101 protein-coding genes, 2 tRNA genes and 1 pseudogene (1 of these 104 running past the window's edge) are annotated in these 114,527 nt (G+C 61.0%); 66 read left to right on the top strand and 38 right to left on the bottom strand.

What is annotated here, in order from left to right:
- Nucleotides 1-215: the final stretch of a 4-hydroxy-tetrahydrodipicolinate reductase gene (gene dapB / locus KQ940_RS13140; protein ID WP_217414113.1), read on the top strand. The gene continues 595 nt to the left of window position 1, outside the view; the window shows 215 of its 810 coding nt (coding positions 596-810); the start codon falls outside the window, past its left edge; it ends in the stop codon at nt 213-215.
- A gap of 73 nt (nt 216-288) precedes the next feature.
- Here the strand turns inward: dapB and KQ940_RS13135 are convergent, their stop codons facing one another.
- The 3 genes from KQ940_RS13135 to KQ940_RS13125 all read right to left on the bottom strand — a co-directional run bounded on the left by KQ940_RS13135 (nt 289) and on the right by KQ940_RS13125 (nt 4,280).
- A complete protein-coding gene (locus KQ940_RS13135; protein WP_217414111.1) occupies nt 289-1,716 on the bottom strand; it encodes a GGDEF domain-containing protein in 1,428 nt (475 codons plus the stop codon).
- A 100-nt stretch (nt 1,717-1,816) separates the two neighbouring features.
- Nucleotides 1,817-2,698, bottom strand: a complete 882-nt coding sequence (locus tag KQ940_RS13130) for an NAD(P)-dependent oxidoreductase (RefSeq protein ID WP_217414109.1) — start codon at nt 2,696-2,698, stop codon at nt 1,817-1,819.
- 91 nt (nt 2,699-2,789) lie between these two features.
- Entirely contained in the window at nt 2,790-4,280 is a 1,491-nt protein-coding gene (locus KQ940_RS13125; protein ID WP_217414108.1) for a pyridoxal-phosphate dependent enzyme, read from the bottom strand.
- A gap of 162 nt (nt 4,281-4,442) precedes the next feature.
- On the opposite strand from KQ940_RS13125, the gene chrA reads away from it, so the two are divergent.
- Nucleotides 4,443-5,666, top strand: a complete 1,224-nt coding sequence (gene chrA, locus KQ940_RS13120) for a chromate efflux transporter (protein WP_217414107.1) — start codon at nt 4,443-4,445, stop codon at nt 5,664-5,666.
- Between the two features lie 17 nt (nt 5,667-5,683).
- Here chrA and KQ940_RS13115 read toward each other — a convergent pair whose 3' ends face one another.
- From KQ940_RS13115 to KQ940_RS13090, 6 genes are all read right to left on the bottom strand, one after another.
- On the bottom strand, nt 5,684-7,270 hold the full coding sequence (locus KQ940_RS13115) for a gamma-glutamyltransferase family protein (RefSeq protein ID WP_217414106.1): 1,587 nt from the start codon (nt 7,268-7,270) through the stop codon (nt 5,684-5,686).
- 15 nt (nt 7,271-7,285) lie between these two features.
- Nucleotides 7,286-8,122 (bottom strand): sulfite exporter TauE/SafE family protein, encoded by an 837-nt coding sequence (locus KQ940_RS13110; RefSeq protein ID WP_217414105.1) that lies wholly within the window; start codon nt 8,120-8,122, stop codon nt 7,286-7,288.
- A 35-nt stretch (nt 8,123-8,157) separates the two neighbouring features.
- Nucleotides 8,158-9,483 carry a TRAP transporter large permease gene (locus tag KQ940_RS13105; protein ID WP_246590054.1) on the bottom strand — a complete coding sequence of 442 codons (1,326 nt, stop codon included), beginning with the start codon at nt 9,481-9,483 and terminating at the stop codon, nt 8,158-8,160.
- Nucleotides 9,480-10,025, bottom strand: coding sequence for a TRAP transporter small permease subunit (locus KQ940_RS13100; protein WP_217414103.1), 546 nt, complete (start codon nt 10,023-10,025; stop codon nt 9,480-9,482). The genes KQ940_RS13105 and KQ940_RS13100 overlap by 4 nt, the downstream gene beginning before the upstream one ends.
- Before the next feature lie 11 nt (nt 10,026-10,036).
- Complete coding sequence (locus tag KQ940_RS13095) at nt 10,037-11,131, bottom strand: TRAP transporter substrate-binding protein (protein WP_217414101.1); 1,095 nt, start codon at nt 11,129-11,131, stop codon at nt 10,037-10,039.
- 385 nt (nt 11,132-11,516) lie between these two features.
- On the bottom strand, nt 11,517-11,963 hold the full coding sequence (locus KQ940_RS13090; RefSeq protein ID WP_217414100.1) for an Lrp/AsnC family transcriptional regulator: 447 nt from the start codon (nt 11,961-11,963) through the stop codon (nt 11,517-11,519).
- 207 nt (nt 11,964-12,170) lie between these two features.
- Between KQ940_RS13090 and KQ940_RS13085 the strand changes: the two genes are divergently transcribed.
- The 8 genes from KQ940_RS13085 to KQ940_RS13050 are packed head-to-tail and all read left to right on the top strand — an operon-like array spanning nt 12,171 to nt 19,959.
- The gene (locus KQ940_RS13085) at nt 12,171-12,491 is read left to right on the top strand and encodes a YqfO family protein (RefSeq protein ID WP_217414099.1); all 321 of its coding nucleotides are present in this window, start codon (nt 12,171-12,173) and stop codon (nt 12,489-12,491) included.
- A 55-nt stretch (nt 12,492-12,546) separates the two neighbouring features.
- Entirely contained in the window at nt 12,547-13,926 is a 1,380-nt protein-coding gene (locus tag KQ940_RS13080) for a V-type ATP synthase subunit B (RefSeq protein WP_217414098.1), read from the top strand.
- Between the two features lie 3 nt (nt 13,927-13,929).
- Nucleotides 13,930-14,532, top strand: coding sequence for a V-type ATP synthase subunit D (locus KQ940_RS13075; RefSeq protein WP_217414097.1), 603 nt, complete (start codon nt 13,930-13,932; stop codon nt 14,530-14,532).
- Complete coding sequence (locus tag KQ940_RS13070) at nt 14,529-16,322, top strand: V-type ATP synthase subunit I (protein ID WP_217414096.1); 1,794 nt, start codon at nt 14,529-14,531, stop codon at nt 16,320-16,322. Before KQ940_RS13075 ends, KQ940_RS13070 begins: the two co-directional genes overlap by 4 nt.
- Nucleotides 16,310-16,756, top strand: a complete 447-nt coding sequence (locus KQ940_RS13065) for an ATP synthase subunit C (protein ID WP_217414095.1) — start codon at nt 16,310-16,312, stop codon at nt 16,754-16,756. Before KQ940_RS13070 ends, KQ940_RS13065 begins: the two co-directional genes overlap by 13 nt.
- Before the next feature lie 10 nt (nt 16,757-16,766).
- On the top strand, nt 16,767-17,447 hold the full coding sequence (locus tag KQ940_RS13060) for an ATPase (RefSeq protein ID WP_217414093.1): 681 nt from the start codon (nt 16,767-16,769) through the stop codon (nt 17,445-17,447).
- Nucleotides 17,444-18,139, top strand: a complete 696-nt coding sequence (locus tag KQ940_RS13055; RefSeq protein WP_217414092.1) for a hypothetical protein — start codon at nt 17,444-17,446, stop codon at nt 18,137-18,139. Before KQ940_RS13060 ends, KQ940_RS13055 begins: the two co-directional genes overlap by 4 nt.
- The gene (locus KQ940_RS13050; RefSeq protein WP_217414091.1) at nt 18,136-19,959 is read left to right on the top strand and encodes a V-type ATP synthase subunit A; all 1,824 of its coding nucleotides are present in this window, start codon (nt 18,136-18,138) and stop codon (nt 19,957-19,959) included. The genes KQ940_RS13055 and KQ940_RS13050 overlap by 4 nt, the downstream gene beginning before the upstream one ends.
- 12 nt (nt 19,960-19,971) lie before the next feature.
- Here the strand turns inward: KQ940_RS13050 and KQ940_RS13045 are convergent, their stop codons facing one another.
- A complete protein-coding gene (locus KQ940_RS13045; RefSeq protein WP_246590045.1) occupies nt 19,972-20,274 on the bottom strand; it encodes a winged helix-turn-helix domain-containing protein in 303 nt (100 codons plus the stop codon).
- Between the two features lie 262 nt (nt 20,275-20,536).
- Here KQ940_RS13045 and KQ940_RS13040 point away from each other — a divergent pair, with 262 nt between their 5' ends.
- Genes KQ940_RS13040 through KQ940_RS13020 form a run of 5 tightly spaced genes read left to right on the top strand, consistent with a single transcriptional unit; the run spans nt 20,537 to nt 28,121 of the window.
- A complete protein-coding gene (locus KQ940_RS13040; RefSeq protein ID WP_217414089.1) occupies nt 20,537-21,496 on the top strand; it encodes a response regulator in 960 nt (319 codons plus the stop codon).
- Nucleotides 21,497-21,530: 34 nt separating this feature from the next.
- On the top strand, nt 21,531-21,896 hold the full coding sequence (locus tag KQ940_RS13035) for a response regulator (RefSeq protein WP_188749241.1): 366 nt from the start codon (nt 21,531-21,533) through the stop codon (nt 21,894-21,896).
- A gap of 16 nt (nt 21,897-21,912) precedes the next feature.
- On the top strand, nt 21,913-22,461 hold the full coding sequence (locus tag KQ940_RS13030) for a chemotaxis protein CheW (RefSeq protein WP_217414088.1): 549 nt from the start codon (nt 21,913-21,915) through the stop codon (nt 22,459-22,461).
- 10 nt (nt 22,462-22,471) lie between these two features.
- The gene (locus KQ940_RS13025) at nt 22,472-24,316 is read left to right on the top strand and encodes a methyl-accepting chemotaxis protein (protein WP_217414087.1); all 1,845 of its coding nucleotides are present in this window, start codon (nt 22,472-22,474) and stop codon (nt 24,314-24,316) included.
- Between the two features lie 16 nt (nt 24,317-24,332).
- The gene (locus tag KQ940_RS13020) at nt 24,333-28,121 is read left to right on the top strand and encodes a response regulator (protein WP_246590044.1); all 3,789 of its coding nucleotides are present in this window, start codon (nt 24,333-24,335) and stop codon (nt 28,119-28,121) included.
- Nucleotides 28,122-28,139: 18 nt separating this feature from the next.
- Here KQ940_RS13020 and KQ940_RS13015 read toward each other — a convergent pair whose 3' ends face one another.
- Entirely contained in the window at nt 28,140-28,700 is a 561-nt protein-coding gene (locus KQ940_RS13015; RefSeq protein ID WP_217414086.1) for an NUDIX hydrolase, read from the bottom strand.
- 130 nt (nt 28,701-28,830) lie between these two features.
- Between KQ940_RS13015 and KQ940_RS13010 the strand changes: the two genes are divergently transcribed.
- Together KQ940_RS13010 and KQ940_RS13005 are read left to right on the top strand one after the other, a co-directional pair.
- A complete protein-coding gene (locus tag KQ940_RS13010; protein WP_217414084.1) occupies nt 28,831-29,427 on the top strand; it encodes a CoA pyrophosphatase in 597 nt (198 codons plus the stop codon).
- On the top strand, nt 29,424-29,618 hold the full coding sequence (locus KQ940_RS13005) for a DUF1289 domain-containing protein (protein ID WP_217414083.1): 195 nt from the start codon (nt 29,424-29,426) through the stop codon (nt 29,616-29,618). The genes KQ940_RS13010 and KQ940_RS13005 overlap by 4 nt, the downstream gene beginning before the upstream one ends.
- A 17-nt stretch (nt 29,619-29,635) precedes the next feature.
- Here KQ940_RS13005 and KQ940_RS13000 read toward each other — a convergent pair whose 3' ends face one another.
- The 3 genes from KQ940_RS13000 to KQ940_RS12990 all read right to left on the bottom strand — a co-directional run bounded on the left by KQ940_RS13000 (nt 29,636) and on the right by KQ940_RS12990 (nt 32,540).
- Nucleotides 29,636-30,910 carry an HlyC/CorC family transporter gene (locus tag KQ940_RS13000; RefSeq protein WP_217414082.1) on the bottom strand — a complete coding sequence of 425 codons (1,275 nt, stop codon included), beginning with the start codon at nt 30,908-30,910 and terminating at the stop codon, nt 29,636-29,638.
- Nucleotides 30,911-30,968: 58 nt separating this feature from the next.
- Nucleotides 30,969-31,778, bottom strand: coding sequence for a cytochrome C assembly family protein (locus KQ940_RS12995; RefSeq protein ID WP_217414081.1), 810 nt, complete (start codon nt 31,776-31,778; stop codon nt 30,969-30,971).
- 168 nt (nt 31,779-31,946) lie between these two features.
- Nucleotides 31,947-32,540, bottom strand: coding sequence for an OmpW/AlkL family protein (locus KQ940_RS12990; protein WP_217414080.1), 594 nt, complete (start codon nt 32,538-32,540; stop codon nt 31,947-31,949).
- Between the two features lie 458 nt (nt 32,541-32,998).
- On the opposite strand from KQ940_RS12990, the gene ffh reads away from it, so the two are divergent.
- From ffh to mepK, 22 genes are all read left to right on the top strand, one after another.
- Nucleotides 32,999-34,381 (top strand): signal recognition particle protein, encoded by a 1,383-nt coding sequence (gene ffh, locus KQ940_RS12985; RefSeq protein WP_217414079.1) that lies wholly within the window; start codon nt 32,999-33,001, stop codon nt 34,379-34,381.
- A 205-nt stretch (nt 34,382-34,586) separates the two neighbouring features.
- On the top strand, nt 34,587-34,835 hold the full coding sequence (gene rpsP / locus KQ940_RS12980) for a 30S ribosomal protein S16 (RefSeq protein ID WP_188749258.1): 249 nt from the start codon (nt 34,587-34,589) through the stop codon (nt 34,833-34,835).
- Between the two features lie 31 nt (nt 34,836-34,866).
- Entirely contained in the window at nt 34,867-35,400 is a 534-nt protein-coding gene (rimM, locus tag KQ940_RS12975) for a ribosome maturation factor RimM (protein ID WP_217414078.1), read from the top strand.
- 3 nt (nt 35,401-35,403) lie between these two features.
- Nucleotides 35,404-36,159 (top strand): tRNA (guanosine(37)-N1)-methyltransferase TrmD, encoded by a 756-nt coding sequence (gene trmD / locus KQ940_RS12970; protein ID WP_217414077.1) that lies wholly within the window; start codon nt 35,404-35,406, stop codon nt 36,157-36,159.
- Nucleotides 36,160-36,168: 9 nt separating this feature from the next.
- Nucleotides 36,169-36,525 (top strand): 50S ribosomal protein L19, encoded by a 357-nt coding sequence (gene rplS / locus KQ940_RS12965; protein WP_036183571.1) that lies wholly within the window; start codon nt 36,169-36,171, stop codon nt 36,523-36,525.
- A gap of 146 nt (nt 36,526-36,671) precedes the next feature.
- Nucleotides 36,672-38,090 carry a hypothetical protein gene (locus KQ940_RS12960; RefSeq protein ID WP_217414076.1) on the top strand — a complete coding sequence of 473 codons (1,419 nt, stop codon included), beginning with the start codon at nt 36,672-36,674 and terminating at the stop codon, nt 38,088-38,090.
- Nucleotides 38,087-39,016 carry a site-specific tyrosine recombinase XerD gene (gene xerD, locus KQ940_RS12955; RefSeq protein WP_217414075.1) on the top strand — a complete coding sequence of 310 codons (930 nt, stop codon included), beginning with the start codon at nt 38,087-38,089 and terminating at the stop codon, nt 39,014-39,016. The genes KQ940_RS12960 and xerD overlap by 4 nt, the downstream gene beginning before the upstream one ends.
- A gap of 96 nt (nt 39,017-39,112) precedes the next feature.
- The gene (locus tag KQ940_RS12950; protein ID WP_217414073.1) at nt 39,113-39,841 is read left to right on the top strand and encodes a DsbC family protein; all 729 of its coding nucleotides are present in this window, start codon (nt 39,113-39,115) and stop codon (nt 39,839-39,841) included.
- Between the two features lie 246 nt (nt 39,842-40,087).
- Entirely contained in the window at nt 40,088-41,389 is a 1,302-nt protein-coding gene (locus tag KQ940_RS12945; RefSeq protein ID WP_217414072.1) for a homoserine dehydrogenase, read from the top strand.
- 13 nt (nt 41,390-41,402) lie between these two features.
- Entirely contained in the window at nt 41,403-42,797 is a 1,395-nt protein-coding gene (thrC, locus tag KQ940_RS12940; RefSeq protein ID WP_217414071.1) for a threonine synthase, read from the top strand.
- Between the two features lie 78 nt (nt 42,798-42,875).
- Entirely contained in the window at nt 42,876-43,694 is an 819-nt protein-coding gene (locus tag KQ940_RS12935; protein ID WP_217414070.1) for a YdcF family protein, read from the top strand.
- Complete coding sequence (gene recJ, locus KQ940_RS12930) at nt 43,691-45,427, top strand: single-stranded-DNA-specific exonuclease RecJ (RefSeq protein ID WP_425515638.1); 1,737 nt, start codon at nt 43,691-43,693, stop codon at nt 45,425-45,427. Before KQ940_RS12935 ends, recJ begins: the two co-directional genes overlap by 4 nt.
- 23 nt (nt 45,428-45,450) lie before the next feature.
- On the top strand, nt 45,451-45,633 hold the full coding sequence (locus KQ940_RS12925) for a hypothetical protein (protein WP_217414069.1): 183 nt from the start codon (nt 45,451-45,453) through the stop codon (nt 45,631-45,633).
- Nucleotides 45,633-46,493, top strand: a complete 861-nt coding sequence (gene nfo / locus KQ940_RS12920) for a deoxyribonuclease IV (protein ID WP_217414068.1) — start codon at nt 45,633-45,635, stop codon at nt 46,491-46,493. The genes KQ940_RS12925 and nfo overlap by 1 nt, the downstream gene beginning before the upstream one ends.
- Nucleotides 46,494-46,563: 70 nt before the next feature.
- Nucleotides 46,564-48,393, top strand: a complete 1,830-nt coding sequence (locus KQ940_RS12915) for a bifunctional diguanylate cyclase/phosphodiesterase (RefSeq protein WP_217414066.1) — start codon at nt 46,564-46,566, stop codon at nt 48,391-48,393.
- Nucleotides 48,394-48,460: 67 nt separating this feature from the next.
- Complete coding sequence (locus tag KQ940_RS12910) at nt 48,461-49,084, top strand: NUDIX domain-containing protein (RefSeq protein ID WP_217414065.1); 624 nt, start codon at nt 48,461-48,463, stop codon at nt 49,082-49,084.
- A 41-nt stretch (nt 49,085-49,125) separates the two neighbouring features.
- Nucleotides 49,126-49,569 carry a DUF1249 domain-containing protein gene (locus tag KQ940_RS12905; RefSeq protein WP_217414064.1) on the top strand — a complete coding sequence of 148 codons (444 nt, stop codon included), beginning with the start codon at nt 49,126-49,128 and terminating at the stop codon, nt 49,567-49,569.
- Nucleotides 49,562-50,332 carry a metallophosphoesterase gene (locus KQ940_RS12900; RefSeq protein WP_217414063.1) on the top strand — a complete coding sequence of 257 codons (771 nt, stop codon included), beginning with the start codon at nt 49,562-49,564 and terminating at the stop codon, nt 50,330-50,332. Before KQ940_RS12905 ends, KQ940_RS12900 begins: the two co-directional genes overlap by 8 nt.
- An 87-nt stretch (nt 50,333-50,419) precedes the next feature.
- The gene (locus KQ940_RS12895; RefSeq protein ID WP_217414062.1) at nt 50,420-51,064 is read left to right on the top strand and encodes a YqiA/YcfP family alpha/beta fold hydrolase; all 645 of its coding nucleotides are present in this window, start codon (nt 50,420-50,422) and stop codon (nt 51,062-51,064) included.
- Nucleotides 51,065-51,082: 18 nt separating this feature from the next.
- Nucleotides 51,083-52,978, top strand: coding sequence for a DNA topoisomerase IV subunit B (gene parE, locus KQ940_RS12890; protein ID WP_217414061.1), 1,896 nt, complete (start codon nt 51,083-51,085; stop codon nt 52,976-52,978).
- Nucleotides 52,979-53,605: 627 nt separating this feature from the next.
- The gene (locus tag KQ940_RS12885; protein WP_217414060.1) at nt 53,606-55,138 is read left to right on the top strand and encodes a L,D-transpeptidase family protein; all 1,533 of its coding nucleotides are present in this window, start codon (nt 53,606-53,608) and stop codon (nt 55,136-55,138) included.
- A gap of 101 nt (nt 55,139-55,239) precedes the next feature.
- Nucleotides 55,240-55,812, top strand: a complete 573-nt coding sequence (mepK, locus tag KQ940_RS12880; protein ID WP_217414059.1) for a peptidoglycan L,D-endopeptidase MepK — start codon at nt 55,240-55,242, stop codon at nt 55,810-55,812.
- A 15-nt stretch (nt 55,813-55,827) separates the two neighbouring features.
- Here mepK and KQ940_RS12875 read toward each other — a convergent pair whose 3' ends face one another.
- The gene (locus KQ940_RS12875; RefSeq protein ID WP_217414058.1) at nt 55,828-57,795 is read right to left on the bottom strand and encodes a methyl-accepting chemotaxis protein; all 1,968 of its coding nucleotides are present in this window, start codon (nt 57,793-57,795) and stop codon (nt 55,828-55,830) included.
- A 349-nt stretch (nt 57,796-58,144) separates the two neighbouring features.
- On the opposite strand from KQ940_RS12875, the gene carA reads away from it, so the two are divergent.
- The 3 genes from carA (at nt 58,145) to greA (ending at nt 63,036) form a co-directional block, all read left to right on the top strand.
- Entirely contained in the window at nt 58,145-59,275 is a 1,131-nt protein-coding gene (gene carA, locus KQ940_RS12870) for a glutamine-hydrolyzing carbamoyl-phosphate synthase small subunit (protein WP_217414057.1), read from the top strand.
- 66 nt (nt 59,276-59,341) lie between these two features.
- On the top strand, nt 59,342-62,563 hold the full coding sequence (carB, locus tag KQ940_RS12865) for a carbamoyl-phosphate synthase large subunit (RefSeq protein ID WP_217414056.1): 3,222 nt from the start codon (nt 59,342-59,344) through the stop codon (nt 62,561-62,563).
- A complete protein-coding gene (gene greA / locus KQ940_RS12860; protein ID WP_217414055.1) occupies nt 62,560-63,036 on the top strand; it encodes a transcription elongation factor GreA in 477 nt (158 codons plus the stop codon). The genes carB and greA overlap by 4 nt, the downstream gene beginning before the upstream one ends.
- Nucleotides 63,037-63,096: 60 nt before the next feature.
- On the opposite strand, the gene KQ940_RS12855 is transcribed toward greA, so the two are convergent.
- Entirely contained in the window at nt 63,097-63,399 is a 303-nt protein-coding gene (locus KQ940_RS12855) for a YhbY family RNA-binding protein (RefSeq protein WP_217414053.1), read from the bottom strand.
- Nucleotides 63,400-63,493: 94 nt separating this feature from the next.
- Here KQ940_RS12855 and KQ940_RS12850 point away from each other — a divergent pair.
- From KQ940_RS12850 to pnp, 15 genes and pseudogenes are all read left to right on the top strand, one after another.
- Nucleotides 63,494-63,950: pseudogene (locus tag KQ940_RS12850) on the top strand (SAM-dependent methyltransferase).
- A 130-nt stretch (nt 63,951-64,080) separates the two neighbouring features.
- Entirely contained in the window at nt 64,081-66,096 is a 2,016-nt protein-coding gene (gene ftsH, locus KQ940_RS12845; protein WP_217414052.1) for an ATP-dependent zinc metalloprotease FtsH, read from the top strand.
- 136 nt (nt 66,097-66,232) lie between these two features.
- Nucleotides 66,233-67,099 (top strand): dihydropteroate synthase, encoded by an 867-nt coding sequence (folP, locus tag KQ940_RS12840; protein ID WP_217414051.1) that lies wholly within the window; start codon nt 66,233-66,235, stop codon nt 67,097-67,099.
- Nucleotides 67,096-68,445 (top strand): phosphoglucosamine mutase, encoded by a 1,350-nt coding sequence (gene glmM / locus KQ940_RS12835; protein ID WP_217414050.1) that lies wholly within the window; start codon nt 67,096-67,098, stop codon nt 68,443-68,445. The genes folP and glmM overlap by 4 nt, the downstream gene beginning before the upstream one ends.
- Nucleotides 68,446-68,490: 45 nt before the next feature.
- Nucleotides 68,491-69,267 (top strand): triose-phosphate isomerase, encoded by a 777-nt coding sequence (gene tpiA / locus KQ940_RS12830; protein ID WP_217414049.1) that lies wholly within the window; start codon nt 68,491-68,493, stop codon nt 69,265-69,267.
- 4 nt (nt 69,268-69,271) lie between these two features.
- Nucleotides 69,272-69,658 (top strand): preprotein translocase subunit SecG, encoded by a 387-nt coding sequence (gene secG, locus KQ940_RS12825; RefSeq protein WP_217414048.1) that lies wholly within the window; start codon nt 69,272-69,274, stop codon nt 69,656-69,658.
- A 12-nt stretch (nt 69,659-69,670) separates the two neighbouring features.
- Nucleotides 69,671-69,756: transfer RNA gene (locus KQ940_RS12820), tRNA-Leu, on the top strand.
- A 48-nt stretch (nt 69,757-69,804) separates the two neighbouring features.
- Nucleotides 69,805-69,881 (top strand) — tRNA-Met (locus KQ940_RS12815).
- 215 nt (nt 69,882-70,096) lie between these two features.
- Nucleotides 70,097-70,552, top strand: a complete 456-nt coding sequence (gene rimP / locus KQ940_RS12810; protein WP_217414047.1) for a ribosome maturation factor RimP — start codon at nt 70,097-70,099, stop codon at nt 70,550-70,552.
- Between the two features lie 32 nt (nt 70,553-70,584).
- Nucleotides 70,585-72,075, top strand: a complete 1,491-nt coding sequence (nusA, locus tag KQ940_RS12805; RefSeq protein WP_217414046.1) for a transcription termination factor NusA — start codon at nt 70,585-70,587, stop codon at nt 72,073-72,075.
- Between the two features lie 27 nt (nt 72,076-72,102).
- Complete coding sequence (infB, locus tag KQ940_RS12800; RefSeq protein ID WP_217414044.1) at nt 72,103-74,631, top strand: translation initiation factor IF-2; 2,529 nt, start codon at nt 72,103-72,105, stop codon at nt 74,629-74,631.
- A gap of 33 nt (nt 74,632-74,664) precedes the next feature.
- Nucleotides 74,665-75,069 carry a 30S ribosome-binding factor RbfA gene (rbfA, locus tag KQ940_RS12795; protein ID WP_217414042.1) on the top strand — a complete coding sequence of 135 codons (405 nt, stop codon included), beginning with the start codon at nt 74,665-74,667 and terminating at the stop codon, nt 75,067-75,069.
- A 2-nt stretch (nt 75,070-75,071) separates the two neighbouring features.
- Nucleotides 75,072-76,025, top strand: a complete 954-nt coding sequence (truB, locus tag KQ940_RS12790; RefSeq protein WP_217414041.1) for a tRNA pseudouridine(55) synthase TruB — start codon at nt 75,072-75,074, stop codon at nt 76,023-76,025.
- A gap of 114 nt (nt 76,026-76,139) precedes the next feature.
- Nucleotides 76,140-76,409: a 30S ribosomal protein S15 gene (gene rpsO / locus KQ940_RS12785; protein WP_188749319.1), complete on the top strand. Its 270-nt coding sequence runs from the start codon at nt 76,140-76,142 to the stop codon at nt 76,407-76,409.
- A 223-nt stretch (nt 76,410-76,632) separates the two neighbouring features.
- Nucleotides 76,633-78,738 (top strand): polyribonucleotide nucleotidyltransferase, encoded by a 2,106-nt coding sequence (gene pnp, locus KQ940_RS12780; protein ID WP_217414040.1) that lies wholly within the window; start codon nt 76,633-76,635, stop codon nt 78,736-78,738.
- A gap of 103 nt (nt 78,739-78,841) precedes the next feature.
- On the opposite strand, the gene KQ940_RS12775 is transcribed toward pnp, so the two are convergent.
- Genes KQ940_RS12775 through rsuA form a run of 3 tightly spaced genes read right to left on the bottom strand, consistent with a single transcriptional unit; the run spans nt 78,842 to nt 81,261 of the window.
- Nucleotides 78,842-79,510 carry a YciC family protein gene (locus KQ940_RS12775; protein ID WP_217414039.1) on the bottom strand — a complete coding sequence of 223 codons (669 nt, stop codon included), beginning with the start codon at nt 79,508-79,510 and terminating at the stop codon, nt 78,842-78,844.
- Between the two features lie 21 nt (nt 79,511-79,531).
- Nucleotides 79,532-80,569 carry a class I SAM-dependent methyltransferase gene (locus KQ940_RS12770; protein ID WP_217414038.1) on the bottom strand — a complete coding sequence of 346 codons (1,038 nt, stop codon included), beginning with the start codon at nt 80,567-80,569 and terminating at the stop codon, nt 79,532-79,534.
- A 2-nt stretch (nt 80,570-80,571) separates the two neighbouring features.
- A complete protein-coding gene (gene rsuA / locus KQ940_RS12765; protein ID WP_217414037.1) occupies nt 80,572-81,261 on the bottom strand; it encodes a 16S rRNA pseudouridine(516) synthase RsuA in 690 nt (229 codons plus the stop codon).
- Between the two features lie 115 nt (nt 81,262-81,376).
- Here rsuA and KQ940_RS12760 point away from each other — a divergent pair, with 115 nt between their 5' ends.
- Entirely contained in the window at nt 81,377-82,210 is an 834-nt protein-coding gene (locus KQ940_RS12760; protein ID WP_217414035.1) for a 6-carboxytetrahydropterin synthase, read from the top strand.
- A 3-nt stretch (nt 82,211-82,213) separates the two neighbouring features.
- Here the strand turns inward: KQ940_RS12760 and KQ940_RS12755 are convergent, their stop codons facing one another.
- The 11 genes from KQ940_RS12755 to dksA form a co-directional block, all read right to left on the bottom strand.
- Complete coding sequence (locus KQ940_RS12755; RefSeq protein ID WP_217414034.1) at nt 82,214-84,382, bottom strand: DUF6351 family protein; 2,169 nt, start codon at nt 84,380-84,382, stop codon at nt 82,214-82,216.
- A gap of 136 nt (nt 84,383-84,518) precedes the next feature.
- Complete coding sequence (locus tag KQ940_RS12750) at nt 84,519-85,700, bottom strand: acetyl-CoA C-acetyltransferase (RefSeq protein ID WP_217414033.1); 1,182 nt, start codon at nt 85,698-85,700, stop codon at nt 84,519-84,521.
- 253 nt (nt 85,701-85,953) lie between these two features.
- Nucleotides 85,954-86,802 (bottom strand): pantoate--beta-alanine ligase, encoded by an 849-nt coding sequence (gene panC / locus KQ940_RS12745; protein WP_217414163.1) that lies wholly within the window; start codon nt 86,800-86,802, stop codon nt 85,954-85,956.
- Between the two features lie 4 nt (nt 86,803-86,806).
- The gene (panB, locus tag KQ940_RS12740; protein WP_217414032.1) at nt 86,807-87,601 is read right to left on the bottom strand and encodes a 3-methyl-2-oxobutanoate hydroxymethyltransferase; all 795 of its coding nucleotides are present in this window, start codon (nt 87,599-87,601) and stop codon (nt 86,807-86,809) included.
- Between the two features lie 33 nt (nt 87,602-87,634).
- Complete coding sequence (gene folK / locus KQ940_RS12735; protein ID WP_217414031.1) at nt 87,635-88,126, bottom strand: 2-amino-4-hydroxy-6-hydroxymethyldihydropteridine diphosphokinase; 492 nt, start codon at nt 88,124-88,126, stop codon at nt 87,635-87,637.
- Entirely contained in the window at nt 88,119-89,576 is a 1,458-nt protein-coding gene (pcnB, locus tag KQ940_RS12730; RefSeq protein ID WP_217414030.1) for a polynucleotide adenylyltransferase PcnB, read from the bottom strand. The genes folK and pcnB overlap by 8 nt, the downstream gene beginning before the upstream one ends.
- Before the next feature lie 580 nt (nt 89,577-90,156).
- Complete coding sequence (locus tag KQ940_RS12725) at nt 90,157-91,545, bottom strand: sigma-54-dependent transcriptional regulator (RefSeq protein ID WP_217414028.1); 1,389 nt, start codon at nt 91,543-91,545, stop codon at nt 90,157-90,159.
- Between the two features lie 32 nt (nt 91,546-91,577).
- A complete protein-coding gene (locus KQ940_RS12720; RefSeq protein ID WP_217414027.1) occupies nt 91,578-94,496 on the bottom strand; it encodes an ATP-binding protein in 2,919 nt (972 codons plus the stop codon).
- A complete protein-coding gene (locus KQ940_RS12715) occupies nt 94,486-94,659 on the bottom strand; it encodes a hypothetical protein (RefSeq protein WP_217414026.1) in 174 nt (57 codons plus the stop codon). The genes KQ940_RS12720 and KQ940_RS12715 overlap by 11 nt, the downstream gene beginning before the upstream one ends.
- Complete coding sequence (gluQRS, locus tag KQ940_RS12710; protein WP_217414025.1) at nt 94,652-95,554, bottom strand: tRNA glutamyl-Q(34) synthetase GluQRS; 903 nt, start codon at nt 95,552-95,554, stop codon at nt 94,652-94,654. The genes KQ940_RS12715 and gluQRS overlap by 8 nt, the downstream gene beginning before the upstream one ends.
- A gap of 99 nt (nt 95,555-95,653) precedes the next feature.
- Entirely contained in the window at nt 95,654-96,085 is a 432-nt protein-coding gene (gene dksA, locus KQ940_RS12705; RefSeq protein ID WP_217414024.1) for an RNA polymerase-binding protein DksA, read from the bottom strand.
- 256 nt (nt 96,086-96,341) lie between these two features.
- Between dksA and KQ940_RS12700 the strand changes: the two genes are divergently transcribed.
- The gene (locus KQ940_RS12700; protein ID WP_343222657.1) at nt 96,342-97,508 is read left to right on the top strand and encodes a pyridoxal phosphate-dependent aminotransferase; all 1,167 of its coding nucleotides are present in this window, start codon (nt 96,342-96,344) and stop codon (nt 97,506-97,508) included.
- On the opposite strand, the gene KQ940_RS12695 is transcribed toward KQ940_RS12700, so the two are convergent.
- Entirely contained in the window at nt 97,505-97,825 is a 321-nt protein-coding gene (locus KQ940_RS12695) for a Rieske (2Fe-2S) protein (protein ID WP_217414022.1), read from the bottom strand. The two genes, KQ940_RS12700 and KQ940_RS12695, sit on opposite strands and share 4 nt — an antisense overlap.
- Nucleotides 97,826-97,911: 86 nt before the next feature.
- Here KQ940_RS12695 and KQ940_RS12690 point away from each other — a divergent pair, with 86 nt between their 5' ends.
- Together KQ940_RS12690 and KQ940_RS12685 are read left to right on the top strand one after the other, a co-directional pair.
- Nucleotides 97,912-98,928 (top strand): FecCD family ABC transporter permease, encoded by a 1,017-nt coding sequence (locus tag KQ940_RS12690; protein WP_246590042.1) that lies wholly within the window; start codon nt 97,912-97,914, stop codon nt 98,926-98,928.
- Nucleotides 98,921-99,697 carry an ABC transporter ATP-binding protein gene (locus KQ940_RS12685; protein ID WP_217414020.1) on the top strand — a complete coding sequence of 259 codons (777 nt, stop codon included), beginning with the start codon at nt 98,921-98,923 and terminating at the stop codon, nt 99,695-99,697. The genes KQ940_RS12690 and KQ940_RS12685 overlap by 8 nt, the downstream gene beginning before the upstream one ends.
- 13 nt (nt 99,698-99,710) lie before the next feature.
- Here KQ940_RS12685 and KQ940_RS12680 read toward each other — a convergent pair whose 3' ends face one another.
- Complete coding sequence (locus tag KQ940_RS12680; RefSeq protein WP_217414019.1) at nt 99,711-101,237, bottom strand: bifunctional aminoglycoside phosphotransferase/ATP-binding protein; 1,527 nt, start codon at nt 101,235-101,237, stop codon at nt 99,711-99,713.
- Between the two features lie 43 nt (nt 101,238-101,280).
- On the opposite strand from KQ940_RS12680, the gene mrcB reads away from it, so the two are divergent.
- The gene (gene mrcB, locus KQ940_RS12675) at nt 101,281-103,608 is read left to right on the top strand and encodes a penicillin-binding protein 1B (protein ID WP_217414018.1); all 2,328 of its coding nucleotides are present in this window, start codon (nt 101,281-101,283) and stop codon (nt 103,606-103,608) included.
- A 27-nt stretch (nt 103,609-103,635) separates the two neighbouring features.
- Nucleotides 103,636-104,226, top strand: coding sequence for a tetratricopeptide repeat protein (locus KQ940_RS12670; protein WP_217414017.1), 591 nt, complete (start codon nt 103,636-103,638; stop codon nt 104,224-104,226).
- On the opposite strand, the gene KQ940_RS12665 is transcribed toward KQ940_RS12670, so the two are convergent.
- Genes KQ940_RS12665 through KQ940_RS12650 form a run of 4 tightly spaced genes read right to left on the bottom strand, consistent with a single transcriptional unit; the run spans nt 104,220 to nt 108,497 of the window.
- Entirely contained in the window at nt 104,220-104,840 is a 621-nt protein-coding gene (locus KQ940_RS12665; RefSeq protein WP_217414016.1) for a hypothetical protein, read from the bottom strand. The two genes, KQ940_RS12670 and KQ940_RS12665, sit on opposite strands and share 7 nt — an antisense overlap.
- A complete protein-coding gene (hemL, locus tag KQ940_RS12660) occupies nt 104,840-106,120 on the bottom strand; it encodes a glutamate-1-semialdehyde 2,1-aminomutase (RefSeq protein ID WP_217414015.1) in 1,281 nt (426 codons plus the stop codon). The genes KQ940_RS12665 and hemL overlap by 1 nt, the downstream gene beginning before the upstream one ends.
- Before the next feature lie 38 nt (nt 106,121-106,158).
- On the bottom strand, nt 106,159-106,791 hold the full coding sequence (gene thiE / locus KQ940_RS12655; protein ID WP_217414014.1) for a thiamine phosphate synthase: 633 nt from the start codon (nt 106,789-106,791) through the stop codon (nt 106,159-106,161).
- Nucleotides 106,788-108,497 carry a chloride channel protein gene (locus KQ940_RS12650; protein ID WP_217414013.1) on the bottom strand — a complete coding sequence of 570 codons (1,710 nt, stop codon included), beginning with the start codon at nt 108,495-108,497 and terminating at the stop codon, nt 106,788-106,790. Before KQ940_RS12650 ends, thiE begins: the two co-directional genes overlap by 4 nt.
- Before the next feature lie 157 nt (nt 108,498-108,654).
- Between KQ940_RS12650 and argC the strand changes: the two genes are divergently transcribed.
- Together argC and erpA are read left to right on the top strand one after the other, a co-directional pair.
- Nucleotides 108,655-109,689, top strand: a complete 1,035-nt coding sequence (gene argC, locus KQ940_RS12645) for an N-acetyl-gamma-glutamyl-phosphate reductase (protein ID WP_217414011.1) — start codon at nt 108,655-108,657, stop codon at nt 109,687-109,689.
- Nucleotides 109,690-109,751: 62 nt separating this feature from the next.
- Nucleotides 109,752-110,096, top strand: coding sequence for an iron-sulfur cluster insertion protein ErpA (gene erpA, locus KQ940_RS12640; RefSeq protein ID WP_217414010.1), 345 nt, complete (start codon nt 109,752-109,754; stop codon nt 110,094-110,096).
- Between the two features lie 90 nt (nt 110,097-110,186).
- Here the strand turns inward: erpA and KQ940_RS12635 are convergent, their stop codons facing one another.
- Nucleotides 110,187-111,287 carry an anhydro-N-acetylmuramic acid kinase gene (locus KQ940_RS12635; RefSeq protein ID WP_217414009.1) on the bottom strand — a complete coding sequence of 367 codons (1,101 nt, stop codon included), beginning with the start codon at nt 111,285-111,287 and terminating at the stop codon, nt 110,187-110,189.
- A gap of 3 nt (nt 111,288-111,290) precedes the next feature.
- Nucleotides 111,291-112,697 (bottom strand): OapA family protein, encoded by a 1,407-nt coding sequence (locus KQ940_RS12630; protein WP_343222656.1) that lies wholly within the window; start codon nt 112,695-112,697, stop codon nt 111,291-111,293.
- A gap of 217 nt (nt 112,698-112,914) precedes the next feature.
- Here KQ940_RS12630 and tyrS point away from each other — a divergent pair, with 217 nt between their 5' ends.
- A complete protein-coding gene (gene tyrS, locus KQ940_RS12625) occupies nt 112,915-114,213 on the top strand; it encodes a tyrosine--tRNA ligase (RefSeq protein ID WP_217414008.1) in 1,299 nt (432 codons plus the stop codon).
- Nucleotides 114,214-114,527 lie beyond the last annotated feature (314 nt).

Here is a 114,527-nt window from a genome sequence, read left to right as displayed (position 1 = left end):
GCAAGCCGCGTGAGATCGGTTTCGAAACCATCCGTGCCGGCGATGTGGTCGGTGATCATACCGTACTGTTTGCCACCGAGGGTGAGCGGATCGAGATCACCCACAAGGCGTCGAGCCGCATGACCTTTGCCAAGGGCGCGGTGCGCGCATCGCTCTGGCTGGGTTCACGCAGCACCGGTCTGTACGATATGCAGGATGTGCTGAGCTTGCGTTAAACGCGCAGTCTGAAAAGACTTTACCCGAACCGGCTGTTATTGCCGGTTCACTGCACCGTTGTGTGTTGTTCCCTTAGCCCGCTTCGTGCGGGCGTTTTAATTCTCCCTCGCTAGCCGCATCGCTGTCATGAACGCGATTGCGGCCGGCTTCCTTGGCGGCGTATAGACGCCTGTCCGCCCGTTGCAGCAGACTGTGCAGATTGTCGGCACTGGAGCCAAGATGGGCGATACCGATACTGACCGTGATCCGGGTCTCCTGCTCACCCAAATCGATCGCCTCGGCGGCCACGGATTGGCGCAGACGTTCGGCTACCGTGCGAGCTTCCGCCGTGTTGGCACTGGGCAGCAGGACCAGGAACTCCTCGCCACCAAAGCGGCCGCAGAGGTCGCCGGGGCGCACTTCTCGCTGCAGGATCTCGGCAAATCGACGCAACACCTGATCGCCGGCCTGATGGCCGAAGGTGTCGTTGACCCGCTTGAAATGGTCCAGATCCAGCATCAGTAGTGACAGCGGCGCGTTCTCGAATAGCGCGCGCTCGATTACCCGTTCCGCCTGTTCGGTGAAGTGGCGCCGGTTGCTGAGTCCGGTGAGGGCGTCGGTGGTGGCGATCACTCTGAGATTCAGGTTGGCCTGCTTGAGTTGGCTCAGGGCGTCTTCAGCACGAGCTTTCTCCTGCCTGAGCTGCGTGAAAATCTCCTCCAGGCTGTACACCGATATGAACGAACCGCTGGCGAGATAGGCTTGCACGACACCGTAGCTGAGCATGAAAAAGCCGGCAGCGAATATGGTATGGGCCAACCACCACTGATGATCCCAGGCGTTGGCCAGGATCAGGAAGGCGATCGATGACTGGGCAAAGGTGGTGACGGCAATCAGGTAGATCCGCAGCAGCGGTGAGTCGGAGCGCCGTGTCAGTAGCGTGAGAATAGCCGTCAACGTCAGGGCCAGCGTGGCCGACTCCAACAGGATTCTCGGCCAGCCCGTGGCGCTGTAGGGGGAGAGTGCCAGAGCGGCGACCAGCGCATCGACCAGCAGAAACAGTATCACCCCGATTAACCAGAATCCGGGTTTTCTCCGTTGTGGTTCCGAGTCGTTGCAGTGTCCTCGCTGGGCAAGGGCGATCAGCAGGCAGGCCATCAATACCAGGCGTGCGGCTGGTCCGTAGAGCAGAAACAGGGCCATGTTGTGGTCCGCAATGCGGGTCAGCAGACCATGTGGCAGGTAGACCAGTGTAAAGCCGAGAAATCCGAGTGCCAGCCAGCGCAGAAAGGGCTCACCCGACACCAGGTAGCAGCGCCAGGTAATATAGGCGACGAAGGCACCGATCAGTATCGACAGCAGGATGGCCAGTTCGTGGATCAGAAAGCTTTTGAACGGCGCTGCATCGCTGGTGAAAAAGTGCAGATAGAGAATCGCGATACTGGGCAGCAACGCAAACAGTGTTTCCAATGCCCCGCGATAGATACGTACTGCTGTGTGGATACTGCTGTTTGTCTGCATCAGGTTATCGGGCGCAAAGCCGCCGTATATTGAGGGGGCTAAATAGTCCTTTCAATATACAGGGTTTTATAACCGACACCAAAGGGCGACAGCCGGCGTGTCACCCTTTGCCGGCATAGAGCTCGATCAGGGTACAGGGATCCTGTTCGAGATAGCCTTTACTGCCGTGCTGACGCATCAGCTCGGCGCCTAGTCCGGCCATTGGTACGGCGCTACCCATCGCTTTCGCCAGCGCGTTGGCCATATCCAGATCCTTGAGCAGGGTTTTGACGTGCCATTTGATCTCGTCGAAATCCCGGTTGGCCATCCGCGGTCCGGTCAATTGCAGTGGAATCGAGTCGGCAAATCCACCCTTCAGCGCCGTCGGTATCTGCCCGGCGTCGACCCCGGCTTTTTCCGCCAGCGCCATCACCTCGGCCATCACCAGTACGTTGCAGGAGACCAGCATCTGGTTGCAGATCTTGGTGACCTGACCGGCGCCGACCGGGCCCATATGCGTGACGCGCTGTGACAGCGGTTCCAGCAGCGGCATCACCTGTTGCAGCAGCTCGGCATTGCCGCCGGCCATGACCGCCAGGCTGCCCTGTTCGGCACCGGCGACGCCGCCGGAGACCGGCGCGTCGATCCAGTCGATACCGCAGTCGGCCTTCAAGCGCGCGGCCATATCCCGTGTCGCGGCGGGGTCGATGCTGGAGAAGTCGATCAGGATCTGGCCGGCTCGGCCGTGCTCGGCGATACCGCCCGGCCCGAACACGATCTGTTCGACCGCGGCCGTGTCGGTGACACAGATCATCAACAGGTCTGTGTTGCGAATCAGCTGTTCGAGGCTCTCGGCGACCCGGGCGCCGAAGGCTTGAAGTGGTGCGGTTTTATCGGTGGAGCGATTCCAGACCTGCAGCGGGAAACCCGCCTGCAGCAGGCGTTTGCTCATCGGAACCCCCATCAGGCCCATACCGATAAAGCCGATCTGAATACTGGTCATCGCAATCTCCTGCGGTAGCTCGGTTCGGCGCAAGACTATAACGCTAAAGCCGGCGGGGCGACAGGCGCGATGGCCTGCCGCATCTCTCTATCTACTTCCGCGGGTGCAGCCAGCTTGGCAGCAGCGAATAGGGATCCACCGACACGCTATCGTCGTAGTTCACGCCGGCTTTTTTCAGTCGCTGCTGAAAACGCCCGCTTTTAAACTCGTCGAATACCTCACCGCAACCGCCGACAAACTCCCCGCCCACGAACACCTGGGGGATGGTGACGTAGCCGGTGTGCGCGTTCAGTGCTGCGCGAATGGTACCGCCAAGATTGTTCTGCTGGTACTGAGCGCTGTCCAGATCGACAGCGCGATAGGGGATCTGGCAGCGGCCAAACAGTTTCCTCAGGGACCAGCAGAACTCGCACCACTCCAGCGCGAACAGTACCACCGGCTGTGAATGGTCGTTCAACACGTCGGTCAGGAACTGTTCTGCCTCGGGGGTGGGGGTGACCGGCGAGGCGGCGGGGGCGGGCGGTGGTGACGAGGGTCTGTCGAAGCGGTAGCCGGGGGTGGAGCGGGAGATCTCGATCTCCGCCTCGGTCATCTCCGTTTCGATCTCGGCGAACAGCGGGGTGCTCAGGTAGCGCTCGCCGGTATCCGGCAGCATACAGAGGATGTTGCTGCCCGGCGCGCAGGTCTGGGCCAGCTGCAGCCCACCGGCCAGGGTCGCACCCGAGGTAATGCCGCAGAATATCCCCTCCTGACGGGCCAGATTCAGCGAAGCTTGCAGCGCATCGCTGCCCTTGATCGGCAGGATCTGATCGATCAGACCGGCGTTGACCGCATCCTCGGTCAGTTTGGAGATGAAGTCCGGCGTCCAGCCCTGCATCAGGTGGGGTCGAAAACTCGGGTGGCTGGCCTCGGGCATGCCGTTGGCTGCCCGCGCCTGGGGCAGGTGGCTGCCGAGCAGGGGCGAGTTGTCCGGTTCACAGACGACCACCCTGGTCTGCGGGCTCCTCTCTTTCAGCACCCGGGCGACCCCTTTCAGCGTACCGCCGGTGCCGAACCCGGTAACCCAGTAATCCAGCCGGGTATCGGCGAAATCGTCGAGGATCTCCGGCGCCGTGGTACGGGAGTGGAAGTCCGCATTGGCTTCGTTCTCGAACTGGTGGCAGAGGAACCAGCCATGGGTCTGTGCCAGCTCCACCGCCTTGGCCAGCATGCCGCTGCCCTTTTCCGAGGCGGGCGTCAGCACCACCTTGGCCCCGAGGAAGCGCATCATGCGGCGGCGTTCGACACTGAAGTTTTCCGCCATGGTGACCACCAGCGGGTAGCCCTTCTGAGCACAAACCATCGCCAGCCCGATACCGGTGTTGCCACTGGTGGCTTCGATCACCGTCTGGCCTGGTTTCAGCAGCCCCTTTTTCTCGGCGTCCTCGATCACCCCCAGAGCCAGACGATCCTTGACCGACCCCATGGGGTTGAACGCTTCAAGCTTGACGAAGATGTTGACGCCAGGGGGCGCGAGCCGGTTGATGCGGACGGTGGGGGTATGCCCAACTGTTTCGAGAATGGAGTTGTATCGCCTGCCCATGCCGCGCCCTCCTCTGTTGAGTCTGTGCGGTCGAGATCGCTGTGGGAAAAGTGTGTTGCCGCTAGCGTTAAGCTTAGTCCGGGGGATCGCTTTTTCCCTGTCATCGATCGGTCATAAATCCCTTGCTAGACTTTGCGATCCATTACCTTTTGGTGTCCGTCGATGCGTGAGCCCAGACTGTCCGTGCGTTTTATCTCGGTTTTCCTGATTTTTCTTCGCCTTGGGTTGAGTTCCTTCGGCGGGCCGGTGGCGCACCTGGGGTATTTCCGCGAAACCTTCGTGCAACGGCGGTGCTGGTTGAGTGATAACCAGTATGCGGATCTGGTGGCGTTATGTCAGTTGTTGCCGGGGCCGGCGAGCAGTCAGGTAGGCATGGCGATCGGTCTGTCACATGCCGGTTACCCTGGACTGCTGGCGGCCTGGCTGGGCTTTACCCTGCCCTCGGCTCTGTTGTTGATCCTGGCGGCGGTCGGGCTGTCGCATATCGATGCCGCCTGGCTTCCAGGTCTGGTGGCCGGGCTTAAACTGGTGGCGGTGGTTGTGGTTGCTCAGGCGGTAATCGGCATGCGTAAAGCCTTGGTGACCGGTCCGCGTCTGGTCCTGATCATGCTGTGCTGCGCGGCGTTGATGCTGTCCGTCGGTGGGGTGGGGAGCCAGCTGCTGGTGATTCTGATCGGCGCGCTGGCCGGTCGATGCTGGCTCAATCAAAAGGACGCCGCGACAGGGCAGGAAGCAGCGCTAAACCATGCGCAGTGGATCACCCCCCGGCACGCGCGCCGTTGGCTGCTGCTGTTCATCGCCGGGCTGCTCCTGCTGCCGCTGCTGGCACAGCTCTACCCTCAGGGCTGGTTGCGTCTCGTGGATGGACTTTATCGATCCGGAGCCCTGGTGTTCGGTGGCGGTCACGTGGTGTTGCCGCTGCTGCAGAATGAAGTGGTGGCCTCAGGTCTGGTGGAGGAGGGCCGGTTTCTGGCCGGTTATGGTCTGGCGCAGGCGGTACCGGGGCCGCTGTTCACGCTGTCCTCCTTCCTCGGGGCGGCTTATGCCGATCCGGCGCTGGGCTGGCCGGCGGCGCTGAGCCTGGGGCTGTTGGCCACCCTGGCGATCTTTCTGCCCGCGTTTCTGCTGTTGGTGGGGGTGCTGCCGTTCTGGCAGCGGCTGCGAGCCTATCCCGGTATGCAGCCGACCCTGGCCGGTATCAATGCCGCCGTGGTCGGTCTGTTGCTGGCGGCACTTTGGGATCCGGTGATCCTCAGTGCCGTGCATGGGGCCGCCGATCTGGCTCTGCTGCTGATTTTGGCGCTGATGATCTGGCGCCGCCTGCCAATCGGCTTGATCGTGCTGGCAGGCGGTGCCGGTGGCGCGGTGCAGGCGCTGTGGTTATAGCGTGTAAAGCCAGGTACTTAGAGCGCCGCGACGCAGCCGTCGCTGCGTGGGTCGGCGGCGCCTTCGATCACCCCGTCCGGTCGCAACACCAGGGCGCCGGCATGGCCCATGGTGTCGCTGAACGCCTCCTCCAGCAGCTCTACAAGATGGCCCGCATCCCTGAGTTGTTGCACCAGCGCGGGGTCAAAGCGGCTCTCCAATTTAAGCGTAGTGCTGGTGTCGCCCCAGGTGCGACCGAGCAGCCAGCGTGGGGCGGTGATCGCCTGCTGTAGCGGTTGGCCCAGCATGGCGTAGCGGCTGAACAGCGCCGCCTGGGTCTGCGGCTGGCCCTCGCCGCCCATGGTGCCGTAGCTCATCATGCGGCCGTCGTCGAAGCGGGCCAGTGCCGGGTTCAGGGTATGGAACGGCTTGCGACCCGGCTCCAACGCCTGTAAAGCATGGGGATCGAGCGAGAAGCTGATACCACGGTTCTGCCAGTTGACGCCGGTCTCCCGGAGTACGATGCCGGAGCCGAACTCCCAGTAGATACTCTGGATAAAACTGACCGCCCGGCCCTCACCGTCGATACAGCCCATCCAGATGGTATCGCCGGGGCTGGCCGGGTCCGGCCAGGGCAGGGCGTGGGTCGGATCGATCTCGGCTGCAAGCTTTTCCAGCAGTGTCGGTTCCAGAAAGGATTGCGGATCGGCGGGCAGGCGGTCCGGGTCGGTGACGATACGGTCACGTACGCGAAACGCGCGCTTGGTGGACTCGATCAGGCCGTGCAGATGGGCGAAGCTTTCCGCGTCAGTCACGCCAAGCCGGTCGAAGATGCCGAGAATCATCAGCGATGCCAGGCCCTGGGTCGGCGGCGGCAGATTGAAGATCCTGGCGCCGCGAACCGCGACCTCCAGTGGTTTGACCCGCGACGCCGCATACCCCGCCAGGTCCGCCGTGGTTAAAGGGCTGCCCAGGCGTTCAAGTTCCTGACCCATGGCCCGACCGAGCTCGCCACGGTAGAAGTCATCGAGACCCGCACGGGCCAGCTGCTCCAGGGTGTCGGCAAGTCTGCTCTGCTTCAGCAGGCTGCCGGCGGTCGGCACCTGACCATCAGGCAGGAATACCTCGGCAAACCCCGGTTGATCGCGCAGTTGATCGAGCTTGGCTGCGGTCAACGCGGCCTGGCTCTCGGTGACGACGATGCCACTGCGGGCATGTTCAATCGCGCTCTCCAGCAGTCGACTTAGCGGCAGGCCTTTGCCCCAGCCGGAGGCATGCTGCAGCGCTTCGGCCCAGCCGCCAACGGTGCCGGCACAGGTCAGCGCGGCGCTGGGGCCGCGGCTGGGAATCGCCTCCAGACCGGCATAGAAGTCGCGTGAGGCTTTGGCAGCGGCGCGGCCGCAGGCATCGATGGCGACCGGCGCTTTGCCCGGTTCATGGATCAGCCAGAAACCGTCTCCGCCGATGGAGTTCATATGCGGGTAGACCGCGGCGATGGTGGCGGCGGCCGATACCATCGCCTCCACCGCGTTACCGCCTTCGCGCAGGATGTCACGTCCGGCCTGAGCCGCCAGGTGGTGGGGCGCCACCATCATGCCTTGAGTGCCATAAACCGTTTTCAGCATTGTTGTTCTCCGTTATCAGCTGAACAAACCATAGAACATGCGCAGGGAAGTGATCGCCAGGAACAGGGCGAACAGCTGCCTGAGCAGTTTGGCGTTGATCGCATGGGCGATACGGGCGCCGACCGGGGCCATCTTCATCGTCGCCGGGATGATCAGCAGCAAGCCGATCAGGTTGACGTAGCCCAGTGACAGAGGGGGGCGGGCCTCGACGCCAATACCGTTAATCAGAAAGCCGATCGCGCCGGGCAGGCTGATCACCAGTCCCAGCGCTGCCCCGGTGCCGACCGCGGTGTGCATCGGTGTCTTGAATGCGCTGAGGATCGGTACGCTGAGGGTGCCGCCGCCGATGCCCATCAGGGTGGATATAAAGCCGATGAAGCTGCCGATGAAGCCGGTGCCGGCAGCACCGGGCAGCTTGTCGGCAACGCTGAAACCATCCTTCTTGAACGCCATGTTCAGCGCAACCAGCAGGGCGATTGTCGCGAACACGGCGGTCAGGATGGTGCCGCTGAAGTAGCCGCTGGCGATGGCGCCGAGAATCACGCCGATAATAACGCCGGGCACCAGCTTCTTGAGCAGGTCGGGGTGAAGGCTGCCTTTCTTGAAATGAGCCCGTGACGAGATAATCGAGGTGGGAATGATGGTTGCCAGCGATGTGCCCACCGCTACATGCATGCGCACCGCCTCATCGATGCCCAGCAGTGTGAACAGGTGGTAGAGCACCGGCACGATAACGATACCGCCGCCGACACCGAGCAGCCCGGCAAGTAGTCCGGCGATAACGCCGGTGGCGACCAGCGCCAGTGCAAGCCCGATCAGCCAGCCTGTTGAGTAGTCCGAGAGTATATCCATCACGTGGTCCTTGTTATGTAGTGATAAAAACGCTGTTACCAGCCAATCGCTTCAGGCAGCCAGGTGACCAGTGAGGGGAACTGGAACAGTACCACCACGGCCAGTAACTGAAGCAGAACAAACGGTAGCGCTCCGACATAGATGTCACGCGTAGTGACGCCTTTGGGCGCGACCCCCTTGAGGAAAAACAGGGCCCAGCCGAAGGGAGGCGTCAGGAATGACATCTGAAGGTTCATCGCCACCAGTATCGACAGCCAGACCATGTCGGTGCCGTAGTTCATGAACACCGGCAGAAACATGGGCAGCGCGATATAGGATATTTCGATCCATTCGAGGAAAAAACCGAGGACGAACAGCAGCGCCATGAGGAATATCAGCGCGCCGAATTCGCCACCCGGCAACATCTCGAACAGGGTATGCACCATCTGCTCGCCGCCCAAGCCGCGAAACGAAAGCGAGAAGGGTTGGGCGCAGAGTAGAATGAAAAACACCATGGCCGAAATGGTCAGCGTGCCGTGCAGGGTTTCCCGTATCAGTTGCCTGTTCAGACGGGCAACCGCCAGCGCAATCAGCAGCGCGCCCAGTGCGCCCATCGACGCCGCTTCAGTCGGTGCCGCGATGCCGCCGACAATGGAGCCGAGCACGGCAATTACCAGAAAAAACGGTGGGCAGACATTACGCAGCAGATCGAGCGTGAGTTGCTTGCCAGAGGTCTTGGAGCGCTCTTCTAGCGGAATAGCCGGGACCCATTGGGGGCGCAGCCAGCCGAGAATCAGCAGATAGGCCATATAGATCAGCGCCAGTACCAGACCGGGTATGAATGCCGCCGCGAACAATGTGCCGACCGATTCACCGACAATATCCGAGAGCAGAATCAGCACCAGACTGGGCGGGATGATCTGCCCCAGAGTGCCGGACGCACAGATGGTACCGCAGGCGATGCTGGGTGCGTAGCCGCGACGCAGGAGGGCGGGCAGTGTGAGCAGTCCGACGGTGACCACAGTGGCACCGACGATACCGGTAGATGCGCCCATCAGGACGCCGACCAGAATGATCGCCAGCCCCATGCCGCCGTTGACGCCGCCCATCGCTTTTCCGATGGTTTCAAGCATGTCTTCGGCGACCCGTGATTTCTCCAGCATCACCCCCATGAAGACAAACAGTGGTATCGCCATCAGGGTGTAGTTGGTGACCACGCCGAATAGACGGGCGGGCATCAGCTGGAACAGCATGCTGCCAAAACCCAGGTATCCGGCGATGAAGCCCGATACGGCCAGAGCTATCGCGACCGGTATACCGATCACCATCAGTGACAGGAAACCGGCGATCATGCCCAGAACGAGCCATTCATTTCCCATCAGGACGCTCCCTCTTCAAGCAGCTCACCCGCCGCGAGCGACGGCATGATCGGACGCTCGACAAACACCATCAAGCTGCGCAGGGCATCGGCGATGCCCTGCAATACCAGTAGCGCAAAGCCCAGTGGAATAAGGGTTTTTAGCAGGTAGCGGTAGGGCAGTCCGCCGGGATCCGGCGAGCCCTCGAGCAACTGGAAGGATTGCGTCACATAGGGAATCGATAACCAGGTGATAATAAACCCGATGGCCAGTGTCAGCAGAGCGGCTACGATATCCACAGCGGCCTGACCACGGCGGCCGAAGCGGTCGTACAGGAAATCCACACGTACGTCAGCACGGTGTTTCATCGAGTAGGCAAGGCCAAGCAGCGCGATAGGTGATACCAGATGCCACTCAAGCTCCTGCAGTGCCACCGGCCCGATCGAGAACAGGTAGCGCAGCAGGACGTTAACGGCGACCAGCAGCACCAGGGCCAGCACGCACCAGCGCGCCAGCCCTCCCAGCAGCTCCACCAGCCATTCAAGTCGATCAATGACTAACTTCATCGCGGCACCACTTACGACAGGTTCAGGAACGGCTTTTCGCTCAGGGCAGCCCAGGAGGCGTGCTTCTTGCGGAAGGCCATGAATGAGTCGTGAACTTTGCGCGCCTGAGGATCCGAGGACGCGAGTGTTTCCAGAGTGTCGAAGGTGGCCTCCTTCAGGCGGTCGACGATTGCGGTCGGCAGCGGCTGGGCAATAACCCCTTCGTTCTCGACCAGATCAGCCAGTGCATCGGCGTTAACGGCCTCGGACCAGGAGAGACTGTCGGTGACGGAGGACTGGGCCGCAATCTGGATGATCATCTGCAGCTCTTTTGGCAGCGAATCCCATGTCTTCTTGTTGATCAGCAGTTCGGTGAAGTTTGTGGGCTCGTGCCAGCCGGTGGTGTAGTAATACTTTGCGGCCTTGTGCAGGCCGAGACGGCGATCCTGGAAGGGGCCGACGAACTCGGCGGCATCGATAACGCCGCGCTCAAGTGCTGGGAAAATCTCACCACCTGGCAGCAGACGAACCGAGACACCCAGTTCGCTGTATACCTTGCCTGCCAGACCTGGAATGCGCATTTTCAAACCGTTGATATCGGCAACGCTTTCGACCGGCTTGCGGAACCATCCTGTCATCTGCACACCGGTATTGCCCATCGGGAAGGCGATCAGCCCGTAGGGCTCATACAGCTCGTGCCAAAGCTCCAGACCGCCGCCGTGGTAGAGCCATGCCGCCATACCCTGTGTATTCATGCCGAAAGGTACCGTCGTGAAGTACTGCGCGGCGGGAATTTTGCCTGCCCAGAAGTACGCGTTGGCGGCATTCATTTCGACCATACCACCGGCCACGGCGTTGAAACCCTCCATCGCCGGAATCAGTTCACCGGCGGCAAAGTGCTGAATATTCACTCGTCCGCCCGACATGGCTTTGACCTTGTCGCAGAAGTCCATGGGGCTGCCGGGCCCCTGAACATAAAAGGGAGCGCCCGGTGGGTAGGCGTTGGTCATCTTGAAGGTGAAGCTTTCCTTGTCGGCTGCGCGGGCGATCGCCGGTGCACCGATCGTTGCACCAACCGCAGTGGAAGCCAGTGCTGCAGTGATGAAGTTACGGCGTTTCATACTCATGTCGGATGTTCCTCAATAATGGTCTCTTAAGGTGGCGCGCGATTTGTTTACAAATGTATGCGCCGCTACGACCGACTGGAGCAGATGTCGTGCCAGTTGCATTTATTGCGTTTAAATTTATGAAATATAAGGATTATTTTGAATACAAAAGATGCGTTTATGAATATCTTTCCGATTCAAAACAAGGCATGATAGGCGGGGTGCGGAAAAACAAATGGCTAATAAGGCACTAATCCGCTAGCAGTTGTAATCAGCTGAAAGGCTTTTCGGACCGAAGCAAACACAAATGGCGTAAGAGGGGCTGTTTGGCTGCCGGATGTTTTCAATGCACCACAAGCGAGAGTGCGCACCAAGCCTGTGCGAAATTAATACAGAATAGGCGTCATCAGAGCCGTGCACCGCCCCGACGGTGCTTGACGCGTTTGAGCAGTGAGTTGCACTCCACCGAAATGACCTCCGGACGGCCGAAAATATGCGCCTTGGCAAAACTGTCGAATGTATCGTAGCTGTCGGTCAGTGTGTGAATATGCAGGCTGCGAAGGTCGGTCATGATATACAGGCTGACCACTTCGGGCAGCGCAGAGAGCTCCTCGGCGACCTGCTCAATCGACTGCGGATTTACCTTAAGATCGATAAACGTGGAGATGGTCTTGCCGACCTTCTCGGGGTTGACCACGGCGGTGAACTGCTCGATGACCCCCTCCTCGACCAGGGCCTGTACCCGAGTGCGGGCGTAAGCACGGGACACATTGAGCTGGCGCGCAATATCGGCAAAGGAGGTGCGGGCATCCTTGATCAGGATATTGAGCAGGGCGGTATCGAGCTTGTTCATCTTGTTCAATTTCACGGCTGAGCTGGTGTGCCTGAGTATAACCGCAAGCCGGCGGTCGATTTCATCCTTTTGTCGCGCGTTTGGGCTATAACACCAGGCCTGTGGCGACAGGATCGACGATTGTGCTGTTGCAACATCCGGCGTTGCAGCGTTATATGTAGGGTTATTAGATCCGTAAACGCAGAACCCAATCTAAGGCGATGCGGTATGTTCAAACTCTGTTTCTTCGTGCCTGACTCCCATCTTGAAGTGGTCAAGCAGGCGATCTTTGAAGCCGGTGCCGGGCGTATCGGCGATTATGATCAGTGCTGCTGGCAGACCCGTGGCATCGGCCAGTTCCGCCCGCTCGACGGCGCCAACCCGCATCTCGGCCAGGTCGGTGAGCTGGAACAGGTCGAGGAGTGGAAGGTGGAGCTGGTCTGTGACGACGACCGGATACAGTCCACGCTGATGGCGCTGCGCAAAGCGCACCCTTACGAAGAGGTGGCGTACGATCTCTGGCGCCTGATCGACCCCGACAAACTTTGACCGCCGCAAGGCAGATCGGTACAGACGCGAGTCAATTCATGACAGGGAGTGGACAGTGACCCAGTTGCTGGTGCGTTACTCAAGAATCCTCGAAATCATCGGCGATATCGTCAAAGTGCATGTACCGGAGCCGGAGGAGGGGGAGATATCCGCGATCGGCTACGGTGATCTGGCGCTGATCGAAAACACTCTTGACCCGGACCAGCCGCCCTATATGGCGCAGGTGATCCGCATCGATCGCGACGAGGTATCGCTGCAGCTGTTCTCCGGTACCAAGGGGTTGTCGACCCAGGCCGGGGTGCGCTTTCTCGGCCACCCCATGCAGGTGACCTTCTCGGCCAATGTTCTCGGGCGAAGTTTCTCCGGTGCCGGGCGCCCGATCGACGGCGGCCCCTCGCTCAGCGAAGAGGCGAAGATCGAGATCGACGGCCCCACGGTCAATCCGGTGCGCCGGGTGCTGGCCTCGCGGATGATCCGCACCGACGTGCCGATGATCGATATCTTCAACTGCCTGGTGGAGAGCCAGAAGATCCCGATCTTCTCCGTCGCCGGCGAACCCTACAACCGGCTACTGGCGCAGATCGGTGCCCAGGCCGACGCCGATATCGTGGTGTTCGGCGGCATCGGGCTGATCTTCGACGACTACCACTTCTTCCGCCAGGCGTTCGAGGAGGCCGGGGTGCTGGCGCGCACGGTGATGTTCGTGCATCAGGGCTCCGACCCGGTGGTGGAAGGGCTGCTGGTGCCGGATATGGCGCTGGCCGTGGCCGAGCGCTTCGCCGTCGAGGAGGGTAAGCGCGTGTTGGTGCTGCTCACCGACATGACCGCCTACGCCGACGCGTTGAAGGAGGTCGGTATCTCCATGGAGCATGTGCCGTCGAACCGTGGCTATATCGGCGACCTCTACTCGCAACTGGCACGGCGCTACGAGAAGGCGTGCGACTACAAGGGCGCGGGCTCGGTCACCATCCTGTCGGTGACCACCATGCCCGGTGACGACGTGACCCACCCGGTGCCGGACAACACCGGCTACATCACCGAAGGCCAATTCTACCTGCACGACGGCGTGATCGACCCCTTCGGTTCGCTGTCGCGGCTGAAGCAGCATGTGATCGGCAAGGTCACGCGCGAGGATCACAGCCAGATCATGAACACCATGGTGCGCTTCTATGCCGCCGCCCGCGATGCCGAGCAGAAGCAGGCGATGTCGTTCGATCTCTCCGAATATGACGAACGGCTGCTCAGGTTCGGCCAACTGTTCCATGACCGCTTCATGGATATCCGTGTCTCCCTGCCGTTGGAAAAGGCGCTGGATCTGTGTTGGCAGACGCTGGCCGAGTGCTTCGAGCCGCGGGAGTTGCTGATGAAGGAGAGCCTGGTCAGCAAGTACTTCCCCAAACGGCGTGCCGCTATGGACCCGGGGGTCGAGGTGTAAGCGATGGCCAAGCTGGCGCTGAACAAGAGTTCCCTGCATCGCGAATCGCGCCGGCTGAAGGCGTTTCGTCAGTTCGTGCCGGCGCTGGACCTCAAACGTAAGCAGATCCTGGCTGCACGCCAGCAGAGCCGCAGGCTGATCACGGCGCAGCAGGGCGAACTGGCCGACATCAGCGCACAGGTGGCGGACCAACTGCCGATGCTGGCGCAGAGCGGCCTCGACCTGCATCAGCTGGTGCAGGTGGTTGGGGTCAGGGTCGAGCAGGTCAATCTGGTCGGCATCGAGCTGCCCCTGCTGCAGGGGATCGACATCGACCGCCATCAACACTCCCGCCTGGCGTTGCCTGCCTGGGTCGACCGGGCGCTGGATCTGGCCGAGCGCCGCTTGCAGCTGGAGCTGGCGTGTCGCGTCGAGCAGGAGCGCTTGTCTCGCCTGGAGGCCGCCCTGCGCAAGACCACCCAACGACTCAACCTGTTCGACAAGGTGCTGATCCCGCGTGCGGAACGTCATATCCGGCGTATCCGTATCGCACTGTCCGATGCCGAGCGGGCTGGGGTAGTGCGGGCAAAGATCGCCAAGGGCAAGCGGTTGAGGGCGATCGGATGAGTATTCGACGGCTGCTTAAGGCCTCCCTGGTGGGGCTGCTGGAAGAGAAGGTGCCGGCCCTGGATGCGCTACAGTCACTGGGGCTGATGCACATTATTCCGCTATCGTCCGGGCCGCAGGCCGAATGGGAGGATGACTCGGGCGTCAGTCCCGAACGTCTGCGTCTGGCGCTGCACTATCTGGCCTGTTGCCCGACCAAGCGGCGCCAGGTGACCGAAACAGATCGATTCGACCTGGCGGCTGTGGTGCATGCGGTTCTCGACAAGCGGCACCGGCGGATGCGGCTGGAGGAGCAGCGCGATGCGCTGGTGAAAAGGATCAAGGATCTGCGCCCCTGGGGCAGTTTTGAGCTGCCGGGGGAGGAGGGGCTGTATGGTCAACGGCTCTGGTTCTATCTGGTACCGAACTACCGCATGAAGGAGGTGGAGCGCAACGGCCTGGTCTGGAGCGCGGTGCACCGTGACAACCGCTATACCTATGTTGCGGTGATCGCCAGGGAGGAGCCGCGCCCGAACCAGATGCCGGTGCCGCGCACCCATACCGGCTCCATCCCGCTGGCGACGCTGGAGCATCAGCTGCACGATATCGAGATCGAGCTGGAACTGCTCGACGGTGAGCGTGAGGCGGATACCCGCTGGCTTTACCTGTTGCGGCGCTCTCTGGCCGGGAATGCCGATGCAGCGGAACGCGCCGAGGTCAGTGCCAATGCGCTGGAGCGGGATGGTGTGTTTGCGGTTCAGGGTTGGATCGATGCCGGCAAAAAGCGCGAGTTGAGCGAGTTTGCCGAGCGTCAGGGGTTGGCGCTTTTGCTCGCCGAACCGGAGGCGGATGAGCAGCCACCGACACTGCTTGAGAACCCATCGACGCTGGCCGGCGGCGAGGAGGTGGTGCGCTTCTACCAGATGCCTGGTTATCACGCCTGGGACCCGTCACGGGTGGTATTTTTCTCCTTTGCCACCTTCTTCGCGCTGATTCTGTCCGATGCCGGCTACGCCCTGCTGCTCGGTGCTGTAATGCTGTTCTACTGGCGGCGCATGGAGACGACGCCAAGCGGGCGGCGATTACGTGTGCTCGGTGCCACGCTGACTCTATTCTCCCTGGTTTATGGTGTACTGGTGGGCAGCTACTTCGGCGCCGGGCCGCCAATAGCGGCGCTGGAGGTAGTGCGGCTGCTGGATGTGAACGACTTCGACAGCATGATGAACCTGTCGATCTTCATCGGTGCCGGTCACCTGCTGATCGCCAACGGCATCAATGTCTGGCGATTGCGCGGTCGCCTGCCGGCGTTTGCCGGCGCCGGCTGGATGCTGATCATTCTGGCGGCGCTGATGCTTTGGCAGCAGGGTCAGTCGCCCGGCATCCTGACCCTGGGCGGGCTCGGTCTGCTGCTGGTGTTTGGTTGCTCCAGCGAGCGCCGCGGCCGGGATCTGCGCAGTTGGCTGTTGAGGGCGATGGACGGGCTGCTGGCGCTGACCAGACTCTCCTCCATGTTCGGCGACGTACTCAGCTACCTGCGCCTGTTTGCCCTGGGACTGGCCAGCGCGTCGCTGGCGCTGACCTTCAATCAGCTGGCGCATGATGTGGCCGCGGCGCTACCCGGTATGGGGGTATTGCTCGAGGTGCTGATCCTGGTCGTCGGCCACCTGCTCAACTTCGTACTGGCGGTGGTCAGCGGTGTGATCCACGGCCTGCGCCTGAACCTGATCGAGTTTTATAACTGGAGCCTTTCCGACGAAGGCTATGCGTTTCAACCCTTTGCCAAGCGGGAGGTTAACCCTTGGACAACCTGATCATTGCCCTCGGATGGGCGGGCCTTTATGGACCGATGGCGCTGGGCGCGATCGGCAGCATCATCGGTTGCGCGCTGGCCGGACAGGCCGCCTGTGGCGCACTGCTGGAGACCGAAACCGGCCATGGCCGCTATGTGGGGATCGCGGCGATGCCCTCGTCACAGACGATCTACGGCATCGTGGTGATGTTCTCGCTGAACCGTGAAGTGAATATCGATAACGCACCGGGCCTGTTTGCCATCGGCATTCTTGCCGGGCTGGCGCTGCTGTTCAGTGCCTGGCGCCAGGGCCAGTGCTGCGCTGCGGCGATCAACGTATCCAAGATCAAGCCGGAGATCTTCGGCATGTCGGTGGCACCGGCGGCCATTGTCGAGGGCTTTGCCGTGTTCGCGTTTATCTTTGCCCTGGTGATCAGTGCCGGGATACCGGCCTGATGGAGGCGGTATGAACAATGTTGAGAAATCCCACGCCGCCTCCGGCGTCGAAGCGCTGATCGAGCGCCTGCGTCTGCAGGGGGTCGAGAAGGGGCAGCAGGAGGCGGGGAAGCTGATCGAGGAGGCGCAGCGTCGCGCCGACTGGTTGGTTGAACAGGCGGAGCAGGAAGCGAAGCAGATCCGTGATCAGGCACGCATTGACGCCGAGCGGCTGCGCAAGGGCGGCGAGGATGCGCTGCGCATCGCTGCCCGCGACGTGCAACTGCAGCTGCGCGAGGCGCTGGCGCGGGTGTTCGCCGACCGGGTGCGGATTCTGGTCAGCGAGCAGCTGGATAGTAGCCAGTTCATGCAGACGCTGCTGCGTGAGGTGGTGTGTACGGTGCGTGATCGCGCTGATCTCGGCAACCAGCGTTTCGAGGTGCTGCTGCCTGAACAGTTCGTCGGCATCGATGAACTCAGGCGTAACCCCCACGCCTATCGAGAAGGCAAGCTCAGCAGTTTCGTGCAGCAACTGCTCGCCGAGCAGTTGCGTGAAGGGGTGAGCTTCGATATCGGCAATCATAAGGGCCTGGTGCTGCGCTTCGAAGGTGAGGATGCCGAGATGGATCTGAGTGACAGGGCGCTGGCCGAGCTGCTGCTGAAACACCTGCAGCCCCGCTTCCGCGCCCTGCTCGAAGGTGTGATCCGATGAGTTACTACACCCTGGTACCGGCGCTGCCCACGCTGGCGCCACTGGCCAGACTGCAGGAGCTGCCCTGCTCGACGCTGAAGCTGGAGCAGCGGCTGAGCATGCTCAGCGAGGCGGATCGTGAACAGCTGGCACGTGCCCTGCACCTGTGTCAGCGCGAGCGGGTTGGCGACGAAGCGCTGTCCGATGCTGACGAGATCGCGCTCTGGCACAGCGAGCTGGAGGCGATCAGCGATCCGACGCTTTGCGCCGTGATCGCCGAGTATCTGCAGTCGCGCACGCTGGTGGCGGCACTGCGCTACCGGCTGGCGGGACAGCAGGATGGCGGCAGCTTCAAGGGCTTCGGCCCCTGTGTCTGGCTGATTCAGCGCGACTGGCAACAGCCGCTGTTCGGTCTGGAACGGCGCTTCCCCTGGCTGATGCAGGCCCGCGAGGCGCTGGAAGCAGGGCGCAGTCGTGCCCTCGAACAGATGCTGCTGGAGCGGTTCTGGACCCGGCTCTGGCGCATCGAGCAGGAGCAGGTGTTCAGTTTTGCCGCCGTTGCGGCCTATCGCCTGCGTTGGGCGCTGGCAGAATACCGTCTGCGCTGGAGCGGCGAGCAGGCGCAAGAGTATTTCGATCGTTGGGTCGGCAGCACGCTGCAGAGCCTGGATCCGGGGCAGAGCGAACGGGAATGGGCAGGGAGTGAAGCATGAGCGGCACGGTTCAACCGGTTAAGATCACCGCCCGCGTCAGGGCGGTGCATGACGATATCGTTACCATCCAGCTGCTGAAAAACGCCGAGGGGGAGTTTTACCCGGTCACCAAGAACGAGGTAGTGCTGATCTGTCCGCAGCGTGCCCAGAGCGACTTTGCCGAAAAACTGCAGGCCGAGGTTCTCCGGGTACGCTACGGCGAGGCCGATGTGCAGGTGTTCGAGAACACCCGCGGTGTCGCGGTCGGTGACGTGGTGGAGCAGACCGGACAGATGCTGTCGGTGTCCCTGGGACCCGGCCTGCTGGGCCAGGTCTATGATGGTTTGCAGAATCCGCTGGAGCTGATTGCCGGTCGACACGGCTTCTTCCTGCCTCGCGGGCTGGCGGTGGATGGCATCGATCCCCAGCAGCGCTGGTCCTTCGTGCCCCGGGTCAAGATCGGTGCTCTGGTCAAGGCCGGCGACCTGCTCGGAACCGTGCAGGAGGGCCGTTTCGAACACCGAATTCTGGCGCCGTTCAACATGCGCGGCAGGGCCGAGGTGAACTGGGTGCAGGAGGGCAGCTTCAGCGTCACCACGCCGGTGGTACGGCTCAGTGGCGAGGGCGGTCGCGAGCGCGAGGTGTGCATGCAGCAGCGCTGGCCGGTGCGCATCCCGGTCAGCCGTGACCTACTGCGCGAGGGCTACAGCGAGCGTCTGTTTCCAAGCCGGCCGCTGCTGACCAGCATTCGCCTGATCGATACCTTCTTCCCGGTCGCGCGCGGCGGCACAGCCTGTATCCCCGGCCCCTTCGGTGCCGGCAAAACGGTGCTGCAGAGCCTGATCTCCCGCTACTCGGATGTGGATATCGTGGTTATTGTCGCTTGCGGCGAGCGTGCCGGTGAGGTGGTGGAGACGATCACCGAATTCCCCAACACCCCGGACCCGCGCGGCGGCACGCTGATGGATCGCACGGTGATCATCTGCAACACCTCGTCGATGCCGGTGGCGGCGCGTGAGGCGTCGATCTACACCGGCATCACCATCAGCGAGTACTACCGGCAGATGGGCTACAACGTGCTGCTGATCGCCGATTCCACCTCGCGCTGGGCGCAGGCGATGCGCGAAACCTCCGGCAGGCTGGAGGAGATCCCGGGCGAGGAGGCGTTTCCGGCCTATCTCGAATCCTCGATCAGGGCGCTGTACGAGCGTGCAGGCGTGATCCGTACCAACGAGGGGCGCGAGGGCAGCCTGACCCTAATCGGTACGGTGTCTCCGGCCGGCGGCAACTTCGAGGAGCCGGTGACCCAGGCCACGCTGCGTACGGTAAAAACCTTCCTCGGCCTCAGTGCCGACCGTGCCTACAAGCGCGCTTACCCGGCGGTGGACCCGCTGATCTCCTGGTCACGCTATCTGGACCAGCTCGCACCCTGGTTCGAACGTGAACTGGAGCCGGGCTGGACCGAGCGGGTGCGTGAGCTGCTCAAGCTGCTCAAGCAGGGCGAGGCGGTGCAGCAGATGATGGAGGTAACCGGCGAGGAGGGGGTGACCCTGGAGGATTACCTGACCTGGCAGAAGGCCCAGTGTCTGGATCAGGTCTATCTGCAGCAGGATGCCTTCGACCCGGTGGATGTGTCGACGCCGATCCAGCGGCAACGGGAGCTGCTGGCGCTGCTGGTCGACTGCCTGGGTCAGCTGCCGCCGCTGAGCGACAAGGCGCAGGCGCGGGATTACTTCATTTCGCTGACCGGCCTACTGCGCAACCTCAACTACAGCCGCCAGGATAGCCCCGATTACCGCGGCTACCTGGCACAGATCGAACAGCTGCGTAAAGAGGGTTGATCGCTACCCGGCTCAGCCCTGAGGCGAAAGTTCGAGGGCTGCGGCGATCTGTGCGGCCTGGCGCTTCACCCACTCGGGGTTGATCGGCCCCCAATCGGTGATGCGGTAGTGGCCCTGGTTGTTCCGCTCACCCGAATGCTGTTCGAAATCGCACTGGATACCGATATCCTCCAGGGTTTTCAACGTGTCCTGCAGCGTGCGTCTCGGCATGCCGGTGGCCTGCTGCAGGCTGGGCAGGCTGTGTGGCTGCTGGCTGATCAGCCAGGCCAGGTAGAGCTTGCGCTGAAAGGCGAGTGCCGCTTTGCTGGTGTTCAATCTGCTCTCCGGTTGAGTGTGGCCGTGGTGACTCATGGTACCCCTAAGTGCGGCCGAATTCAGTAAACGGGTGGCCGAGTGCCGGCGGTGTCCGGCGCGAAGGGGCGAGACCGGCAGCAGTCTGGATGAAACGGTTGTTTTTAACTGGCATCTGGTCTACAACATCCCTTCGTCCGATTGACGCCAACTAAAAAAATAATGACTCCGCTGGCGCAGGCGACCAGGTTGCCGACAGCAGGATAGTTTTAGACAAGGACGCTGTATGCATATTGGGACTATAGGGTTTCCCGCCGATCAGCTGAAAAAGCTGGATAAGATTCTTGCCCTGTCCAAAAGTAAAACCTACACGCTTGCAGAGTTCGATAGCGCCTCGCTGCCCGATCTGGTGCTGCTCTTCGGTGAGAATCAGCTGGACTCTGCACCCGCCACCGAGCTGCCGCCGGGGTATCACCATCGATTGATTGTGGTCAGTCGCGAGCCTCCAGCGCGCGAGGATCTGCACCATATCAAGCTGCCGTTCATCTCCTCCCGAGTGATCAGAACACTTGAGGGTTTCGACCCCTATCTGCCCGAGCAGGTCGAGGCGACCGAACCTGTTGAACCGACCGAGCACTCTGAGGCGCCTGGCCCGGAGGTCGCCTCAGTCATCGAATCGGCCAGTGGCCAGGACGCGGAGCCGGCAGTGGATCTCGACGCTGCTCAGCAACCTGACGCCGTGGAGGATATCGAAGCCGGGCCGCAGCAGTCGGAAAATCGCTTCAGCAAATATGATGCGCAGATCGAAGCGCTGCGTTTGCAGCAGGCCAGCATCGAAAACGTTGCCGAGCGCCCCTACACCGTACTGGTTGTGGATGACAGCCCACCGATGCAGCAGGCGTTGGCGAAGGAGTTGCAGCAGCTGGAGTATCCGGTCGAGATCAGTTTTGCCGACGATGGCGAGTCGGCGCTCGCGCAGGTCGCCGAGGGTGCATACGACTTCATCTTCCTCGATATCATGATGCCCGGTATCGACGGTTTCGAAACCTGTACGCGCATGCGCGCGATTCCCTCGATGAAGAAGACACCGATCATCATGCTCTCATCCAAGAGCTCACCCTTGGATGAGGTGAAAGGGATCATGGCGGGTTCCTCCACCTACCTGACCAAGCCGATTCAGCCCGAAGAGTTCCGCAAGGTGATCAAGCGGGTGACGCGCTGGGTCAGCGAATTCAAAAAAGTTTAGTACTACCCATTTTATTGGAGCTTTGGATACCAACATGGCCGTAAACAAAATTCTTGTCGTTGAAGATGATCCGGTACAGCAGCAGCGTCTGCGTGACATCCTGAAGAGCACGGGAGCCCAGGTCCTGGCCGGTTCCAATGGTCAGGAGGGGGTTGCGCTGGCGGAGAAGGAGTCGCCCGACCTGATCTTCATGGATATCGTCATGCCCGGCATGGATGGCTTCTCCGCCTGCCGCCAGATCACCAACAACGCCAAGACCAAGGGTATTCCGGTGGTGATCGTCTCCAGCAAGCATCAGGAGGCGGATAAGGTCTGGGCGCAGCTGCAGGGCGCCAGTGCGGTGATCGCCAAACCCTACACCGATCAGGAGATCCTCGATCAGGTGATCCGCTACAGCTGAGTCAGGAGGGCGCGTTATGGTTGAACGGAGTGGGATTTCTCTGGCTGGAGCCGAACAGGATAGCGAGCCTGCCGAAGTCGGTGAGGTGCGCCACGGCTTCCAGCTGGGCCCTCATCGACTGATGCTCAGGGCGGGCACGTTTTCCGAACTGTCGAGCAAAACCCACATCTGTGTCCTGCCGGATACCCCGGCCTGGTTCTCCGGGTTCATCAATCACCGGGGTCACACGGTTCCGGTCTACGATCTGAGCCTGTTGTTGGGGCAGGGCGCCACCGACCTGTCCCGGCAGTACTGGATACTGTTGGTCGACAGGCAGCCGTCGACGTTGGGCATCATCCTGCGCCAGATCCCCGTCGCGCTCCGTGACCCGGAGCCGATCAGCAATGACCACGACGACCCTCTTCCCGAACCCCTGGCCAGCTGTCAAACCAGTCAGTATCGGGTACAGCAGCAGTGCTGGGGTGAGCTGGATCATCACGCCTTGATCCGCTACCTGAAACGTCATTTCCGAGAGGCTGCTAAGCCGGTCGCTCATAACAGTAACAAGAATAACGAACTGTCTTGAGGTAGAGCACATGCCATTCTTTGGTGGAATCCAGCATATCCGGGTGGGCGTCAAATTCGCCATAGCGGGACTGCTCATGATCATCGGTGTCGCCGCCATCTCGGGGGCCTTTTACCAAACCATCAGGATCGTCGAGGAGTCTCAGAAGACGCGAGAGCAGACGCGGTTGCTGGCTGAAAATGTCGGTCGACTGGATGCATTGCTCGAAAACCTCGACTCCACCATCGCCAAGACCGAGATGGCCTACATGTCCACGGTGTTCGACGAGTTTGTGAGCTCGTCGCTGAGTTATGCCAACGCACTGAAAGCGTCGCTGAGCAAGCTGCGTGGTGAGCAGGATCGACAGAGCTTCAGCAGTGCGCTGGAGACCACAGGTTTCTGGCAGGCGATCAGCGAGTTGGAGCAGATGCAGCGAGACCCGGGTTCAAGATCGGTGGTCAAGATGCGAGAGGTTCGCCATCAGCTGAAATCGATGCTGGATGATCTGGAGATACGCAACCTGCGCTTGCGCGATCTGGTACGCAACTATGAACGCCAGGATCTTCAGGCGGAAAATGCGGCGCTATCCGAAACCATCAAGCTCACCTTCGTCTCCCTGATCCTGCTCAGCTTCGCGCTGGCGGTGGCGTTGGCGATCACCAAGTACGGTGTACTCGACCCGGTACGTCGCATCCAGCGTACTGTGGATGCCGTGCGTGGCGGCGATACCGAAGCCCGCACCCGATTGGAAGGTCGTGACGAACTGGGCCAGATGGCAACGGTGTTGGATACCCTGCTGGACGAGAAAGAGCTGGCGCTGGCGGAGCAGGCGGAAGAGAACAAGAAGCTCAACGATTCGATCATCGGGCTTATCCAGAGCGTATTCCGGATCAGTCAACGAGACCTCAGCATCCGTGTGCCGGTGGCGGAAGATATTACCGGCGCGGTCGCCGACTCCATCAACCAGCTGACCGACTCCATCGAGGGCGTATTGCGTGAGGTCAGCGCGGTATCCTACGAGGTAAACGACACCTCAGTGCAGGTTAAGGCCCAGTCCGACACCGTCCTGCGGCATGCGAGCAAGGAGCAGGAGGAGATCACCGAAACCCTGCAGGGCCTGGATTCCGCGATTCAGGCGATGCAGCTGATCGCCAAGCTGGCGGCAGTATCCAACAGCGCCTCGAAGCGGGCGATCAACACCACGGAAACGGCGAAAGAGTCGGTATCGGCAACCATCGGCAGCATCAACAAGATCCGCCAGACGATCCATGAAGCAGAGAAACGTATCAAGCGGCTGGGCGAACGTTCACAGGAGATCGGCGGTATCGTCGGTTTGATCAACAACATCTCGGAACGTACCCACATCCTGTCGCTGAACGCCAGTATGCATGCGGCCTCGGCCGGTGAGGCGGGGCGTGGTCTGATGGTGGTGGTAGACGAGGTGCAGCGTCTGGCGGAAAACTCCCGCGAAGCCACCGCCGAGATCGAGAGTCTGATCAACAACATCCAGATGGAGACCGCCGACACCATTCACGTTATCAACTCGGTTATCGAGGATGTGGTCTCCGGTACGCGCCTGGCGGAACAGGCCGGTGAACATATGGAGGAGACGCGGGAAACCACCCAGTCGCTGGTCGACTCGGTCATGCGCATTGCACGCAGTGCAACCACCCAGGCGAAACTGGCCCAGGGGCTGCGTGAGCGTGCCGGTAACATCAACGAATTTACCCGTGCCACCAACAGCGAAATGCTCGCTCAGCGTCAGTTGTCGGAACGCTTGGTAAGTGCGGCGGATGAGCTCAAGCGCTCCATCGGCGTGTTCAAGCTGCAGGCAATCGACGAGCCGGACGTGGCAGAACTGGTTGAAGCGGTTTGACAGGCGGATGTGCGAAATGGAACTGACTGAGGTCGAGAGCGGCGCCGACCTGTCCGCTGTGGTCGAGGCATTGCGCAGCGCTCTGAGCCTGCAGGCCGAGGTGCCGCCGGTAACATCTCTGGCGCAACGGTTGCAGCAGGCGGCTGAGCTGGCACTGGAGCATGAGCTTCAGGGTGTCGGTGAGGCATTGGCGCTGGTCTGCGAGCTGGTGTCGGTGGAGGCGGAGCGGGAGCGGCTCTCCTCCCGGCAGTCGGACGCCCTGAGGCGGATGCTGGGCGCTCTGCTGGATTCCCGGCAGGAGCGCGAGACGCGAGCAGATTCGATCAGACAGGCGCTGCAGGACGGAGGCTGGAGCGAACCTCTGGCCGATGAGGATCTGGAGCTGCTGCCGGGATTGCTCAGCGAAGACTGGGCACGCATCGACGCGCTTGATGAGCAGCGGCTAAACGCGGCCTTACAATCTGCTGAGCCTGAGCCTGAGCCTGAGCCTGAGCCTGAGCCTGACGATGGTGAGCTCGCCACCCTGGCTGAGTCGCTGCTGGAGCGCAGTGAAACCCTGGCTGAGCAGGATCAGCAAGCGCTGGCCGACCTGTTTGCGCTCAGTGCCGAAGCGGTCGAAAGCAGCGCCTCACTGAACACGGCGCAGGTTCAGGCCCTGCTGGCGGCGTTGGATAGGCTGGCTGAACCGCGTCTCGACGCAGCGCTCCAGGTGCTTGATCTGCTGGCGCTGCCGGACTGGGCGCAACCCCTGGAAAGGGAGGATGTGGCCGATCTGCGCGAGCTGCTGGAGGATTATTTTGCAGCGCAAGTGCCGCAGTTTGACGCTGGACTGGATACTGAACCTGAACCTGAACCTGAACCTGAACCTGAACCTGAACCCGAGCCCGAACTGGAACTGGAGTCTGGGGTGTCTGCTGAGCCGGCAGCGCCAGCGGAAGAGCGGGCGGGCACTGAGAATCTGAGCTTTTGCGAGGTTGACCTGGCGCTACTGGAGCAGCCGGGGCCGCGTATCGATGCGGCGATTCTGGCGATGCTGGCCGGCTCCCTGCAGGCGCTCGAGGATCAGTGGCAGTGCGTGGTCGATGATGACGCGGCGGTTCAGTTGATCGAGGATAGCCTCGACGCGCTGCTGCCGCTGGCCAGAGCCTCCAGTACCGTCAATCTGACCGGGGTGGAGCTGCTGATCAAGGGGCTGACGGTCAATCTCCAGGCGCTGAAGGCCGAACCAGAGCGCTTCTACCGCTATACGCGGCAGCATATCGCCCGCACCTTGAACGCGTTGCACCGGCATCTGGATGATCTGTCCGATCGCGCTGCCCGTGAAGCGCTGGTGGATTGTTTAAGTGACGAAGCGCTGCCGGTACCCGCGGATATGCAGCAGCTGGGCTATATCTCCGGTTTGCTGGCGCTGGCCGGGATCCAGTCCGCCGATGATATCGAGCTGCAGACGGCGCGGCCGGAAGACGCTGACCTCGCCATCGGTGAGGGGGTCGATGAGCAGCTGCTGGAGATGCTCTATACCGAGTTGCCGCTGCTGGTGGAGGAGTTCCAGCAGCAGTTGCAATCGGTGATTCAGCAACAACTGGCCTCCAGTCTGCTGGCGGCGCAGCGGGCGGCGCATACCATCAAGGGGTTGGCCAATATGGCCGGCATCCGCGGCGTGGCCAATCTGACGCATCATCTGGAGGATATACTCGAGCTGCTGACCGATGCCGAGCTGTTCCCGGGCGAACAGCTGGCCCAGGATCTGAATGATGCGGCCGATTGTCTGGCGATGATGAGTGACGCCGTAACCGACGGTGCGGCCCCGCCAGAGGAGGCCCAGACGCAGCTGCAGCAGTTGATGAACTGGTTCTACCGGCTGCGCACGGAGGGGGTGGAGTGTGCCGCTCAGGCGCTCAGCGACGAAGAGCGCGCCCGGCGTCGTGAGCAGGCCGAAAAAGCGGCGGCCGAGGCCGTTCCGGAGACACCGGTGGCTGCGCCTGCCGCAACGCCCGAGGCGAAAGATGCCAACCTGATCCGGGTTCCGGTATCGATTCTCGATAATCTGTTTCGTATCGCCGGGGAGTCGAGCACGCTCGGTACCCAGCTGGACGCCACGCTGACCCAACTGCGGGCGTTATCGCGCAGCAATCGTGAACGCCAGCGCCTGTTGCAGCGGGTGCTGTTCGAGCTTGAGCAGCAGTTGCAGGACCACTTTACCCTGACCCCCGCGCTGCAGCAGGGGGAGAACGATTTCGATCCGCTGGAGATGGACCGCTATCACGCCATGCATACGACCCTGTCGCAGCTGCAGGAGGCGGTGGCCGACGTGCGTGAGGTGGACCTGGAGTCCGAACGGCAGTTGCGCCAGCTGTCCGAACTGCAGGTGGCGCAGGGGCAGTTGCAGAAGGAGTCGCTGGAAAACGTGCTCGGCACGCGTCTGGTCCCGGCGCGAACGCTTGCCTCACGGATGCAGCGCATCATGCGTCAGGCCTGCCGGGCGGCGGACAAGCAGGGCCAGTTGCTGATCGAGGGCGAGGAGGTGATGGTGGACAGCCAGATCCTCAATCAGCTGGCCGATCCGCTGATGCATCTGATCCGCAATGCGGTCGATCACGGTCTGGAAACCCCGCATCTACGCTTTGAGGCGGGCAAGCCTGAAACCGGTACGTTGAAGATCCGCTTCGTTCAGGCCGAGGGGTTGGTGCAGGTCATCTGCGAGGATGATGGTGCGGGTATCGATCTGCAGCGGGTTCGTGAGATCGCCGAACGTCGGGGCCTGGTCGAGCCCGAGGCCCAGTTGAGCGATGCCGAGACCCAGCGCCTGATTCTGGTACCGGGTTTCTCCACTCGCGACGAGATCAGCCAGCTCTCCGGCCGCGGTATCGGCATGGATGTGGTGTATCAGCAGGTCAGCCGCATGCGCGGCACGCTCAATATCCATTCTCAGAAAGGTATGGGGACCCGTTTCGAGCTGTCGATGCCCTCATCATCACTGCTGCTGCATACGCTACTGGTCAAGAGCGCCGGTCAGCGCATCTATGCGTTGTCGAGCCACTCCATCGAGCAGAGTCTGTTGTCGCTGGATGGGCAGTGCCGACAGCGTGAGGAGGGGCTGTTCTTCGAGCTGGGCGGTGTCGAGTACCCCGCCTTCACTTTGGAGGGGCTGGCGGGGGAGCGCGCGCCAGACTATAGCCAGATGAGGGTGCATCCGGTGTTGCTGGTCAACCTGGATCAGGGTGAAAAGGCGGTGGTATTGGTGCGCGAAATCCTCGCCCACCGCGAACTGGTGTTCAAGCGTCTGGGCGATCAGGTACCCGATATCTCGGGTATCCCCGGCCTGACCATACTGGCAAACGGCGAGGTGGCACCGATCATCGACCTGCAGGCGCGGGTGCGCCATTGTCATTCGCAGATCAACCCGGAGCTGGAGCAGGGTGAGGTTGACAGCGCCGCGGGGCTTCCGCGTTTGCTGGTGGTGGATGACTCGCTCAGTGCCCGCAGAACGCTGGCCACGCTGCTCAGCGACAGCGGCTACCAGGTCGAGACCGCCATCGACGGTCTCGATGCGCTGGACAAGCTTCGCCGCAATCCGCCGGATCTGGTGGTGACCGACCTGGAGATGCCGCGCATGAATGGTATCGAACTGGCGGCCATGCTGCGTAATAGTCAGGACTTCGGTGCTATCCCGGTGGTCATGATCACCTCGCGCTCGACCAGCAAGCACCGTGAGGAGGCCGCCGCCGCTGGGGTCACGGATTACCTGATCAAACCCTGGACCGAGAGCACGGTGCTGGAGCTGGTTGAACGCTTGTTGTTCTGAGTCGGGGCGCGGGCCGCGCTAGTCGTGGACCCGCGCGCTGTGGAAGGCGTTGTTGTCGATCTCGATGTGCCGTAGCGGGTAGCTCTGCTGTTTGCGGTCGGCAAAGTAGAGGCGCAGCACCTGGCGGATGGTCTCGAACGCGAGACTGTCCCAGGGGATCTCGGCTTCGTCGAACAGGCGTACCTCCAGCGACTCCTCGCTTGGGCCAAAGTGTGGGGCCGGCATCTCGGCCAGATAGATCAGTTGCACCTGGTTGACGTGGACGATCGAGGTCAGTGTGTACAGCGACTGTATCTCCACCTCGGCGCAGGCTTCCTCCAGCGTTTCGCGCCGCGCGGCGTCCTCGGTGGATTCACCATTCTCCATAAAGCCTGCCGGCAGGGTCCAGTAACCGAGGCGGGGCTCAATGGCGCGTCGGCAAAGCAGCACCTTGTCGTCGTGTACCGGCAGGCAGCCGGCGATGATGCGGGGGTTCTGGTAGTGGATAGTGCCGCATGAGGTGCAGACGTGGCGCGGGCGGTTGTCACCCTCGGGCACGCGCTGCTCAACATCGGCACCGCATTGGTTGCAGAATTTCATCTCATACCCGCGCTGATAAAACTCCATTCTAGAAGCGCAGGCGACAGGGCTCAACCTTGCCGGAGCAGAGGGCGGTCGCCTGAAGCGGGAGTGCGGGGTATGATTAACGCATATGGAATTGGAGGCGAGTATGCTTGAGCAGTTAACTAAGCGGCTTGCCCAGCACCGCCCCTGGCGGTTGCGCACGCGGGGACGGGAGGCGGGAGTGCTGGTTGCGCTGACCGACAGAGCTGAGCCCGAAGTGGTGCTGACGCTGAGATCGAAGCAGCTGTCGACCCACCAGGGGCAGATCGCCTTCCCCGGTGGCAAGCGTGACCCGGAGGATGCCGATCTGTTGGCAACAGCGTTGCGCGAAGCGCAGGAGGAGGTGGGGCTGGACGCGGCGCAGGTACGGGTGATCGGATCTCTCGGTCAGCTGGTGTCCAAGCATCAGTTGCAGGTGACGCCCTGGGTCGGGATCATTCCGCCGCAGCTGCCGCTGACGGCCAACCCGGAAGAGGTTGACTCGATCTTTCGTATCCCGCTGAGCTTTTTCCTGCAGCAGGAGATGCTGCGCCTCGATGAGATCGCGTTTCGCGGTCAGACCCACTATGTCCCGGCCTGGGAGTATGAGGGTGAGGTTATCTGGGGGTTGACCGCCTATATACTGGTCGAACTGCTGAATATCGGATTCGATGCCGGGTTGCCGATGAGGCCGCGTCCGGAGCATCAGGAAACTGCATTATGAGTGAAACAAGCCGCAAGCCGGCGGTCAGAAGTCCCTGTGTCGGCGTCTGCGTGCTGGACGAGCACGATCTCTGTACCGCCTGCTGCCGCAGCGGGCTGGAGATAGCGGACTGGGGGGGCATGAGCGACGACGAGAAGCGCGCCGTGTGGGCCCTGATCCGGCGGCGCGAACAGGGGGAACGTGGTATCTAAAGGCTGGAACGGCGCGATCAGAGCCGTTTGCGCTTGGGCTGACCGCGCTGGATACGGACTGTCTTCACCTTGTTGTCGCTGATCTGCAGGGTCTCGAAGTGGTAATCCTTGACCCGCAGACAGACGTTGGCATCGGGCAGTGATTCCAGCGTCTCGGTGATCAGGCCGTTCAGCGTCTTTGGCCCGTCGGTGGGCAGATCCCACTTCAGGCTCTTGTTGATCTCGCGCACATAAGCGCTGCCGTCGATAAAGTAGCTGCCATCCTCCTGCGGGTGGATCTCCTGATTGATACCGGCGCTATCGGCGGACATCTCGCCGACGATCTCCTCCAGAATATCCTCCAGCGTCACGATCCCCTCCACATCACCGTACTCGTCGACGACGATACCGATACGCCGGTTCTGCTTCTGGAAATGCAGCAGCTGTGTCTGCAGCGGCGTGCTTTCCGGTATGAAATAGGCTTCACGTACCACCTGCATGATCGCCGCCTTGGTCACCTTGCCTTGCTGGATCAGCTGCGCCAGGTTGCGCATATGCAGAATGCCGACCACCTGGTTGATATCGCCCTGGTACACCGGCAGACGGGTGTGCTTGGTGGCGGAGAGCTGCTGCAGAATCTGGTCCATCTCCTGGTCCAGGTCGATCCCCTCCACCTCGCTGCGTGGAATCATAATGTCGTTGACCGTGACGTCGCCCAGCTCCAGCACGCCGAGCAGCATCGACTGGTTACGTTGCGGGATCAGTGCGCCCGCTTCGTGCACCAGCGTGCGCAGCTCCTCCGTACTCAGGTTCTCATTGTTGTTGCCGGACAAGCGAATGCCGAAAAGACGCAGAAAGCCGTTAGTGATGCCGTTGACGATCCAGACTAGCGGATAAAGCATGAACAGCATCGGGCGCAGAATGAACGCGGCGGGAAAGGCGATCTTCTCCGGATGCAGCGCGGCGACGGTTTTCGGCGATACCTCGGCGAAAATCAGGATGACCAGGGTCAGGCCGAACGTGGCGACCACCAGGCCGGCATCGCCCCAGATGCGGACGCAGACAATAGTGGCGATGGCCGAGGCGAGGATGTTGACGAAGTTGTTACCGATCAGGATCAGGCCGATCAGGCGGTCGGGCCGCTCAAGCAGGCTGCTGGCCATGCGCGCGCCGCGATGGTTGTTTTTGACCATATGTCGCAGCCGATACCGGTTCAGCGACATCATGCCGGTTTCAGAGCTGGAGAAGAACGCAGAGCAGATGATGAGCAGCAGTAGAATGATCAGCAGTGAGCTTATCGACGCGTCTTCCAAAGTGGTGAAACCTCAACCAGAAAAAGGGACTCCATTGTCTGGTCCGCGTCAGGGCCTGTCAAGGCGCGGGCGGCTGCCCGTGGAACACCAGTTCGATAACGATTTTGGAGCCGAAAAATGCCAGCATCAGTAGTAGGAATCCACCCAGGGTCCAGCGCACCGCGGTCTGGCTGCGCCAGCCCAGCAGAACCCGTCCGGCGAGCAGTATGGCGTAAACCAGCCAGGCGACGATGGAAAGCAGGGTTTTGTGTACCAGGTGCTGGGCAAACAGGTCCTCGACAAAGATGAATCCGGTGACCAGCGAGACCGTGAGCAGCACGAAGCCGCACCAGAGCATCTCGAACAGCAGCCGCTCCATCACCTGCAGCGGCGGTAGCGAGGCGACCAGACCGCGGGTCTGGTGGTGTTTCAGCGACAGCTCCTGGCGTGACAGCAGCAGTGCCTGCAGTGCCGCCAGAGTAAAGATGCTGTAGGCCAGCAGCGATAGCAGAATGTGGGCGACGAGGCCGCCGGGGTAGAGGCGGTGGTCGCCGGTATCGGGACCGAAGGCGGCCAAGGCAGCGGTGATCGCGGCCATCGGGAAGGCGCCGATAAACAGGTTGTCCAGCTTTTGCCGCAGGCTGCTGACCAGCAGAATGCCGACCACGACCCAGGCAATGAAGGAACCGACGGGGAAGGTGCCCAGGTCTATCCCCTCGGGATAGTGCAGCACCTTGTATACTGCATAGCCGTGTATTGCGAACGCACCGAGACCGAGAACCCTGATCAGGTTTCGCTGCCCGCTATCGGGCGAAGAGAGCCGCTGCCACTGCAGCCAGGTGGCGCCGGCATAGCCGATGATCGCAATCAGCGTGGCAATGAACAGCATGCAATTCCTCCTTAAATCAGCGAGCTAGTGTGTCATAAATGCCGGAGCTGGGGAATACGATGTGGCGGCACTGGCAGGATGTCGGTCGATATGGGTTCGGGGGCGGGTCAAAGACGAAGCGAAGGCCGCGTGATCGGCGGCCTTCAAGTTGAACTAAGGGGTGGTTGGTCAGAATTTGTAACCCAGAGAGATCATGGCTACGGTTGGGTCGATTTTCTGGGTGCCGACTTTGCTGCCGTTGACGGAAACTTCGGTGTCGATATCGATCTTCCATACTGCGGCGTTGATCAACAGGTTATCACTGATGGCATAGTCCATGCCGACACCAACCGACAGCCCCCAGGAGTCATCCAGTTTGGTATCACCCAGTACGCTCTCCTCCGAGAAGAACGTGGTGTAGTTCAATCCGGCGCTGACATAGGGTTGGAAGGCAGAGCTGGCCTCCATCGGGTAGTACTGTAGCGACAGCGTCGGCGGGAGCTGTTTGGTTTCGCCTATCTTCGTGCCGCCGGCCACGATGTCATGCTTGAACGGTGTGGCCGCTAACAGCTCCACGCCTATGTTGGAGGTCAGCATGTAAACCCCGGTGAGGCCGAGCTGGGTGTCATCTTCGACATCAAGCCCCAGGTTGTCGCTGGCATGGGGATTTACATTGGCTGCACCGACACGCAGGACCATATCGCCGGCCTCATAGGCCATCGCACTGGAAGCGGTGGCGAGAAAGGCGGTACCTACGACAGCTGACAGGAACTTCTTGTCCATGAATTCTCTCCAGAAAGGTTAGATATAAAGTTGAAGGTTGATGGCGCGATTAGACGTGACAGGCTCGGAAGAGATAATGATCTGGCGCAATATTGCAGAGCGGTAATATTCGCGGTGATGGAGATTATTGTCTTACGTCAATTAACCTTATTGAGTATGTGTAAATTGTTTGGGAAGTGCTCCGGTAGTGGTCGGGCGGTACTGAGTCACAAGTCGAACCCGATTCGCTGTCTGATTCCTGCGGCTGTCGGTTTTGGCGCCCGTTACGGTCTTTGCATCGGTAGGGGATGAGCCGGGCCAGGTCCGGTTTTGGCGTCTGTGCGTAGCCGGTAGAACGCTGCGCGCCAGATTCACTTTGCATGGATTGGTGCGCCTCCCCTTGGCACTCCTGTATAATGCGCGGTCTTAGCATTACTGGCACCGGCACAACGGGGCGGTGCCCAAGGCAGAGGTTTTTCATGTTCGATAATCTGACAGAACGGCTAACGCAGACGCTGCGCAGCGTCACCGGTCAGGCAAAACTGACCGAAGAGAACATCAAGGGTACCCTGCGTGAAGTGCGTATGGCGCTGCTTGAGGCCGACGTGGCGCTGCCGGTGGTCAAGGATTTCATCAATGGTGTCAAGGAGCGGGCGGTCGGTCAGGAGGTCGCCAAGAGCCTGAGCCCCGGTCAGGTCTTCGTCAAGATCGTCAACGAAGAGCTGGTCAAGGTGATGGGCCAGGCCAACGAAGAGCTCGATCTTTCCGCTCAGCCGCCGGCCGTGATCATGATGGCGGGCCTGCAGGGTGCCGGTAAAACCACCTCCGTCGGCAAGTTGGCGCGCTTCCTCAAAGAGCGCAAGAAAAAGAAGGTGCTGGTGGTTTCCGCCGATATCTACCGTCCGGCGGCGATTCGCCAGCTCGAGACCCTGGCCGGAGAGGTGGGTGTTGAGTTTTTCCCCTCCACGGCGGATCAGGATCCGGTGGATATCGCCAACGGCGCCATTCATCACGCCCGTATCCAGCACCACGATGTGGTGATTCTCGATACCGCCGGTCGTCTGCATGTCGACAGCGACATGATGGACGAGATCAAGCGCCTGAACGCGGCGGTCAAGCCGGTGGAAACCCTGTTCGTGGTCGACTCCATGACCGGTCAGGATGCCGCCAATACCGCGCGCGCCTTCAACGAGGTGCTGCCGCTGACCGGTGTGATCCTGACCAAGACCGACGGTGATGCCCGTGGCGGTGCGGCGCTGTCGGTGCGCCATATCACCGGCAAACCGATCAAGTTCCTCGGTATCGGCGAGAAGAGCGATGCCCTGGAGCCCTTCCATCCGGACCGGGTCGCCTCGCGCATCCTCGGTATGGGTGATGTGCTGTCGCTGATCGAGGAAGCCGAGCGCAAGATCGATAAGGATAAGGCGGAGAAGTTTGCCAAGAAGGTATCCAAGGGCAAGGGCTTCGATCTCGAGGATTTTCGCGAGCAGTTGCAGCAGATGAACAGCATGGGCGGCATGATGTCGATGCTGGAAAAACTGCCCGGTATGGGGCAGATGGCGCAGGCCGCGCAGAGTGCTCAGGCCGAGAAGGGGATGAAGCAGATGGAGGTGATCATCAACTCGATGACACCGAAGGAGCGTCGCAATCCCGATATCATCACCGGCTCTCGTAAACGCCGCATTGCGCTGGGTTCCGGCACCCAGATCCAGGACGTCAACCGCCTGCTGAAACAGCACAAACAGATGTCCAAGATGATGAAGAAATTCGGCTCCAAGGGCGGTATGGCCAAGCTGGCCCGCGGCATGAAGGGTATGCTGCCGCCAGGTATGGGCGGAGGCGGCGGTTTCCCGCGTATGTAAGCCACGCCTTCGTTGGCTACTATTTGTTCGAAACAGCTTTTATCGGGCGGTGGATTCGCGTAGAATTGCCGCCCTGATTTTTGTCAGTTGCATTCGTGCGGCCGGCAGGATGGCCCTCTGGGCCGGGCGATGCCGTCTGGCTTCGAGGTAACTAAAACGATGGGCGATCTTAAAACCCATCCCGCGAAATAAAGGGGTCCAGCGCATGGTCACTATTCGTTTGTCTCGTGGTGGCGCTAAAAAGCGTCCGTTCTATCACATTACTGTTGCCGATTCACGCTGTGCGCGTGATAGCCGCTTTATCGAGCGGGTCGGTTTCTTCAACCCGGTCGCTCGCGGTCAGGAAGAGAAGCTGCGCGTCAACCTGGAGCGTGTTGAATACTGGATCGGCAAAGGCGCACAGCCGTCTGAGCGTGTTGCTCAGCTGATCAAAGACGCACGTAAAGCACAGTAAGTAGTAAAGGTTGACGGGCAGGCCAGTTGGGATGAGTGAATACCGCGAAGAGGACGTGGTCGTTCTCGGACGCTTCACCTCCACCTATGGTGTACAGGGTTGGATCAAGGTCTATTCCCACACCGACCCGATGGAGAACATCCTGACCTACACGCCATGGCTGGTTCGCCAGAACGGCGCCTGGATCCCGGTTAAACGGGTCGGCGGCAAGAAACATGGCAAGGGCCTGATTGCCCGGCTGGATGGTATAGACGCTCCGGAGAAGGCGAGAGCCTTCAATAATGTGGAGATTGCGGTACCGAAACAGGTGCTGCCGGATCTGCAACCGGGCGAGTACTACTGGAGCCAGTTGGAAAACCTGTTGGTATATACCGAATCCGGCGTGTTGCTGGGTCGGGTGGATCATCTGATGGAGACCGGCGCGAACGACGTGCTGGTGGTCAAAGGCACCGACGAGAGCATCGATCGCGAAGAGCGCTTGCTGCCCTGGTTGCCGGATCAGGTGGTCAAAGAGATTGATCTGGACGCAGGCACTATGCGGGTCGATTGGGACCCGGAGTTCTGAGTCGTGTGGTTCGGGATCGTATCCCTGTTCCCGGAGATGTTCGAGGCGGTCACCCGCTACGGCGTCACCGGGCGGGCAGTGCGCAGTGAACTGATCAGTGTCCAGTGCTGGAATCCGCGTGACTTCACGCATGACCGGCACCGTACCGTGGACGATCGCCCCTATGGCGGCGGCCCCGGGATGCTGATGAAGGTTCAGCCGCTGCGCGATGCGATCCAGGCGGCGAAAGCTGCGGCGGGCGAGGGCGCCCGGGTGATTTACCTCTCCCCGCAGGGGCGCAGGCTGGATCAGGCCGGGGTGGCGGAGCTGGCGCAGACGCAAAAACTGATCCTGGTGGCGGGTCGCTACGAGGGGATAGATGAGCGTCTGATTCAGTCCGACGTCGATGAGGAGTGGTCACTGGGTGACTTCGTGCTCAGCGGCGGTGAGCTGCCCGCGATGGTGTTGGTCGATGCGGTATCGCGCCTGGTACCCGGTGTACTGGGGCACAGCGATTCAGCGGTCGAGGACTCCTTTTATCAAGGATTGCTCGATTGCCCGCACTACACCCGACCCGAATCACTGGAGGGTATGCAGGTACCGGAGGTACTGCTCAGCGGTAACCATGAGCAGATTCGGCGCTGGCGTCTCAAGCAGCAGCTGGGGCGTACCTGGGCGCGACGGCCGGACCTGTTGCAACAGATCGAACTGGACCCGGAGCAGCAGACGCTGTTAAGCGAATATATCCGCGAGGCCAAAGGGCAGGCGGGTGAAAATTAGGAGCGAGCGATGAGCAGCAAAAACCTGATCATTCAGCAGATCGAAGCTGAACAGACCAAGAAAGAAGTTCCGGCGTTTGCACCGGGCGATACCGTAGTTATCCAGGTGCGCGTAGTAGAGGGCTCTCGCAGCCGTCTGCAGGCGTTCGAAGGCGTTGTAATCGGCAAGCGTAACCGCGGCCTGAACTCTGCCTTCACCGTACGCAAGATCTCCCACGGTGTGGGCGTTGAGCGTACCTTCCAGACCTACAGCCCGACGGTTGAAGGTATCGAAGTCAAGCGTCGCGGTGACGTGCGCCAGGCTAAACTGTACTACCTGCGTGAGCGTAGCGGTAAGTCTGCACGTATCAAAGAGAAGCTGGGCTGATCCGTCAGTCACGCAAGCTTCTGAGAAGGGCGGCCCAAGGGTCGCCCTTTTTTTGTCGCTGATCTGTCTCAACGGTGCGACTCGCCATTTGCTGAAACTGACTTTAGAATCGGTCGGAGCTGAAATACAACGAGAGGGAGTGGCGGATGCGCAAGCTGGCCATCGGGTTCGTCTTTCTGGTCTTGCTGCCGGCGCTGGTGGTTGCGGGTGGTTATGGCTTTTACTGGTACCAAGTGAAGCGCTACGCCGACCAACTGGTCGAACAGGCGGCCCCCTTTGCCCGGGTCGAGTATGGTGCGATCCACGCCGATCCACGGGGAGAGGTGGGGCTTGATCAGGTCAGTATCACGCTGAATCAGGATGGTACACGCATCCCGATCGACTCCATTCGGGTGCGCTCTCAGGATCCGCTGTTCTTCCTTGATCCACAGGGGCGGATTGAATCCGGCGATCTGCCGCTGCAGTTGAACCTGGTGCTGAAACAGGCGCAGATCGGCCTGTCCAGCAAGCTGATCAAGACGCTCGAGGCGCAGGCGGCGCAGGCACAAACGCTTTCAGCTGATGGTGTCGTCAGCCCGGACGCGCTCGGTTGTGGCGATCTGCAGCGCATCGATATCGCCGCATTGAGCGAGATGGGCTACAAGAGCCTGGCCATGGATCTGGTGCTGGGTATGTCGATCGAGCCGCATAACCGCCGCATCCGCTTCAATGCGGATACCGATCTTGCCGGCTTTGGTCAGAGCGGCATGAATATTGAGCTCTCAGTCACCGGCGACAGCTTTGCTCCGGCCCAGATGCTGGCGGCCAACCCGCGATTGCGCCGGCTTGAGCTGTCCTACCAGGACGCCGGTTACAATGCGCGACGCAATAAGTTCTGTGCCAAGGCCGCCGGTGTCGATGTGGATACTTACCTGGCCGAGCATGAGCGGCTGATGCGCGACTGGCTGCTGGCACAGGGGGTGGATCTGCCGGAGCTGATCTGGGATCTGTACAATGGCATCAATCGTCCCCGCGGTCGCGCGACCCTGACCATGGAACCCCCGGGTGGGCTTGGGGCTGAAGTGATGGCAGGGCTGGGGGCGCCGACTCAGCTGATCGATCGTCTCAATATCGGACTGTCGCTGAACGACAAGCCTCTGGTACTCGATTCCATCAACTGGAACGAGGTGCTGGTCGAGGCTCGGCGAACGCTGGCTGCGCGGTCGACCAGCCCTCAGCCTGAAACTGTAGCGCAGATGAATGCCGCCGATGAGCAGACTGAGGTTGATCCGCTGGCCGCTTCCGAGCCTGGCGCCGACAGCTCCGGACTGGATGAAGTGCTGCGTGGCCTGCCGAAGCGGGATCCCAAGCCGGAGCCGAAGAAATATCGCGCCATCTCCGTGGCGCAGCTGGCCGATGTCAAGGGCTTGCCGGTGCGTGTGCGCACCGATCTGGGTAACCGGTTTGAGGGCAGGGTGGTCGATGCCCGCAACGGGACGCTGAAGATCGAGCAGCGCGTCGACAAGGGGCTGATCATCTATCCGCTCGAGTTCGATCAGATCAGCTCGGTCGAGGTGTACCGTTGAGTGAGGACCGAAGGCGGCGGGCGAAGCTGCCCGCCGCTACGGATCAGGCACTCATTGCGCAGTATCTCGATCATCTTTGGCTTGAGAGGGGGCTCAGCGACAACACCCGCGCCTCCTATACGCGTGACCTGAACCATTTCGCCTGCTGGCTCAATCAGCGCAAGCTGCAGCTGCTCGACCTGGATCGTCGTGATCTGCAGTTCCATCTGCAGTGGCGGGTGGAGCAGCAGCTGCGTCCGACCTCGACCTCACGTCTGCTTTCCACCCTGCGCGGGTTCTACCGCTACCTGCTGCGCGAGCATCTGATTAGCGTTGATCCGACACTCAATATCGACAGTCCCCGTCGCGGACGCCCCCTGCCCAAAACGCTGACCGAAGCGGATGTCGAGGCGCTGCTGGCGGTGCCCGATACCGGCACAGCGCTCGGGCTGCGCGATCGCACCATGCTGGAGCTGCTGTACGCCTGTGGCTTGCGGGTGTCCGAGCTGGTCGAGCTGCGGCTTGAGGAGCTGAACCGTCGTATCGGCGTGCTGCGCATCGTCGGTAAGGGCGATAAGGAGCGGATGCTGCCGGTGGGGGACGAAGCGCTGGCCTGGCTGTCACGTTACCTGCGTGATGGGCGTCCGGAACTCGGTGCCGATAATCGTATCGAACATATATTCCTCAGTCGCCTGGGTCAGCCGATGACGCGGCAGACCTTCTGGCACAGGATCAAGCGTTATGCCATCGAGGTTGGGATCGACAAGCCGATCTCGCCCCATGTGCTCAGGCATGCGTTCGCCACGCATCTGCTGAATCATGGCGCGGACCTGCGTGTGGTGCAGATGCTGCTTGGGCACTCCAGCCTGTCGACGACGCAGATCTACACGCATGTGGCGACCGCACGGCTGCAGGCATTGCATCGTGATCATCATCCTCGTGGGTGATGATATCAACGCCCGGCAGCGCATTGCCGGTGTAGGTGATACACTGGCGCACCGGTTAAATCTGGTTTATTGAATCTGCTTGTTTCGGAGGTTGTTATGCGCGCTGTCGCGGCCGTTTTGTTGATGTTGTGCATGGTTCAGGGTGCGGCTGCCGCCGACAAGGTGCAGCAGCGCCTGATCGAGCGTATCCAGTCCTTCGACAGCCGGTTGAGTGTGGAGAGTGTGTCGCCGGCACCTCTGCCCGGTTTGTATGAGGTGGTGCTGAGCAGTGGAGAGGTGCTCTACACCGATGCTCAGGGTGAGTATATTCTCGCCGGCGAGCTGTATCAGGTGCAGGGGGCTGGCAAGCTGGTCAGTCTGACCGAAGAGCGGATGAAAGCGGTGCGGGTGCAGGCGCTGGCGGCGATTCCGGCCGAGCAGCGTGTGGTGTTCCCGGCCAAGGGGGAGCGCAAGGCGCGTCTGCAGGTATTTACCGATGTGGATTGCGGCTATTGCCGCAAACTGCATAGCGAGGTCGCCAAGCTGAACGAGATGGGGATACAGGTGGATTATCTGGCCTTCCCGCGTGCCGGTGCCGGCTCAGCCGCGGCAGCCAAAATGTCGGCGATCTGGTGCGCGCAGGGTGACGAGCGCAGGCAGTTGATGACGCGGGCCAAAAACGGCGAAAACCTGGCGCCGGGCGATTGCGAAAATCCGGTGTTGGAGCAGTTTGCCCTGGGGCAGCAGCTCGGCGTCACCGGTACGCCGGCGCTGGTACTCGATGATGGGCGTCTGCTGCCGGGTTACCTGCCCGCCGAGCGCTTGGCCCAGGTATTGGGTCTCTGATCCGCAGCATTCAGGCAGCAGCGAATAATCGGGCGGGGATGCAGGCGATGCATTCCCGCCTTTTTTGTTTATGCGCGGTGAATCTCTCGGCCATATGGATGTGCTGGATCGCGGTTTGCTATAAAATAAGGCCCATTTTTCGCCCGCGAGAGGCCTGCTCTCTCCTTTTTCTTGATCCATCCGCAGCGACGGATGTTCTGAGCAGAGGGCTAACGGGTTGTTATGACAAGCAAAGCGAGGTGTTGTTTGAAACCGGTAAAAGTTGGGATCTGTGGTCTGGGCACCGTCGGTGGCGGTACCTTCAATGTCCTCATGCGTAACGCCGAGGAGATCGCGCGTCGTGCCGGACGCCGCATCATTGTCGCGGAGATCGGTGCGCGGCGTGCAAACCCGGCCTGCGATACCACCGGTATTCAGATTACCAACGATATTTTCGCCGTCGCCACCAACCCTGAGATCGATATCATCGTCGAGCTGATCGGTGGCTATGAGACCGCACGCGATCTGGTGATGACCGCGATCGCCAATGGCAAGCATGTGGTCACCGCCAACAAGGCGCTGATCGCCGTGCACGGTAACGAGATCTTTGCTGCCGCCCAGGAGAAGAATGTCATGGTGGCATTCGAGGCCTCGGTGGCCGGCGGTATCCCGATCATCAAGGCGATCCGCGAAGGGCTGGCGGCGAACAAGATCAACTGGCTGGCCGGCATCATCAACGGCACCGGCAACTTCATCATGACCGAGATGCGCGACAAGGGTCGTGCGTTTGACGATGTGCTGGCCGAAGCGCAGGAGCTGGGTTATGCCGAAGCCGATCCCACCTTCGATGTGGAAGGGATCGACGCCGCGCATAAGCTGACCATCCTCGCCTCCATCGCCTACGGGATCCCGCTGCAGTTCGACAAGGCCTACACCGAAGGGATCAGCAAGATCACCGCCGAGGATGTGCAGTATGCCGAGGAGCTGGGCTTCCGCATCAAGCATCTGGGCATCAGTCGCCGTACCTCTGCCGGTATCGAGCTGCGTGTACACCCAACGCTGATTCCGCAGTCTGCGCTGCTGGCTAACGTCAACGGCGTGATGAATGCGGTGCTGGTGGATGCCGATGCGGTGGGTCAGACCCTGTATTACGGACCGGGTGCCGGTGCCGAACCGACCGCGTCGGCGGTGGTCGCCGATATCGTCGACGTGGTGCGCACGCTGACCGCCGACCGCGATAACCGCGTGCCGCATCTGGCGTTCCAGCCCAGCCAGCTGTCCGACCTGCCGGTACTGCCGGTGGACGATATCGAGACCGGCTACTACCTGCGCCTGCAGGCGGTGGAGCGCCCTGGCGTACTGGCGCACGTCACCCGGATCCTCGGTGACAAGGGGATCAATATCGAAGCGATCATCCAGAAGCAGACCACCGAGGCGCAGGTGCCGGTGATCATGCTGACCCAGCGTGTGGCCGAGCGGGTGATGAACGAGGCGATCCGCGAGATCGAGGCGCTGCCCGATATCCTCGGTGACGTGGTGCGTATCCGGGTTGAGTTGCTGGCAGACTGAAGGACAGGAAACAATGAAATATATCTCTACTCGTGGCCAGGCACCCAAGCTTGAGTTTGCCGACGTACTGCTGGCCGGTCTGGCCAGCGATGGCGGTCTCTATGTGCCCGAACAGCTGCCGACCTTCTCCAAGGAGGAGATCGCCTCCTGGGCCGGTCTCTCCTATGCCGAGCTGGCGTTCAAGGTGATCAAGCCGTTCGTCGACAGCTGCATCGATGACGCCGAGCTGAAGCGGATGATCGACGAGACCTACGCCGGGTTCAATCACTCCGCGGTGGCGCCGCTGAAGGAGCTGGGCACCAACGAGTGGGTGCTGGAGCTGTTCCACGGCCCGACCCTGGCGTTCAAGGATTTCGCCCTGCAGCTGCTCGGCCGCCTGATGGACCATGTGCTGGCCCAGCGCGGGGAGCGTCTGGTGATCATGGGCGCCACCTCCGGCGATACCGGTTCCGCCGCTATCGAGGGTTGCCGCCACTCCGAACACCTGGATATCTTCATCCTGCATCCGCACAACCGGGTGTCCGAGGTGCAGCGCCGGCAGATGACCACCATCCTCGCCGACAACGTGTTCAACATCGCGCTGGAGGGCAACTTCGACGACTGCCAGCAGATGGTCAAAGACAGCTTCGCCGACCAGGCGTTCCTGAAGGGCCTGAAGCTGGGTGCGGTAAACTCGATCAACTGGGCCCGCATCATGGCCCAGATCGTCTACTACTTCTCTGCCGCGCTGGCCGTGGGCGGTCCCCACCGTCCGGTGGCGTTCTCGGTACCGACCGGTAACTTCGGCGATATCTTCGCCGGTTACCTGGCCAAGCAGATGGGCCTGCCGATCAGCCAACTGGTCGTTGCAACCAACCGCAACGACATCCTGCATCGGGTGATCAGCGGCAACGACATGTCCAAGGGCGAGCTGGTGCACACCCTGTCGCCGTCGATGGATATTATGGTCAGCTCCAACTTCGAGCGCCTGCTGTTCGACGTTTACGGCCGCGACGGCAGCGCAATCAGCGAGCTGATGGATCGCTTCAAGAAGGAGCCGGTGCAGCTGGATCCGGCGCGTTGGGACAAGGTGCGCGAGCTGTTCGATAGCGCCTGCGCCGATGACGAAACCACCTGCAACACCATCGCTCAGGTGCACGCCGAAACCGGTTACCTGCTCGACCCGCACACCGCCATCGGCGTCAAGGCCGCCCGCGAGTGCTGGCGTGACAAGTCGGTGCCGATGATCACCCTGGCCACGGCACATCCGGTCAAGTTCCCGGAGCCGGTGGTTAAGGCCGGTCTCGAGTCGCCGCAGCTGCCGGAGCATCTGCATGACCTGTTTGAGCGCGAGGAGCGGGTCGAGGTGATCGATAACGATATCGCGGCGGTACAGGCGTACATCGCTTCGCACGTACACCGCGATTGATCCACCTGAGCCCGGCCGCCTGGCCGGGCTCTCATCTCTGCAACCGTACACCGTCGGCGCCACGCCCGGGATGATGCGATGGCTAGCTTTTTCAATCTGTCCAAACTGTTCTGGTTCTTTGCGCGCCCCGATCACCTGCTGGTGTGGATGCTGCTGCTCGGCCTGTTCAGTCTCTGGGTGGGTTGGCGCCGCCTCGGCCTGGGGCTGTTGATCGCCGATCTTCTGCTGCTGCTCAGTATCATGCTGATGCCGCTTGGCGATGCATTGATGATGCCTTTGGAGGCGCGATTCCCGCAACCTGAGCAAAATATCCGGGTTGACGGTATCGTCGTCCTCGGCGGTGGCGAACTGGCCGAGGAGAGCGCCTTCTGGCAGCAGCCGCAGGTCAACCAGGCCGGCGAGCGGCTGATGCTGATCCCGTTGCTGGCCCGGCGTTATCCACAGGCGCGGATCATCTTCACCGGTGGCAGCGGTTCGGTGCTGCGTCCCGAGTTCAAGGGTGGCGATGTGGCCGAGGCGTACCTGGACGGCGTCGGCTTATCTGACCGGGTATCGATCGAGCGGGAGTCGCGCAACACCTATGAAAACGCGGTCAATACCCTCGATCTGCTCGGCGGTGTGCCCAAGGGCAACTGGCTGCTGGTGACCTCGGCGTTTCATATGCCGCGTTCGATCGGCATCTTCCGCCGCCAGGGTTGGGAACTGATCCCCTATCCGGTGGACTACCACGCGCTGAGCGACGATGGTCGTCGCCTGCAGCCGGGGTTATGGAAAAACCTCAGTGACATCGAAATAGCTCTGCGCGAGTGGGTAGGTCTGTTCACCTACTACAGCAGCGGAAAAACCAGCCAGCTTTTCCCCGGCCCGCTACCGACTACTAAATCTGAGACGCCATGAGCCAAGAACCCCTGATCGAACGCCGGCCGATGCCTGAAGCGCTTCCCGCCGGGTTGGCCGCCCTGCATCCGGTGTTGGCCCGCATCTATGCCAGTCGCGGAATCGACAATCTGGAGCAGCTCGGGCGCCAACTCAAGGAGCTGCTGCCGGATGCGCAGATGCGCGGTATGGCGGCGGCGGTAGTGCGTCTGGTGCGGGCGCTGGAGCAGCGGGAACGGATACTGATCGTTGGCGATTTCGACTGCGACGGCGCCACCAGTACCGCGCTGGCGGTGCTGGCGCTGCGCCAGTTCGGCGCCGCCGAGGTGGAGTACCTGGTGCCGAATCGCTTCGAATACGGCTATGGCCTCAGTCCCGAGATCGTCGAGGTGGCGGCGACCCAGTCGCCCCAGCTGATCATTACCGTGGACAACGGCATCTCCAGTATTGAGGGCGTGACGCGGGCCAACCAGCTCGGGATCGACGTGCTGGTGACCGATCACCACCTGCCCGGCGAGCAACTGCCGGACGCCTGTGCCATCGTCAATCCGAACCAGCCCGGCTGTGAGTTCATCGCCAAGTCCACCTGCGGCGTTGGCGTGATCTTCTACGTCATGATCGCCCTGCGCCGGGCACTGGCGGAGCGTAGCTGGTTCGAAACGCACAATATTGCCGCGCCCAATCTGGCCAGCCTGCTGGATCTGGTGGCGTTGGGTACCGTCGCCGATGTGGTGGCGCTGGAACGCAACAACCGCACCCTGGTCTACCAGGGGCTGCAGCGGATCCGCGCCGGCCAGGCCAGGCCAGGCCTGTTGGCGTTGATCGAGGTCGCCGGGCGTCGGCGCGACCAGCTCAGCGCCACCGATCTCGGCTTCGCCCTGGCGCCGCGGCTGAATGCGGCGGGACGGCTGGAGGATATGTCGATCGGCATCGAATGCCTGCTCAGCGAGGATTACGACTACGCGCTGGATCTGGCGCGCACCCTGGATGATCTGAACCGCGAGCGCCGTGGCATCGAACAGGAGATGCAGCAGCAGGCGCTGGTACTGCTGGATCGGCTGCAGCTCGATGACGCATCGCTGCCCTATGGCCTGTGCCTGTTCGATCCGAGCTGGCACCAAGGGGTGATCGGCATCCTGGCCTCACGGATCAAGGAACGGGTGCACCGCCCGGTGATCGCCTTCGCGCCAGGCGATGCGGGTGATATCAAGGGCTCGGCGCGCTCGATCAGCGGTTTCCATGTCCGTGATGGCCTCGATGCGATCGCGGCCCGTCATCCCGGCCTGATCAAGAAGTTCGGTGGCCACGCCATGGCGGCGGGGCTGTCGCTCAGTGCTGATAATCTTGACGCCTTTTGCGCTGCGTTCGATGCCGAGGTACGACGCCAGCTGGATGAGCAGGCGCTGACCCAGCGGGTGCTGACCGATGGTGCGCTCTCGGCCGACCAGTTCAGCCTGGAGCTGGCCGAGCTGATCCGCGAGGCGGGCCCCTGGGGACACCAGTTCCCCGAGCCGCGTTTCGATGGCCGCTTCCGGCTGATCCAGCAGAGGATCGTTGGCCATCGTCATCTCAAGGTGGTATTGATGGAGCCGGCCTCCGGCATGGCGCTGGATGGCATCGCGTTTAATATCGACACACGGCGCTGGCCGGATCAGGCCGTTACCGAGGCCGAGGTGGTCTACCGCCTCGACGTCAACGAGTTTCGTGGCCAGCGCAATCTGCAGCTGATGATCGAGCAGATACTGCCGCTGTAGGCAAATTTTGAGGAGAACCGACAATGCATGAACTGAACCTGGAACAATTGAGCGCCCTGCTGGCCGTGTTTACCCGCGCCGGGGTCGAAGCGGATGGCAGCACAGAAGGGCAGCTGCTGGCACAGATTCGCACTCTGCACGCCGAACGTGAGGAGATGGAGTCGATGGATTTCGACGACTGCCTGGGTGGGGCCTGCAAGCTGTAATGTACTACGTAGGAGCCCATGTCAGCGCCTCGGGTGGGGTCGAGAACGCGCCGCTGAATGCAGCGGCCATCGGTGCCAACGCCTTTGCGCTGTTCACCAAGAATCAGCGTCGCTGGGATGCCAAGCCGCTGACGGCGCAGAGTATCGACGCATTCAAACGTAACTGCGAGGAGCACGGCTTCGCGCCCGAGCAGATCCTGCCCCACGACAGCTACCTGATCAACCTGGGTCACCCCGAGGCCGACGCGCTGCAGAAATCGCGCGACGCCTTCGTCGACGAGATGCAGCGTTGCGAGCAGCTGGGGCTGGTCTATCTGAACTTCCATCCCGGCAGTCACCTGCGCAAGATCGACGAAAGCGGTTGTCTGAGGTTGATCGCCGAGTCGATCAACCTGGCGCTGGATAAAAGCCGCGGCGTGACCGCGGTGATCGAAAATACCGCCGGTCAGGGTTCCAACCTGGGTTGTCGGTTCGAGCATATCGCCGAGATCATCGACCGGGTCGAGGACAAATCGCGGGTCGGGGTGTGCCTGGATACCTGCCATACCTTTGCTTCCGGCTACGATCTGCGCAGCGCCGAGGCGTGCGAGCAGACCTTTGCCGAGTTCGAGCGGGTGGTCGGTTTCAACTACCTCTGCGGCATGCATATCAACGACTCGAAAGCCGCGCTTGGTAGCCGGGTGGATCGCCACCACAGTCTGGGGCAGGGCGAGATCGGCTGGCCGGTGTTCCGCTACATCATGCAGGACCCCCGTTTCGAGGGGGTGCCGCTGGTGCTGGAAACCATCGACGAGACGATCTGGGCCGACGAGATTCAACAGCTGCGCCGCTTTTCCCAGGGCGAGGTCGAGATCGCCTGAGCTGTCACTGCACTGTCACGGAATCGCCATAAAATAGCTCAATAAACGGCAGTTTTGTAAGGTGATTTAGATGGGGGTCGAACGTCAGTTCGCACAGGTGATCGAGAGTGAGCTGGATGAGCTCGAGCTGCTGACCGAGATCATTCAGCAGGAGTGTCTGTTTCCGGTATTTCAGCCGATCGTGGATCTCAGTACCGGCGAGTGCCTGGGTCATGAGGCGCTGATCAGGGGGCCGAGCGGCACGCCGCTGCACGCGCCTTACCGGCTGTTCAACGCCGCCATCCGCCACCATCTGCTGCATCGGCTGGAGCTATTGTGCCGCCGGCGCTCGATCGAGTGTTTTGCTGCTCAGACGATGAGCGGCAAGCTGTTCCTCAATGTCTCCGCCTCGCTGCTCAGCAGCTCGGACTATCAGCACGGTTTTACCATCGAGCTGCTGCAGGCGCTGGGCATTCCGCAGGAAAATATCGTCATCGAGCTCTCCGAGCAGCACCCGTTCGACAATCATGGTCTGACCCGTTCGGCGGTGGATCACTACCGGCAGATGGGGTTCCGTATCGCCATCGATGATCTCGGCAGTGGCTACTCAGGGCTGAAACTCTGGGCCGATCTGCAGCCGGACTACGTCAAGATCGATATGCATTTCGTGCGTACCATCGACCGTGACTCGGTCAAGCGCGAGTTCGTACGCTCGATCTGCAATATCGGTCGCACCCTGCACTGCAATATCATCGCCGAAGGGATCGAGACGCTGGAGGAGCTGCATACCCTGCAGGAGATGGGGGTGCGCTACGGTCAGGGCTTTCTGCTCGGACGGCCGCTGGAGGAGCCGGTGATGAGCCTGGATCCGCTGACCATCCGCCACGGCTATCTGCAGAGCCGCGGCGGCGAGCGCGGTTCAGCGGAATCGGATACCGCGCGGGCACTGGTGCGCGGTATACCGGCGGTGTCGCCGGAGGATCGTCTGCTGGAGGTCAGCGAGATCTTCAGGACACTGCCCGACGTGGGTTCGGTGCCGGTGTTGGTGGATGGTGAGCCGGTCGGAGTGGTACGGCGTAGTGATCTGCTTGAACTGTTCTCGGCCCAGTATGGCCGCGCACTATATGAGCAGAAGCCGGTATCGCGGCTGATGCGGGAGGACGCCTTGGTGGTGCCCTCCGATCTGCCGTTGGAGCGGGTGTCGCAGATGATCACCGAGCAGGATGCAGCGGAGCTGGTTCATCAGGAGCTGATTATCGTGCAGGATGGCTGCTATCTCGGCATGGCCAGCTTGCGCGACCTGCTCAAGCGGATCACCGAGTTGAAGATCCGTAACGCCCGCTACTCCAATCCGCTGACCCTGTTGCCGGGCAATGTGCCGATCAATCGTGAGATCGATGCGTTGCTCAATCATGCAACCGATTTCCATATCGCCTACTTCGATCTCAACCACTTCAAACCCTTCAACGACTGCTACGGTTATTCCCGGGGCGATCAGGTTATCCGTCTGCTGGGGATGCTGCTGACCAACAATACCTCCAGCGATGTGGATTTTGTCGGTCATATCGGTGGTGACGATTTCGTGGTGCTGTTTCGCAGTCGGCAATGGCGCAGCATATGCGAGCAGGTGATTGAACAGTTTGGCCAGCGCGTACGTGAGCTTTATCGTGCCAATGATCTGGCTGCTGGAGGGATCTGGAGCGTCGATCGCAATGGTGAGCGCTGTTTCCAGCCGCTGCTGACGCTGGCCGTTGGCGTGGTCCATCCCGACCCCTACAAGTGCTCCAGTTATCATGAGGTCGCCGAGCTGGCGGCAGATGCCAAGAAATGCGCCAAACAGCAGGGCGGAGATTCGATATATCTGTCGCCGCAGCGTCACCTGAGCCAGTTGTGGCGCTCGGGCGTCCAGGTCAGCGCCTGAGCGCCTGAGGATTTTCTTTGTCCGCTTGCGTATAGTGTCTCTCAACAGGCAGCACAGGAATTGAGAGATGGATAAAGGCTGGCGGCCCACATTCGGTCCTGAACACTGGCAGGTCGATGAAGACCTGCCGGTGTTCAACGGCTATTTCAAAATGTACCGGCTGAAACTTCGCCACCGTAGCTTTCTGGGCGGTGAGATCGAGATTCGGCGCGAACTGTTTCGCCGTGGCAACGCTGTGTGTGTATTGCTGTATGACCCGCACCGCGACGCGGTGGTGCTGGTAGAGCAGTTTCGCGTTGGCGCGCTCGAGGCACCGCAGGGGCCCTGGCTGCTGGAGCTGGTGGCCGGTATCGTCGAACCGGGTGAGACCGCCGTTGACGTGGCCGTGCGTGAAAGCGACGAGGAGGCGGGGCTGGCGATCACCGGAGTGCGCCCGATCTCCCGCTTCCTGCCCAGCCCGGGTGCCTGCGACGAATGGATCGACCTGATGTTCGCCTGTGTCGATGCCGCAGAGGCGGAGGGGGTGCACGGCTTGCCAGATGAAGGCGAAGATATCAAAGTACAGGTGATCGATGCTGAGGTCGCGTTTGAACTTGTTCGTGATGGACGGATCAATAGCGGACCGGCGATCATCGGATTGCAGTGGCTGGAGTTGAATCGAGCCCGCATCCGCACTGAGGCATGCAGGTAATACGCACAGTAAGGAGCGCTTAAGGAGAACGTGTCGACAACATGAAACGCAAGTATGTACCCGACCTAAAACGGCAGATGTCGGTTTGCGAGGCCAACTATGCACGCATACTGAAGCTGTTGCCGGATCTCGATACTCAGGATCTGTGTGAGTATCAGGTCGCCTGGCACGGCCGCAGCGCCGTGCTGCGCCTTCAGGTCGAGGAGCGTTTCCGCTACACCAGCACCCTGCTGGTCAGCCAGCAGCTCGAAAGCGAGTCGCGCTGGCTGGATGTACCTCAGTTGCTGGTGCGCCTGTATCATGATGCCGGGCTGGCCGAGGTGATCTGCATCCGTCAGCGGCGCCAGTTGTCCGGGCGTTACCCCTACCCCAATCCCGATATGCATCAGCCCGACGAGAAGGTGCAGTTGAACGAATTCCTGGGCGAGTGCCTGAGCCAGTGTCTCAGTCACGGCCATATGATGGAGCCGGTTTTCGTTGGCTGATACCCGTTACCTGCTACAGATCACTGACTGTCACCTGATGTCTGAGCCGGGTCAGCCGTTTCGCGGCCTGAATACCGATAGCACGCTGCAGGCGGTGGTCGCCGATGCGCTGGCCCAGGGGATCGAGTTCGATCATCTGCTGCTCAGCGGCGATCTGGTCCATCACGGCGGCACCGATGCCTATCGGCGGTTGCTCGATATCCTGGCGCCGCTGCCGGGCGAGCGGCACTGGATCCCCGGCAATCACGATGAGCCTGCCGCGATGCGTGCGGCGAGTGATCTGCCGCTGGGGCGCGAATGCGTTGCCTGTGGTGACTGGCGGTTGCTGCTGCTCGATTCCACCGCTAACCCCGATGGCCGGGGCAGTGGCTCGCTTGCCGACGATCAGCTGGACTGGCTCGAACAGGCGCTGGCGGTCCATGCCAGACACCCGTTACTGATCCTGTTGCACCACAACCCGCTACCGACGGACAGCCTTTGGCAGGACCAGATCATGCTCGGCAATGCCGCCGAGTTCGCCCGCATCGTCGCCGCCCATCCACAGGTGCGCGCCATCCTCTGCGGCCACCTGCATCAGCATCAGGCGTTAAGGCTTGGCGATATTCCGGTCTGGTCCGCGCCAGCCAGCAGCATCCAGTTCAAACCCGGTCAGGCTGATTTTCTGATCGAGGACGATCCGCTCGACTCCCGTCCCGGCTACTGTATCTATCGACTGGATGCCGAGGGCAGGATCAGTGTGCAGGTGCGGCGGGTTAACGCCTAAGGCAGTTGCGCCGGGCGCTCGGCTTGGGTAACGTCTGCCCCTGATCAAGTCGCACCCTGCGAGAGTTACGAGGTAGCCGTTCAGCCGATGACCGATCCGGTGTATATCTATGTCCACGGCTTCAACAGTTCGCCCTCCTCATGGAAGGCGCAGCTGCTGGAAAGGGCGCTGCAGGCCCAGGGGTTGGCAAACCATTTCTACTGCCCCGAGCTGTCGCATTGGCCGGCACGGGCGATCGAGCAGCTGCAGCAGTTGATCGAGCCGCTCAAGGCACAGGGGCGCAGTCCGGTACTGATCGGTAGTTCGCTGGGCGGCTACTACAGCAGCTATCTGGTCGAGCAGGCGGTGCGCAGGGGAGAGCCGCTGAAGGCGGTGTTGATCAATCCGGCGGTGTACCCCTATCGGTTGCTGGAGGCGTGGCTCGGCGAGAACGAGAACCTCTACACCGCCGAGCGCTACCAGTTGACCCGGCGCCATCTGGAGCAGTTGCTGGCGCTGGATTGTGGCAAGCCAGCCGCCCCCGAGCGCTACCTGCTGCTGGTGCAGACCGGCGACGAAACCCTGGATTACCGTGAAGCGGTGGATAAGTATGACCGCGTAGTCCAGTTCGTTCAGCCGGGCGGTAGTCACGGCTTTGACCAGTTTGAACAATTGATACCCGCTATTCAGGCGTTTGCCGCCGGGCGCATCGAGCTGCCCGAGCCGGTGGAGCTGCCGGTGAGCGCCAACTGACGACAGGAAACAAGACGGATGTCGAAGCAATACAACGCCGAAGCGATCGAGGTACTCAGCGGTCTGGATCCGGTGCGCCGTCGCCCCGGCATGTACACCGAAACCGACCGCCCCAACCATCTCGCCCAGGAGGTGATCGACAACTCCGTGGACGAGGCGCTGGCGGGCCATGCGCGGCAGATCGAGGTGACGTTGCATGACGACGGCTCGCTGTCGGTCAGCGACGACGGCCGCGGCATGCCGGTGGATATCCACCCCGAGGAGCGGGTCAGCGGGGTCGAGCTGATCCTGACCCGGTTGCACGCCGGCGGCAAGTTCAACAACGACAACTACACTTACTCCGGCGGTCTGCACGGGGTTGGCGTGTCTGTGGTCAACGCGCTGTCGAAACTGCTCAACGTGGAGATCAAGCGCGACGGCCAGGTCTACCGGATCGGCTTTGCCGACGGCGACAAGGTGTCCGAGCTGGAGGTGGTCGGCAGTTGCGGCAAGCGTAACACCGGTACCACCCTGCGCTTCCTGCCCGATCCGAAGTATTTCGATACGCCCAAGTTCAGCATCAGTCGGCTGAAGCACAATCTGCGCGCCAAGGCGGTGCTCTGTCCCGGTCTGCGGGTGATCTTCACCGATGCCTCCGGGGTCAAGAAGGAGTCCGAGGAGTGGTACTACGAGGATGGCCTGGTCGCCTACCTCAAGGGCAATACCCAGGTCTACGAGACGCTGCCGGCTGAGCCGTTTACCGGTCATCTGCAGGGCGAGGAGGATGCGGTCGAGTGGGCGGTGCAGTGGCTGTCCGAGGGCGGCGAGCTGACCTGCGAGAGCTATGTCAACCTGATTCCTACCGCCCAGGGCGGTACCCACGTCAACGGTCTGCGCTCGGGGCTGCTCGATGCGATGCGCGAGTTCTGCGAGATCCGTAACCTGCTGCCGCGCGGCGTCAAGTTGAGCCCGGAGGATATCTGGGATCGCTGCTGCTACATCCTCTCGGCGAAGATGCGCGATCCGCAGTTCGCCGGTCAGACCAAGGAGCGGCTGTCGTCACGGCAGATCGCCGCGTTCATCTCCGGCACGGTCAAGGACGCCTTCTCGCTCTGGCTCAACCGCCATGTGGAGGAGGGGGAGAAGATCGCGGACCTGGTGATCGCCAACGCCCAGCGCCGCATGCGCTCCAACAAGAAGGTGGTGCGCAAGAAGGTGACCCAGGGCCCGGCGCTGCCCGGCAAGCTGGCGGACTGCTCCGGCGGCGATATGAGCCAGTCCGAGCTGTTCCTGGTCGAGGGCGACTCGGCCGGCGGTTCGGCCAAGCAGGCGCGCTCGCGTGAATTTCAGGCGATCATGCCGCTGCGCGGCAAGATCCTCAACACCTGGGAGGTGGAGTCGGGCGAGATCCTTGCCTCGCAGGAGATCCACGATATCTCGGTGGCGATCGGCGTCGATCCCGGCTCGGTGGATCTGGCCGGGCTGCGCTACAACCGTATCTGCATCCTCGCCGATGCCGACTCCGACGGTCTGCATATCGCCACCCTGCTCTGCGCCCTGTTCGTGCGCCACTTCCGTCCGCTGGTGGCGGCCGGACATGTCTACGTGGCGATGCCGCCGCTGTACCGCATCGATGCCGGCAAGGAGGTGTACTACGCGCTGGACGACGACGAGAAGCAGGGTATCGTCGAGCGGATCCGCGCCGAACGGCGCAACGCCCGGATCAACGTGCAGCGCTTCAAGGGTCTGGGTGAGATGAACCCGATGCAGCTGCGCGAAACCACCATGGCGCCGGACACCCGTCGTCTGGTGCAGCTGACGCTGGCCGAAGGCGACGACACCATGGAGATCATGGATATGCTGCTGGCGAAGAAGCGCTCCGGTGATCGCAAGCAGTGGCTGGAGAGCAAGGGCAATCTGGCCGAGGTGATCTAGCGGTTTTAGTCTCCCGGGTCGAGCGCATGGATCGGTATGTACCGAGCGGATGCTATGGTATTCAGGCTGGGTTGGTGAATATGTCTTGCCCCCCCAAGGCAATCGCACTATGTCATCACCGTTGGTGCCATTCCGGGCCGGTGGTACCACTTCCGTGCGACGCGCTTTGCGTCGTCCTGACCGCTCGACTGCCGCCGTCCTTGGCGGCAGACGGTCGCCCGGCAGCGGTACCGCCACCCCTCTGAAGCACGGTGCCGGCCGACAGATGAAGCGGGCACCGTACTTTCCGAAGGGCGATATGGTCGGGTCTGGCTGACCCTCCGCGCCAGGGAGGGCGCGGCGGAGCCCCCATGGAGGGGTTTACGGCGTGTCAGACAGGCCCGACCACATCGACCTGAACAATCCTGTCATAACCAGGGGATAGTGCGATTGCCCTGTCTTGCCCCCTTCCCATACTTCCGTGTAACGGTTAAACGGCTATAGTAAAGGAGTGGGCCTGGAGCCCCAGGCCTGAACTCAGGAAAGGGAGGGCAGGTCACCATGCCCCTGCTGGCAAGAGTACTCCAAAGGGCGTTCCTCGCTCTTTTTTTAACGCTGTCGTCCATTAGCGGGGTGGGGGCTGCACCTTTGCCACTGCTGCCCGATAGCCTGCCACTGCAGCGGGGCGAGCCGATCCCCAATTGGGCAGCGCTGGGCTCCCTGTATGAAACCTCTGCCTCGGCCTACCTCTGGCATAGCGCTGATGGCGGTGCCGATCAGGCGTTAATCGATTCGCTACTGCGTGCCATCGATAGTGCCGTGGCTCAAGGTCTGCCAGCGGAGCGCTATTATGATCGCAGACTGGTCGATGAGCCCGAAGTGGCGCGGCGCGATCTGTTGCTCAGCGATGCCTTGTTGCGGCTGATTACCGATATGGGGCAGGGGCAGCCGGAGGCTGCGCTGCAGCAGCGGCTCTGGCATCTGCCGCGGCCGCAGATCGATGCCTTGGCGCTGGCACGGCGTGCACTGGCCGAGCGGGATCCGGTCGGAGTGGTAGCGGAATTGGCGCCGCGAACCCCTGAGTACACAGCATTGACGGAACTCTATCAGCGCTACCTGCTGATCAGCCGTGAGACGCCGCCGCCGCGATTGCCGGGTAATCTGATCCTGAAGCCGGGTGAGCAATCCGATGTGGTTCCGCTGCTGCGTCGCTATCTGGTGCGCCTGGGGGATGCCGAACCCGACCCTGTTGCCTTGGCAACGGCACCCGATCTGTACGATGAGCCCCTGGTGGCAGCGTTACAGAGCTTCCAGATACGGCACGGGCTTGAGGTGGATGGTGTGCTTGGGCCGAAAACCCTGGCCGAGCTCAATCGACCGATGAGCGAGCGTCTGGAGCAGATTCGTGTCAACCTCGAGCGCTGGCGCTGGATGCCTCGTGAGCTGGGTGAGCGCTACATATTGGTTAGCCCAGCCGGTTATTTCCTTGAGCTGGTGGAGGCTGGGCAGGTTGTGTTCTATACCCGCACCATCACCGGGCGACCGCGCAGACCTACACCCTCCTTTCGTTCCGACCTGACCCGGCTGACGGTCAATCCGGACTGGACCGTGCCGCGTCGGATCATGCGCGAGGATCTGCTGCCCAAGATTCGGGAGGATCTTGGCTGGCTGGAACAGAACCGGGTGCGTGTGCAGCGTTACGATGAGGGGCGGTGGCTCAATGTGGCGCCGGAGCAGGTGGACTGGAACGACCCGGGACATATCCGTTTGATCCAGGCGCCAGGGCCGCAAAATGCGCTGGGACGGATGAAGTTCGGTATGGATAACCCGTTTTCGATCTACCTGCACGATACGCCGGCGCAATCCCTGTTCGACGAGCCGCTGCGGCCGTTCAGTTCCGGCTGTGTGCGTGTCCAGGGCATTGAGAACCTTGTGCAGTACCTGCTGCTCGAACAGCCGCAGATGCAGAACTGGCTGGCCGATGCTCTGGCGCAGGAGAAAACGCGCATTCGATCACTGCCGGAACCGGTACCGGTGTATATGGTCTATCTCTCGGCCTGGATCGATGATCAGGGGCAGGCGCAGTTTCGCCCCGATATCTACGGCCTGGACACCCAGGTGCAGGCACGCATCCAGCGATATAGTGCTGTTGAATACACCGATATAGTCGTTAACAATTGATTGTTTACTGGTCAATTGTCTCGCTCTTGGGTAGGATGTATTCGACGAGTGAACATCAACAGTACCGGATCGATTGAACCGACACCCAGAGGTAGTAACGAGTGCCGTTCAAAAGCAGTACGAGGTCAGCCGCACCTCTCTCCCGCCGCGGCTTTCTTAAAGGCCTTGCAGTTACCGCTGCAGGGCTTCATATCCCCAAAACCCTGGCCGCAATGCCGCGTGAACATGAACGCAGTATCGCCTTGCATAACCTGCATACCGGTGAAAAAGCGAAACTGATCTACTGGGAGCAGGGGCAGTATCTGGATGACAGCCTGGCCGAGCTGAACTATCTGTTGCGCGATTTTCGAACCGGTGACGTGCACCCGATAGATCCGGCGTTGATCGATATGTTGCATATCTTGCGTATGAGGGCCGGCCGCACGGCGCCGTTCGAGATCATCTCCGGCTACCGCTCTCCCAAGACCAACTCCATGCTCAGCTCAAAAAGCAGCGGTGTGGCCAAGCGCAGTCTGCATATGGAGGGGCAGGCTCTGGATATCCGCCTGCCTGGCCAGGATCTACACAAGCTACACCAGAGTGCAGTCGATCTGAAGGTCGGTGGCGTCGGGCTGTATAGCAAGTCCAATTTCGTTCACATCGACACAGGGCGGGTGCGCTACTGGGGTAGCTGACCCGCAGGGTTCGATTTAGCGGAACTGACTGACCAACGCATTCAGCGCTTTGCTGGTCTCGCCCAGAGTGCCGGCAAAGCGCTGATTATTTTCAGCTTCCGCCGCCGACTGGCGGGAGAGCTCCGCCGAGGCGTGGATAACCGCCGCGATCTCCGAGGTGACAGCGGACTGCTGCTCAGTAGCGGAGGCGATCATCGCGCTCATATCGTTGATGTTGGCGATTGCGGTACGGATCCGGTCCATCGCTTCACCGGCTTCCTCGGCGCGGTGTACAGTGGACTGTACCGACTCCTGTTGAATATTCATGCGTTCGGTTGCGGCTTTCGAGGCCTTATCCAGCTTCTCGGTAATACGGCGGATCTGCTCCGCCGAGCTGGCGGTGCTGGCGGCCAGGTTACGCACCTCATCGGCGACCACGGCAAATCCGCGCCCGGCTTCTCCGGCGCGCGCCGCCTCGATTGCGGCGTTCAGCGCCAGCAGGTTGGTCTGTTCGGCGAAGCCTTCTATCACCGTCAGCACATTGCTGATTGCCAACGCATCGGCGCGCAGTTCCTCCAGTGCTGCAGCGGTGTCCCGGGCTTCGCTGCTGAGCAGCGTAATGCTCTGGCGGGTCTGGTCCAGCGCTTGTGTGCCCTGGTTCGCCAGTTCATGGGCGTCGTGGGTCGCCGTGCTGGTGCGTGCGGCGTTGCCGGCGACTTCATGGAAGGAACTGTTGAGTTGCTCCATCTGGGTGGCGGCGTTCTCGGTTTGCAGCTGCTGAGCGGAGACAATCTGCTCGAGGCTCTGGGAGCTGCTGACCGCCTCGCCCTGCAGCTGATTCAGGCGGCTGGTCTGCTGATGAATCTGCTGGATCAGCCGCTGGAAGTAACTTTGCAGCTGATGCACTGACTGTTTCAGACTCTGTGCTTCGCTGAAGCGGCTGTTCAGCTCGAAGGTACCGTTCAGGTCGCCATTGGCCAGTTTATCGATATAGCGGCTGCTCAGCGTCAGCAGGGTGGCCAAGCGATTCTGCAACAGGGTCATGCTGGCACCGGTCAAGACGATCAGCGCCATGCAGACGCCCAATACCCAGTAAACCAGGTTGAGGATCTTCTCGTAGCGGGCGTTGATGACGCTTTCCATTTGGGTCAGCGTGGTTTCCAGCAGTTCAAGTTGACTCAATGCATTATGACGGCTGGTGCTTTTGAGCTGGGCAAACTTGCTCGCGTTCTCCATCTCTTTCGGGTAACGCCCCTGCAGCGAGTGCAGAGCCGAGGTCAGCTCCTCAGCCTTGTCGGCCGCTTCACCCTGGTTGTCATTCGACCAGCCCATCAGTGCTGCCATCTCGTCCACCTCATGCTCCTCGACGACGCCGAGATTGGGCAACTGCACCAGGCTATCGGTGCTGCTTTTGAGTTCGTCGAGGTAGAGGTTCAGCGTTTTTTCGGTATCGCTGTCCGGATGTTTGAAGTAGCTCTCCCGGGTCAGGGTGAGTCGGTGCAGGCTGCGCTGGGCGGCTGCCAGGCTGCGCAGGTAATCGATACGCAGCTTGGCGTCGGCGTTGGCGGCCTCATCGACATAGTCGCGTAGTGAGGAGAGCGTGTCCGACTGTTCGCGTTCGTTGATGATCAACAGGGCCTCGGGGTCGGCGAGCTTGCCGGCTTCGCGCAGTTCGACAAGCACTTCATCCCTGATGCTGGACAGGCGCGTTTCGACGTCGCTACGAACCTGCTCCGGCATCCAGGCACTGCTGTCACTGCTGTCGGTCATGGCGTTCAGATTTTCGCCAAGCAGGCTAAGCAGGGTCGCGTCGCCGCTGTCGAGGTAGGCATTGATCGGTTGCTGTACCTGCTGTTGTACCTGCTTGCGGTATTCGCTGTAATGAAGGGTCTGGCTGAAGGCGGTGCTGAGCTGGTCCAGAGCCCAGATCAGTGCGCCGGCCATAAGCAAAACGATCAGGATGAGCGCAGCGCTGGCGCCACGGGCAAGATGGGATATTTTCATCTCAATAAGAGGCCTTGGGTACTGCGGTTAAGGAGATTCTTACAACTGATGTAGGAACGCAGTCTATGACGGGTAAGTTTCAAAAATGTTACATGACCCAGAGAGTGGGTGATGAGGCGCTGGCTGACTATGCTGTCCATTCGCGTGGACATTCACACGACCATACACTAAAATACCGCCGGTTTTGCCCGCAGGGTCCGCGGGACTTATTACTAAAGACGCAGAATTCATTCCTAAGCGAGGTAGCCTACAGGTTTCACCTCGCTTTTTTGCACGTATACAAGACGTCGGAACTCTGCGCTCTTTCCAGATTCGACGATAATTTTAAGCGCACGCGCGGGAGGTTCAATTGACGCGACCAGCCATTCTAGCCCTTGAAGATGGCAGCATATTCAGGGGGGTAGCGATTGGCGCCGATGGTGAGTCCAGTGGTGAGGTGGTGTTCAACACCTCGATGACCGGATATCAGGAGATTTTGACCGACCCCTCCTACTGCCGGCAGATCGTCACCCTAACTTACCCCCATATCGGTAACGTGGGCGTCAACGTCGAAGACGAAGAGTCGCGTCAGACCTGGGTTGCCGGTCTGGTGATTCGTGACCTGCCGTTGCTGGCCAGCAACTTCCGCAGCGAAAAGGCACTGGACGAGTATCTCCGCGATAACAATATCGTCGGTATCGCTGATATCGATACCCGTCGTCTGACCCGAATCCTGCGTGAGAAAGGTGCGCAGAACGGCTGCATCATGGCCGGCGAGATCGATGAGGAGAAAGCGCTGGCTGCTGCGCGCGCCTTCCCTGGCCTGAAGGGGATGGACCTGGCGAAAGTGGTCAGTGTCGCCGAATCCTATGACTGGCATTCCACTACCTGGGAGTTGGGTGTGGGCCACGAGGAGCGTAGCGACGCTGACCTGCCTTACCACGTCGTGGCGTTCGATTACGGCGTCAAATCCAATATTCTACGCATGCTGGTCGAGCGTGGTTGCCGCCTGACCGTGGTGCCGGCGCAGACCCCGGCTTCCGAGGTGCTGGCGCTGAATCCTGACGGCGTGTTCCTCTCCAACGGCCCCGGCGACCCTGAACCCTGCGACTATGCGATCAACGCGATCGGCGAGATTCTCGACACCGGTCTGCCGGTGTTCGGTATCTGTCTCGGCCATCAGCTGCTGGCGCTGGCCTCTGGTGCGCGTACCGTGAAGATGAAGTTCGGTCATCACGGTGCCAACCATCCGGTGCAGGATCTGGACAACAAGCATGTGATGATCACCAGTCAGAACCACGGCTTTGCGGTGGACGAGACGACCCTGCCGGAAACGCTGCGCGCGACCCACAAGTCGCTGTTTGACGGTTCGCTGCAGGGGATCGAACGCACCGACCGTCCGGCGTTCAGCTTCCAGGGACACCCGGAGGCGAGCCCTGGCCCGCACGATGTGGCACCGCTGTTTGATCGTTTTGTCGAGCTGATGCGAGCCCGTGCCTGAGCCCTTGCCCGAGCGTAAGTTGCCAGACAGTCCCCGAACAGAAACAGATATGACCGGTTAAATCAGATGCCAAAACGTACGGACATAAACAGTATTCTCATCCTCGGCGCGGGCCCGATCGTCATCGGTCAGGCGTGCGAGTTCGACTATTCCGGTGCCCAGGCGTGCAAGGCGCTGCGCGAGGAGGGTTACCGCGTTATCCTGGTCAACTCCAACCCGGCCACCATCATGACCGATCCGGCGATGGCGGATGCCACCTACATCGAGCCGATCAACTGGAAGACCGTTGCCAAGATCATCGAGAAGGAGCGCCCCGATGCGCTGCTGCCGACCATGGGAGGCCAGACCGCGCTGAACTGTGCGCTGGACCTCGACCGTGAGGGCGTGTTGGCCGAGTTCGGCGTCGAGATGATCGGTGCCACCCAGGATGCCATCGACAAGGCGGAAGATCGCGAGCGCTTCGACAAGGCGATGAAGAACATCGGCCTGGAGTGCCCGCGTGCGGCGATCGCGCACAGCATGGAGGAGGCGCTGCAGGTGCTGGACTCCATCGGTTTCCCGGCGATCATCCGTCCCTCCTTTACCATGGGCGGCTCCGGTGGCGGTATCGCCTACAACCGCGAAGAGTTCATCGAGATCTGCGAGCGCGGTCTGGACCTGTCGCCGACCAACGAACTGCTGATCGACGAGTCGCTGATCGGCTGGAAAGAGTACGAGATGGAGGTCGTTCGCGACAGGAACGACAACTGCATCATCGTCTGCTCGATCGAAAACTTCGATGCCATGGGTGTGCATACCGGTGACTCCATCACCGTGGCGCCGGCGCAGACGCTGACCGACAAGGAGTACCAGATCATGCGTAACGCATCGATCGCGGTACTGCGCGAGATCGGTGTTGAAACCGGTGGCTCCAACGTCCAGTTCGGTGTCGATCCGAAGACCGGTCGCATGGTCGTTATCGAGATGAATCCGCGTGTGTCGCGCTCTTCGGCACTGGCGTCCAAAGCTACCGGTTTCCCGATCGCCAAGATCGCGGCCAAACTGGCGGTGGGTTACACCCTGGATGAGCTGCAGAACGATATCACCGGCGGTCGTACCCCGGCCTCGTTCGAGCCGGCGATCGACTATGTCGTGACCAAGATCCCGCGTTTTACCTTCGAGAAGTTTCCCCAGGCCAACGACCGTCTGACCACACAGATGAAGTCGGTGGGCGAGGTGATGGCGATCGGCCGCACCCAGCAGGAGTCGCTGCAGAAAGCGCTGCGCGGTCTGGAGGTGGGGTCGGTCGGCTTCGATCCCATCGTTGACCTGAATGCCGAAGACGCACGTACCGATATCGTGCGCGAGCTGACCCAGCCGGGCGCTCAGCGTATCTGGTACATCGGCGATGCCTTCCGTCTCGGCATGAGTGTCGATGAGATCTACAAGCTCAGCGGTGTCGATCCCTGGTTCCTGGTGCAGATCGAAGATCTGCTCAAGGACGAACAGCGGGTTTCCGAGACGGCGCTGAGTGATCTGGATCGCGACCAGATCTTCCGCCTCAAGCGCAAGGGCTTTTCCGATGCGCGTCTGGCGCAGCTGCTCGGCGTGTCCGAGAAACAGTTCCGCAAGCATCGCCAGGCGATGGATGTGCGCCCGGTGTTCAAGCGTGTCGATACCTGCGCGGCCGAGTTTGCCACCGATACCGCCTACATGTACTCCACCTACGAGGAGGAGTGTGAGGCCAACCCGTCTGATCGCGAGAAGATCATGGTGATCGGCGGCGGCCCGAACCGTATCGGTCAGGGGATCGAGTTTGACTATTGCTGCGTACATGCGGCGCTGGCGGCGCGGGAAGACGGTTACGAGACCATCATGGTCAACTGCAACCCGGAAACCGTGTCCACCGACTACGACACCTCCGACCGCCTGTTCTTCGAGCCGATCACGCTGGAAGATGTACTGGAGATCGTCAACGTCGAGAAGCCCAAGGGCGTGATCGTCCAGTACGGCGGCCAGACCCCGCTGAAACTGGCGGTGGCGCTGGAAGCGGCCGGCGTACCGATCATCGGTACCCCGCCGGAAGCGATCGACCGTGCCGAAGATCGCGAGCAGTTCCAGCAGATGATCAAGCGTCTGGGACTGAAACAGCCGGAAAACGCCACCGTGCGCAGTCTGGAAGAGGCGGTGATCGAGGCGGAGAAGATCGGTTACCCGCTGGTGGTGCGCCCCTCCTACGTGCTCGGCGGTCGCGCCATGGAGATCGTCTACAAAGAGGACGAGCTGCGCCGCTACATGAACACCGCGGTGCAGGTCTCCAACGATGCGCCGGTACTGCTGGATCACTTCCTCAATGCGGCGATCGAGGTCGATATCGATGCGGTCAGCGACGGCAAGACCGTGGTGATCGGTGCGATCATGCAGCATATCGAGCAGGCCGGGGTGCACTCCGGTGATTCCGCCTGCTCGCTGCCGCCGTACAACCTGGCGGCGGACGTGCAGGACGAGATGCGCGAGCAGGTGCGCAAGATGGCACTGGAACTCGGCGTGATCGGGCTGATGAACGTGCAGCTGGCCTACCAGGATGGCGAGATCTACGTGATCGAGGTTAACCCGCGCGCATCCCGTACCGTGCCGTTCGTGTCCAAGTGCATCGGTGTATCCCTGGCCAAGATCGCGGCGCTGGTGATGACCGGCAAGACTCTGCAGGAGCTCGGTTTCACCGAAGAGATCGTGCCGACCTACTTCAACGTCAAGGAAGCGGTGTTCCCGTTCAACAAGTTCCCTGGCGTCGACCCCATTCTCGGCCCGGAGATGAAGTCCACCGGTGAGGTGATGGGTACGGGTGCCAGCTTCGGCGAAGCGTTCATGAAGGCGCAGCTTGGTGCCGGCGAGAAACTGCCGCGCAAGGGCAAGGCGTTCATCTCCGTACGTGATGTGGACAAGGCTGGCGTTGTCGACGTGGCTCGCGATCTGGTAGAACTGGGCTTCGGTATTGTGGCGACAGCCGGTACCTCGGCGCTGCTCGAACAGGCGGGTCTGGCTGTCGAGCGCGTGAACAAGGTTGCCGAAGGTCGCCCCAATATTGTCGATATGCTGAAGAACGGCGAGATCGCCTACGTCATCAATACCACCGAAGGGCGTAAAGCGATCGCGGATTCGGCGGAGATTCGTCGTTCAGCACTGCAGCACAAGGTACCTTACACCACTACGTTGGCCGGTGCGGCGGCAACTGCCGAGGCGCTGAAGTATGGTGAGGAGAAAACCGTGCGGCGTCTGCAGGATATTCATGCAGGAGTAGCGGAATGAAGCGAGTACCGATGACCGTCGCCGGCGAGAAAAAACTGCGCGATGAGCTGAATCACTTGAAAACCGTCGATCGCCCCCGGGTGATCGGCGCCATTGCCGAGGCGCGTGAACACGGCGATCTGAAGGAGAACGCCGAATATCACGCGGCGCGTGAGCAGCAGGGCTTTATCGAGGGGCGTATTCGCGAGATCGAGCACAAGCTGTCGCTGGTGCAGGTGATCGACGTTACCGCTATCGATCACACCGGCAAGGTGATCTTTGGCACTACGGTGGAACTGATCAACTTGGATACCGAAGCCACCGTGCGTTACCAGATCGTCGGGGACGATGAGGCCGATATCAAGGCGGGCAAGATCTCCGTCAACTCGCCGATCGCCCGTGCGCTGATCGGCAAGGAGGAGGGGGATATCGCGGCCGTCGATACGCCGGCCGGTACCGCCGAGTACGAGATCGCCGAAGTGCTGCATATCTGACCGATAGTCAGTCATTAAAAAACCGCCCAAGGGCGGTTTTTTAATGACTGCGTGATGGGATCAGCGCAGCAGGTTGGACAGTTTCGGGTTCGGTGACCGGGATGCGCGGTAGAGCAGGGCGATGTTGCCGATCTCCTGCACCAGCGTAGCCTCGACGATGTCGCACAGCTCGCGAATCAGCGCTTTTTTGACGTCGCGATCGCCGACCGCGAACTTAACCTTGATCAGCTCGTGATCCTCGAGGGCGCGATCGACCTCCAGCTGGATGTTCTCGGTCAGACCGTTGCCGGCGACCATGACGATCGGATTCAGGTTGTGTCCCAGGGTGCGGAACTGCTTCTTTTGCTCGGGGGTCAAGCTCATACTAGAATACGGTGCCTCGTTAAAAGGGGTGTCCCCGTTTGGGGTGTAGTGCAATTTTAACCGAGTTGCTGTCGATAGAGTAGCGATTGGGCGGATGGAGCAGATTTGCCAGGTGGCAAAATCGAAATGCGGCGTCCGATGGTGGAAGGAACATTTTGATGGCCGGTACGTCAAATGTTCTAAGGGATCCGGTTACCACTCACGTGCCAGCTGCAAGCTGCTCGAAATCGATCTGAAAGACCGTCTGCTCAACCCGATGGGCGCGGGTGGACCTTGTAATCTCCGATATGGCCCCAATATGAGTGGTAACGCTTCTATTGATCAATCCGTAGCAATGCCCTTGATAGAGCTGGCGCTGGATCTGGCGTGTGAAGTGCTCGAGCCAGGTGGGCAGCATCTGGTAAACGTGTCCTCGGGAGAGGGGGGCGACACTTGCTTGCGCGATAGGCGCGAGAGCTTTTTTGATACAGTGTTGATGGCGCAAGCCGGAGGCATCGCGAGCGCGCTCGCGGGAAGTTTATCTGCTCTGCAAGGGGTTCAAGGGCAGATAACCTATTGACCGGGCTGGGCGCGCATGCTCAGCTTGATCGTACTAGACGAACTCAGCATGCCCTCGTCGGACGCAGGTGTCTGGCGGGTGTCGAGGATTAAGAGAGAACCGAGGGTAGTTCATTGAACGATATGGCAAAAAACCTGGTGCTTTGGCTGGTGATCGCGGCCGTGCTGTTGACCGTGTTCAACAACTTCAGCACTGAGACCGATTCGCGCCGCATTACCTATTCCGATTTCGTAGCAGAGGTACAGGCGGATCGCGTCGCCAAGGTCACGATCGATGGCTACACCATTGTCGGTCAGCGCACCAATGGTGATCGTTTCGAGACGATTCGTCCGGCGGCGGAAGATCCGAAGCTGATCGACGATCTGATCCAGCACGATGTCGTCATCGAGGGTAAGCAGCCCGAGCGGCAGAGCATCTGGACTCAACTGCTGGTTGCGTCCTTCCCGATCCTGGTCATTATCGCGGTGTTCATGTTCTTCATGCGCCAGATGCAGGGCGGTGGCGGCGGCAAGGGCGGGCCGATGTCGTTCGGCAAGTCCAAGGCGCGCATGATGGCCGAAGATCAGATCAAGACCACCTTCGACGACGTGGCCGGCGTCGAGGAGGCCAAGGAGGAGGTGGCCGAGCTGGTCGATTATCTGCGCGATCCCGGCAAGTTCCAGCGTCTGGGTGGCCATATCCCTCGTGGCGTGCTGATGTCCGGCTCACCGGGTACGGGTAAGACCCTGCTGGCCAAGGCGATTGCCGGTGAGGCCAAGGTGCCCTTCTTCAGTATCTCCGGTTCCGACTTCGTCGAGATGTTCGTCGGTGTCGGTGCCTCCCGTGTGCGTGACATGTTCGATCAGGCGAAGAAACATGCACCCTGCATTATCTTTATCGACGAGATCGACGCGGTCGGTCGCCACCGTGGTGCCGGTATGGGCGGCGGTAACGACGAACGTGAGCAGACGCTGAACCAGCTGCTGGTGGAGATGGACGGTTTCGAAGGTACCGAAGGGATCATCGTCATCGCCGCCACCAACCGACCCGATGTGCTCGACCAGGCGCTGCTGCGTCCCGGGCGCTTCGACCGCCAGGTGCATGTGGGCCTGCCCGATATTCGCGGTCGAGAGCAGATTCTCAAAGTGCATATGCGCAAGGTGCCGCTGGGGGACGATGTCAAACCCGAGCTGATTGCGCGCGGTACGCCGGGCTTCTCCGGTGCGGATCTGGCCAACCTGGTCAACGAGGCGGCGCTGTTTGCGGCACGTGAGAGCCGCCGCACCGTAAGCATGGAGCAGTTCGAGAAGGCCAAGGACAAGATCATGATGGGCGCCGAGCGCAAGTCGATGGTGATGTCCTACAAGGAGCGGCTGAATACCGCTTATCACGAGGCGGGACATGCCATCATCGGCCGCCTGATGCCGGAGCATGATCCGGTGTACAAGGTCTCGATCATCCCTCGCGGGCGCGCGCTGGGTGTCACCATGTTCCTGCCGGAGGAGGATCGTTACAGCCATAACCGCCAGTCGATCATTTCGCAGATCTGCTCGCTGTATGGCGGTCGTATCGCCGAGGAGCTGACCCTGGGTAAAGAGGGGGTGACCACCGGCGCGTCCAACGATATCCAGAAGGCCACCATGCTGGCGCGCAATATGGTGACCAAGTGGGGGCTGACCGATGACCTGGGACCGCTGCTCTATGGGGACGAAGACGACGACCCGTTCGGTCGTAGTATGGGGCAGGCGGCTCGGTCGATGTCCGAGCAGACCCAGCAGCGCATCGACGCCGAGGTACGCCGCATCATCGATGAGTGTTACAAAACGGCTCGTCAGCTTCTGATCGACAACCGGGATATTCTCGATGCCATGGCCGACGCGCTGATGAAGTATGAAACCATCGGCTCCGATCAGCTGGATCAGTTGATGAAGCGCCAGCAGGTCTCTCCGCCCGAGGGGTGGGTCGAGGCGCAGGAGCGGGCTGATCGTGCCGAGCGCGATATCGAACAGGCGCGCCAGGCCAAGCAGGAGCCGGACGATGCCGACGGTTCCGGGCAGGTGGATGCTGAACGTGGCTCGGACGACACGCCGGACACTGATCGGAGCTCGGGTAGTGATGACCTGCGGGACTCCGATTCCGAAGGCCCTCGGCCGAGCTGAGCGAAGGCCGCTACCGGGTACTTGTGATGGGCCCGGTGGCATCAGGTCGTTCTGATCTTAGTTAGAATAGAAGCCAGCTTAGTGCTGGCTTCTGTGTTTATCCCAAACTGCGGCCAATTGGCAGGAGCTGCAAGCGATGACCCAATTGAAGTGCGCTTCCCGCACGCTGGACCTGAGCAGAGTCCAGGTGATGGGGATCCTCAACGTAACCCCTGATTCCTTTTCCGATGGCGGGCACCTGTATCGAGCCTCGAAACTGTCCGTCGAACAGGCGCTGGTGCATGCTGCGGCCATGTTGTCCGATGGCGCGAGTATGATCGATGTGGGCGGGGAGTCGACCCGTCCCGGCGCTGCCCCGGTCAGCGTCCAGGAGGAGCTCGATCGGGTCATTCCGGTTATCGAGCGGCTGACGGCGGAGCTGGATGTGGTGGTGTCGGTGGATACCAGTGCGCCGGAGGTGATGCGCGAAGCGGCGGCGGCGGGCGCGGGGCTGATCAATGATGTCCGTTCCCTGGCGCGCGAGGGCGCACTTGAGGCCGTGGCAAAAACCGATCTGCCGGTCTGTCTGATGCATATGCAGGGCGTCAGTCCGGCGACGATGCAACTGGCGCCGAGTTACGAAGATATTCTGGCCGAGGTGAGTGATTTTCTGTCCCGGCAGGTGGCGCGTTGTGTCACGGCGGGCATAGCGCGCGAACGGATAGTGCTCGATCCCGGTTTCGGCTTTGGCAAGACGCTCGAGCACAACCTGACCCTGTTGCGGCGTATGAATGAGCTTGATGCCCTTGGGCTACCGCTGCTGGTGGGTACCTCGCGTAAATCGATGATTGGTCAGGCGCTGGGGCGCGAGGTGGATAGCCGTCTCGCCGGCAGTCTGGCGACCGTTGCCTTGGCGGTGGAGCGCGGCGGGCGTATTATCCGCGTCCACGATGTGGCTGCCACGGTCGACGTGGTACGCATGACCGAAGCGGTTTTGTACGGATGTGAGCAGGAGCAGGCATGAGCAGACGCTATTTTGGTACCGATGGCATCCGGGGGAGGGTAGGGCAGTTTCCGATTACGCCCGATTTCATGATTAAGCTCGGCTGGGCAGCGGGCTGCGTATTTGCGCGCTCCGGACAGAGCAGAATCGTGATCGGCAAGGATACCCGGATCTCCGGTTATATGTTCGAGTCTGCGCTCGAGGCCGGTTTGTCGGCGGCGGGCGTTGATGTTCTGCTGACTGGACCGATGCCGACGCCCGCTGTGGCGTATCTGACCCGCACCTTCAGGGCCAGCGCCGGTATTGTAATCAGTGCCTCGCACAATCCCTTCGACGATAACGGCATCAAGTTCTTCTCGGCCCAGGGCACCAAGCTGCCCGATGAGGTGGAGCAGGCGATCGAAGCGCAGATGGATCTGCAGATGTCCACGGCCTCTTCGGACAGGTTGGGCAAAGCGCGTCGTATCGACGATGCGGCGGGGCGCTACATCGAGTTCTGCAAATCCACCGGCGGTGGAAACCTCAACCTGCGCGGACTGAAGGTTGTCATCGATTGCGCCAATGGCGCTACCTATCATGTGTCGCCCAAAGTGTTTGCCGAGCTTGGCGCTGAGGTGATCGAGATCGCCTCCTCGCCGGACGGATTGAATATCAATGAGGGCTGTGGTGCGACCTCGCCTAAAACCCTGCAGAAGATTGTCGTCGCCGAAGGCGCGGATCTGGGTATAGCGCTGGACGGTGATGGCGATCGATTGATCCTGGTCGATCATACCGGTGCCGTTGTCGATGGCGATGAAATCCTGTTTATCATCGCCAACGCGATGCGCGAGCAGGGTGTATTCGAGGGTGGCGTAGTGGGTACGCTGATGTCCAACTTCGGTCTCGAGCAGGCGTTCAAGCGGCTGAATATCCCGTTTGTACGGGCCGCGGTGGGGGATCGTTACGTCATGGAGCAGCTGGCGCAGCACAACTGGCTGCTGGGCGGCGAGAGTTCCGGGCATGTGGTATGTCGGCATCTGATCTCCACCGGCGACGGTACCGTATCGGCGGTTCAGGTGCTCAAGGCGATGGCCGATAGCGGCAGATCGTTGAGCGACCTGAAACAGGGGATGAGCAAGCTGCCGCAGGTGATGATCAATGTGCGTTTGGCGCGACGGGTGTCGCTGGCGGGCAATGCCGACCTGGAGAAAGCGGTCGCGGCGGCGGAATCGCGGCTGGGCGATAGCGGCCGTGTGCTGCTGCGGCCGTCGGGTACCGAGCCGGTGGTCAGGGTCATGGTTGAGGGTGAGGATGGGACGCTTGTCGATACCGTGTGCCGGGAACTTGCTGAAAAGGTGGAAAATATTCTGTCAGCGCTTGTAAGTTGAAAGTCGCTCAGTTAAGATTTGCGCCTCTTTCGTAAGGGGGTCCCGATGCGCAAGACGCTGGTAGCTGGAAACTGGAAGATGAACGGGCGCGTCGTTCAAAATGACGAGCTTGTCACCACCGTTCTGGCAGGTCTGGCAGAGCAGGCGCTGACGGAGCAGGTAGATGTGATGGTGTTTCCACCGTCCGTTTACATCGCCCAGGTAGAGGCCGCAACTCGAGAGAGTGCGCTCTCCGTGGGTGCACAAAACCTTTGCGAGTTTGCTGATGGTGCCTATACCGGTGAGCTGTCGGCGGAGATGCTGGTGGATGTCGGCTGCTCTGCAGTGCTGATCGGTCATTCCGAGCGGCGTGCGATGTTCGGAGATGACGAACAGCGTGTTGCGGAGAAAGTGAAGGCCGCGCTGGTGGCAGGTTTGACTCCCGTGCTATGTCTCGGTGAGTCGCTCGAGCAGCGTGATGCCGAGCAAACCCTGTCGGTGGTAACGGAGCAGTTCAAGAGTGCTGTCGCAGGCTTGAAATTGCCTGAAATCACTCGGTTGGTCTTGGCTTACGAGCCGGTTTGGGCGATCGGTACCGGGCGCACGGCAACTCCCGAGCAGGCGCAAGAGGTTCATGCCCATCTGCGAGTTCTGCTGGCCGAGTATGGTCAGAGTGTCGCCGATACGGTGAGAGTGCTGTACGGCGGTAGTGTAAATGCGGATAATGCCGCAGCCCTGTTCGCGCAGCAGGATATAGATGGCGGGCTGATTGGTGGCGCGTCGTTGAAAGCTAAAGATTTCCTGGCCATCTGCCAAGCGGCAGCGGTCGGTCGAGACGGTTGATAAGATGGAATCACTGGTTCTGATAGTGCATGTGTTGCTGGCGATCGCGATCATCTCGCTGGTTTTGCTGCAACAGGGTAAGGGCGCTGAGGCAGGTGCATCCTTCGGTGGAGGAGCCTCCCAGACCGTCTTCGGTAGTCGCGGTAGCAGCAGCTTTTTGGGTCGTGTGACCGCTGTATTGGCTGCCGGTCTGTTTGTGACGAGTTTTGCGCTGGCGGTCTACGCCAAGCAGAAAGCATCAAGTGTAAATGATGCTGGTATTCCAGCGGCGGAAGTGATTGAATCTGCTGCGGAAGCGCAGGGTCAGGATGCTCTGCCGGTGCTGGAAGAAGCGAAGTCTGCTGATGGCGACGTGCCGAGCGAAAGCGACGTACCGGCGGCAAATCAGTAGCAGAAAAGTTTAGCCCAAGTGGTGGAATTGGTAGACACGCTATCTTGAGGGGGTAGTGTCCCTAGGACGTGCCGGTTCGAGTCCGGCCTTGGGCACCAAGTTGTAAAATCGGCAGGTTGTGGATATAATGTCGCACCTGTTTCTGATGCGGGGTGGAGCAGTCTGGTAGCTCGTCGGGCTCATAACCCGAAGGTCGTTGGTTCAAATCCAGCCCCCGCTACCACGTTTTGGAAGTGAGCTGATAGCTCGTTAGCATCACTTTCATGAACACGGGGCGAAGATCATCGAGTGTGATCTTGTGTTTCCCGATTGAGGTTTAGATTGAGCCCCTTTTCAGGGGCTTTTTCGTAGCTAAACATAAGGCGTTGGTGCCTCGTCAGAAATGGGTCCTCGAGCGACCCATTTTTCGTTTCAGGCACCTGTCAAGGTGGGGTGTCAGTGTCAGCCAAGCTGAAGCATCTGCAGGAACTGTTCGAGCCGGCCGTCGTGGGTCTGGGCCTCGAACTCTGGGGCGTCGAATTTCATTCGGCAGGTAACAAAAGTCTGTTGCGTATCTATATCGATGGTCCGGAAGGTGTGACCGTTGATGACTGCGCGCGAGTGAGTCACCAGGTGAGCGGTATTCTGGATGTCGAAGATCCGATCAGCGAACAGTACACGCTGGAGGTTTCCTCGCCCGGGATGGATCGCCCACTTTATACACTGAAGCAGTTTGAGGCTTTCAGGGGCCACAAGGTGCAGATCAAGTTGCGCGTCCCGTTCGAAGGGCGACGCAATTTCAAAGGCATATTGAACGGGGTCGAAGGCGACGAAGTGCTGTTGATTGTTGACGATGAAGAGTATCTGCTGCCGATCGATTATATCGATCGCGCCAACGTGATCCCCCAGATTTAACAACGGTTCGAGGTTTTGGGCGAGGCAATGGTATGAACAAAGAGATTCTACTGGTTGCAGAAGCTGTTTCTAACGAGAAGGACGTATCCAAAGGGGTGATCTTCGAGGCGATCGAAGTGGCTCTGGCGACCGCGACCAAGAAACGCTACGACGAAGAAGCGGATATCCGCGTGGTGATCGATCGTGCTACCGGCGACTACGAAACCTTTCGCCGCTGGCTGGTGGTCAGCAATGATGAGGTCCCGGCGCTGGGTACCGAGCTGACCCTGGAAGAGGCGCTGGAGATCGATCCGAACCTCAAGCCCGGCGATACCTGGGAAGAGAAGGTCGAGTCGGTCAAGTTCGGCCGTATTGCGGCGCAGACCGCCAAGCAGGTGATCGTGCAGAAGGTTCGCGAAGCCGAACGCGCCAAGGTGGTGGAGCTGTATCGTGACCGCCAGGGTGAGCTGATCGCCGGTACCGTCAAGAAGGTGACACGCGACAACATTATTGTGGACCTGGGCAACAACGCCGAGGCACTGCTGCCGCGCGAGTTCCTGATTCCGCGCGAGAGCTTCCGCATGGGCGACCGTGTCCGTGCGGTGCTGCAGGAGGTGCGGGCAGAGGGGCGTGGGCCGCAGCTGATTTTGAGCCGTACCTCGTCGGAGATGCTGATCGAGCTGTTCCGCATCGAGGTACCGGAGATCGCCGAAGAGGTGATCGAGATCCGTGCGGCGGCGCGGGATCCCGGTGCGCGCGCCAAGATCGCGGTGAAGACCAACGATGGCCGTATCGACCCGATCGGTGCCTGTGTCGGTATGCGTGGTTCACGCGTGCAGGCAGTATCCAACGAGCTGGGCGGCGAGCGTGTCGATATCGTGCTTTGGGACGACAACCCGGCGCAGCTGGTGATCAACGCCATGGCTCCGGCCGAGGTGGCCTCCATCGTAATCGATGAAGACACGCACTCCATGGATGTAGCGGTGGCGGAGGACGCGCTGGCGATGGCGATCGGCCGTAGTGGTCAGAACGTACGTCTGGCGTCGGAATTGACCGGCTGGGAGCTCAACGTAATGAGCGAAGCCGATGCTGCAGCCAAGCAGCAGTCCGAGATCGGTTCGATCCTGGAGCTGTTCATGAAGCATCTGGATGTGGATGAGGAGCTGGCCGAGATCCTGGTCGAAGAGGGTTTCACCTCGCTGGAAGAGGTAGCTTACGTCCCGGTCGACGAGATGCTGGAGATCGAAGGCTTTGACGAGGATATCGTCGAAGCGCTGCGTGCCCGTGCCAAGGACGCGCTGCTGAATCTGGCGATCGCCAGCGAAGAGCAGCTCGGCGATGCGGAGCCGGCAGAGGATCTGCTGGGAATGGACGGTATGGATAAGCACCTGGCCTACCAGTTGGCTGCTGCCGGTATCGTCACGATGGAAGATCTGGCGGAGCAGGGTGTTGAAGATCTGCTCGAGATCGAGGGTATGAATGAAGCGAGGGCGGCCGAGTTGATCATGACCGCACGCGCCCCCTGGTTTGCAGAGCAACAGTAACCCCCAACGGAGGAGGAGAGACCATTTATGGCAGAAGTCACGGTTAAACAACTTGCCGATGTGGTTGGTGTATCCGTTGAGCGTTTGCTGAAGCAGATGCAGGAAGCGGGCATTGATGACAAACACGACAGCTCGATGGTATCTGAGCACGAGCGTCAGTCGCTGTTGGCCTACCTGAAGCGTAGCCACGGTGAAGAAACCGACTCGGGTGAACCGAAGAAGATCACCCTGAAGCGCAAGACCACCTCGCAGTTGAAGGTGGCAGGTGCCTCGGGCAAGCGCAAGACGGTCAACATCGAGGTGCGCAAGAAGCGTACCTACGTCAAACGCACCGAGCTTGAAGAGCAGAAGGACGACGAAGTCGTAGCGGCCGAGACCGAGCAGGCAACTGAAGTAGCGACCGCGGTTGAGGCTCCGGTCGAGACTGCTGCACAGGCGGAGCCTGCAGCTGTAGAAACTGCGCTTGAAGCGGAACCTGCGGTGGCTGCGGCCGAAGCGAAAGTGGAAGCCGAAGCCAAGCCGGCAGTGGAACCTCAGGTACAAGCTGAAATCGTCAAGCCGGCACCGGTGGCTGCCGAAGTGGCGGCAGAGCCGAAGCGTGACGATGCGCCGCGGCGTAAGGATAAGGAGCGCAGCAAGGGCAAGCACTTCGCCAGCGACGACCAGCCGCGCAAAGGCAAGGGCCGAGGCTTTGATGACGATGAGCGCGGTTCTCGTCGTGGCGGTAAGGCGGGCAAGCGTGGCGCCCGGGGCCGTACCCAGCCCAACGTTCACGGCTTCGAGAAGCCGACCGCTCCTGTCGTGCATGAGGTCAGCATTCCGGAGAGCATCACCGTAGCGGATCTGGCGAAGAAGATGTCGATCAAAGCCGCGGAAGTGATCAAGGTGATGTTCAAAATGGGCGCCATGGCGACCATCAACCAGGTGATCGATCAGGATACCGCGATCCTCGTGGTAGAGGAGATGGGTCATGTGGCCAAGCCGATGCAGGAGAATGCGATCGAGGATGCGCTGATCGAGAGCGTCCAGGCTCAGCAGGGCGAGGAGCAGCCGCGTGCACCGGTGGTCACCGTCATGGGTCACGTCGACCACGGTAAGACCTCGCTGCTCGACCATATCCGTCGTACCCGCGTGGCGGCCGGCGAATCCGGTGGTATCACCCAGCATATCGGTGCCTACCATGTGGAAACCGATAACGGCATGATCACCTTCCTCGATACCCCGGGACACGCAGCGTTTACCGCCATGCGCGCGCGCGGTGCTCAGCTGACCGATATCGTGATCCTGGTCGTGGCGGCGGATGACGGTGTCATGCCGCAGACCGAAGAGGCGGTACAGCACGCCAAGGCCGCGGGTGTGCCGCTGGTGGTGGCGGTGAACAAGATCGATAAGCCGGAAGCGGATCCCGACCGGGTCAAGAGCGAGCTGTCCCAGCTCGACGTTATCTCCGAAGAGTGGGGTGGCGACGTACAGTTTGCCCACGTTTCGGCGAAAACCGGTGAAGGGATCGACGACCTGCTCGACAAGGTGCTGCTGCAGGCCGAGGTACTCGAGCTCAAGGCTGTGCCCGAAGCGCCGGCGCAGGGTGTGGTGGTCGAGTCCCGTCTCGACAAGGGGCGCGGTCCCGTATCCACCATCCTGGTACAGAACGGCACCCTGAAGAAGGGCGATATCGTGCTGGCCGGCCTGCATTATGGCCGCGTCCGTGCGATGCTGGATGAGTCCGGTGCGCAGATCGAAACGGCCGGCCCCGCCATCCCGGTGGAGATCCAGGGCCTGGACGGTACGCCGGATGCCGGTGACGAGTTCACCGTAGTGTCCAGCGAGAAGAAAGCGCGTGAAGTGGCGCTGTTCCGTCAGGGTAAATACCGCGAGATCAAACTGGCGCGTCAGCAGAAGGCCAAGCTGGAGAACCTGTTCTCCAACATGCAGGCTGGCGAGGTCAAGTCGCTGAACATCGTGTTGAAGGCTGACGTACGTGGCTCTCTGGAGGCGCTGACTCAGGCGCTGCAGGATCTCTCCACCGACGAGGTCAAGGTCACCATCGTCTCCAGCGGTGTCGGCGGTATCGGTGAGACCGATGCCAACCTGGCGCTGGCGTCTTCGGCGATCCTGATCGGCTTCAACGTGCGTGCCGATGCGCAGGCCCGTGCCATCGTCGAGCGGGAAGAGCTTGAGCTGCGCTACTACAGCGTCATCTACGACATCATCGACGACGTCAAGCAGGCGATGGTGGGGCTGCTGTCACCGGAATACCGCGAGGATATCGTCGGTATCGCCGAGGTTCGCGACGTATTCCGTTCGCCGAAGCTGGGTGCGATTGCCGGCTGTATGGTCATCGAGGGCACCGTGTACCGCAACAAGCGTATTCGTGTCCTGCGCGACAACGTGGTGATCTACGAGGGTGAGCTGGAGTCTCTGCGTCGCTTCAAGGATGCGGTGGCCGAAGTACGCCAGGGTATGGAGTGCGGTATCGGCGTCAAGAACTACAATGACGTCAAGGTCGGCGACCAGATCGAGGTCTACGACACCGTCGAAGTTCAGCGTACCCTGTAATTAGCCTGACCTGCAGGTAGGAAAGAGAGCCGTATGGCACGAGAGTTCAAACGTACCGACCGGGTGGCGGACCAGATCCAGCGCGATCTGGCCGTCCTGATCCAGCGCGAGATCAAGGATCCGCGTCTGGGGATGGTCACCATCAGCCATGCCAAGGTCAGCAAGGACCTTGGCTATGCCGATGTCTATGTCACGGTGATGCCGTTTGGCGACCAGGAGGAGGCTGAAGCGATCAAGGCATCGCTGAAAGTGCTCAACTCGGCCGCCGGCTTCCTGCGCTCGGAACTGGCCCGCGGCATCAAGCTGCGGATCATGCCGCAGTTGCGCTTCCATTTCGATGAGAGCGTGGAGCGTGGACGCCGCCTGCATAGCCTGATCGAAAGCGCTTACCAGCAGGAGAAAACGCGCCCGCAGAACGACTCGGATAGCGAGGAATAGGCATGGCGCGTAAACCAAAAGGACGCCGCATCGACGGCGTCTTTTTGCTGGATAAGCCCGGCGGACTCTCCTCCAATGGCGCGCTGCAGAGGGTAAAACGGCTCTATGGTGCGGCCAAGGCGGGGCATACCGGTGCTCTCGATCCGCTGGCCACCGGCATGCTACCGATCTGCCTGGGTGAGGCGACGAAGTATTCGCAGTTTCTGCTTGATTCGGACAAGCGCTACCGCACCACCGCCAAGTTGGGGGTGCGCACCGACAGCAGCGATGCCGACGGTGAGGTGGTCGAAACCAAACCGGTGCCGACCGACCTGACCCGTGAACGGATCGAAGTGCTGCTCGAGCAGCACTTCAGCGGCCAGATCGAGCAGGTGCCGTCAATCTATTCGGCGCTCAAGCTCAACGGCCAGCCGCTGTACAAACTGGCGCGCAAGGGGATCGAGGTCGAGGTCAAGCCGCGGCAGGTGAATATCCACGAGATCAAACTGCTCGATCTGCGCGCGGATGAGCTGGATCTTGAGGTTTACTGCTCCAAGGGCACCTACATCCGCAGCATCGTCGAGGATCTCGGCCTGCTGCTCGGCTGCGGCGCCCATGTCAGCATGCTGCGTCGGATCGAGACCGGTCCCTACCGGGAAGCGATGATGATGACGCTGGAGCAGTTGCAGGCACTGGCAGAACCTCGCGAGGGGGATGATCTGGAGTGCATACAAGCGCGTCTGGATCAGGTATTATTGCCGCCTTGGACCGCAGTGGTCAGCCTGCCGGCACTGGAGTTGAGTGAGGAGCAGGCCAAGGCGCTGCAATGTGGTCAGGGTTGCTCGGCGATATTCGAGCAGCGTGGCCAGGTCAGACTGTTTATTGCCGGCAGCGAAACCTTTATCGGGGTCGGCGAAGTGTCGGAGGACGGGTTGCTGAAGCCGAAACGGCTGATGAGCACGGCACCGGCCGAGTGAATTGTTCCGGAACGCCGGGGCATCGACGCTGGACTGAAAATATGCTCGGTCCAGCGCGTCTTGAAACCAGCAGCGGATTGAGTCCGTTGCGTGCATATTATGAGGAGCTGAATAATGTCTCTGAGCGTTGAACAGAAAGCGCAGATCGTTGCTGATTTTGGTCGTGGTGAAGGCGATACCGGTTCTCCGGAAGTGCAGGTTGCACTGCTGACCGCCAACATCCAGGGTCTGCAGGGCCACTTCCAGGCTCACAAGCAGGACCACCACTCTCGTCGCGGTCTGATCCGGATGGTAAACCAGCGTCGCAAGCTGCTGGACTACCTGAAGAAGAAAGATGCTGACCGTTACCTCGAGCTGATCGGGCGTCTGGGTCTGCGTCGCTAAAACCGCGTTACCGGGGGGCCATACACTGTATGGCCCCTGTCTTATGCGGCGTTTCCGATATCTGGACGACAGGTATCACAACAATCCGGTATCCCGGGGTGTTATCGATCATCGAGCCCGTACTCAATTGCCTATCCGCGGGTAGTCAACTGAGTACAGGCTATACAGAAGGCATGGTTGAGCACTCGCGAGTTACCGTTCACACAACTCCAAGGAGTAAACCGTGCAAGCGATTACTAAAACATTCCAGTACGGCAACCACACAGTCACCCTCGAAACCGGCAAGGTCGCCCGTCAGGCCACCGGTGCCGTCATGGTTACCATGGGCGGTGTACAGGTGCTGTGTACCGTTGTCGGCGCCAAGGAAACCAAAGAGGGACAGGATTTCTTCCCGCTCTCCGTACACTATCAGGAGAAGTACTACGCCGTAGGCCGTATCCCGGGTGGCTTCTTCAAGCGTGAAGCACGTCCGTCCGAGAAGGAAACCCTGACCTCACGTCTGATCGACCGTCCGATCCGTCCGCTGTTCCCGAAAGGCTTCATGAACGAAGTGCAGGTGATCTGTACCGTCATGTCCGCCGACAAGGTCAACGATCCGGATATCGCAGCGATGATCGGTACCTCGGCGGCGCTGGCAATCTCCGGTCTGCCGTTCATGGGCCCGATCGGCGGTGCCCGTGTCGGTTTCACCGAAGCGGAAGGCTACATCCTGAACCCGACCTACGAGCAGCTGGCCACTTCTGAGCTGGACATGGTCGTGGCCGGTACCGGCGATGCGGTACTGATGGTTGAGTCCGAAGCCAAGGAGCTGACCGAAGACGAGATGCTCGGCGCCGTGCTGTTTGCGCATCAGGAGATGCAGGTGGTGGTCAACGCCATCAACGAACTGGTCGCCGAAGCGGGCAAGCCGAAGTGGGATTGGCAGCCGGCAGCGAAAAATGAGGCGCTGATTGCCCAGGTCCGTGAACTGGTCGGTGCCGGCATCGCCTCTGCTTACCAGATCGCCGATAAGATGCAGCGTCAGAACGCCCTGTCCGAACTGCGCAGCCAGGCGGTTGAAAGCCTGTCCGGCAGCGAAGAGGGACAGCCGAGCGGCAAAGAGGTGGCCGGTATCTTCAGTTCGCTGGAGAAAGAGATCGTGCGTAACCGCATCATCGACGGCGAGCCGCGTATCGACGGTCGTGACACCAAGACCGTGCGTCCGATCAGTGTCGAGATCGACCTGCTCAAAGGCGTACACGGTTCCGCCCTGTTCACCCGTGGCGAGACCCAGTCCATCGCGACCTGTACCCTGGGTACCAGCCGCGATCAGCAGATCATCGATGCGCTGGAAGGCGAGCGTAAAGATCCGTTCATGCTGCACTACAACTTCCCTCCCTACTCCGTCGGTGAAGCGGGTCGTATGGGCGGTGCCGGTCGTCGCGAGATCGGTCACGGTCGTCTGGCCCGTCGCGGTGTTGCCGCGGTGCTGCCGACCCAGGAAGAGTTCCCGTACACCATCCGTATCGTGTCCGAAATCACCGAGTCCAACGGCTCCAGCTCCATGGCCTCCGTCTGTGGCGCCTCGCTGTCGATGATGGACGCCGGTGTGCCGCTGAAGGCACCGGTGGCCGGTATCGCTATGGGTCTGGTGAAAGAGAACGACCGCTTTGCGGTGCTGACCGATATCCTCGGTGATGAAGATCACCTGGGCGATATGGACTTCAAGGTTGCCGGTACCGAAGCGGGCGTGACCGCCCTGCAGATGGATATCAAGATCACCGGTATCACCGAAGAGATCATGGAGATCGCACTGGAGCAGGCGTGCGAAGCGCGCAAGCACATCCTGCAAGAGATGGCCAAGGTGATCGGTTACTCCCGTCCGGAGCTGCCGGATAATGCACCGGCGATGCAGCTGATCAAGATCAACCCGGAGAAGATCCGTGACCTGATCGGCAAGGGCGGCGCCACCATCCGTGCGCTGACCGAAGAGACCGGCGCCATGATCGATATCGAAGATGACGGCACCGTACGCATCTACGCCGACGACAAGGCCAAGGGCAAGGCAGCGCTGGATCGCGTCATGGCGATCACCGCCGAAGCTGAAGTGGGCAAGATCTACGAAGGTAAGGTGGTACGCATCGAAGACTTCGGTGCCTTCGTCAACATCCTGCCCGGCAAGGATGGTCTGGTGCATATCTCCCAGATCGCCAAGGAGCGTGTCAACAAGGTCACCGATTTCGTCAACATGGATGACGTGGTCAAGGTCAAGGTGCTGGATGTGGATGTACGCGGCCGCATCAAGCTGTCGATGAAGGACCTGGAAGAGGACGAGTCAGTCTCCAACTAAGACTGGCCGGCCATGAAAAAGCCCTCGCAAGAGGGCTTTTTTGTGTCTGTCGCTTTCGCCGGATAGCTTTTACTGCTACCCGCCGAATCAGCTAGTCGGCAGCTTAGGTGCGCTGTTCCTGGCGAATCACGCAGTAGATGCGAAAGCCGTAGATGGTGACCAGAACGCTGAGGAAGTCGAACAGGATCGAGCTCAGTGCAACCAGCAGTGTCTGATCGCCGAAGGCGCGGGTCAGGCTGATGTTGGCCAGGAACAGGCCGCCCATCAGCAGCGCCAGGCCCTGGAACAGAACCCAGAAGTACTCTGGCGTAATCTCCCAGCTGTTGCGCATGGCGTCGATAGGGCTGCGACGCTCAAGTACACAGGCATAGTCAGCTACGGCGAAGCGCACGCCGAAGTACACCCCGGGGACGATCAGCAGCATCAGTCCCAGTGACACCGCCAGTGCGTTGAGCACATAGGTCAGCAGCAGCCGGCCCCAGCAGCCCAGGCTGCTCAGCACCGCAGTCAGTGGGTGAACGGGCCTGTCGTCGATCACCGACTGCAGGTAGATGATGGTACCACCCAGATAAAGCGGCAGCAGCAGCAGGCGGAGCAGTGATGCCAGGCCGGTGTTCATCTGCAGCTCCGGGTCGCTGGTATCGCTGAGATCCCCAAGCAGCAGGTAGTTGGCGAAGGCGAGCAGGATCAGGAACGGCAGCTGTATCGCCGCCAGCGCCAGTAGATGCTGACGAAAGAAGAACAGCGTCTGACGCAGATAATCGAAGGCCATAACTCTCCCGGTGAGTGAACGCTAAAGTGCTTGGCTTAAGTGTATGAGTTTAAAGTGACCATTATCGGCATGGCAGCGGATCTGCGCAAACCGGCCCTGAGCCTTTCGCTCCAGCGGAATATGCAGATTGACCACGAAACAGGCGCTGCCCCCCGGCGCGAGCAGGCGGCGGGTCTGCTCCAGAAAGCGGTCGGTCAGATCCCCCTCGACACCGAAACCGGCGTGGAACGGCGGGTTGCACATAATGGTATCGAAGCCGGGCTGAAGCTCCCTGCCCGCGTCGCTGGCGATCACCTCGCCGTGCAGGTCTCTGTGCGCCAGGTTCTCCCTGCAGGCGTAGAGTGCAGCGGCGTTATTGTCGGTGCAGGTCAGCAGGGTATCGGAATCACAGGCATTCAGCGCCAGGTAGCCGAAGCCGCAGCCCAGGTCGAGTACGCGTCCGCGCAACGGCAGGGGCTGGCCCAGCATCGCCGGTAACTGCTCAAGCAGAAACGCGCTGCCGCGGTCGACCTTGTTCCAGCCATAGAGTCCGGGCTTGCTCAGGTAGGGCTCGCCGGCATCCAGTGCCAGCGGGCGCAACTGGCGGTATTGCTGGTCTTCGAGCGGTTCATCGGTTGCGCTGCCGCGTGTGAGCACAGCACGCCAGGCCGAGCCCTGCTTACGCTCCTCGCGAGTGCCGCCGAGACGTTGCTGCGCCTTGCGACTGTAAGTTTTGATCCCTTCACTCTTGTCGCCGATCAGGATCAGCTCGCCCTCGGTTTGCAGCAGTCGTGCGGCCTGGTTGATCAGGTAGTGCACCACCGGCTTCTCCTTGGAGACACGGTAGATGATTCGCTGCAGCGAGTTGTCCGGGTACCTGCTGAGGTCGAAGTCGCTGAACTCCGTCGTCCAGCCCCGGGCGCTGAGTGCCTGGATCAGGTCGAAACGGTTGCCGATCACCTCAAACCCGGGCTGTGCCGGGCACAGGTCGGCGGGAATATTCTCGTCGACCAGCCAGAGTGTACGTTCGCTCCTGTGGCGAAGGTCCTGAAGCAGTAGATTGAGTACGGGATCGGTCATGGTCAGATGCTGTTGATCTCGTCGTCGGTCAGAGCTCGGTATTCGCCGGGGAACAGGTTGTCGTCGAGGACGATGGCGCCGATGCTTTCGCGGTGCAGGCTGGTGACCCGGTTACCGAGGGCGGCGAACATCCGCTTGACCTGGTGGTAGCGCCCCTCATGCAGCACCACGCGTGCCTCGGTATCGCTCAGCAGCGTCAGCTCCGCGGGCTTGGTCGGAAAGGGTTCGCTGTTGAGCTTGATCCCGCTGGCAAATTTGTCCACCGCATCTGCCGGTATCGGATCTGCGGTGGTCACCCGATAGACCTTGCCGGTCTTGTGCCGCGGTGAGGTGACCTTATGTGCCCATTTGCCGTCGTCGGTGATCAATACCAGACCGGTGGTGTCAATATCCAGGCGGCCGGCGATATGCATCTCCTCGGCCCGCGGCAGCTCCACCGGCGACAGCACCGTCGGATAAGTCGGGTCGTCGTTGGCGCAGACTACCCCCTCGGGTTTGTACAGCATCAGGTAGCGCGGCTCGGGCTTATCCATCGCCAGGCCGTCGAGCTCGACGCTGTCACTATCCTGTATATGGCGGGCCGGGTTGCGTTCGGGGTCGCCGTTGACGCGCACCTCATCGGCGTGCAGCAGGCGTTTGACCTCCTTGCGGGAGAAGCCGGTCGCTTTGGCGAGATATTTATCCAGTCGCATTGGGGTAATCGTTCGTTGAAAAGCGGCTAGTATAGCGAAGTGAGTGCTGATTTCTTAGATCTTGACCATATTGATAGGGTAAAATAACGCCCCTTTCATCCCTGACGAGGCCGCCGTGAAGCTGTTTGTTGAAAACCTGACCCATGTCGATTTCTCCTATATCGATCCGCAACGCGGATTGCTGGGCGAGTCCTGGGCGGTCAATCTGGTGCTGGACGGCGCGCTGGATCAGCAGGGGATGATCTGTGACTTCGGCACGGTCAAAAAGCGGGTCAAGCAGTGGCTGGACAACACTGTTGACCACTGTCTGGTGGTCGCCACCGGGCTGGAAGGCCTCGACTGTGAGCGCAGTGGCGGCATCACCCGATTGCGTTGGCGCTACCCCGAGGGCGACGAACTCAGCTGCAGTGCGCCGGATCAGGCGATCGCACTGGTCGAGCTGGAGCGCATCGATGAGCAGGGGTTGGCCGGTTGGTGTCGGGAGCAGCTGCTGGCGCTCTTTCCCGAGCAGGTCAGCGGGGTGCAGCTGGAATTTGTCGCCGAGCGGATCGATGGCGCTTTCTACCACTACAGCCATGGCCTGCAGCAGCATGCCGGCAACTGTCAGCGTATCGCCCATGGCCATCGCTCCCCGATTCAGCTGCTGCGCAACGGTCGGCGCGACACTGAACTTGAGGCGCAGTGGGCGGACAAGCTGAAAGATATCTATATCGGCAGCCGCGATCATCTGCAGCAGCTGGGTGAAACTCACCTGTATATCTACGATGCACCCCAGGGCCATTTCGAGCTGAGCCTGCCCGCTCGCTGCTGCTACGATATCGACACCGAGTCGACGGTGGAGCGCATCGCCGAGCACCTGGCGCAACAGATCAAGCAGGCTTATCCACAGGATGCCATCGAGGTGCGCGCGTTCGAGGGCATAGGCAAGGGCGCCATCGCCACCGCTTGAGCTTCAATCGGGCTGGCCGATTCCGGATTGGCCGATGCCTGATTGAGTGTAGTCGCATACCCCCTGTGGAAAGATCTGCTTCAGCCGGGCCCGGTATGGGGTCATATCGACAGGCGCATAGTCGCCGCGAGCCAGAGCACCGTCCACGTCGATCAAACGGCACTTGAACAGGTCGCCACGCAGATCTTCGCCGGCCTGGCTGCGTGAGGTGCCGTAGATCGGATAGAACTGCATACAGGCGCCTGTACGCTGCGCGTTCCACTCGCCATCCCAAACATCAGGCCCCGACGCGATCAGGCTGCCGTCGCCGCGATAGCAGCGGTCCTGTGCCTCGGCGGGGCGTTCGTCACGCTGCAGCCATCGGGTCAACAGCTCGAGCGCCCCATCGATCGGTGCGTGGGGTTTTTCGGTCACCCAGATCAGCTGTTTCTCCTCCCTCCCGGCACGCTGCAGGCGCAGGCGGCTGCTGAACGCGGCGCTCAGATGGTGCATATCCAGCTCCGGCTCCAGGTAGTGGCGCAGGTCGATAATCGGAATATCGAGGTTGCCGGTGAACACCAGACCTGAGCGGAAGGCGGCCGCGATCGCCTCGGGTGAAGCGGTGCTGCGTTGTGCCGGCGTGCGACCGCGATCCGGCGACAGCTGCATGTTGTGGTGACTCCAGGGACTGAATTCGAACAGGCTGCTGCCATTGATGCGCCAGTAGCGTTCGGCACGCATCTCCTCCGGCGCTTTCCAGCCGCCGATGTTGGCGTTCAGGTGCAGAAAGGTCTTCGGGCTTATCTCAGCGGCACGCAGTGCTCGTAAACCGTACTGCACACCCACATTGTCCCAGGTCTGCAATGCGTAGCCATCGGCGCCGCTGCCGAAGATGTGGCGCAGGTCCTCCCAGTAGGTCCAGTCGATACGCTGCTGCAGGCGTTTCGAAAATCGCGGGTAGAAGTGGATAAAGCGCGGATTGTTGACCAGGGCGGTGAGGCCACGCCAGCCATGCACGCACTCGCTGGTGCCCAGGGGGAAGCGGGGCAGGCTGCCGTGCACCAGCATCGCCAGTTCATAGACCCAAGTGCGCTCGTCCTCAATGCCCGCCAGCGCGTTGAGGCCCTCTATCTGGCGCCGTTCGGGCCAGTTCCAGTAGCCACGCGCCAGTTGATCGAAATAGTACTCCAGCAACTCGCAATCGAAGACGTAGATCGTCTGCGTTAACATGTCGGGATAGGCGTACAGGGCAACCCCGGCATCAAGCAGCTGACTGCCGTTCTGGCCGATCAGGTACTGCTGAATGGCGCCGCCGGATCCGCCGATGCCGAGGGTATAGCGGGGCTTGCCGTAGCGGGCGATGAACTGATGCTTGACCCTCAGCGCGGTCTCTTCCGACAGCCAGATATTGTAGTGGTTGGAGGTGTGGTTGCCGGTTGAGCTGGCGATCGCGTAGCCGCGGCGCAACTGCTCGATACGCCGCTCGGCCATGTCGGCTACCCCCATCCGTCCCTGGCGAAAGCCGATACCGACACCACCTTTGAACTGGTAGATCAGATCGCCGTTCCAGTAGCGCATATCCGGCGATTGAGGGGTATCGTCGGGACCTTTTAAGGTGGTGAGGGTGTAGATGAAACGATTGATCGTGCCGCTCTCCACACGCACGATAAATTCGATGCTGGCTCCATTCAGAGTTAGTCGGGCGATATCGTCCCGTGCCTGATCGAGAGGATAGAAGCGATCGGTGCCGACGCGGTTATACAGGTAGTCGATGCGGGTCGGATAGAGGCAGTCCTTGCTGTAGCCGATGGGGCGTTGGTCCTGGCCCGCTTCCTGTTTATAGACCGGTACGCCGTAACCCTTGTGGTTGTCGACCAGCGGCTGGCCGAATCCGGCGCGCTCGCCGTCGCAGGCGAAAGGGTAGCTCAGGGGGCCGCTGTAGAGCGGTTGAAAGGGGCCTACCTGGCCTGGTTGAATCGGGTAGGGGTAGGGATCGGCGGGCCTGATCCAGTTGGACGGGTGGGGGCCCTGGTAAGAGGTCAGTTGCCCGGTGGGTCGCGGCGGTGCATCGAGTACTTTGGGCAGGTCTCCGTAACGTTGCTGGATTGCGCCTTCGCTTGGCAGCAGCAACCAGGTCGAGCCGGCGATCAGCAGTAGCAGGCCCAGCAGCAATGTGGGACGAAACAGTTTCATCACCTCTCCTCGGGCTCGTCAGCGGGCCCGGATGCAGCTCTGATAATTTAAGCTTAGCTGAGGGCGAGGAGGTGCAACGAAAACGGGCAACGGGCGGCACCAGGGCCGCCCGTTTAGGGGAGAGTTTGCTAAGGCGTTAGTCGCGCTCGATCGCCAGTGCGGTACCCATGCCGCCGCCTATACATAGGGTGGCCAGGCCTTTCTTGGCATCGCGCTTGATCATCTCGTGCACCAGGGAGACCAGGATGCGGCAACCGGAAGCGCCGATCGGATGTCCCAGGGCGATGGCACCGCCGTTGACGTTGACGATCTCGGTGTTCCAGCCCAGGTCCTTGTTCACGGACATCGCCTGGGCGGCGAACGCCTCGTTGGCCTCGATCAGTTCCAGGTCGTTGATGGACCAGCCGGCCTTTTCCAGCGCCTTGGTGGTGGCGCAGATCGGACCGGTGCCCATGATGGCAGGATCGACACCGGCGGATGCATAGGCCTTGATCCGTGCCAGCACCGGCAGCCCCAGTTCTGCGGCTTTTTCTGCCGAGCAGAGGATCACCGCGGCGGCGCCGTCGTTGATGGTAGAGCTGTTGCCCGCGGTGACGGTACCGTCCTTTTTGAATGCCGGACGCAGTTTCGCCAGCGCCTCGGCGGTGCAGCCGAAGCGCGGCTGTTCGTCGGTATCGAAGACGATCGGATCGCCCTTGCGCTGCGGGATGCTGACCGGAATGATCTCGTCCTTGAAGCGGCCGGAGGTTACGGCCGCTTCCGCTTTGTTCTGCGAAGCGGTGGCGAAGGCGTCCTGCTCTTCGCGGGTGAAGCCGTATTTCTCGACGATGTTCTCGGTGGTGATACCCATGTGGTAGTCGTTGAAGGCGTCCCAGAGGCCATCGTTGACCATGGTGTCGACCATCTTCCAGTCACCCATGCGCGCGCCGTTGCGGGAGTTGGGCAGTACGTGGGGCGACTGGGACATGCTCTCCTGGCCGCCGGCGATGATGATCTCGGCATCGCCGCAGCGGATCGCCTGAGTGGCCAGCTGCAGCGCCTTGAGGCCGGAACCGCAGACCTTGTTGATGGTCATCGCCGGTGTTTCCTGGCTCAGGCCGCCATTCAGGCAGGCCTGGCGAGCGGGGTTCTGGCCGCAACCGGCGGTGAGTACCTGACCGAGAATCACTTCATCGACAGCGGAGGGAGCAATACCGGATTTTTCCAGCAGGGCCTTGATGACCGTGGCGCCCAGATCGGATGCCTTGAGTGAAGCCAGTGATCCGTTGAAGGTGCCTACGGCCGTGCGACCGGCAGCAACGATAACGACGTCGCGCATATGTGTGCCTCTCTTAACTCAACATTATCTTGTTGTGAATCCAGCGGTCCATGCTAAAGCGATCTGATGACCGGGAGATTGCATGAGTAGCGGATAGCGAGCCAGGAACAGCCCAGCCTCGATAAATGGGTGGGTGTCAGACCTTTCTGAGTCTGCTGTAAGGCTTGACAGCCTGTCAAGCGCACAAGGATGAGACTATGGAGGGATATTTGTGAGATATATTCAGGCGCACAAAAACGGTGCGCCCGAGCTGTCATAGATCGACTTCAATATTGTCGATCAAACGGGCGGCGCCAAGATAGGCGGCGGCGATAATCACCAGCTCCCGGTCGCTCGCATTGGCGGCGAGCATATCGGAGCGGCGCAGGATATGGATGTAATCGCGCAGGAAGCCGTTGCGCTCCAGATGCTGTTGGGCATGCTCGATCAGTCGGGCATGGTCGCTGTCGCCCGCCTGCAGCGCGGCGCGCAGGTCGCAGAGCGTGGCATAGAGCGCCGGTGCGATGGCCAGCTCAGCCTCGGTCAGATAGCCGTTACGCGAGCTCAGCGCCAGGCCGTTGGCGGCACGCTCGGTGCTGACGCCGATCAGCTCCACCGGCATCGACAGATCGTCGACCATGCGACGGATGACATGCAACTGCTGATAATCCTTGCAGCCAAATATGGCGACATCGGGTTGAATCAGATTGAACAGCTTGTTGACGATGGTGGTCACACCGCGAAAGTGGCCTGGTCGGCTGGCGCCGCAGTATAGATCGGAAATGCCCGGCACCTCGACGAAGGTCTGGCCGTTGCGGCCCTGTGGATAAACCTCGGCTTCGCTGGGTGCAAACAGAAGGTTGCAACCGAACGCCTCCAGCTGTGCCTGATCCTCTGCCAGCGTACGTGGGTAGCGCTCGAGATCCTCGTTGGGGCCGAACTGCAGCGGGTTGACGAAGATCGAGGCGACCACGAAATCGGCATTGGCGACTGCGGTTTCAACCAGGCGCAGGTGGCCCTGATGCAGGTTGCCCATGGTGGGAACCAGAGCGATACGCTTGCCATTGGTGCGTTCGCTGTTCAGCCGTGAGCGCAGTTCGGCAATGGTGGTTAGGGTCTGCAGCTTGTTATTCGAATCCATGCTCTTTACTCGGGAAACTGGAGTTTCGGACCTGCTCGGCATAGAGGCGGATGGCCGCTTCGATGCTCTCGCTTTCCGCCATGAAGTCCTTGACGAATCGGGGGCGCCGTCCCGGCGTAATCCCCAGCATATCCTGAAGTACCAGCACCTGGGCATCGGTATGCGGGCCGGCGCCGATGCCGATGACCGGGATGCCCGCGTTCAGGGTGATCTCCTGCGCCAGCACCGAAGGGACACATTCGAGCAGCAGCATGCTGGCGCCGGCTTCCTCGAGCATGCGCGCATCCTCGATCATCGCCAGTGCCGACTCGCGGCTGCGGCCCTGCACGCGGTAGCCGCCCAGTTTATTCACTGCCTGAGGCGTCAAGCCCAGGTGAGCGCAGACCGGCACGCCGCGCTCGCACAGCCGGCTGATGCTGTCGCACAGCCAGCGGCCACCCTCGATCTTGATGATATGGGCGCCCGCCTGCATCAGTACGGCGGATGAGCTCATCGCCTGCTCGGCGGTGGCGTAGCTCATGAACGGCAGATCGGCCATGATCATGGCGCCTTGATTGCCGCGGGCGACACAGGCGGTGTGGTAGGCCATGTCCTTGAGGCTTACCGGCAGCGTACTGTCGTGGCCCTGGAGCACCATGCCGAGGGAGTCGCCGACCAGGATCATTTCGACACCGGCGCTACTGATCAGGTGTGCAAAGGTGGCATCGTAGGCGGTCAGCGCCGCGAACTTGTCGCCGGCGGCCTTGCGTTCGCTCAGGGTGTGCAGGGTGACGTTGCTCATACAGGCTTCTCGATTGGCGTCAGACAGGGCGGATTATAGCGGTAAGCGCTCAAGCGTGCCCATGGGGCAAAGGGCTAATAGCCCTTCCAGCGTGGTGCCATCAGGCAGTCTCAGCTCCGGGGCGATTTCGGCCAGAGGCCAGAGTACGAAGCTTCGTTCGCTCATGTAAGGATGGGGTACTTTCAGCCGTTCGGTTGCGATCGACGCGTTGCCGTACAGCAACAGATCGAGATCGAGCGTACGTGGCCCCCAGTGGCGCTCGCGAACACGCCGGTGCTGCTGTTCGATCATCTGCAGCCGATCGAGCAGCGTTTCCGCGTCCAGGCTGGTATGGAGTTCGGCCACGGCGTTGATGAAATCGGGTTGATCCTGGGGGCCGACGGGATCGGAGCGGTACAGGGATGAGCGCAGGCCGAGGCGGCAGTCGTCGAGCGCGGCGAGTTCGTCGAGCGCGCGCAACACCTGCTGTCGCGGATCGTCCAGATTGCTGCCCAGACCGATAAAGCAGCGCAGGGTATCAGTCATTGTTGGAGCTCTGACCGCTGCTCTTGCGACGGCGGCGACGTTTTTTCGGCGCGGATGAGCCCTCGCCACTGCGTCCGGCGCCGCGCTGCATCTCATGGCGTTGCTGTTCGTCGGCGTTCTGGAAATCGGTCCACCACTGACTCAGTCCATCCAGCGCTTCACCGCTGTTCTCGCGCAGTAACAGCAGGTCGTAAGCGGCGCGGAAGCGCGGGTGGGTCAGCAGCTGGTCGGCGCGATTGCGACGCGGCAGACGCTGCTGAAGCTCCCAGATCTCGCGCACAGGTGCGGAGAAGCGGCGCGGGATCGCGGTGGAGCGTACCTGCTCGGCCAGTACCTCGTTGGCCGCCTGGTGCAGACACTGCAGCGGGGGCTGGTCACGTTCGTCCAGCAGCTCCTGCAAGCGACGTTGCATCGGGTACCAAAGCAGGGCGGCAAACAGGAATGCGGGGGTGACGCTCTTGCCCTGAGCCAGGCGCCGATCGGTGTTGGCCAGTGCCTGGTACACCAGGGTCTCCACCGGATACTCCTCCGAGTCGAGCATGGCATCGGTCTGGGGGAACAGGGTGCGGAACAGGTCGAAACGCTTGAGCTGACGCAGGGAGGCTTCGCCGTGACCGCTTTGCAGCAGTTTAAGGGCTTCGTCGAACAGGCGCGCCGGGGCGATGCGAGTCAGCATTGGACCCAGTTTATGGATCGGCTGTGCCGTACCCGGCTCGATCTCGAAGCCGAGCTTGGCGGCAAAGCGGGCCGCACGCAGCATGCGTACCGGATCTTCCCGGTAGCGCGCTTCCGGATCGCCGATCATGCGGATCTGGCGCTTTTTCAGATCGGTGTAGCCGTTGGCAAAATCGTGGATGCTGTGGTCGCGGACGCAGTAGTAGAGCGCGTTGATGGTAAAGTCGCGGCGCAGGGCATCCTCTTCGATGGTGCCGTACACATTGTCGCGCAGAATCATGCCGGACTCGGCCTGGCGGCCATGTTCGCCGTCGTTGTCATCGCTGTCGTGTCCTGCACGGAAGGTGGCGACCTCGATCAGCTCCCGGCCAAAACGTACGTGCAGCAACTTGAAACGGCGCCCGATCAGACGTGAACGGCGGAACAGCTCTTCGGCCTCTTCCGGATGGGCGGAGGTGGCGACATCGAAGTCCTTTGGCTGGATGCCCTGCAGCAGGTCGCGCACGCAGCCGCCGACCAGGAAGGCATCATAGCCCTCATCCTGCAACCGGTAGACCACCTTCATCGCGTTGTCGTCCAGCTTCTGGCGCGGAATGCGGTGTTCCTCTTCCGGGATGACGCGTTTCTCGCCCAGCGGCAGATCTTCGGCGCCAAGCGGCGCAGGGGCCAGGCTGGATTCCGACTTCGGTGTTCGTCCAATCGTACGCTGGACATACAGGAAGCCCAGCAAGGGGATGGCGATAACCAGTAATAGAATAGAAAACGATGTGAGCATCAGTGCAGAGTCGCTGTCTCGAGAATAGGACAATTAAGGTGGCGCATCATAGCATCTACGCGGGGGTATCTGTAGCCCGGCGCGGTAGCTGCGACTGTGCAGTTGGCGCATGTGACAAGTATCTAAGATGAAAGCGAGAGCAGAAGAGGGGGTGAAAAGGGATCGTTGCGAGGCAGAGTAGTGGGGGTGCTGATCACAAAGTTTGGGCATCTCAAGCTGCGCGATCGGGTTATTATTTTTATTACCGACATGGCTGCATGGTCGCCGACTCTGTGACCAGCCAAGCCTCATTTTTATTGTTATTCGAGGCGGGACACCTTTCCGTTGCGACTGTTGTTATTTTTATTGCCGTCGCAGCTTCTTAGGCCGTCGTTGTTGTTGTTCTGGTCGTATATAGAGCATCAGTTGTGCCAACTTTTTTAATCTCTTTTAAAAACAACAAATTAAGAAAAACTAAAGCTGTTGATGCTATTTTTTCATCTATTCTGTTACCGGTGCATGTTACCTCGTAACACGCTTATTGCGCTGCAGCATGGGTAGATGGGTAACACTTTCGAACTGTTACCCCTCGACCTAAGTGTTACTTCCGAGGGCGTCGCGGGATACCCAGCTTTTGTCGCCGCTCCCACAGACACTTGCGGCTTACACCCAGGGTGCGTGCCAGCTCGGTTTCACTCATCTGTTCCTGGTTCTCGAGCACGAAGCGCTGGAAGTAATCATCCAGTGACAGATCGGTTCTCGCGTTGCGGTTATCCGAACGGTAGGTTGTGCTCTCTTTCAGGTTTTCCTCGTAACTGGACTCCAGGGAGCTGAGCGAGATATGGTCCGTATCCAGCCCCAGCAGTTCGGGCGAGATCTGCTCGCCATCCGCCAGGATCACCGCCCGCTCGATCGCATTTTCCAGTTCGCGCACGTTACCGGGCCAGGCGTAACTCAGCATCACTTCGCGCGCCTTGGGACTGAAGCTGAGGAGGCCAGCATCCAGCTTGCGGCAGCTGTGCTCGAGGAAGCGCTGGGCCAGCTCGATAATATCCTCGCCGCGTTCGCGCAGCGGTGGCATGCGCAATTCCATGACGTAGAGACGGTAGTAGAGGTCCTCGCGGAAATCGCCGCTCTTGGCCAGATTCTTCAGGTCACGATGGGTCGCTGCGATCAGCCGCACATTGACGCGGCGGGGCTGGACGGCGCCGACGCGGCGAATCTCGCCCTCCTGCAGAAAGCGCAGGAGACGGGCCTGGGCTTCCAGTGGCAGTTCGCCAATCTCGTCGAGGAACAGGGTGCCGCCGTCGGCGGCTTCGATCAGGCCGCTACGGCTGCTGTTGGCGCCGGTGAACGCGCCTTTTTCGTGGCCGAACAGTTCCGACTCGATCAGGGTGTCGGGAATCGCGGCGCAGTTGACGCTGATCATCGTGCGCCCGGCGCGATCGCTCTGCTCGTGAATCGCGCGGGCGGCAAGCTCCTTGCCGGTTCCCGACTCGCCAAGGATCAGCACAGTTGCGTCGGTACGCGCCACTTTGCTGATCCGCTTGAACAGCTCCTGCATCGGTTGGCAGCGGCCGATAATCTCGGTCTGCTCGTCCGTATGGCTCTGTTTCGACGCCTTGTCTGCAGGTGCTGCGGATGTCCGGTTCAGCGCGTTGGCGACCGTCGCCAACATCTCGTCGTGATCGAAGGGTTTGGCGATATAGTCGATTGCACCCAGTTTCATTGCGTCCACGGCTGAGCGCAGGCTCGCATAACTGGTCATGATCAATACCGGCACCGGGCGGGCCAGTTCGATAAGATCGGTGCCGGGGGCTCCGGGCAATCTGAGATCGCTGATGATTAGATCGAAGTCCGGCAGTTGAAACCGCTCGGTCGCCTCCGCAACCGAAGCCGCATCGCAGACCTCATACTCGTGCTTTTCTAGTAAGCGCTTGAGTGCTGAACGGATGATAGATTCATCCTCAACAATCAGAATTCGGCTCATATGGCTTGGACCCTGTATCTCATGGTCGGTACTCAATCGGGGGAAGACCCGTTGTACCGGGGTAAGGTTATGACCACCTGAGTGCCATTATTCTGCTTTTTATCGGCGGGGCTGAAGAGTTCGATACTACCATAGTGTTCAGTAATAATATTGTAGACCAAAGGCAGGCCGAGCCCGGTGCCTTTGCCCGGCTCTTTCGTGGTGAAGAAAGGCTCGAACAGGTGCTCGATATGCTCGGGTGCTATCCCGCTGCCCTCATCGGTAACCGACAATACTATCCGATTGCCCTCGCTGCTCGCCTCTATCCGTATTTCGCCCTGATCGGGCGAGGCGTCGCTGGCATTGTTCAACAGGTTGATGAACACCTGCAACATCTGCTGTGGATCGGCATAGATCTGCAAGTCTGACGCGACGGTGTTGGTGAAACGCTGCTGGCGCACCCGGCTGTCGAGCTGTACCAGGCGGATCGCATCGGCAACACACTCATGCAGTGAAACGCGCTCCTGCAGCATAGAGTTCTGCTGGCGGCCGGTATGGGCAAACCGGACCAGGGACTGCACGATGCGACTGATTCTTTCCGTTTGCTCGACGATCTGCTCGCCGGTCTCCAGCACCTCCGGCGCGTCGGTTTCCAGTTTCAGGTTCTGCGCCAGGCAGGCGATACCGGTTACCGGGTTGCCGATCTCATGGGCGACCCCGGCAGCAAAGCGGCCGATGGACGCCAGACGCTCCTGATGTGCCAGGTTGCGGGAGATCATCTGATATTCGGTTTCATCTTCGACCAGCAGCACCATCCCCTCCGCCGAGGCGTGACCCAGCGACGCCTTGTGCAGGCTGAACCAGCGCGGGAAACCGTGGATGTCGACCTGTACCGCGGGTTCGTGTTGGGCATCGCCACTGGCAAATTCGTCAAGTAACCGGTTCCAGGGGGCGGGCAGGCTGGTCAGTGGCAGGCCGATACAGCTTTCGTCATCGATGCCGGTATAACGGGCCAGTTCGCTGTTCCAGAACTGAACCCTGCGCTCCTCGTTCAGGGTGCAGGCGCCGATGGGGAGGCGTTGCAGGGTAACACGGTGGTAGCGACGCAACTGGTCAAGCTCGGCGGCAAGACCCGAGAGGCGAGCGTCGTAGTGCTCCAGCTGTTGCTCCAGCAGATGGACCTCCCGGGCACGAAAGCCGGCCGAGGGAGCCGCCGAGCGCGGCTGCAGAATTGCGGCAGCCTCGACGGGGCCGAGCAGGCCGGAGAGGTTGTGTTCCAGTTGGTTGCGCAGGCGCAGCATGTCGATGGGGCGCAGGTTGCCCAAGGGCAGATTCAGCTCGACACGCGCACGGTTGACTTCGCGGTTGGCACTATCGATGCCGATGCGGGGTTCCAGCTGAGTGACAAGGTCATTGGCCTGGCCGGCAGCGGGCAGTGCCATTCCGAGCGGTCGCTGCAAACTGTTCAGCACACAGGCTTCGGCACTTTGGCGTTCGCTGGAGCTGCCGGGGAATAGCAGAGATCCAATGATCATCAGTGCCAGGTTCAACAGCACGGACAGGAGGACGAACAGATACCAGTGCTCATCACTGCTGATCGGTATGTCGATGTGGAGGATGTCTCTATGCAGGGGAAGGGTGATGGCAAACAGCCAGATACCGAAGCCTCCGACCAGGCCGAGCAGGAAGCCTCTTCGGCTGGCGCCCGGCCAGTACAGCGTGGCCAGCAGGCCGGGTAGAAACTGCAGAAACGCCGCGAAACCCAGAGAGCCGAGTTGCTGCAGCGAGAAGCTCTCACCGAAGGTGATGAAAAACAGGTAGCAGGCGGCGATCAGCAGAATGATCAGCAGCCGGCGCAGCCAGAGCAGCCAGGTGTAGAAACGGGTCTGCTCCGGACGGCGTACCAGCGGCAGCACCAGGTGGTTTTGCAGCATCGACGCCAGCGCGACGACGGCGACGATGATCAGTCCGCTGGCGGCGGACAAGCCGCCGATCAATGCGACCAGGGTGAGCCAGGGCCGGTTCAGGGTATAGCCGAGATTGAGGACCACAAACTCGGTATTGGTGGTCATGCTGCCGCTGGCATGGGCGGCCCAGAGGATCGGTGGTACGCACACCGCCATCAGCAGGAGGAACAGCGGCACCACCCAGGTGGCCTTGTACAGGCTTTCGTAGGAGACGTTTTCGGTAAACGCCAGGTGGAACATGTGTGGCATGACGATCGCGCTGGTAAAAAAGGCCAGGATCAGCACCTGCCAACCGCCGTGGGTGGTCGGCTTCTGCATCTGCTGCAGTACCAGTGGGTTGGCGTCGAGCCAGGACTGCAGCCCCTCATGACCCTCGAAAAAGCCGAAATAGGCAAAGAGGGCGACGGTTACCAGCGCCAGCAGCTTGATCACCGACTCGATGGCCACGGCGACCACCAGCCCGCTGTGACTGTTACGCAGGGAGGCGCGGCGGGCACCGAACAGGATGGCGAACAGGGCGATAATGGTGCAGAAACCCGCGGCGATCTGCGCCCGGTCGACCTGCTGGTTGAGCAGGTAGATCGAGTCGGAAACCGCCTGGATCTGAATCGACAGCAGCGGCAAGCAGGCGACCAGCAGCGCCAGCGTGGTCAGGGTGCCGACCTGGCCGCTGCGGAAGCGAAAGGCGAACAGGTCGGCCAGGGAGGAGAGTTGATAGCTGCGCGTGATGCGCAGGATCGGGATCATGATGATCGGTGCCAGCATGAACGCGGCGGCAGCACCGATGTAAGAGCCCAGGTAGAGCAAGCCGGACTCGGCGGCCAGTCCGAAGGCGCCGTAAAAGGTCCAGGCGCTGGCGTAGACCCCCAGTGACAGCGCGTGCAGTAACGGGTGGCGAACCAGCTTGGGTGGTAGCAGGCCGCGTTCAGTCAGGTAGGCCGCACCGAACAGGCAGAGCAGATAGGTGAAGCAGATCAGCAGCAGTTGGGGCAGTTCAAAGGTCATGGCGATGCCACTGTTCAATCAGTGCAACCAGCATACACAGCCCCAGCCAGATCAGAAAGGGTCGGTACCAGGCGCCGCCGCTGAATAGCCAGAGCTCAAGCAGGTAAGGTGCGAGCAGCGCGGTCAGCAGGGAAAACAGCAGAAGCAGTCGATGGCTATACATGCTCGGTGCCTGTCGGTGGGGGAAGGCTCAACTGCCTGGGGATGCGCTCGATCTGCCAGTGGGCGATGGCCCAGCCGAGTATCTCCTCCGCCAGCCCGTCGTTCAGCTCGGCGGGCGGCTGCTGTCCCAGTAGCTGCAGGGCACCGACCAACTGTCCGGCGATCATCTGTTCACTGAGATCCAGTGGCTGGGCAAAGGTCTGTTTGCTTAGCTTTTGTCCCTGCGCGTTGGTCAAAACCGGAATATGTGCGTAAAGTGGCCGGCGGTAGCCGAGGTGCTGCTGCAGCACCAGTTGTCTTGGCGTCTCGTCGATCAGGTCGGCACCGCGGGTGACCTGCGTGATCCCCTGTTCCGCATCGTCGACCACCACCGCGAGCTGGTAGGCGAACAAACCGTCACGGCGGAAGATGACAAAATCGCCTGGCGCCTCCTCTCCTGTGTAGCGTCTGGAGCCCTGGATCCTGTCGTCGAACTGAAGCTCGGCATCGCTGACCACGGCGCGGATGGCACAGAGCGCAGAAGGGGGCGGAGGATGGCGACGGCAGTGACCGTCGTAATGCACCAGTGCGTTACGCTCGTTGAGTTGCTTGCGGCTGCACTGGCAGGGGTAGGCACGCCCTTTCCGCTGCAGCTGATCGAGCACTGCACGGTACAGCTCCAGGCGCTGGCTCTGATAGGTGACGGGGCCGTCCCAGTGCAGTCGAAAGCGCTCCAGCGCGAACAGTATCTGATCGCGGGCTCCGGCGACTTCGCGTGGCGGGTCCAGATCTTCGATACGCAGCAGCCACTGACCCTGTTGGGCACGAATATCCAGAAAACTGGCCAGCGCGGCCAACAGCGAGCCGGAGTGGAGTGGACCTGTAGGTGAGGGGGCGAAGCGACCGATACAGCTCAAGAGTGCCGGGTCCTGACTTCAGTGCATGTCAGTGCATGCAGTGCATGGGCAGCCAGTACGTGGGCTGCGGCGCGCGCCGCAGGCCCAGGGAGTACAGGCTTAGCCGCCGAGCTGCTTCTCTTTGATCTCGGCCAGGGTTTTGCAGTCGATGCACAGCGTGGCGGTGGGGCGCGCTTCCAGGCGGCGGATGCCGATCTCGACGCCGCAGGCATCGCAGTAACCGTAGTCGTCCTCGTCGATACGCTCCATCGCCTCTTCGATCTTGCGGATCAGTTTGCGCTCGCGATCGCGGGTGCGCAGCTCAAGGCTGAACTCCTCCTCCTGGCTGGCGCGGTCGCTGGGGTCGGCGAAGTTGGACGCCTCCTCTTTGAGATGCGTAATGGTGCTGTCGACCTCTTCCATCAACTGGCGTTTCCAATCCAGCAGAATGGCGCGGAAGTGATCTTTCTGCGCATCGTTCATGTACTCCTCACCCGTGTTGAGAGGGTAGGGCTCGAAGTGCGTGAACTGTTTTTCGTTGGTAGTTGGCATTGGCGCAGCCTCACATCTAGGGCCGGCGGCGCGGGACTTTCCCGGTGCCGGGCCTCGATCCTTAAATAGCTACCGCAAAAAGCGCGGTATCTCAAAAGCCGGTGAAATTACCAGAAGCCTTCCCTTTAGGCTAGACCTGATCAAGCGTTTTGCTCACTTTCCTTACACTCGGCAACACAGTGTAGCCTTAGTGCACAAGGACGGTGCAGTATTGGCGCGGTATAATCCTGCGTTAACTTTTCAGGGGATGGTCGTTGTGAGTGTGGAAAACTGGAGCGCCCGGGCGCGGGCGATCGATTCATTCAAGGTAATGGATCTGCTCAAGCGGGCGCGAGAGCTGGATGATCAGGGCTTCGATGTGGTGCATATGGAAGCGGGTGAGCCCGATTTCAAGACGGCACCGGCGGTGCAGGCAGCGGCCCGAGCGGCGCTCGATAAGGGCCTGATCCAGTACACGCCTGCCGGTGGGATCGCCCAATTACGCCAGCGCATCGCACAGTTCTATGGCGAGCGATATGGCGTCGATATCGGCCCCGAACGGGTGCTGGTGACGCCGGGGGCCTCCGGTGGTCTGCTGCTGGCCTTCGCGCTGCTGGCCGAACAGGGGCGCAGCTTTATGATGGCGGACCCCGGCTACCCCTGTAACCCTCAGTTTCTGCGGCTGTTGGAGGCGCGTGCCCAGAGGGTGCGGGTTGACGAGACGACCAATTTCCAACTGACCGCCGAGCTGGTGCGAGAGCACTGGCAGCCGGAAACTGCCGGCGTGCTGCTGGCGTCTCCTGCCAACCCCACCGGCGCCGTGGTGCCGCCCGAGGAGATGGCGGCGATCGCTGCCGTGGTGCGAGAGCTGGGCGGCGAGCTGATCGTCGATGAGCTGTACCACGGTCTGACCTATGGCTTCGATGCCGAGACGGTATTGTCGCTCGACGACCGTGCGCTGGTGATGAACAGCTTCTCCAAGTATTTCGGCATGACCGGATGGCGCCTGGGGTGGCTGGTCGGTCCCGCCGATGCGGTAGCGGAGATGGAGAAGATTGCGCAGAACCTGTTCATCTCGCCGCCGACCCTGTCGCAGTATGCGGCGTTGGCGGCGTTCGAGCCGGAGTCGATCGAACTGTTCGAGGCGCGTCGGGCCGAGTTCGGCCAGCGCCGTGACCTGCTGGTATCGGGGTTGCGCGAGTTGGGTTTCGGTATTCACCGTCCGCCGGAAGGGGCGTTCTATGTCTATGCCGATGCAAGCCATCTGACCGACAGCAGTTACGACTGGTGCTGGTCGCTGCTGGAGGAGGACAAGGTTGCTGCCACGCCGGGGGCCGACTTCTCCCGCTTCGACGCCCAGCGCTACGTGCGCTTCTCCTACACCACGGGGCTGGACAGGATAGAGCTGGCGCTGGAGCGTCTGGCCAAGCGTGGCCGACACTAAAGCTCGATCATGACCCGGCCCTCGTTCACCTCGCAGCGGATGGATGTCAGCATCTCGCCGGGGCAGGGGCCGGCGATGCACTCGCCCTGCTCGATGGTGAACAGGGCGCCGTGGGTGGAGCACTGAATGTACTGCTTCTCGTAATCGAGGAACTGGTCCGGTTGCCACTCCAGGCGGATACCGCGGTGAGGGCAGTTGTTGCGGTAGACAAAGACCCTTTCGCCGCGGCGTATCGCCAGCAGTGCATGGTGGTCTATCTCGAACCCCCGGCCTTCGCCGTCGGGCAGGTCGTTGAGCAGGCAGAGCAGCTGTCGCATCGCTTCGGTCGCTGTTGGTTTAACATTGTTGGTTTAACATAGCGGCTGCCTATAATAGCGCTTTGATTTCCGGCTGGAGAGTTTATTTGCCCGTTACCCGCCTGTCCCCGGCCAGCGTCCGGCTGCTGCTGATCCTGGCGCTGCTTCTGGTCTCCCTGTTCAGCCTCAACTACGGCGCACTGGAGCTCGGCCCGCAGGCCTGGCTGGATCCGCTCGGCGATCAGGGGCGGGTGCTGTACCAGTTGCGCCTGCCGCGGCTGCTGTTGAGCCTGTTCGCCGGTGCGTTGCTGGCCACCACCGGAGCGGCGGCGCAGGCGCTGTTTCGCAACCCGTTGGCAGATCCTTCCCTGATCGGGGTGTCGGCCGGGGCGTCGCTGGCGGTGGTGACACTGATGGTGCTCTTTGGTGGGTGGTTGCTCGAACACCGGCTGGATGCGTTGCTGTTGCCGCTTGCCGCTTTCGTCGGCGGGCTGGCCTCGACACTACTGGTGGTGCGCCTGTCCCGTACCCTGTCCGGTATCTCGGTGACCACCTTGCTGCTAACCGGTATGGCGATCAATGCCATCGCCATCGCCGGTATCGGCGGGCTGAAATACCTGTCCGACAGCCAGACCCTGCGCCAGGCCAGCTTCTGGCTGTTGGGCAATCTCAGTGCCGATGGCTGGATGCCGGTGCTGGTGTTGATGGCGGTAGCGCTTCCGGTGTTGCTGCTGCTGGCCCGCGAGGGGCGTGAGCTGAACCTGCTGTTGCTGGGTGTTTCCCAGGCGCAGCTGCTTGGGGTCGATGTGCAGAGCCTGCAGCGCCGTCTGGTGTTGCTGTGCGCGCTCGGCGTTGGCGCGGTGGTGGCGTTCGGCGGCTTGATCAGCTTTGTCGGCCTGATCGTGCCGCATCTGATGCGCCTGCTCTGCGGGCCGGATAACCGCCACCTGTTACTCCACTGCGCCCTGCTGGGCGCTCTGTTCATGGCCCTGGCCGATCTGCTCTCGCGCGTGCTGGTCAGTCCTGCCGAGCTGCCGGTGGGGATTTTGACCGCACTGATCGGAGGTCCGTTTTTCCTCTCGATACTGGTTTACCGACTGCGTACAGGGGGTGTCGATGCTTGAGGCGTTGGGGCTGGCCCATGATCGCACCGCATCACGCCGACTGCAGCCATTCGATCTACACCTGAGCGGCGGTGAACTCTGTGGCGTACTGGGACCCAATGGGGCAGGCAAGTCGACGCTGGTTGCGTTGCTAAGCGGTATGCTGTCACCCAGCTCGGGCGAACTGATGCTTAAAGGGCGAGCGCTGGCGCACTTCACGCTCAAGGAGCGTGCGCGGCATCTGGCGGTTATGCTGCAGCGGCAGCCGCTCGACTTCGCGTTCAGCGTGCGTGATGTGATTGCGATGGGTGGCTACCCGCTGGATCTACCCCTGCCTGTGCTGGAGCAGAGAATCGACAACCTGGCGACTGCGCTGGATCTGCAGCATCTGCTCGAGCGCAACTATCTGAGTCTGTCCGGCGGCGAGGCGCAGCGAACGCAACTGGCACGCGTGCTGGTGCAGAGGGGGTGTGAACCTTCGGTGGTCCTGCTGGACGAGCCGCTGGCGGCGCTCGATCTGCGCCATCAGCACCAGGCCCTGGCACTGCTCAGAACGCTGGCGCGGCAGGAGGGGCATGCCATTCTGCTGGTGTTGCATGACCTCAATCTGGCGGCGCGTTACAGCGATACCCTGTTACTGGTAGGGGACGGGAAACTGCTCGAGCAGGGCGCCACCGAAAAGGTGATGCGTCCCGAACGACTGAGCGAGCTGTTCTCGGTGCCGATCGAGCGTTATCGAACGCGGGATGGTCTTGGCCTGTTCACCAGTATCGCCGGCGGCGAGTGCTAGCCGGCGCACCGATCTAGTCGTCCATCAACTTCTGTGCACGCAACTGCGACAGCAGCTGTTCTATCGCCTCATCGTCGCGGGTGTCGACCTCGAGCATCAGCAGCTGCTCCTCGGCGGTGATCGGCTGAAGAATCGACAGCTGGTGCCGCATCACCTCGATATCGGCATCCGATGGGTCGTTGCCCTCCTCGCTACGGCGCTTGAGGCGTGCCTCGATCAGCTTCTGATCGCAGTGGCAGCTGATGATCCGCATCGGCACCTTCTCCCGCTCGGACATTTGGCGGAACAGGTGACGCCCGCGTTTGCGGATGAAGGTGGCATCGACAACGACACTGACGCCGGCCCTCAGCATCAGCCGAGTGGTGTCCAGTAGCCGGTTGAAGGTGCGCAGGTTCATGTCCGAACCGTATAGCTCGAGTTTTTCGCTACGCGATGCACTGCGGTAGATCCGTTTGCGCTCCACGTCGGAGCGGATGCGTACGGCCCCCATCGCTTCGAACAGGCGCTTGCTCAGATAACTCTTGCCGGTGCCGCTGACGCCGTGCATCAGCAAAAGGAAAGGCGGTTTTGGTGTGCAGTAGCGCTTGGTCAGCTGCAGATAGTGGCGGAAGGTGTTGACGTCGGGCTTGTCGCCGAGCATCGCCACCTTGGCGCGCACCATCGAGCGGTAGGATTTGTAGAAATTGAGCAGCACCAGACCTTCATAATCGCCGCTGAGCTCCAGGTAAAGGTTCAACAGGCGGTTGGCCCAACGGAACTGTCCGTTGGCTTCCAGGTCCATGAGCAGGAACGCCAGATCACAAATGGTGTCTATCCAGCGGAACTGGAGGTTGAATTCGATACAGTCGAACAGGCGCAGCTGGTCGTGATAGAGCGTCACATTGCCCAGGTGGAGATCGCCATGGCACTCGCGCACGCGTCCGGTGCGCTTGCGCGCGATCATCGTCTCACGCAGGGCCTCGAACTGTTGGCGGGTATAGGCTTCCAGCTGGTCCAGTAGTGCCACATCCTCGGATTCCAGCAGCTCCCGGTTGATATGGTGGTAGTTGTCGAATACCACCCCGGCGATGGTGTCAGGCTCGCCCCAGGGGCTGTCGGGGGAGACGAACGGAATACGTTTGTGGAAGTGGGCGATCTGCGCGGCGAGGAGATCGATCCATTCGGCCTGGAACTGGTGGCGTTCAAGCAGCTGGTCAAGACGCTGGCCCGATTCGAACTGGCGCATGCGCACCGCGTATTCGATCGGGGCCGAGTCGTCACCCAGATGCGGCGAGCTTTCGCTGCCGCTGATCGGGACCACTGCCTCGTAGATGTCCGGCGCCAGACGCTGGTTCAGGCGCAGCTCCTCCTCGCAGCAGTAACGCCGCTTGTCGAGCGTGGTGAAGTCGAGAAAGCCGAAATCGACCGGTTTCTTGATTTTGTACGCATAGTCGCCGGTGAGCAGCAGCCAGGAGATGTGTGTCTCGATCACCTCGATGTTGGAAACCGGGTGTGGATACTGTTCAGCCAGGCACAAGCGTTCGATCAGTTCTGGTACCATGGGCGCGCATTCTGTCACTAAAGCTCCGGATTATACTGAACCGATGAGTAAAAAGAGAAATAGCCGTAGAAACAGCCGCAGTCGCAAGGCTTCCAGATCCTGGTTCAGGGCGCTGTTGGGGCCGCTGTTGAAACTGTTGCTGGTGCTGACGGTGATCGCGGCCGTGGGCTTGATCTACCTGGATGCCCAGGTCCGCGACAAGTTCGAGGGCAAGCGCTGGGCGCTGCCGGCCAAGGTCTATGCCCGCCCGCTTGAGCTCTATCCCGGACAGCAGCTGAGCGCCGAGGATTTCCGTCTCGAACTCAAGGGGCTCGGTTACCGCACGGTATCCGCGGCCAGCCAGCCGGGCAGTGCCCAGTGGAACGCCGGCCGCGTCCAGCTGGTTACCCGCGGCTTTCCCTTCCCGGACGGGGCCGAACCCTCGCGCAGGATGACGCTGGATTTCGGTCGTGCCGGGCTGGAGCGGATTCGCGATGAGAGTGGGCGCTCACTGTCGCTGGTGCGGATGGAGCCGATCCTGATTGGCGGCATCTACCCCCAGGACAATGAGGACCGCGACCTGATCCGTCTTGAGGATGCGCCGCCGATGCTGCCGGCGGCACTGATCGCGGTGGAAGATCGCAACTACTACAGCCACCATGGTATCTCGTTGAAGGGGATCTCCCGCGCCATGTGGGTCAACATCCGGGCCGGGCGTTTCGTGCAGGGCGGCAGCACGCTGACCCAGCAGCTGATCAAGAACTTCTACCTGACCGACGAGCGTACGCTGGCGCGCAAGCTGCTCGAGATGCCGATGGCGGTGCTGCTCGATCTGCACTACAGCAAGGATGAGATCCTTGAGGCCTATCTGAACGAGGTTTACCTGGGTCAGTCCGGTGCGCGTGCCATCCACGGTTTCGGCATGGGCAGCCAGTACTATTTCGGTCGACCCGTAGCCGAGCTTGACCTGGCGCAGGTGGCGTTGCTGGCCGGGCTGGTCAAGGGGCCCTCCTATTACGACCCACGCCGACATCCGCAACGGGCGCTGAATCGCCGCAACCTGGTGCTGCGCCTGCTGCGTGACCAGAGCCAGATCAGCGACGAGGTGTATGAGTTGGCCAAAGCCGAACCCCTGGGCGTGGTCGAGCAGCGCAGCCTGCAGAAGGGGGCCTATCCCGCCTATCTGGATCTGGTCAAACGGCAGCTGCGCCAGGAGTACCGCGACGAGGACCTGAGCAGCGAGGGGTTGCGGGTGTTTACCGCGCTGGACCCCTTGGTACAGGCCCGTGCGGAGCGTGCCCAGAACACCACGCTGGAGCAGCTCGAGAAGCGCTACGGCAAGGCGGCCGAGGGGCTGGAAGCGAGCATGGTGGTTACCGACCCGCAAACCGGCGAGATCCTGGCGGTGATCGGCGGACGTGACTCACGCTACGAAGGGTTCAACCGGGCACTGGATGCGTTAAGGCCGATCGGCTCGCTGGTCAAGCCGGCGATCTACCTGACCGCACTGGAGCAGGGCTATACCCTGGCCAGTCGGTTGCAGGACGAGGCGTTCAAACTGGAGCTGCCCAACGGCGATATCTGGGCACCGGATAACTTCGATCACCGCAGCCATGGCGACGTGCCGCTGCACTACTCGCTGTCGCACTCGTTCAACCAGTCCACGGCGCGACTGGGGCTGACCATCGGCGTCGACAAGGTGATCGATATGCTCGAGCGGCTCGGCGTGGAGCGCGAGCTGAAGCCCTATCCGTCGCTGCTGCTCGGTGCCCAGGCGTTGTCGCCGCTGGAGGTGGCGGGGGTCTACCAGACGCTGGCCGCCAACGGTTTTCGCGTGCCGCTGCGGGCGATACGGGCGGTCACCGATGCCCAGGGGCAGGAGCTGTCGCGCTACCCCTTTGCACTGCGCCAGCAGGTGGAACCGGGGCTGGTGCACCTGATTCAGTATGCGATGCAGGAGGTGGCACGCGAGGGTACGGCGCAATACGCTTACTCACAACTGCCGCAAAACTTGAATATCGCCGGCAAGACCGGTACCTCCAATGATCAGCGTGACAGCTGGTTCGCCGGTTTTACCGGTAACCGCCTTGCCGTAGTCTGGGTCGGGCGCGATGATAATGCCAAGTTGCCGTTCACCGGCTCCGGTGGGGCGCTCAGGGTATGGACCGACTACATGCGCCGCGAGCATCCGGAGCCGTTTTACGCTACCCGGCCGGAAAATGTCGAATATGTGTGGATCGACGATGCCACCGGGCTGCTGTCGGATCAGCGTTGTGAAGGCTCGCGGCAACTACCGTTCATCAACGGAACCGTGCCCCGGGATAGCGTGGATTGCGGGCAGATGAGGCGGGGCGGCAATCCGCTGGATTGGTTCCGTGGTTGGTTTCAGTAATTGATGCAGATGAGTGTAGGCAGGGATATGAAAAAGATTGCGCTGGTACTGGCTGCAGTGCTGTTGGCCGGTTGTATCGGGCCCAACCCTTATGTAACCCCGGTTGAGGATCGCAGTAACCGGCAACCCACCACACCCCCGCCACCAGGCAGCCTGGAGTCGGTGGAGCCGAGCCCCGGTGTCAGTGTACAGCCGATCGAGGATGTGCCGGTGTTCCGGCCTCAGCGTGAGGCATTGCCGGACAGCGGCTCGATCAATGTGGCGCCGGAGCCGGGCGATATTCCGGTCAGCGAACCGCGCAATGCCGCGGTTGTGGCGTTGCTGGATTCAGCCAGCCAGAACACCCAGGGCGGCGATCTGCGTGCGGCACAGAGCAGCCTGGAGCGGGCGCTGCGCATCGCGCCGCGCGATCCGCAGGTGTACTACCAGCTGGCCGACGTGCAGCGCCGGCTCGGTCAGTTTATGCAGGCTGAGCAGGTGGCGTTGAAAGGGGTGAATGTGGCCAACGGTCAGCCTGTCGAACTGCGCCGTCTGTGGAGTCTGATCGCGCTGATCCGTAGCGATGCCGGGAACAGTGCGGGAGCCAGGGCGGCGCAGCAGGAAGCGAGCCGTTATTGAGCGTCTGCCCGAGCCGGGACTAACGACCGGTGCAGGGCGGCGGTGATCGTCGCCAGCGACAGCGCGCTCAGGGCGTGAAACAGGCTCGGGTTCGGCCATGCATAGGCCCAGTCCGGTGCTGCCGGGCTGGTAATGGCAAGTGCTGTGGCCAGCAGGGCTGTGGCTGTGGCCGCCAAGGGCTGTTTCAGTAACACACTGCCGGCTGCGCATGCGACGACAGTCGCCGCAGCCATCGCTTTCAGATACTCGTCGGCAAAGCCCAGTTGCCGACTGAGTTCGAAGGCGGCAAACAGCGCCAACAGCCAACGTCCCCATCCCGCACCGGACCAAAACCAGCGACGGCCAAGGGCATACACGGCAGTGGCCATCAACGGCAGCGAAATGTAGACCGCCAGGTTCAACGCCATCCGGCGCAGCGCACTCAGGTCGGTGCCGTCAGTGGGCAGGTACTGAGCGGGCACCGCCAGCAGGATAAACAGCGCGCTCAGGGCCCAGGCGTTGAGCAGGGCGCGCTCATCCTTGCCGGTGTGGCGCAGACGCCAGGCCCAAAGGGCGCTGGCGCCGCTGCTCAGCAGCAGGGCCAGGTCGGCGGCCAGAGTCAGAACTGTCGCCATCAGAGCGTCGCGAACGCCTTGTCCGCGGCCGCCAGGGTGGCGTCCAGATCGATCTCGGTATGAGCGTCGGAGATGAAACCGGCCTCAAATGCCGAGGGTGCCAGGTAGACCCCCTGATCCAGCATGGCATGGAAGAAGCGACCGAAACGTTCGGTATCGCAGGCGGTCGCATCGGCAAAGCCGCGAATCTCCTTGGTCTCGGTGAAGAACAGACCGAACATGCCGCCGACGCAGGTGGTGGTGAACGGAATGTTGTGGCGTGCAGCCACCACTTCCAGGCCCTGGGTCAGGTACTCTGCCTTGGCTGACAGCGATTCGTGCACATCACCTTCACTGAGGGCGTTGAGCATCGCCAGACCGGCGGCCATCGCCAGCGGGTTACCGGACAGGGTGCCGGCCTGATAGACCGGTCCCAGTGGCGCGATCTTCGACATGATCTCCTTCTTGCCGCCGAAGGCCCCCACCGGCAGACCGCCACCGATCACCTTGCCCAGGGTGGTCAGGTCGGGCTTGATATTGTAGTGCGCCTGCGCGCCGCCGAGGGCGACGCGGAAGCCGGTCATCACCTCGTCGAAGATCAGTACCGTACCGTACTGGTCGCAGATCTCGCGCAGTCCCTCGAGGAAACCGGGCAGCGGCGGAATACAGTTCATGTTGCCGGCCACCGGCTCGACGATGATGCAGGCGATCTGCTCGCCGACCTCGGCGAACGCCTGGCGCACCTTGTCCAGGTTGTTGTACTCCAGGGTCAGGGTGTGCTCGGCCAGGGAGGCGGGTACCCCCGGCGAGTTGGGCTCGCCCAGGGTCAGTGCGCCGGAACCGGCCTTGACCAGCAGTGAATCGGAGTGACCGTGATAGCAGCCTTCGAATTTGACGATCTTGTCGCGCCCGGTGTAGCCGCGCGCCAGGCGGATGGCGCTCATGGTGGCTTCGGTGCCGGAGCTGACCATGCGCACCATCTCGATTGACGGCATCAGCTCACACACCTTGTCGGCCATGACGGTTTCAATCGCGGTCGGTGCGCCGAATCCGAGGCCGTTATCCAGCGCGTTGCGCACGGCATCCATCACCGGTTGATAGCAGTGGCCGAGAATCATCGGGCCCCAGGAGCCAACGTAGTCGATATAGCGCTTGTCATCCTCGTCGAGCAGGTAGGCACCTTCGCCGCGCTTGAAGAAAATCGGTGTGCCGCCGACTCCCTTGAATGCGCGCACCGGCGAGTTGACGCCGCCGGGAATATGGGTCTGGGCGGCCTTGAACAGAGATTCGGAAGCAGACATGGGGCACCGTCCTGTGTAATTGAGTATAAATGTTCGAATTAAGCGGAAAATAGCCGGCTGAACGCCCGTGCCTGCGTTTCGATATCCTGCTGCGCAAACAGGGCATGGATCACCGCGATCATATCGGCGCCGGCCTGAATAACCTGGCTGGCATTATCCATACTGAGCCCGCCAATCGCCACTATCGGGCAACGCAGGCGCTGGCGCGCTTCGTTCAACAGGCTCAGCGGTGCCGGGATAGCATCGGGCTTGGTGCTCGATGGGAAGAATGCGCCGAACGCGACATAGTCGGCGCCACCCTGTTCCGCTGCGATCGCCAGATCCAGTCGGTCGTGGCAGGTGATGCCGATGATCGCCTTCGATCCCAGACGTGTGCGGGCAGCAGCGAGTGAGCCGTCCTGCTGGCCGAGGTGGACGCCGTCGGCGCCGCTGGCCAGAGCCAGCTCGACGTCGTCATTGATCAGCAGTGGAACCCGGTGGGCGCGGCAGAGCGTCGCCAGTGCCTTGGCCTGGCGCTGACGTTTTGCGGTGTCAGCGGATTTGTCCCGGTATTGCACGATACGGGCGCCGCCGCGTAGCGCCGCTACGACCGCACCCAGCAGCTGTTGGTCATCCGGCATCAGGCCGGCATCGGTGATGGCATAGAGTCCGTTGAGGGTGTCTGTGGTCATAGTGCCTGTTTATGGTTGTAATACTCTTCAATTTTGCTGCGCCGGATCACGCCCAGCGGCGAGCCCTGGTTGCTGATCACCAGCAGCACGCTGACGCCGTGCGCAGCCATCGATTCCCAAGCCTCGTGCAGCGTGGCGCGGGAGTAAATCGGTATCGCCTCCTGGCGAGCGGCCGGTATCTGCATCAGCTCGATACACAGGTCATCCTGCTCGCTGGGGTGCTTGTCGAGCCAGCGCGCCAGGTCGCCCATCGGCAGCAGCGCATTGCTCTCTCCCTGTTCGATCAGGAACCAGCGCGGCGCTTTTTTAAGCAGTTGGTTCGCGTCGGCCACCGTGATTAGCGCGCTAGTGCTGATCAGGTCTCGTTCCAGCAGGCTGCCAACCGCGGCGCGGGACAGTGCCTGTGCCAGCGGTGCCTGGCTGGTATCCAAGCCCCGGGCTTCGAGTATCGCCTGGAAGGCGGAGGGGCGTTTGAACAGCGATCGCAGCGTCAGGTTGCTGGCGACAATGGCGATCATGCCCGGCAGGATGATCGCCGAGTTATCGGTCAGCTCCAGTAGTGCGATCAGCGCGGCGAGCGGCGCATTGAGTATCGCGCCCATCATCGCGCCCATGCCGACGGTGGTAAACAGATCGATCGGCATATCGAAACCCAGGTGCTGTGCAAATCCGGCCAGCAGGGCACCGGCGAGTGCGCCTATCACCAGCGACGGACCGATAATGCCGCCGGGGATACCCAGCCCGATGACGAACGGTGTCAGCAGCGTCTTGCAGAGCAGCAGTAATAGCAGAAGGTCGAGCATGGCTGGACCGTCGAACAGTCGCTCTATGCTGTCGTAGCCGGTACCCATCACCTCCGGTACGGCCATCGACACAGCGCCGGCCAGAACGCCGGCGATCATGAAACGTACTGGCAGTGGCGTCCCGCGTAATCGCATGGTCTGCTGCAGGGTATAGATAAATGCCGCAGCGACCAAACCAATCGCCAGGCCCAGAATCAGCAGCAGGGGCAGCTCGGGTAAAATATCGGTTGGCAGTGCGGGCAGTTTAAGCTCGGCGGCGTGACCGATCACCAGTTGTACCAGTACATCGGCGACCACGGCGGCAACGATCACCGGAATGAAGCCGAGGATACTATACTCCAACAGTATCACCTCCATGGCGAAGATGACGCCGGCCAAGGGGGTGTTGAACACCGCGGCGATCGACGCGGCACTGCCGCAACCGATAAGGATGCGCAGGGTGTTGTTGGGCAGTTTCATCCACTGCCCGATCAGGCTGCCGCAACTGCCGCCGAGGTAGACGGCAGGTCCTTCGCGACCGACGCTGTGGCCGCTGCCGAGCGCAATGGCGGCGCCGACGAACTGGGTCAGCAGGTCGGCCAGCGACAGTCGGCCCTGGTGATAGTTGAGGCGCTCCAGCAGGTGGGGAATTCCCACTGAACGCGATACCTTGGGAATTGTCACGAGGAGCAGCAGGATCAGGCTGCCGGCTACCGGAAAGCCGAAGCGTTGCCAGGTTGGCAGCGATTCAAAATCTTCGCTGATGCCGCTGGGTAGCAGCCAGTGTTGAGGTAACTCGATGGCCAGGCGAAACAGCAGGATGACAAGCCCGGTGCAGAGGCCGGAGATGATGCCGAGCATGACCATCTGGGGCAGGGCTTCGAAATGGGATAAGCGTTGCCGGAAATGTTCAAGCGACGGCATGCAATCGGGTCTCTATGCGCATTCGATAGTCAATAAACGGCTGTGTGAGTATGATATTGCCTCTTCGGAGCATTGAAACCCGAGTCTGTTGGGTTGGCGTCGCGTTCGAGTCGGCGGTGTAAGAGTAACAGTTCTGAATAAGTTATGAGAGGTTAGCGTGATCAAGGTAGGTATCGTTGGGGGAACAGGCTACACCGGCGTGGAGTTGTTGCGCATTCTGGCCAACCATCCTCAGGTGCGGGTCGAGGTGATCACCTCCCGCTCCGAAGAGGGGATCCGAGTTGCCGATATGTTTCCGAACCTGCGCGGTCATTACGACCTGGCGTTTACCGTACCGGATATCGAACGCCTGGCGCAGTGTGATGTGGTGTTTTTCGCGACCCCCCATGGCGTGGCGATGTCGATGGCACCGGAGCTGGTTGCCCGCGGTGTGCGCATCATCGATCTGGGTGCCGATTTCCGCATCAAGGACGTACCCTTGTGGGAGAAGTGGTACAAGCTTGAACACACCTGTCCCGATCTGGTCGAGAAGGCGGTCTACGGTCTGCCCGAGGTAAACCGCGATGCGATCGCCGGTGCTCAGCTGGTGGCCTGTGCCGGTTGCTATCCGACCGCAGCTCAGCTGGGCTACCTGCCGCTGCTGGAGAAAGGGCTGGTCGATCATCGCCGCTTGATTGCCGATTGCAAATCCGGTGTCAGCGGTGCCGGGCGTGGCGCCAGTGTCGGCTCACTGCTGTGCGAATCCAGTGAAAGCATGAAAGCCTACGGTGTACCCGGTCATCGTCACCTGCCGGAGATCCGTCAGGGGCTGACGCGTGCCGCCGGACGTGAGGTTGGGCTGACGTTCGTACCCCATTTGACGCCGATGATTCGCGGTATCCATGCCACCCTCTATTCGGTGTTGAAGGATCCGGTTGACCCGGGCTTGCAGCAGCTGTTCGAAGAGCGCTTTGCCAACGAGCCGTTCGTCGATGTGATGCCGGCGGGTAGTCACCCGGAGACGCGCAGCGTGAAGGGTTCCAACGTCTGCCGCATCAGTGTTCACCGTCCGCAGCAGGATGATACCGTGGTCGTGCTTTCGGTGATCGACAACCTGGTCAAGGGGGCCTCGGGGCAGGCGGTGCAGGTGATGAATATCATGTTCGGCCTTGCCGAAGATGAAGGGCTGAAGATCGTCGGATTGATGCCGTAATACTTGACTAAAACAGTTGGTATAAGAGAGAATCCACCCTCTATCGGAGGGTTTGCAGCAATATGAGTGAAAACGTACAGGATACGCTGGTCTTTACCGACGCGGCGGCGGCCAAAGTCAGATCTCTGATCGAAGAGGAGCAGAACGATAACCTCAAGCTACGGGTGTACATCACCGGTGGCGGATGTGCGGGGTTTTCGTACGGTTTTACCTTTGATGAGGCTAAGGCTGATGATGACACCGAAGTGGTCAAGGATGGCGTGACGCTGGTTGTGGATCCGATGAGCTTCCAGTACCTGGCGGGGTCTGTCGTGGATTACAGAGAGGGGCTGCAGGGCTCCCAGTTTGTGGTCAACAACCCCAATGCGACGACCACCTGCGGCTGCGGGTCCTCCTTCTCGATCTGATTCCAAGGCCATGTACCAGTCACAGTGGTACATGGCTTCTCCTTGCTGTCCGTTAATCGATTTTTTTGTCTTTGAACGACACGGCTGATCTCAGGCGGGATAGATTGCGCCCAGAATACGCTCGCCGCCGGCGCCGGTAACCTCGGGGAGGTTGCCGCTTTGTCGGCGGTCGGTACGCCATGCCAGCCAGGCGAATGCGGCGGCTTCGACCCAGTCAGGGTCCAGCTTAAGCTCCGCTGTTGAGGTGATGCGGGAGCCGGGGAGTCGATCGGCGATACGTGTGAGCAGAAAACCGTTATGCACGCCGCCACCACAAACGAAGAGGGTGGGGCTGCTTAGTGGCAACCATTTCACCGCCTCCGCGATCGTGTGAGCGGTCAGTTCGGTCAGCGTTGCTTGAATGTCCGCGGCCGATGCTGTCTGGGAGAGTTTGTCCACGTGGTGTTCAACCCAGTGCCAGTTGAACTGTTCGCGTCCTGTGCTTTTCGGTGCGCTCTGGTGGAAGAACGGAGTGGTTAACATCGATTCCAGCAGGGCCGGTATCACCTGTCCGGCTGACGCCCAGTCTCCATTGGCATCGAATGTCAGGCCTTGCTCGCGGTAGATCCACTCATCCAGTAACGCATTGCCGGGGCCGGTATCGAAACCGGTGACGCGCGTATTCGTATCAGCGGCAAGACAGGTCAGGTTGGCCATGCCACCGATATTGACGATAACCCTGTCTTCATCCGGGGCATGAAACAGCCAGCGGTGAAAAGCGGGTACCAAGGGCGCGCCCTGGCCGCCGGCCGCGACATCCCGTCGGCGGAAATCGGCAATCGTGGTGAGGCCGGTTTGTTCGGCGATACGGCTTGGATCGCCAATTTGCAGCGTAAAACCCTGCCCAGGACGATGGCGGACCGTCTGGCCGTGGCTGCCGATGGCGGTGATCCGGCTGGCGGGTATCCCGCTGAGGCTGATCAGTTCAGTGGCTGTTTCGGCGAACAGTTCACCCAGTTCGCGATCGAGGAGCCCAAAGTCATCCACGCCATACATTGAGGCGCCGGCCAGCGCCAATATCCTCTGTTTCAGTGCTGGCTTGATCGGTTTGGAGTGGCTGGCGAGCAGTTCGAAATCCGGTTCAAACCTCGCCAGCACCGCGTCAACGGCGTCGACGCTTGTGCCGGACATTAAACCCAGATAGATCGACATGGCTCAGTTGCCGTTTAGTGCGATATCGGTTGTGCCGCCATCCAGCATCGCCATCAGGCGTGATGCTTGCTGTCGAAAGGCTGCTTGTTCGGACTGGGGGACCGGTTCGGCGTGGGGGAGCTTTACGGTCATCGGATTCTTGTGTACGCCGTTGACGCGGAACTCATAGTGTAGATGGGGGCCGGAGGCCAGGCCGGACATGCCGACATAGCCAATGACCTGCCCCTGCTTGACGCGGGAGCCGGTGGACAGGCCTGATTTATAGCCGCTCATATGGGCATAAAGCGTCGTGATATTGCCGCCGTGTTGAATGATGATTGCACGCCCGTAGCCGCCTTTGGTACCGCGCCAGATGATCTTGCCGTCGCCTGATGCTTTGATCGGTGTGCCAGTCTTGGCGGCATAATCGACCCCGCGATGGGGGCGCTTGGTGCCCAGTACCGGATGCAGACGGGCGGGATTGAAGCCGGAGCTGATGCGGCGAAAATCCACAGGAGAGCGCAGGAATGCCTTACGCATGCTCTGACCGTCCGGCGTGAAGTAATTGTTGTTGCCCTTGCTGTCGGTATAGCGCACGGCGGCGAAGGTCTCGCCCTGGTTGATGAACTCGACCGCCAGGATGTCGCCTTCGCCGATCTTCTCGTCGCCGAGGTACTTCTCTTCGTAAAGGACGCGGAAACGGTCGTGTTCGCGAATGTCCAGGGCGAAATCGATATCCCAGCCGAGGATCTGGGCCATCTGCATGATCATGTTGTCGGACAGGCCAGCGCGTGCAGCATCGACGAAAAGCGAGCTGTTGATCGTGCCGGTGACGATATGCGTTTTGATATCCGGAGTGCGGCTTTCTATCCGGGTATCGTATCCGTCCGCGGTACGTGCGATCTCGATGCTGTTGAGTTTGTCCTGAACGAAACGCAGCTTCTGCAGTTCACCCTCCTGGATCAGAAACGAGAGTGTCTGCCCCGGGTAGAGTCGCGACAGTACCTGGTTTTCACTGGTTGCCTGGCTGATCTGGTACACGTCACGTGCCGATAGGCCAGCGCGTTTGAAAATTGATGTCAGACTGTCGCCGCTGCGGACGTCATAGTCGATCCAGTTTTCCATGATCTGGGGCGCAACCGCCTCTTCCAGGTTGGTGCTGGCGAGCTCTGATGTGGTCGTTTTTGTCTGATCCAACGGTTGATCGAGCAGGTTGGCGTCAGCATATTCTGAAGTTTCGTTGCCGGATGGCTCCAGATTGGCTGGTGCATGCTGGTTGGCTTTGGGTTTGGCTGGTATCAGCGTGATGGTGCTGCGGGTCGCTTCAACCTCTTCCGAAGGCAGGAGTAGCAAGGTGGTGCCGATGATAAGAGTACAGATGCTGGCTGCTGCCAGGTGTACCTTCGGCAGGCTGTGGATCAGAGTAGACACTTTCCGTAACACGACATCACCCCGGTGTAGATAGGCAGAAATGACAATTAAATACAGCCCTATATGACCGCCGATTATATATAAGTTCCTGACTGTTTTGTCCGCCGTTTGGGTGATTTCTTGAGCTTTTAGGCGTCTTTGTTTGTCTGGGTCAACGGCGGGCGCTAAAATGCGCGCCTTGTTTCGCTACAACAGACGGTTTAGATAGAAGGCAGCTATGAGCAAGCTAGGTCTGATAGAAGATTTAAAGGCGCGTGGATTGATCGCGCAGACTACCAGCGAAGAGGAGCTGGTGAAGCACCTGGGAGCGGGTAGTGTGACCCTCTATTGCGGCTTCGATCCAACTGCGGACAGCCTTCATCTCGGACATCTTGTTCCGCTGTTGATGCTGAAACGGTTCCAGGACTATGGTCATCGGCCGATCGCGCTGGTCGGTGGTGCCACCGGTCTGATTGGCGACCCCAGTTTCAAGGCGCAGGAGCGCCAGCTTAACTCTGCCGAAGTGGTACAGGAATGGAGTAGCTGCCTTAAGCATCAGATCAGTCAGTTCATCGAGTTCAACGATGATGGTGGCGCGATTCTGGCGAATAACTACGACTGGACGGCGAACGTCGATGTGCTCAGCTTCCTGCGTGATATCGGCAAGCACTTCACCGTCAACAAGATGATCTCCAAAGAGTCGGTGAAGCAGCGTATCGATCGTGACGGTGAGGGTATCTCGTTTACCGAGTTTACCTACCAGATCCTGCAGTCCTACGACTACCAGAAGCTCAACGAGATGTACGATTGCACGCTGCAGATCGGCGGTTCTGATCAGTGGGGTAACATCACCGGTGGTATCGAGCTGGTGCGCCGCATGAACGGCAAGTCCGTGCATGCGCTTACCCTGCCGCTGATTACCAAGTCCGACGGCACCAAGTTCGGTAAGACTGAAGGTGGTGCAGTATGGCTGGATCCGAAAAAGACCTCACCCTATGCTTTCTACCAGTTCTGGCTGCAGACGCCGGATGCTGATGTCTATCGCTTCCTGAAGTTCTTCACCTTCCTGAGTGTTGATCAGATCGATGAGATCGAGCGCCAGGATAACGAACGTGAGGGGCGTCCCGAGGCACAGCGCATTCTGGCGGAAGAGGTGACGCGTCTCGTCCATAGTGAAGAGGCACTGGATGCAGCGCGCCGGATCACTGAGGCGCTGTTCTCGGGCGATCACTCTTCTCTTGATGCCAATGACTATGCGCAGTTGCAGTTGGATGGCTTGCCTTCTTCTCCGGTGCCGGCAGAGTTGTCTGAGCTGCCTTTGACAACGCTGCTGACTGAGGCGGGTGTAGCAGCCTCCGGGAAACAGGTAAAAGATGCGCTTCAGCGCAGTGCGGTGTTCATTAATGACCAGGTCTGTTCTCTGGATCAGAATATGAGTGCGGCTACCCTGTTCTCCAAGGAGAATGCGCGGTTCGGGCGTTATTTCCTGGTGAAACTGGGCAAGAAGAAACATCACCTCTTCTATCTGATACCCTGAGGCTGATCGCTGGACAGTAGGGTGTTGGGAATGGTTTTGAAAAAAATTTACAACGCCCTGTTGACTCCCTCAGTGAGGTCTGTAGAATGCGCCTCCTCGCTTGAGCTGAACGCCTTAACGGGCCGGGCAAGATCAGACGAGGCGGTCTCCAAGCTGTTGAATTCATTGTTTATTTTTTGAGTTCGAGGCGAAGAGGTCGCGGTGAAAAAGCGAAAATAAACGCTTGACACCGGACGCTGAGGCGGTAAGATATGCGCCTCGCTTGAGCAAGCCCCTCGGTAACGGGAAGCGCTGCTCAGCACGCTCTTTAACAA

Source organism: Marinobacterium ramblicola (genome assembly GCF_019084545.1).
Lineage (GTDB): Bacteria > Pseudomonadota > Gammaproteobacteria > Pseudomonadales > Balneatricaceae > Marinobacterium_D > Marinobacterium_D ramblicola.
This window is presented reverse-complemented; position numbering and strand designations above follow the sequence as displayed.

What these genes read in the sequence shown, in the direction of transcription:
- KQ940_RS12685 (WP_217414020.1), top strand. Translation starts at nt 98,921, where the DNA reads ATGCTTGAGGCGTTGGGGCTGGCCCATGATCGCACCGCATCACGCCGA.
- KQ940_RS13110 (WP_217414105.1), bottom strand. Translation starts at nt 8,122, where the DNA reads ATGGATATACTCTCGGACTACTCAACAGGCTGGCTGATCGGGCTTGCA.
- KQ940_RS12720 (WP_217414027.1), bottom strand. Translation starts at nt 94,496, where the DNA reads ATGACCTTTGAACTGCCCCAACTGCTGCTGATCTGCTTCACCTATCTG.
- KQ940_RS13090 (WP_217414100.1), bottom strand. Translation starts at nt 11,963, where the DNA reads ATGAACAAGCTCGATACCGCCCTGCTCAATATCCTGATCAAGGATGCC.
- tyrS (WP_217414008.1), top strand. Translation starts at nt 112,915, where the DNA reads ATGAGCAAGCTAGGTCTGATAGAAGATTTAAAGGCGCGTGGATTGATC.
- KQ940_RS12915 (WP_217414066.1), top strand. Translation starts at nt 46,564, where the DNA reads ATGGGGGTCGAACGTCAGTTCGCACAGGTGATCGAGAGTGAGCTGGAT.
- KQ940_RS12650 (WP_217414013.1), bottom strand. Translation starts at nt 108,497, where the DNA reads ATGCCGTCGCTTGAACATTTCCGGCAACGCTTATCCCATTTCGAAGCC.
- KQ940_RS13030 (WP_217414088.1), top strand. Translation starts at nt 21,913, where the DNA reads ATGGTTGAACGGAGTGGGATTTCTCTGGCTGGAGCCGAACAGGATAGC.
- infB (WP_217414044.1), top strand. Translation starts at nt 72,103, where the DNA reads ATGGCAGAAGTCACGGTTAAACAACTTGCCGATGTGGTTGGTGTATCC.
- KQ940_RS13015 (WP_217414086.1), bottom strand. Translation starts at nt 28,700, where the DNA reads ATGAAATTCTGCAACCAATGCGGTGCCGATGTTGAGCAGCGCGTGCCC.
- rsuA (WP_217414037.1), bottom strand. Translation starts at nt 81,261, where the DNA reads ATGCGACTGGATAAATATCTCGCCAAAGCGACCGGCTTCTCCCGCAAG.
- panB (WP_217414032.1), bottom strand. Translation starts at nt 87,601, where the DNA reads ATGAGCAACGTCACCCTGCACACCCTGAGCGAACGCAAGGCCGCCGGC.
- hemL (WP_217414015.1), bottom strand. Translation starts at nt 106,120, where the DNA reads ATGTCTGCTTCCGAATCTCTGTTCAAGGCCGCCCAGACCCATATTCCC.
- KQ940_RS12665 (WP_217414016.1), bottom strand. Translation starts at nt 104,840, where the DNA reads ATGGCGACAGTTCTGACTCTGGCCGCCGACCTGGCCCTGCTGCTGAGC.
- rpsP (WP_188749258.1), top strand. Translation starts at nt 34,587, where the DNA reads ATGGTCACTATTCGTTTGTCTCGTGGTGGCGCTAAAAAGCGTCCGTTC.
- recJ (WP_425515638.1), top strand. Translation starts at nt 43,691, where the DNA reads ATGAGCCAAGAACCCCTGATCGAACGCCGGCCGATGCCTGAAGCGCTT.
- rpsO (WP_188749319.1), top strand. Translation starts at nt 76,140, where the DNA reads ATGTCTCTGAGCGTTGAACAGAAAGCGCAGATCGTTGCTGATTTTGGT.
- KQ940_RS12715 (WP_217414026.1), bottom strand. Translation starts at nt 94,659, where the DNA reads ATGTATAGCCATCGACTGCTTCTGCTGTTTTCCCTGCTGACCGCGCTG.
- KQ940_RS12875 (WP_217414058.1), bottom strand. Translation starts at nt 57,795, where the DNA reads ATGAAAATATCCCATCTTGCCCGTGGCGCCAGCGCTGCGCTCATCCTG.
- KQ940_RS12905 (WP_217414064.1), top strand. Translation starts at nt 49,126, where the DNA reads ATGAAACGCAAGTATGTACCCGACCTAAAACGGCAGATGTCGGTTTGC.
- chrA (WP_217414107.1), top strand. Translation starts at nt 4,443, where the DNA reads ATGCGTGAGCCCAGACTGTCCGTGCGTTTTATCTCGGTTTTCCTGATT.
- KQ940_RS13035 (WP_188749241.1), top strand. Translation starts at nt 21,531, where the DNA reads ATGGCCGTAAACAAAATTCTTGTCGTTGAAGATGATCCGGTACAGCAG.
- glmM (WP_217414050.1), top strand. Translation starts at nt 67,096, where the DNA reads ATGAGCAGACGCTATTTTGGTACCGATGGCATCCGGGGGAGGGTAGGG.
- nusA (WP_217414046.1), top strand. Translation starts at nt 70,585, where the DNA reads ATGAACAAAGAGATTCTACTGGTTGCAGAAGCTGTTTCTAACGAGAAG.
- tpiA (WP_217414049.1), top strand. Translation starts at nt 68,491, where the DNA reads ATGCGCAAGACGCTGGTAGCTGGAAACTGGAAGATGAACGGGCGCGTC.
- KQ940_RS12990 (WP_217414080.1), bottom strand. Translation starts at nt 32,540, where the DNA reads ATGGACAAGAAGTTCCTGTCAGCTGTCGTAGGTACCGCCTTTCTCGCC.
- KQ940_RS12680 (WP_217414019.1), bottom strand. Translation starts at nt 101,237, where the DNA reads ATGGTACCAGAACTGATCGAACGCTTGTGCCTGGCTGAACAGTATCCA.
- ffh (WP_217414079.1), top strand. Translation starts at nt 32,999, where the DNA reads ATGTTCGATAATCTGACAGAACGGCTAACGCAGACGCTGCGCAGCGTC.
- KQ940_RS13050 (WP_217414091.1), top strand. Translation starts at nt 18,136, where the DNA reads ATGAGCGGCACGGTTCAACCGGTTAAGATCACCGCCCGCGTCAGGGCG.
- KQ940_RS13085 (WP_217414099.1), top strand. Translation starts at nt 12,171, where the DNA reads ATGTTCAAACTCTGTTTCTTCGTGCCTGACTCCCATCTTGAAGTGGTC.
- KQ940_RS12950 (WP_217414073.1), top strand. Translation starts at nt 39,113, where the DNA reads ATGCGCGCTGTCGCGGCCGTTTTGTTGATGTTGTGCATGGTTCAGGGT.
- KQ940_RS13075 (WP_217414097.1), top strand. Translation starts at nt 13,930, where the DNA reads ATGGCCAAGCTGGCGCTGAACAAGAGTTCCCTGCATCGCGAATCGCGC.
- KQ940_RS12935 (WP_217414070.1), top strand. Translation starts at nt 42,876, where the DNA reads ATGGCTAGCTTTTTCAATCTGTCCAAACTGTTCTGGTTCTTTGCGCGC.
- thrC (WP_217414071.1), top strand. Translation starts at nt 41,403, where the DNA reads ATGAAATATATCTCTACTCGTGGCCAGGCACCCAAGCTTGAGTTTGCC.
- thiE (WP_217414014.1), bottom strand. Translation starts at nt 106,791, where the DNA reads ATGACCACAGACACCCTCAACGGACTCTATGCCATCACCGATGCCGGC.
- erpA (WP_217414010.1), top strand. Translation starts at nt 109,752, where the DNA reads ATGAGTGAAAACGTACAGGATACGCTGGTCTTTACCGACGCGGCGGCG.
- KQ940_RS12725 (WP_217414028.1), bottom strand. Translation starts at nt 91,545, where the DNA reads ATGAGCCGAATTCTGATTGTTGAGGATGAATCTATCATCCGTTCAGCA.
- carB (WP_217414056.1), top strand. Translation starts at nt 59,342, where the DNA reads ATGCCAAAACGTACGGACATAAACAGTATTCTCATCCTCGGCGCGGGC.
- rplS (WP_036183571.1), top strand. Translation starts at nt 36,169, where the DNA reads ATGAGCAGCAAAAACCTGATCATTCAGCAGATCGAAGCTGAACAGACC.
- KQ940_RS13095 (WP_217414101.1), bottom strand. Translation starts at nt 11,131, where the DNA reads ATGAGTATGAAACGCCGTAACTTCATCACTGCAGCACTGGCTTCCACT.
- KQ940_RS13060 (WP_217414093.1), top strand. Translation starts at nt 16,767, where the DNA reads ATGAACAATGTTGAGAAATCCCACGCCGCCTCCGGCGTCGAAGCGCTG.
- KQ940_RS13070 (WP_217414096.1), top strand. Translation starts at nt 14,529, where the DNA reads ATGAGTATTCGACGGCTGCTTAAGGCCTCCCTGGTGGGGCTGCTGGAA.
- rimM (WP_217414078.1), top strand. Translation starts at nt 34,867, where the DNA reads ATGAGTGAATACCGCGAAGAGGACGTGGTCGTTCTCGGACGCTTCACC.
- ftsH (WP_217414052.1), top strand. Translation starts at nt 64,081, where the DNA reads ATGGCAAAAAACCTGGTGCTTTGGCTGGTGATCGCGGCCGTGCTGTTG.
- nfo (WP_217414068.1), top strand. Translation starts at nt 45,633, where the DNA reads ATGTACTACGTAGGAGCCCATGTCAGCGCCTCGGGTGGGGTCGAGAAC.
- KQ940_RS12670 (WP_217414017.1), top strand. Translation starts at nt 103,636, where the DNA reads ATGAAAAAGATTGCGCTGGTACTGGCTGCAGTGCTGTTGGCCGGTTGT.
- secG (WP_217414048.1), top strand. Translation starts at nt 69,272, where the DNA reads ATGGAATCACTGGTTCTGATAGTGCATGTGTTGCTGGCGATCGCGATC.
- KQ940_RS12695 (WP_217414022.1), bottom strand. Translation starts at nt 97,825, where the DNA reads ATGCGACAGCTGCTCTGCCTGCTCAACGACCTGCCCGACGGCGAAGGC.
- folP (WP_217414051.1), top strand. Translation starts at nt 66,233, where the DNA reads ATGACCCAATTGAAGTGCGCTTCCCGCACGCTGGACCTGAGCAGAGTC.
- KQ940_RS12910 (WP_217414065.1), top strand. Translation starts at nt 48,461, where the DNA reads ATGGATAAAGGCTGGCGGCCCACATTCGGTCCTGAACACTGGCAGGTC.
- KQ940_RS12635 (WP_217414009.1), bottom strand. Translation starts at nt 111,287, where the DNA reads ATGTCGATCTATCTGGGTTTAATGTCCGGCACAAGCGTCGACGCCGTT.
- KQ940_RS13010 (WP_217414084.1), top strand. Translation starts at nt 28,831, where the DNA reads ATGCTTGAGCAGTTAACTAAGCGGCTTGCCCAGCACCGCCCCTGGCGG.
- truB (WP_217414041.1), top strand. Translation starts at nt 75,072, where the DNA reads ATGGCGCGTAAACCAAAAGGACGCCGCATCGACGGCGTCTTTTTGCTG.
- KQ940_RS13025 (WP_217414087.1), top strand. Translation starts at nt 22,472, where the DNA reads ATGCCATTCTTTGGTGGAATCCAGCATATCCGGGTGGGCGTCAAATTC.
- KQ940_RS12925 (WP_217414069.1), top strand. Translation starts at nt 45,451, where the DNA reads ATGCATGAACTGAACCTGGAACAATTGAGCGCCCTGCTGGCCGTGTTT.
- KQ940_RS13100 (WP_217414103.1), bottom strand. Translation starts at nt 10,025, where the DNA reads ATGAAGTTAGTCATTGATCGACTTGAATGGCTGGTGGAGCTGCTGGGA.
- greA (WP_217414055.1), top strand. Translation starts at nt 62,560, where the DNA reads ATGAAGCGAGTACCGATGACCGTCGCCGGCGAGAAAAAACTGCGCGAT.
- KQ940_RS13125 (WP_217414108.1), bottom strand. Translation starts at nt 4,280, where the DNA reads ATGGGCAGGCGATACAACTCCATTCTCGAAACAGTTGGGCATACCCCC.
- KQ940_RS13130 (WP_217414109.1), bottom strand. Translation starts at nt 2,698, where the DNA reads ATGACCAGTATTCAGATCGGCTTTATCGGTATGGGCCTGATGGGGGTT.
- KQ940_RS12750 (WP_217414033.1), bottom strand. Translation starts at nt 85,700, where the DNA reads ATGCGCGACGTCGTTATCGTTGCTGCCGGTCGCACGGCCGTAGGCACC.
- KQ940_RS12775 (WP_217414039.1), bottom strand. Translation starts at nt 79,510, where the DNA reads ATGGCCTTCGATTATCTGCGTCAGACGCTGTTCTTCTTTCGTCAGCAT.
- KQ940_RS13005 (WP_217414083.1), top strand. Translation starts at nt 29,424, where the DNA reads ATGAGTGAAACAAGCCGCAAGCCGGCGGTCAGAAGTCCCTGTGTCGGC.
- KQ940_RS12995 (WP_217414081.1), bottom strand. Translation starts at nt 31,778, where the DNA reads ATGCTGTTCATTGCCACGCTGATTGCGATCATCGGCTATGCCGGCGCC.
- dksA (WP_217414024.1), bottom strand. Translation starts at nt 96,085, where the DNA reads ATGCCAACTACCAACGAAAAACAGTTCACGCACTTCGAGCCCTACCCT.
- KQ940_RS12960 (WP_217414076.1), top strand. Translation starts at nt 36,672, where the DNA reads ATGCGCAAGCTGGCCATCGGGTTCGTCTTTCTGGTCTTGCTGCCGGCG.
- KQ940_RS12895 (WP_217414062.1), top strand. Translation starts at nt 50,420, where the DNA reads ATGACCGATCCGGTGTATATCTATGTCCACGGCTTCAACAGTTCGCCC.
- folK (WP_217414031.1), bottom strand. Translation starts at nt 88,126, where the DNA reads ATGACTGATACCCTGCGCTGCTTTATCGGTCTGGGCAGCAATCTGGAC.
- KQ940_RS12855 (WP_217414053.1), bottom strand. Translation starts at nt 63,399, where the DNA reads ATGAGCTTGACCCCCGAGCAAAAGAAGCAGTTCCGCACCCTGGGACAC.
- rbfA (WP_217414042.1), top strand. Translation starts at nt 74,665, where the DNA reads ATGGCACGAGAGTTCAAACGTACCGACCGGGTGGCGGACCAGATCCAG.
- KQ940_RS13115 (WP_217414106.1), bottom strand. Translation starts at nt 7,270, where the DNA reads ATGCTGAAAACGGTTTATGGCACTCAAGGCATGATGGTGGCGCCCCAC.
- KQ940_RS12770 (WP_217414038.1), bottom strand. Translation starts at nt 80,569, where the DNA reads ATGACCGATCCCGTACTCAATCTACTGCTTCAGGACCTTCGCCACAGG.
- KQ940_RS13135 (WP_217414111.1), bottom strand. Translation starts at nt 1,716, where the DNA reads ATGCAGACAAACAGCAGTATCCACACAGCAGTACGTATCTATCGCGGG.
- parE (WP_217414061.1), top strand. Translation starts at nt 51,083, where the DNA reads ATGTCGAAGCAATACAACGCCGAAGCGATCGAGGTACTCAGCGGTCTG.
- KQ940_RS13040 (WP_217414089.1), top strand. Translation starts at nt 20,537, where the DNA reads ATGCATATTGGGACTATAGGGTTTCCCGCCGATCAGCTGAAAAAGCTG.
- KQ940_RS13020 (WP_246590044.1), top strand. Translation starts at nt 24,333, where the DNA reads ATGGAACTGACTGAGGTCGAGAGCGGCGCCGACCTGTCCGCTGTGGTC.
- pcnB (WP_217414030.1), bottom strand. Translation starts at nt 89,576, where the DNA reads ATGCTCACATCGTTTTCTATTCTATTACTGGTTATCGCCATCCCCTTG.
- KQ940_RS13055 (WP_217414092.1), top strand. Translation starts at nt 17,444, where the DNA reads ATGAGTTACTACACCCTGGTACCGGCGCTGCCCACGCTGGCGCCACTG.
- KQ940_RS12755 (WP_217414034.1), bottom strand. Translation starts at nt 84,382, where the DNA reads ATGAAACTGTTTCGTCCCACATTGCTGCTGGGCCTGCTACTGCTGATC.
- mrcB (WP_217414018.1), top strand. Translation starts at nt 101,281, where the DNA reads ATGAGTAAAAAGAGAAATAGCCGTAGAAACAGCCGCAGTCGCAAGGCT.